The sequence below is a fragment of the Thermocrinis ruber genome (assembly GCF_000512735.1).
Taxonomy (GTDB): Bacteria; Aquificota; Aquificia; order Aquificales; family Aquificaceae; genus Thermocrinis; species Thermocrinis ruber.
The window spans coordinates 163538-277699 of the sequence record NZ_CP007028.1 but is presented as its reverse complement, the minus strand read 5'-3'; the positions used below and the strand labels follow the sequence as shown (position 1 = coordinate 277699).

Sequence of the window (114162 nt, the reverse complement as noted above, 5' to 3'; positions counted from 1 at the left end):
TGGCACCCACAAAGGCAAGCCTGTTTATTATCCCTTCCAAAAGCTTTTGGGTGTCTTGCCCCGGTCTTACCCCCGGGATAAAGGCACCCGCTTTTCTTAAGTTTTCAGCCACCTCTGCCGGGTTTATCAAAACCGCAGTATAGAAGTACGTGAAAAAGATTATAAACATAACATACAGAAAGTTGTAAAGGAACGTGGTTGGATTGAAGGCATCGTGCAGTGCTTTGGCAATGGGATGCTGGATAAAACCAAGCACGGTAGATGGGATTATGAGCAAAGACTGGGCAAAAATGATAGGTATAACGCCCGCGGGGTTGATCTTTATGGGTAAGTAAGTGGAACCACCCATTACCTCCTGCCTGCCTATTTGCCTTCTTGGATGCTGTACGGGAATTCTCCTTTCTGCCTCCTGTATAAAGACTATGCCAAAGGTCACCAGCAATACGAAAATGATGGCGCCCACCACCGCAAAGGGTGTAAGGTCTCCGTTCCTTAACATTTCATAGACCCTTATGATGGCGTTGGGAAAGCCAGCCACTATGCCCGCAAAGATAAGCAGGGACATGCCGTTGCCTATACCCTTTTCGGTTATCCGATCTCCCACCCACATTAAAAACATAGTGGAAGATACAAGGGCAACCACCGTGGTTATTATGAATAAGACACCACCCTCTGGCACAAGGGGAATACCCTTCGGAGACACCTGACCCCTGAGCCATAGGGCAATACCCATAGACTGCACAAAAGCTACAAACAAGGTCAAATATCTGGTGTACTGGTTGATCTTATACCTTCCGTAGTCTCCCTCTTCCTTCGCCAACCTCTGAAGCTCCGGTATTGCCACTGTCAAAAGTTGCATCATTATGGAAGCAGAAATATAGGGCATCACACCCAGGGCAAAGAGGGTCATACGGGAGAGATTTCCCCCTGAGAAGATGTCGTACAGATAAAAGATCGTTCCCTGAAAGCTCTTAAAAAAGTCCTGCAGAGCAGATGCATCCACACCGGGCAGGGGTATATGACTACCCAGCCGGTAAATGGCAAACATCAAAAGGGTATATATAAATCTTTTCCTTAGATCCTCTATGGCAAAGACTTGCTTTAGGTACTCTATCAAGCGATCACCTCGCAGGTCCCGCCTGCTTTTTCAATCTTCTCCTTAGCACTCTGAGAAAAGGCGTGAGCTTTCACCACAAGCCTCTTGGTTAGTTCTCCATCACCCAGTATCTTCACTGGCATTCCCTTTTTCACAAGTCCTTTCTCTAAGAGCTTTTCCGGTGTGACTTCCTCGCCTTCGGAGAAGTATCTGTCTAAGGTCTTTACATTCACCACCGAATACTCAACCCTGTTGGGACTTCTAAAGCCCCTCTTTGGAATCCTCTTGTGGAGGGGTGTTTGACCACCTTCAAACCAGGAAGGAAGCTTTCTGTCTCCGGACCTGCTCTTTTGTCCTTTGTGTCCCCTGCCTGCAGTCTTTCCATGACCGGAACCTGGACCTCTACCTACCCTTTTCCTTTCCTTTGTAGCACCCGGGTTTGGTGCAAGTTCATGCAGTTTCATCTTTCACCTCCTCCACTTCTACAAGGTAGTGGGCTACTCTTATGTTGCCCCTGACCATAGGGTTGTCCTCAAGCACCCTTTCATCTCCCACTTTTCTTAGACCTAAGCTTTTAACTGCCTTTATGTGTTTTTCTGGCTTTCCTGCCAAGCCTCTAACCAAACGCACCCTTAACTTTCCCATCTTTAAACCCTCGCATAAAGTTTGTATCTTTTTCTCAATTCCTCTTCGCTTATGCCTCTGAGTTTTGCCTCCTCCTCAAGGGTGGTTAGCTTTAAGAGGGCATCAAAGACCGCCCTTACCACGTTGTTGGGGTTGGTGGAACCCAAGATCTTTGTCAGCACATCCGTATATCCTGCCAGTTCAAAGATAGGTTTTGCAGCACCACCTGCCACTATACCCGTTCCCCTTCTGGCTGGCATAACCTTTATCATCGTGGGACCATAATGCCCTATCACATCGTGGGGAACCGTCCCCTCTACTATAGGTACCCTTATTATGTGCTTTTTGCCATCCTCTATTGCCTTTGCTATAGCTATGGGCACCTCCCTTGCCTTTCCAAGGCCAAAGCCCACAAAGCCTCTCCTGTCTCCTACTATTACCAAAGCACTAAAAGAGAACCTCTTTCCACCCTTTGTAACCCTCGTGGTCCTCTTGGCGTATATAAGACGTTCTTCCAGTTGAAGCTGATCTTGGATTTCAAGAATGTTCTGCTCCTTTCTTCTTTCGTCAATCAACTTTTCAATGGATACACCACCCATCTTAGCCTCCTTTTTTTCAGAACTCTAAACCAAGCTCTCTGCATTTATCTGCAAAGGCTTTAATTTTACCATGATATAAGAATCCACCCCTGTCAAAGACTACCTTCTTTATACCCTTTTCCAAAGCCTTTTTAACCAGAAGTTCCGCAACCTTTTGCACGTCCTCTATGGACTTTCCACCTCTCTTGCCCGTAAGCTGGACATAGTCCCGGTCTATGGAGGAAGCAGAGACCAACGTCCTTCCAGTGGTATCGTCTATGATTTGCGCATAAAAGGCATTTAAACTTCTATACACACAGAGCCTGGGCCTTTCTGGAGTACCAAAGATCTTCTTTCTTATTCTCTTGTGTCTTCTTTCTCTTCTTTCATGTCTGCTTAACTTTGCCATTTTCCCTTACCTCCTTACTTATTTACCCTTTCCGCCTTTGCCCTTTCCTGCAGCTTTACCTGCCTTGAGTCTTAGTTGCTCTCCTTCATACCTTATACCTTTACCCTTGTAGGCATCGGGCTTCCTGAAGGCTCTTATCTCCGCTGCTACTTGTCCAACTCTCTGCTTGTCAACACCACTGACGTAAATTTTGTTCTCCTTGACCTCTATCTTCACATCTTTGGGTATGGGATAGACAACCGGGTGAGAATAGCCCAAGTTTAGCTCTAAGTTGTTCCCTTTTACCGCCGCCCTGTATCCCAAACCCACTATCTCAAGGACCACCGTATAGCCTTCCGTTACACCTTTAATCATATTCCTTATGAGTGCAGCCATGGTGCCATGAATTGCCCTGTGAAAGGGTGCATCGGAGGGTCTTTCCAACTTTATATGATTGTTTTCTATGCTCAGCTTTATGTCCGGGTGGATGGCCAAAGAGAGTTTACCCTTTGGTCCTTCTACGTTTAAAACACCGTTAGTGTAATTTACCTTTACATTGCTGGGTATTTCTATGGGCTTTTTACCTATCCTTGACATGGCTCACCTCACCATACATAGGCTATTACCTCTCCACCTTTGCCGAGCTTTCTAGCTTCATGATCTGTTATTACGCCCGCATCGGTGGAGAGTATGGCGATTCCAAGACCTTTCCGGACATGGGGCACCAAGTGCTTTGGCACATAGATCCTTCTACCGGGTTTAGAGACCTTAACCAGTCCCCTTATTACGCTCTTGGTCTTTTTGGGGTCCGCGTACTTTAGATAAATCCTGAGCTTATATTGGGTGCCCTTTCTGTGCTCCTCAGAGTCAAGCCTTTCCCACTTGAGAATGTATCCTTCTCTTTGTAAAACGTTTAGGATAGCCTCTTTTAGCTTGGAGGAGGGAACATCCACATAATCCTTTCTTCTCATTATAGCGTTTCTTATGGCTGAGAACATATCCGCTACTGGGTCCATCTTTCAACCTCCTTACCAACTGGCTTTTCTTACACCGGGGAGCTCTCCCCTAAGGGCATGCTCTCTAAAGCAGAGCCTGCACATGCCAAAGTACCTTATAAAACCCCTAGGTCTTCCACAAAGGGGGCACCTGTTCTTCCGCCTAACCTCATACTTTGGAAAGTGCTTAATATCCTTTGCAACCTTTGCCTTTCTAGCCATCTTTACCTCCTAAAAACTCCTTATTGGTAAGCCCAATAGGGCTAATAGCCAAAGGGCTTCTTCGTCCGTCTCTGCTGTAGTGTGAATGATTATATCCATACCCCTTATTGCATCCACCTTTTCGTAGTCTATCTCTGGGAAGACGATTTGCTCTGCAATGCCAAAGGCGTAGTTTCCTCTGCCGTCAAAGGACCTTGGGTTAAGACCCTTAAAGTCCTTTACCCTTGGTAGGGCAACGGATATGAGCTTATCCAAAAAGTCCCACATCCTTTCCTTGCGAAGGGTAACCTTTAGACCTATGGGCATGCCCTTTCTGAGCTTAAAGCCTGCCTCGGACTTTTTAGCTCTCCTTACTGCGGGCTGTTGTCCCGTTATAGCCCTCAGGTCTTCCATAGCCCTCTCCAAGTACTTTATATCCTTGACCGCTTCTCCTACACCCATATTGACCACGATCTTTACCAGCTTGGGCACTTCCATAGGGTTTTTGTACCCGAATCGTGCTATCAGTTTGGGGACTACCTCGTCCTTGTATTTCTGATAAAGTCTTGGTACATATTTGGTTCCCACACTCATTTTTTAACCCTCTCTCGGACTAAGTCTATGTTTTCACCACATTTTTTGCAGAACCTGTATTTTCTCAGTGTGTCTCCTTCTTGCACCATCCTAAACCCCACTCTTGTAGGCTTTCCACACTTGGGACACACCAACATCACATTGCTTATGTGTATGGGTGCCTCAAACTCGTATATACCACCTTCTCTCACACCGGGAATTGCCTTCACGTGCTTTTTAACAAAGTTAACATTCTTGACAACCACCCTATTTTCTTTCCTAAGCACTTTTATAACCTCACCGGTTTTTCCCTTTTCCTTTCCTCTCATTACAACTACTGTATCACCCTTTTTGATCTTTGCTGCCATTAGACCACCTCCGGTGCAAGAGACGCAAGTTTAGTAAATCCTCTGTTTCTGACTTCCCTTGCTATGGGTCCCAGTATTCTGGTGCCCAAGGGCTCTCCGTACTGGTTGAGTAGGACCACCGCGTTGTCGTCAAACTTTATGTAGCTACCGTCCGGCCTCCTGATTTCCTTCTTGGTCCTGACCACCACTGCCCTATATATATTGCCCTTTTTGGCGGGGCTGTTGGGTGCTGCTTCCTTGACGGTCACTGTGACCACATCCCCAGGAACCGCATACTTCCTTGGGGCATAGGGTATGCCTATCACTTGAACCTTTTTAGCACCTGAATTGTCTGCAACATTACAATAAGTCTGCCTCTGTATCATGGCTTCTCTCCTGGATAAGTGAGACTATTAATTATATCAGAAAAATTTCAGATTTGCAAAAAATCCACCAAGCTATCTACATAGACAGAGATTCTCTATCAAAGCGATATACTCTTCCACAGAAGTTGCAGACCACTTCTGCTGGACCCTCCGCGAGTATTTCTTCTATTTCCTCCATGCTCAGAAGGCTAAGGCTCGCCTTGGCAATCTCTTCGTTGCAGGGGCAATAATACTCAATCTCCTTCAGACCCACAATCCTGGGCTTCATATCCCCGATGAGCTCTTCCAGAAACTCCTCAGGTCTCTTCCCCAAGGAAAGGATTTGAGAATAGGGAGGCAGTTCTCTGACCCTTTTCAGAAGCAACTCTTCAACTTTTGGACTTGTGCCACCCATAGTTTGGATCATGTAAGCGCCCGCGTGCTTAACACTCCCGTCTTCTTTTAAAACAACGCCTAAGTCTAAGGCGGTTTTTATCTGTTCAGACTGTTCAAAGTAATACAGAAGGTTTTCCCTTATGCTCTTGCTAACCACCGGGATTATGCTGGTGTATGGAGTACCCATACGAAGTTCTTTAACTACGGTTATGGTTTCCTCCCCCTCTGGATCTCCTTTGCCAATAAAGCCCCTTACCCTACCCATACCGTCTGCCTCTGCCACCAGGGAATACTCTGGAGTGCTTAACTTCAAAAGCACCTTTTGAGGGCTTCCATGTTTTAGGAGGGAGGAGAGAATTAAAGCGGACAGGAGCCATTCACCAAGTAAAATGGTGGAGCCGGGGTCCAACTGATGGACCCTCCTGGCAGTTTCTACTACCCTGTCTGCTTTTATAACATAGACCCTTATGGGTTCCTCCTTGGGAACCGCTATAACCGCATAATCTCTCTCTTCAAAGTAGTTTCTCAGGTCCTCCTTCGTTTGCTGGTCTAAATCCCTATACAGCATAAGGAATGAATATAAGCCCCTTTATTATAGAGTCTTGCCCTCTATCACATCACCACCATCACCGCCTTCTTTCTTTTCCGCAGACTGATATATGTATCCACCCACCTTTCCAGCAACTTCGAGCACTCTCTCTGTGGTTCTTCTTACCTCATCGATGTCCTGAGATTCTGCAAAGACCTTTTTGCCCTCTTGGATAACCCTTTCCGCTTCTGAAACAAGGTCTGAAGGCAGTTTGTCCCTGTTTTCCCTGAGGACCTTTTCCAAGTTGTAAAGGTGCATGTCCAGTTGGTTCTTGGCTTCAATGAGCTCTTTCTTTTTCCTGTCTTCCTCCTCGTGCATTTGGGCTTCTTTGATGATTCTTTCTATGTCCTCCTGGGTGAGTCCAGAAGAGGGTTGAATCCTTATGGACTGCTCCTTACCAGTTCCAAGGTCTCTGGCGGTCACATGCAGTATACCATCCACGTCTATGTCAAAGCAAACCTCTATCTTTGGTACTCCTCTTGGTGCGGGTGGTATGCCCGTCAGGTAGAACTTACCCAAAGACTTGTTGTCCTTTGCCAATGGCCTTTCGCCTTGTAGGACGTGGATTTCCACCTCTGTTTGATAGTCTGCAGCGGTTGTGAATATCTCGCACTTTTTGTAAGGAATGGGTGTGTTTCTTGGGATCAGAACGGTCATAACTCCACCGTAGGTTTCCACTCCCAAGGAGAGGGGTGTTACGTCCACGAGAAGTATTTCTTTTACCTGACCAGAGAGTATGCCTGCCTGTATGGCAGCACCTACCGCAACCACCTCGTCAGGGTGCACGCCCTTGTGAGGTTCCTTTCCAAAGAATTCTCTTATTCTTTGCTGGACCAGAGGAATACGGGTAGAACCACCCACAAGTACTACATCATCTATGTCTTCGGGTCTGAGCTTGGCATCCTTCAAAGCCTTCTCTACGATCTCCATAGTCCTATCTACCAGGTCCTTGATCATCTCCTCAAGCCTTGCTCTGGTCAGCTTTTTCTGTAGGTGCAAGGGTTGATTGGTAGATGGGTCTATTGTAATAAAGGGTAGGTTGATCTCCGTTTCAAGCTTAAAGGAGAGTTCCTTTTTGGCTTGCTCAGAGGCGTCTTTTAGCCTTTGTAGGGCAGTTTTGTCCTTTCTTAGGTCTATGCCAGTTTCTTTCTTAAACTCTTCTATGAGCCATTCCATTATCCTCTCGTCTATGTTGGCACCACCCAAATGGGTATCTCCTGCGGTTGCCTTTACCTCTATAACACCATCTCCACCCTCAAGGATGGACACGTCAAAGGTACCACCACCAAAGTCATAGACCAGTATTCTTACATCGCTTTTCTTGTCGAGCCCGTAGGCGAGAGCTGCAGCAGTGGGTTCGTTGAGTATTCTGAGAACCTCAAGCCCTGCAATCTTACCCGCATCCTTGGTAGCCTGTCTTTGCCTTTCGTTAAAGTAGGCGGGCACCGTTATAACCGCCTTGGTAATCTTCTCTCCCAAGTAGGCTTCTGCAGCTTCCTTTAGCTTTTTGAGAACCAGAGCACCCACCTCCTCCGGGCGTACCTTTCTTCCAAGGTTGGGGATCTCAAAGCTTGCATCTCCCTTTTCATCCGGGACAACTCTGTAAGAGACTCTCTTTGCTTCTTCTATAACCTCTTCATACTTTCTTCCTATGAACCTCTTTGATTCATAAACGGTGTTCTCAGGGTCCAAAATAGCACGCCTTTTGGCAGGCTCACCCACCAATATTTCCTTCTCCTTTGTCCAAGATACTACGGAGGGGGTAAGCCTTGAACCCTCCTGATTTTGTATAACCACAGGCTCATCGCCTATCATAACAGCAACAACCGAGTTGGTAGTTCCCAAGTCAATACCTATAACCTTCTCCGCCATCGTTACACCTCCTTATCTTTACAGTTTAAAACTTTAGTCCAGTTTTGTCAAGTTTTTTATGTGAGCTTTTCTAAAAACACAAACCCATCAACACACAGAAGTTTTAAGGTTATGTTTGATATCTGTTAGCTTAAGGTTTAAGCTTGGCTAGACTGGTACCTCTGTCCGCTGGAGAGGTGCCCCGATGAGAAAATTCTGGGAACAGCCTCGTCGTAAAGCAAGAATAAGCTACTTAGTTAGTCCTTTTTAACCCACTTCTATAAAAAGCCTCCATAAAGCCACGGAAACATCAGAGCAGGGTAGGGCATAAAACCTAATTTACTTTGGAATAAACCTTAAGCAAATTTGGACATATATTTAAACCCATGGAGCAAAAAATCCAAAACCTAAAAGAACTTTATGAAAAGGACTTTTATCTGTGGGTGCAGGAAAATCTCAGACTTCTCAAAAACAAAGAATATGACCTCGTAGATTGGGAGAACCTGTTGGAGGAGATGGAGGATATGGGGCAGAGGTATCTGGACAGTGCGGTTAGCTTTATGGCGATAATCTTGGAACACCTTTACAAGTGGGAAAACTTCAGATACAGAGAATATGTAGGACACAGCTGGATAAAAAGCATATACAATGCAAGGAATGAACTTGCGGTTATCTTTAAAAGACACCCGTCCGTAAAGGCAAAAGCCCAAGAAAGGGAAAATATACAAACTGCATGGGAGTTGGCAGTTTACAGGTTGATTAACTGGTTCAAAGAGCCTCAAAACTACGACCTTGCTAAAAAATACTTTGGCAGACTTCCTACGGAAAAAGATTTCCCTAAGGAATGCCCTTATACCTTTGAGCAGGTGATGGAATACGAGTCTTGGGTTTAATTCCTCAACTTCCTCAATAAGAGTTTAAAGATTGGAGGGCGTCCTGACGAGAGATTTTTTTAAAAGAACTTAAAAATATTGAAACAAAAGCCCCAGTGGGGGCAAGCAATATTCACTCCTTTTCTGGTTTAGAGAAAAACCTGAGGAAGGGCTGGAACATTCTGGAAAGTATGCCTTTTGGTGGCTCTTCTTGATTTTTTACTTCCTCAGAGGTATTCACATTTCTTAGGAGAAGAACATTGCCATGATCATTTCTTAATTTAATGTCTCCATAATAAGCCAGAAAGTATGCAGATTCAAAGGGGTGAGCTACTCCTTCTTTGAAACACAGGGCCTTGAAATCCTCTAAAGTAAGCTCTACGTTAATTTTGGGAAGCACTTTTTCCCTTGCGATCTGAACGCTCTCTTCAAACCTTTCCTTTTCATCCCAAAGTTTCAAAACTGCATTAAAGCTTAAGCCCAATATCCTTGCGAGGCTACCCTCTACTCTATTGGCAACCCTTATATCAATCACAGTGTAGCCAATTTCCCGCAACCCTTCAAAGACAGGATGGGGTTTAAGCCATTCATACCTATTTCTCTTATAGGTTATTCTAAGATAGATAGGCTTTAACATCGAATGCTCTGCTAGAGTGGTTAGTAGAATACTGTCATTTGATCCGATAACAACTTTTTCTGCTTCATGTTTGCTTGCCAGCTTATCTATCATGTCCATTTCAATCTTTTCCGTCTCTTCTAACTGAACACCATAACGCTCCCACAAACTACGAAGCTTTTCTCCCACCTTTTGCCAGTAGTCTGCCTTAGTATTGACCGCGAAGTATATAGGTGCCTCTGGAAAAGTTTTCCGTAGTTGCATTATAAGATGAGTTTGATCCGCTCCCAGATACCACTGGGAGTCAATAACCATAACCTTTTTGACCTTCTTGGACATCTTACCACCTCCCCTCAGCTTAGGAATATATAAAGCTCTTTTACCTCCTCTAAGGTAAGTTCTACCGGAGGTCTAAGGGTGGTAATAATCAGGAGATTACCCGAAGTCTTATCTACCTTGAATATTAGCTTGTCTTTGAAATCAACAGGCTTTAGATCCCTATTGCCCTGTAGATACTCATACAGCATTTTTAGGACATTAGCCCTCATCTGGGGTGTAATTATACCCTTCATGGGAGCGACGTCGTAGCTAAAGAACTCCTCCGTCCATCTCCTGAAAACGGCTACCTGCCTTTCCTTTATTATCGCCATTTCCATTTGGGCGTGAAGGGTTAAATACCTCAAAAAGGAGTTAAGCTCCTGCGGGTCAAAGCCTATTCTCCCTCTCTTTATCGTGCCGGAGTTGGTTTTGCCTTGCACTCTCAGATATACCAAAGCTTTCTCTCCGTTAGGCGATGAGCTAATTTCACACATTGGGTCCCTATCTATGTTATTCACAAGGGATATATAGACCTTGTCCCTCTCTCCGTTCATGAACTCTCTCAGGCTTTTTACCAATTCCCACATATCTCTTGGATGAACAAACGGACCGCCAGTGAAAGGTAGAACCTTTGCCTTAGGTTCTCCATTTTCATCTACATCTTGGAGTTCCTCTTTTGTGTAGTAGGGCGTAGTTGTTTCCACATATAGCTTTTGTCTCCATTCCCGTGGGAACCTAATAGGTAGTGTGTAAAGGCTTTTAGTAATTTGTGGGTACGGTTCAAAAACTAATTTTATTTTTCCATGCCTTAGGTCAAAGGGTTCTGCACTTGCTCCCATGGGGACCTCCTCTTATACCTTCCATTCACCGGAAGGCACCAAAGCCGCACCCTCCACCTCTCTGTTATACAGATAGGCGTGGGCACGCAAAGGAGTGTGGTCCTCAAGGACCACCTCAATAAGCTCCCTCCTGAAGAGGAAAGGAGCCCCTTCCACCCAGTCAAGCTCCCTAAGGAGCCTTTCTGGGACTTCATAGACCTCTCCACGTACTACTCCATCTCCGGGAACCATCCCAGGGTAGGCGCCGAGGTCATAAAGGGCAAAGCCCCTTGCCAAGGCACGCCCTAAGAAAGGATAGCCCTTTAAGAGGCTGTGCCTTGATCCACCCCTTTTGAGGGTGCCATAGACGAAGAGGTAAGCCATTAGCCTACCTCCCCGCAATAAGGGGCCCAAAGACCCCTCAGAGAAAGCCCTCCCTTGTTAGGAAGGCTCACACTTTTGCTTCTTATCCTAACTACCATCATACACTATATATAACCCACATTCTCAGCAGTTTCTGACAGCCTACACAAGGGTTATAGGCTGAAGGATTGTTCCAATAGGGAATTTATAAAACAGCCTCACAGCCTAGTTCTACTTCAAAAACTTCTCCCAGTATTTGTCAATCTCTTCATCTGTCCAACCTGTTGTTTCTTTTAGTCCTTTTTTAAGAACATCCAAATAGAGCTGGGAGGGTGTGTTTTTTTTTCATCATACCAGCATCCAGTGAAGGTAAGTATCTTCAATCCGTCCTTTTCCCCCAGTGTGATTATTTCACCATACCACCCTTTTCCCTCTTGTCTTTGCAAATCTTCAAGCTGGCTTTCCTTTATTTTCCAAAGCCTGACTACTGCATGATACTCTGAGTCAGTTTCTTTCTCACAGGATAAGAAGGCTACTCCCTGATTATTCCACCTTCCAGAACTTTTTGCAAAGTAAACCCTATATGGAACCCACATCCATCCAATAGATTCAGGTTCCGTTTTGTCTCTACAGCCTTCGTAATGTATCCCCATAAAAGTACCGCCCTTAATATAAGCCAGGAATCTTTCCTTAGGTAGATTAGAGCCGTACCCAGCGTAGATAACATGGGACATACTTACCCCTCCTTGTTTATATTTTAACCCTATTGGTAAAATATTAACTGGGAGGTTAAGCCATGAGAAAAAGCCTTTTGCTTTTGCCCTTTGGTGTGGCCTTAGCTCAGCCCGTTATAGAGCCTAATTTTGCGGATAGGTTATTTCCATACGTTACCTACGGGGAAGTTTGGAGTGGCACTCCAGCTATGTTGAAGGATGTAGCCATTCCTAATGTGTTAGTCGTTTACGGTTCAAAAGAGGACCCAGAGGTTGTAGCCCAAGCGGGCAAGATTGCCTTTTACTTGGGACAGTGGGTAGAAGACATTGGCTTTGGTGCAGAAGAGGTAAAACAGTCCAAAATACCACCACTACTGGTAAGCGACGCCCAACTAAAAAATCTTCAGTGGAAAAACATCATAGTGGTTGGCACCAACAACGATGTGGTAAAGGAGCTGGGACTGACCTTTGAAAAGCCCACCATAAAGATGGTGGAAAAGGATGGAAAAAAGATTTTGGTGGTGGGTGGAGCCAACAAGGAACAAACTATACAGTCTGCCAAATACCTTGCGGACGTTAGGTTAAACTTCAAGGCGGGTGCCTACAGAACCTTCTTCTCCTTTGTGGCATTGAGGGGACACATAGAAAAGGGTGAGTTTGACGCTGCCCTAAGGCTTGTTAGGAACCCTCTGGGACTTTCCGCCTGTGGTAAAAACATGGCTTTGGCTGGACCTATGGTAGCCCAATGGCCCGATGATATAAAGGCAGTGGTTAAAAAGAGGAACGCCATTCTATACCAAGAACTGCCAAAGGCTTTGGAAGAGAGAGACAAAGAGAAGGCGGTTGCCCTTTGGAAGGACGCAATGCTAACCTGCTACCAATGCCATCAGGGTATAGGCATACCTCAGGTAAGAAAGTTCAAACCAGTGGAAGAGATCCACGCAAAGCATCAGAGGATCGCAGAAAGCTTTGGTCTGGTTCAAGTGGTTGGAGGTCAAAAGTCCTGTATAGCTTGCCACGCTGGACAGACGCAAATTAGAGGGTATTAGTGAAAAGGGTCATCCTCCTCTCCCTTTTCTTTCCCTTCCTTCTTGTTTTTTTGTGTGTTAGGCTTGCCTTTACAGAGTTTTTTGTGGAGTTGAATTACAGATTTGGAGACCTGCCACCGGACCGGTGGGGCATGAGCTACGAAGAAAGGTTAAGCATTGCCAAGCTGGGGCTAAGGTCTGTCCTATCCGATGAGGGAATGCAGGAGTTTATCAATTCTGGACTTTTTAGGGAAAAGGAAATAAAGCATATGCAGGACGTGAAGGGGCTTCTTTCAGTGGTCTTTAAAGTTCTCTACCTTGGAGGTCCCATCTGGCTAATTCTCTTTTTTAGCCTAAAGGACAAAAGGAAAATGGGTCTTACGCTCCTTCTTGGTGCAACCCTTACGGAGATTTTGGTAATCTTTGTTATTATCTTTTCCCTTTTAAACTACGACCTACTTTTTGAAGCTTTTCACAACTTCTTTTTTGACCCATACTCTTGGCGTTTTTTTGACGAAGATATGTTGCTTAGGGTATATCCTATGAAGTTCTGGTATAACGCCACCCTTTGGGTGGGTGTATTTGCCCTTATTTTAAATTCCCTCTTCCAAGCCCTCGGGTTTATTCTTTGGAGACGTACTTCTTGAGCTTTTCCTCCAAAGGTTCCGGCTTTCCAAGGTAATAACCCTGTGCGTAGTCTATGCCTAAATCTTTAACCACTTCAAAGACCTCTTCATCTTCTACAAACTCTGCAATGGTTTTAATTCCCATCTTTTTTGCTACGTTTACGATTCCCTCAATAAAAACCCTGTCTGTAGGTGAATTTGGAAGGGTTTTTATAAATTCTCCCTCAATCTTTAAAAAGTCCACGGGTAAGTATTTGAGATAGTAAAAGGAGGAATAGCCCGAGCCAAAGTCGTCTATGGCAAAGCGAAAGCCATCATCCTTCAACTCTCTAACAAAGCTTACAACCCGCATAATATCCTCAATGGCTTTCCTTTCTGTGATCTCAAAGATAATATTGGTAGTAGGAACAGAATACTTATCCGCGAGGGCTCTGACTTTTTCCGCAAACTCTTCCGTGGCGTTCTCCGGCACCATGTTAATGAAAATGAAAAGAGGAAATTTGTTTTCAAAAAGTTTATAGTTTTCAAAAACCTTTTCTATAAGTAAAAGGTCAAGCTTTTGCATGGCACCTATCCTCTCCGCCACATTTACAAATTCCCCCGCACTCAAAAATCTACCGTTAAACCTTATCCTCATAAGCACCTCAAATCCAAAGAGGGACATATCCTTCAGGTCTATGATCTCCTGATAAAAGGGCACAACGGAGGATTTCTCCAAGCTTTCCATGATGGACCTTTCCAATTCCTTTACCACAGAGAATTTATGAGTAGATTCTTCCGAACTTAGGATTATGCCCTTACCTTTCTTTTTTGCCTCCCACATTAAGTATTCTGCGTAGGTTATGAGCTCCTCTTCGCTGGTGCCGTCCTGGGGATAGGATACTATAACCACACTTACACTTATAGGAATTTCTTTATCCTCTATTTTTACAGGCTTTGAAGAAAGTATGTTTATAAGTCTTTTTGCTACCGCCCGTGCGGTATCCCTTGGAAGGTCTGGCAGGAGAACCACAAACTCGTCCCCTCCAAATCTTGCTGGGATATCCATTCTCCTAAGGCTCCTTTTTAACCTCTCGCTGAGCTCCTTTAGAACCATGTCCGCGGTTTGATGTCCATATACATCGTTTATAAGCTTGAAGTCGTCTATGTCTATGAGGACTATGGAGAACATAGAACCAGTCTTTAAGCTTTTTTCTATGTTATCTCTAACATACCTTTCAAAGGTTCTTCTGTTATACAGCATGGTAAGTGGGTCATACTCGGAGAGAAACTTAACGCTTAGTTGGGCACTTTCCAGGTCCTCTATAACCTTCATCAACCTTACTATATGAAACAGTTGATTGGAAACGGTTTTGAAGAAAACAAGATCATCCTTACCAAAGGGTTCATTCAACCTGACGCCCACCACTCCCGCCTGATACTGACCATGCTCAAACTTGGCAAAGCAAAAGTTATCTTTCGTCCCCAAGGTATTTGGGTTTGCTTGAACCTCCGCAAGGAGCAACTTTGCATCCTCTTCTGTAAAGTTTTTTATAAACAGAGAAGAGAGGGTGAGCCTTTCTATGCTTTCTGCGTTTCGGTCGGACATATAAAAGAGACTACCGTCCACAGGCAAAACATGGTCCAACCTATCCAACACTTGCTTTGAAAAGGTGTCTATGTTGTTGTATGCCTGAACGACGTATTCGGAGGTCTCAAGCATGGTGTATAGCCTTTGAATTTCCCTTGACTTTTCTTTAAAGTTCTTATGCTGTAGGAAATACAAAAAGAGAAGGTTTTCTATGTTTCTTGTGTGGATGTTTATTAGAGGGTTCTCTAAATCCGCAGAAGATCTACCGAGTATCAAATACCCCTCTCTAACATGAAAGTACCTACCATCTTCTAAAATACCCATTCCTTCTTCTAAGATCCTGTTCCAATCTTTAGGTGGTTTTAGGTCTTCCTCCCTTTCTTTTAGCCCATAAAAGTAAGCCTTTAGCTCCTTTGTGCTGAGATCGTATATGCATAAGCTATCTATAAAACTCTTTTCAAAGACCTTACCCAATGCAACCTTTAGCACACCACCCTCCCACTTGGGTACAGCCTTTGCAAGAGAGCTCAAAAAAGCCCTTGAATGTATAGCAATTTTCTTACCAACATCTACAATCTCTACCTTAACAACGCCATAGGCAATGAGCAAATAAGCCAGAGCTCTATAAAAGGAAACCGCTATCCAAATTATGTCCCTAAAGTGGGTGTAAAAAATGGGAAGGGCGGAGCCAATGCTGTAAAAGAACAAACCCAAGGCTAAATATACGCCAACCCTATCACCGTATGCCTTTTTCTTTACTATAAAGTAAGCAAGCAAGAAGCCCCAGAGGGCAAGCCCAGCCCAGAGCACATCGGAAATGGTGGTTGAACCCACTCCCTCTATGTAGGTTTTGGGAAGCAAAGGATAATAAAGCACTATAAAGAAGGAAATTGCCAGAGATGAAAGTAGCAAAGCAAAGAACTTAAGGTAGGGAAACCTACCGTTTTCATGAAGCATTCCAAGGGTTATGCCGAGCAATGCGTATGCTACAAAGGTGATGTGTAGCCAAGAAACCTTATCCCTATGGTTGGGTGTTATGAAGTCAGGAAAGAAGGAAAAAGAAAGAATATGAAAGGCTTGAGGGATGAGAGAAGGAACGAGGAACAGGGCGGTATAGTAAAACTTGCTTTTAATGATGAGCCGACCCACCAAAAGGGGAGCAAGTACAGTGCCCGCAAACAGAAAGAAGGTAGGAATACGGGTTATGGCAATAAGGTAGGAAAAGGTAGATGGGCTTGGGACCACAGTGTCGTGTATGAGGAGGACAAACAGGGCGGATAAGAGCCCAAAGGCTAATAAAAGTTTCCCTTTATAGCTCATAATCTACGCTCACCTTTTCCGGTCTGTCCTTTATGAGCCTCATTATGAACTCGGCCACCTTTTCTGGTGGCTTTAGGGTGAGTGGGTCCTCCTGTGGATAAGCCTTTGCCCTCATTTGGGTTCTGGTGGCACCGGGGTTAAAGGCATACACCTTTATTCCCTTTGGCTTTAGCTCCTCCGCCAGGAGCAGAGAAAAGCCCTCCACTCCGAACTTTGAAACTGCGTATGCACCCCAGTAGGGTGCGGGTCTTTTGCCCGCCCCAGAGGATAGGTTTATTATCACTCCCCCACTTTTCATATAGGGCAGGGCATACTTGGTGATGTAAAAGACGCCGTTTAGATTGACCCTTATGACCTCCTCCCAGACCTCCTCGGGATATTCTTCTATGGGCAATCTCTCCCCCAGTATGCTGGCGTTGTTGATCAAAAGGTCAAATTCTCCGAGCTTTTCCTTACAAAATTCCACAAAGGCTTTGGCAGAATTTTTATCTCCCACATCGCAGACTTTCACGTATAAATTTTTCGGCCCTTTTAGTTCTTCTTTAAGTCTTTTTACTCCCTCCTCTGTTCTTCCACAGGTGCAAACGTTCCACCCTTCCTTTAAAAAGAGCTCCACCACCGCCCTGCCAATTCCCCTCGTCCCTCCGGTTATGACAAGGTTTGGCATATAATTAGTATATGGGAGAGATAGAAATCTTTGAAGGTCTAACCTTTGATGATGTTCTTTTGGTGCCCCAATATTCAGAAGTTCTGCCCCACGAGGTAGATGTTTCCACCTGGCTAACCAAAAGGATAAAGCTAAACATACCCATAATCTCCGCTGCGATGGATACAGTTACGGAATCAAGGATGGCAATAGCTTTGGCGAGGGAAGGAGGAATAGGCATTATTCACCGAAACATGGGCATAGAGGAGCAGGCAAAAGAGGTGGAAAAGGTCAAAAAGTCCGAGAGCGGTATGATCATGAACCCCATCACCGTAACTCCGGACACCACCGTAAAGACAGCCTTGGAGATAATGGAAAGATACAGGATCTCTGGAGTGCCCGTAGTCTCCGATGGCAACAAACTGGTGGGCATACTTACCAACAGGGACCTCAGGTTCATAAAACCCACCGATTACCACAAACCCGTCTCTGAGTTTATGACAAAAGAGAACCTCATAGTGGCAAAGGAGAGGATCACCTTGGAGGAGGCAACGGAGATTTTACACAGACACAAAATAGAAAAGCTTCCCATCGTGGATAAAGAGGGAAGACTGGTGGGACTCATAACGCTAAAGGACATAGTAAAGAGGCAAAGATACCCAAACGCATGCAAGGATGAGTTCGGAAGGCTCCGGGTCGGTGCTGCAGTTGGCACGGGGACAGATACAAAGGACCGAGTTTCCGCCTTGGTCTCTGCGGGTGTGGATGTGATCGTGGTGGATACCGCCCACGGGCATTCAAAGAGGGTTCTACAAACGGTGGAGATGATAAAGTCTGAATATCCACAGGTGGATGTGATCGCAGGCAATGTGGCAACGGGAGAGGCTGTTGAAGACCTCATAAAGGCGGGCGCGGATGCAGTCAAGGTGGGAGTGGGACCCGGTTCCATATGCACCACCAGGATCGTTGCGGGTGTGGGCGTTCCACAGGTCACTGCCATAATGCTTGCTTACAAAGTGGCAGAAAAATATGGAATTCCCATCATCGCAGACGGTGGCATAAGGTATTCGGGAGATATTGTCAAAGCCCTGGCGGTAGGTGCCAGTGCGGTAATGCTTGGGGGATTGCTTGCGGGCACGGAAGAGGCCCCGGGTGAGGTCATATACTATCAGGGCAGGGCATACAAAGCTTACAGAGGCATGGGCTCCTTGGGGGCTATGATGAGTAGGATGTCTGCGGACAGATACGGACAGGAAAAGATGGAAAAGTTCGTGCCAGAGGGTATAGAGGGAAGGGTTCCATACAGAGGGAGGCTCTCGGATGTGATCTTCCAACTGGTGGGAGGTTTGAGGTCCGGCATGGGCTATTTGGGTGCAAGAAACCTACAAGAACTAAGGCAAAAAGCAAAGCTGGTACGTATCACTTGGGCAGGATACAAAGAATCCCACGTGCACGACGTGATAATTACCAAAGAAGCGCCAAACTATTGGGTAGATTGATGGTATAATATACTACTCACAGGTTATTCAAAAGGAGGTAATTAGTATGGCTCTTCCAAAGGAAGTTAAAGAAAGGATCATACAAGAGTACAGGAGGCACGAAAAGGATACGGGCTCTCCGGAGGTGCAGATAGCCATACTTACTGAGAAAATCAACAGGCTAACGGAGCACCTCAAAAAACACAAAAAGGACATACACTCAAGGAGAGGACTCATTGCTATGATCCATGCAAGAAGGAAGCATCTGGAGTATCTTAGAGAAAAGGACTACCAAAGGTATTTGGAGGTGGTCAAAAAGCTCGGTCTAAAGGTTAAGTGATGGAGAGGATAGAGGTTAAGCTTGGAGACAAAGACCCAATAATTATAGAAACGGGTCATTACGCCAAGCTATCGGACGGAGCGGTAGTAGTCCGGCAGGGGGATACAGCGGTTTTGGTAACGGCGGTTATGTCCGAGAACCCCATTCAGAACATTGACTTTGTCCCCCTTACGGTAGATTACCGGGAGCAATCCTCCGCCTGGGGTAAAATTCCCGGAGGTTTTATAAAGAGGGAGGGCAAGCCCACCGAAAGGGAGATCTTGGTCTCTCGGGTTATAGACCGTCCCATAAGGCCACTACTGCCTGAGGGCTTTCCTTATGAAGTGGTGATCACAGCCCTCACCCTTTCCGCAGATGACAAGTATGACCCCGATGTACTGGCTATAACAGGTGCCAGCGCTGCACTGCATATTTCTCGTATTCCCTTTGATGGTCCCATTGTGGGGCTAAGAGTTTGCAGGGTGGACGGCAAGTTTGTGGTAAATCCCACTTACGAAGAAAGACAGAGGGCAGACCTGGATATTATTATGGCTTGTTCTGAGTCTGCCATTGTGATGGTGGAGGGTGGTGCCAAGGAGGTGGATGAGGAGACCTTTATGGACGCCCTCTACTTTGGACAGTCCTCTGCCTTGGAGCTTTTGAGGGCTCAGGAGGAACTCAGACAGAGAGTAGGCGTTCCAAAGGTGCAGTTTGAGGGGCTTGAGCTCCCCGCAGAATGGCAAAAGCTTTTAGAGGAGCAATGCACAGAGAGGATCAAGGAATCCCTGAAAATTCAAGACAAAAGGGAAAGAAAGAGCCTACAGGCAAAGATTTTGGAAGAGTTCATAGCCAACAATCAGGTTCCCCAAGAGCTTGCCTTTAAGGTGGGCTACCAATACAAAAAGCTCATCAGCAAGCTCATGAGGGAAATGGTCCTAACAGAAGGCAAAAGGATCGATGGCAGAGGTCCCAAAGACATAAGACCCATCACCATAGAGGTTCATCCCTTTGAAAGACCCCATGGCAGTGCTATATTCACAAGGGGTCAAACCCAAGCCTTTGCTACTGTTACACTGGGTGCTCCTGAGGAAGCCCAGTTGGTGGAGACCATATACGAAGGAGAGACCTTCAAAAGGTTCATGCTTCACTATAATTTCCCACCCTTTTCCGCTGGAGAGGCAAAGCCCTGGGGACCTCCCCGTAGGAGGGAGATAGGACACGGTGCTCTGGCAGAGAGGGCTTTGGAACCTCTGATACCCCCTCAGGAGGAGTTTCCTTACATAATAAGGGTGGTTTCTAACATACTGGAATCCAACGGTTCCACTTCAATGGCTACTGTCTGTGCGGGTTCTTTGGCGCTCTTTGATGCGGGCGTTCCCATGAAAAAGCATGTGGGGGGCATAGCCATGGGGCTAATAATGGAAGGGGAACGCTACGTAATCCTCTCGGACATCTTGGGAGATGAGGACCAGCTGGGAGACATGGACTTTAAGGTGGCGGGCACGAGGGATGGTATAACCAGCGTGCAGATGGACATCAAAATAAAAGGTCTAACTAGAGAGATTATGAGGTCCGCCCTCATGCAGGCAAGGGAGGGAAGGCTCTACATCTTAGAAAAGATGTACTCCGCAATGCCGGAGCCAAGGAAGGAAGTATCTCCGTACGCACCAAAGATAGAGATCATAACCATACCAGAAGACAAGGCTTTAACAGTCATTGGTCCCGGTGGGAAAAATGTCAGGGAGTGGAGGGAAAAGCTGGGTGTTTCCGTTTGGGTCCACGAGGGAGGAAGGACCTCTCTTACCAGCATGGACCGAGAAGCCATAGAAAAGGTAAAAGCCATCATAATGAAGTTGTTGGAAGATGTGGAGATAGGCAAGGTATATGAAGGAAAGATAGTCCGGGTAGAACCCTACGGTGTCTTTGTGGAGATTATGGAGGGAAAAACGGGAATGCTCCATGTTTCTAAGATGGCGGAAAGGGTTAAGGATGTTAGGGCTAGGTTCAAGGTAGGGGATACCATAAAGGTAAAAGTGCTTGACATAGATGAAAGAGGAAGACCAAATTTGACAACGATCGGTATAGACCAGCCGGCGTAGCTCAGCGGTAGAGCGAGGCACTCGTAATGCCTAGGTCGTGGGTTCAAATCCCACCGCCGGCTTGAGAAAGGAGAAAAAATGCTCAGGGTAAAAATAAAAAGGTTTCCGCACGCGGAAGGCTTAGAACTGCCGTTTTATGCAACGCCGGGCTCTGTAGGTATGGACCTTTTATACGCAGGCTATGAAGAGGTGGTACTAAAGCCCTTTGAAAGAAGGCTCCTTCCCACAGGCATAGCCATAGAACTGCCCGAAGGTTACGAAGCCCAAGTACGTCCCAGAAGTGGGCTTGCCATAAAGCACGGTATAACCATCCTAAACGCTCCGGGTACCATAGACAGCGACTACAGGGGAGAAATAAAGGTTATTCTCATAAACTTGGGCAACGAAGATTTCGTTGTTCGCAGGGGAGACCGTATCGCCCAGTTGGTAGTTGCCCCTGTGGTCAGGGTGCAGTGGGAAGAGGTTGAGGAGCTTACAGAGAGCCTTAGAGGTCCCAACGGCTTTGGTTCTACAGGGAGGTAGGTAACATGGAAATGCACTATGTCTTTCTTTACCTTGCCATAATCCTTTTCAGCGCCCGAATAGTGGGAGATGCCTTTGCAAAGTTTGGTCTTCCTGCGGTGCTTGGTGAGATACTGGTGGGTGTTTTGCTTGGCAAGAGTGCCCTCGGGTTAATAGAGGTAAACGAGATCATAAAGGTCCTCGCGGAGCTTGGAGTGATCCTATTGCTCTTTCAGGTGGGTTTGGAGGCGGACATACATCAGCTAAAAAAGGTGGGCATAAAAGCCGTTATTGTTGCCTTTGTGGGTGCCTTTGCACCAATGCTCCTTGGCTTTTTGGTAGGCTATTATCTCTTGAACCTTCCCCTTTTAACCTCCCTCTTCTTAGGAGGAACCTTGACCGCTACGAGCATAGGGATAACGGTGGGAGTCCTGGAAGACTTGGGAAAGATGAAGGAAAGGTTTGCCCAAATAGTTTTGGGTGCGGCGGTCCTTGACGACATCTTTGGTGTGATCGTATTGGCTGGACTCTACGAGCTTGCCAAGGAGGGGCAAGTACATGTGGATGCTCTGCTGCTGCTTGTTCTTTACATAGGCTCCTTTTTTATCTTTTCTCCCATACTGGCACAGATTTTGGCGAGGGTTATACAGCTTCTTTCAAAAAAGCTGGGCACTATGGACTTTGTGCCTCCGGCAGTGCTCTCAATGGTCCTCTTCTTTGCCTTTTTAGCCCACGAGGTGGGCTCTCCCGAAATACTCGGTGCCTTCACCGCAGGTCTTGCCCTCTCAAGGCGTTTTGCCATTCCCTTTGCCCTGTTTTTGAAGACCGACGAGAGGATGGCGGAAAAGATAGAACATTCTATACTGCCTTTAGTTTGGGTGCTAACACCTGTATTCTTTGTCTATGTGGGACTGCAATTGAATTTAAAAGCCATTGACTTCACCTCTGCCAAGTTTTGGACCTTGGCGTTGCTTATAACACTCGTTGCAGTGGTAGGAAAAGTAATCTCAGGATTTTTTGTTAGAGTACCACTCAGAGAAAAGCTCTTGATCGGTTTTTCTATGCTACCACGGGGTGAGGTGGGTCTCATCTTTGCGGAGTTTGGAAGGCAGGCAAAGGTTTACGACGATACCCTTTATGCGGTGGTGATCTTTGTGGTAGCAATAACTACTTTGATGTCTCCAATAGCCCTTAAAATATTAGCCAGAAATTGAGCTATGGTGGTTAGTAGGTTCGCACCAAGCCCTACGGGTTATTTACACCTTGGCAACGCAAGGACCGCCATCTTCAGCTACCTCTTTGCGAGGCATCACGGAGGAAAGTTCATCCTACGCATAGAGGACACGGACAGGGAAAGGTCATCCAAAGAGTTTGAGGAGATGCTCCTTAGGGACTTAGAGTGGCTTGGCATAGAGTGGGACGAGTTTTACAGACAGTCCGAAAGGTTTGATATATACAAAGAGTACGCCCAAAGGCTAATAGAGTCCGGATGGGCTTATCCTTGCGTATGCACACCGGAGGAGCTAGAAGAAGAAAGGAAAAAGGCAGAGGAAAAAGGCATTCCCTACAGATACTCGGGCAAATGTAGGCATATGAACCTTGAAGATGTTAAAGACAAAGGAATACCCTACACTATAAGGTTCAAAGTTCCGGAGGGAGAGGTGATAACCTTTGAGGACCTTATAAAGGGACCTATATCCATAAGCGTGGATGACTTTGGAGACTTTGTGATCGTCCGGAGCGACGGAAGCCCGGTCTATAACTTTGTGGTGGTGGTGGATGATGCCCTGATGGGTGTTAGCCATGTGATAAGGGGGGAAGACCACATTCCAAACACACCTAAGCAAATACTCATATACCGAGCTTTGGGCTTTGAGGTTCCCAAGTTTGCCCACCTGCCTGTAATTCTTGGACCAGACAGAAGCAAGCTCTCCAAAAGGCACGGTGCAGTCTCCGTAAAAAACTACCGAGAGGAGGGCTTTTTGCCACAGGCTATGTTCAACTACCTTTGCCTTTTGGGATGGTCTCCGCCAGAGGAAGGAAGGGAGGTCTACTCAAAGGAGGAACTGATTAAGCTCTTTGACCTAAAGGATGTTAACGACTCTCCTGCTGTTTTTGACGCCCAAAAGCTTAGGTGGATGAACGGAGTGTATATAAGAGAAGTTCTGAGTCTTGAGGAGCTTGCAAAGGAGCTCACTCCTTTCCTTGAGAGGGCGGGATATTCCTTTGACAAGGATTACCTTTTAAAGGTTCTGCAGAGGGCTAGGGATGCCTTTGAAACCCTCTCAGAAGCAGTGGATAGACTAAAGCCCTTCTTTGTGGATGATGTGGAATATTCAGAGCAAGCAAAGGGAATTTTAGAAAATCAAACCGCCATGCAAGTTCTGGAGTATGTGCTTTTAAAGTTAGAGGGAGAGGAACTGAGCGGACAGAAGATCAAAGAGATCGCCAAGATGGCCCAGAAGGAGCTTGGAATAAAGCCCAAGGATTTTTGGCACACACTGAGGGCAGCCCTAACGGGAGAGCTGGAGGGTGTTGGAGTGGATGTTCTATGCGATGTTTTGCCGAAGGATAGGTTTATAAAAAGGGTAGAGAGGGCACTGAAGAGCTTTCAGTAGTTCCTCATTGCGTGGGCACCTGGATAACTATAAACTCTGCCCTCCTGTTGGTTAGCCTACCTATGGGCGTAGTGTTCTCTGCGATGTATCTTTCCTTTCCAAAACCCACTATCTGTATCCTCTCAGGTTTTATACCCTCCTTTACCAAAAAGTTTTTAACCGCCATAGCCCTCCTCAGTGCAAGCTTTTGGTTGTAGGCCTTGGTGCCTATATCATCCGTGTAGCCTTCAATCCTTAGGTTTATGTTGGGATTTTCCTTTAGCACCTTTGCCACCTCTTTGAGCAGTGGTATGTATTCTTTCTTTATGTCTGCCTTATTAAAGTCAAAGTGTATTCTGGCGCGCACCATAAGGGGTTCTTCCACTTTTGCAGGTTCCTGCGGTTCTATTGGCTTTTGGACGACGGGCTCCATAGGTTCTGCTTGGGCGACGGGAAGTTCTACTTTACCCGTATAACAAACCAGGGACTCCCTCTTAGCTATATCCACCTTCTCTTTGGCAAGCAAATAGTTGGAGAGAAAACTATCATACAAAGACTGCACAAGAGATGCCTTAGGTCTTTCTTTTGAAAGCTCATGGATTAAACCTTCATAGTAGGCTTCTGCGTTAGCCAACTCTTTGGGTGCACAACTGAAAGCCTTTTCTTCCCTTATTTTTTGCAAGTTAGCGTAGATGGCTTTTAGGTCTATAGTAGGCTTTCCTCTATTAGGGGGTAGCTCAGGTTCCGAAAGTTTGTCTAACTCCGCCGAACCTTCTATAGACTTAGAGGCAGAGTTCATGCTCTTTATGGCAAAGATCTTTGAACTAACTTCCTCCATTTCGCTGGCAAAGAGAACAGAAAGGTCCCTGTAAGCCCTCGCCTTCTCAAAGTGGTACGGAGACTTTTCCCTTCCTCCCGCCTTATAAGCTACTTCTATCAACCTTTGGGATTCTGCAATACCTTCAGATACTCTAAAATCCATTTGCTGTGCAGAGGCACTAAACATTATTGCCACAGTCAGAACCTTTAAGATCGTAATATTTTTCATCTTTCTCCTCCTTATTTTAAGTAGCTATTATAAATCCACCTATTAAAATATTACTCGCTCATGAAAAACTTTTACGCAAATCTTTTCGCCTTTTTGTTGCTGTGGGTAGCCTGCGTGGGAATTGTCTTTTACAAACCTGTAAATCTTGGGCTGGACCTAAGGGGTGGTGTGTCTATACTGCTCCAACCGGACCTTTCTTACGCCTTGGAACAGGAATATCAAAGGCTGAGTAAAGATTTATACGATAAACTGAGGGAGGAGAGAGTTCCCGTGCTTGATGTTCTGGCAAGCAAAGAGGGTATAAAGGTAGAGCTTTTGGAGGACGCTAAAATAGAGCAGGTGATCCAAAAGAACTTCCCACGTCTTGAGATAAGGGAAAGGGGCAAAGGTTATGTCTTGCTTGCTTTAAAAGAGCAGGAGATATCTGCCCTAAGGGAGGGAACTATAAGCCAAACCATTGAAGTGTTGAGGAAAAGAATAGATGAACTGGGAGTGGTTCAACCAGTCATTACCAAGGTGGGGCAGGATAGGGTTCTGGTGGAACTACCGGGTATTTTGGATTTGGAGAGGGCCAAATCTGTTATAGGAAAAACCGCCCTCTTGGAGCTAAAGCTTGTAGTTGATGCGGGCAGCAGGGAAGACCTTGAAAAAAAACTAACACCAGATCTGGAGCTACTTCCTTCAAGGGACAACACCCAGTGGTTTTTGGTGGAAAAGACAGCGGTTATAACGGGGGCGGACCTAAAGACCGCCTACACCTCTCAGGATGAGTTTGGAAGACCTGCGGTTAGCTTTGAGCTAACAGACGAAGGGGCAAAGAAGTTTGGAGAAGCTACCGAGAAAAACATAGGCAGAGCCCTTGCCATAGTGTTGGATAAAAAGGTAATTTCCGCACCGGTTATAAGAAGCAGAATAACCAGCACTGGGCAGATAACTGGGCAATTTACCTTGGATGAAGCTAAGGAGCTTGCCATTGTGCTTAGAGCTGGTGCTCTTCCCACAAAGGTTGATTTCTTGCAGGAGAGTGTTATAGGACCAAGCCTTGGTAGGGACGCTATAGAGCAGGGGATAAAGGCCGGTGTCTTGGGCTTTGTACTCTTAGCCCTTTTGCTTTTGTTCAGATACAAAACTGCGGGCATAACCGCCAACCTTTCTATAATCCTCAACGCCCTTATGCTATGGGCTGGCATGGTTCTTTTGGGTGCCACTTTAACATTACCCGGCATTGCGGGGATAATACTGAACATGGGAATAGCGGTAGATTCCAACGTGCTGATCTTTGAGAGGGTAAAGGAAGAGCTGAGGCTTGGGAACAGCATAAGAAAGGCAATAGAGCTTGGCTACAGGAGAACTTTGAGTGCAGTCTTTGATACTCACATAACACTCTTGGTTGCAGCGCTAATACTCTTTCAGTTTGGCAGTGGTCCGGTAAAGGGTTTTGCCACCACCTTAACCCTCGGAACAATAGCCTCTTTTGTGTCAAACGTGTATTTTGCCAAGTTTCTTCTTGAAGTCCTACACAAACTAAAGGCTTTCAGAATATAAAAATATGATGGTGGCAAGTTAGCTGTAAGGGATTAAAATTAACTCTGTGCTGGAGTTAAGAGAAAGGGACAGACTTGAGAGCCTGTTTTTGGAAGTTTTGGAGGACCAAAGCAAAAGGGAACTACTGCTTTACTTACTTTGCTACATCCAGCTTGTAAAGAAGGAGGGGAATTTTTCAATTGGCTTGGATCAGTTCTTGGGTTGTGCTTACAGAAGCTTCAGGGCAAGTAGGAGCCAATGGAAGGATATTCTGGTGGAGCTAAACCTCCTTAAGATCACTGACATATACGGGAATGTGTACGTTGGGAAGGATATTTACAAGCTGCAGGAAGATAACCTGTTCTTTGTGAGTCTGTATGAGCAATATTTAGAGGATTTTTACGGGTTTTCAAACAGGGTAGTTAAGTATTGGAGTATAGCCCACAAGCTTAGCTACAGTAAGCTATGGAACCCTCAAGATGCCATCCATCTGGGTGTTTATATCTTCAACGAAGAGCTTTATGAGGAGTACATGCACTACTCGGAGTTGCAGAAAGAAAGGTTCAAAAAGGATGCGGTCTTCTTTGAGGTTCTTGAAAAGGCGGTTAAAGGAACAACCATCCAAGATTGTGCCAAATGCTGGTGGGAAGCCTTAGAGCTGGCAAAGAATCTTCCCAATGTGTATTATGGCGTTGATGTGGAAAAGCTCAGGAAGAGTTTGGAGAACAACTGGAGAAGGTGTCAAAAGGGAAAAAAGGTGGAAAAGGTCAAGGTGGAGTTTGTAAAGCAAACAAAGGGAAAAGGTTTTTGGAGATACCTAAAGGACACTATAACAAGGCTTTACAGACGCTTAGTGCACAAGGGACCTTGGAACATAACCCTAAAAGAAGAGTGTTTAAGGGAACGCCCGAGATTGAATGTTTAAGGACATCTCCGATCCGATCTATCAGTTCATAAGGCTCTATCCAAAAGAGCTAAAGATAATTGATAGCTTTGTCTTTCAGAGGCTAAGGTATGTAAAGCAGTTGGGAGTTGCACACATGGTTTTTCCCTCCGCCCAGCATACTCGCTTTGAACACTCCCTTGGGGTTATGAACTTGGCGGGGGAGATGTATATGAGCCTTGGCTACAAAGATCAGAGGCTCTTTGAGATCGTACGCTTGGCGGGGCTTTTGCACGATGTGGGACATCCACCCTTTTCTCATACCACTGAAGTTCTTTTGGGGGACAAAAGCCACGAACACATAGGAAAGGAGCTTGTCCTCGGAGAGATAGGAGAGGAGTTAAAAAGCCTTGGCTTTTCTCAGGAGGATGTGGAACTTTTAGCACGCCTTGCCTTTAAAGAACCAAAGGACGAGGAGGAGAGGTCCCTTTCCCACATAATAACGGGGGAGCTTGGGGCAGATAGGATGGATTACCTAAGAAGGGATGCATACTTTTGTGGAACTTCTTATGGGTTTTTTGATTACCGCAGAATTTTGAACCACTTAGAAAGACGAGACGGCAAAAAATGCGTCAACAAAAGCGCCCTGAGGGCTTTGGAGAGCTTTTTCTTGGGTAGGTTCTTTATGTACGTGCAGGTTTATTTCCACAAGGTGGTACGCATACTCAACATCCACCTTCTGGAGCTTATAAACAGCTACATAGAGAGGGGGCTCTTTTCCAAGGAAGAGTTTCATAAGCTTACAGATGCACACTTTATTGCCCTTGCCCTCAAAGAAAAGGAAAATCCTTTAGTTAGAAGGCTCTTCTTGAGGGAACACTTCAGAGAAATTTATAAGGGCGAGGACCCAAAAGAGTTTGAACAGGTTAAAAGTTATCTTTTGGAAAGGTTTGATGAAAAGGACCTGAGGTTTGACATAGCAGAGAAGAACCTTATAGAGGAGGAGTCCTATATAAGCTACGACGCAGAGTTAAAGGAACTCAGGGAAGTATCTCAGATTATGCGAAACCTTCCCAAGATACGGATATACAGAATATACATAGAGCCAAGGTTAAAAGAGCATGCGCTCCAGTACCTTAAAAAGACTGATTGAAAGCTCAAGGGCCTCTACCCTAATATGGGTTTATCTATCGGCTATCGTTGGCGTATTGTCTTTGGTGGGTATGGCAGAAGTTCCTTACCTTTTGGTATGCCTCTCCTTCCTATTTGCGGGTCTTTTCATGGATTACAAACAGACCTATCCCATCAGACGGCTGTTTCTAAACATCTTTGGCGTGGTGATGGTCCTCTACTTTGGCTCTCAGCTTAGCCTTGAAAATCTTGTGGGACCTCTTTCAAACCTACTTCTCATCCTACTTGGCATAAAGTTCCTTGAGGAGAAAAAGCCAAGGGATATGTACCAGATTTTGCTTCTCAGTTTGCTCTGCATATCTTTGGCTACCCTCCACAACCTATCTCTGAGCTTTCTGCTTTTTTTGCTGGTCTTTAGCTTTCTTTCCATTACCTCCCTCGTGTTTATAAACTCTTACAGACAAAGCCAGAGGGATTACCAGAGGGCGGAGGTATTCTTCCACTACTTCAAGGTCTCTTTAGCTTTGTTTATCTCTGTCTTTTTGTTTGCCGTTCCTTTTTTCGTGGGACTTCCCAGGAGCCAGTTTCCCATTTTGGACCTTTTTGGCAGGGGCGAAGGTCTAAAGACGGGCATAGCAAGGGAAGTTTCTTTGGGAAAGGTGGGAGAAATCCAACAGGACAATACCTTAGCCTTTAGGGTCTATGGACTAAGTCAGGGGCTCAAGGATCCCTACTGGAGGATTCAGGTCTTTGACACCTATCAAAAGGGGCGTTGGGTTATTAACTTGAAGGGAAGCCAACCCCTGCCAAAAGGGACAGGGGATGTGCAATACACAGTAGTTTTGGAGCCCCATTACGATGACTACCTACCCGCCTTGGATTACCCCTACAGCTTGAGCACTTTGGAAGGTATAAAAGCTCAGGTTTTTGTTGCGCCCGGTGGCGTTTTTAGGGCTTCCACTTCAATAAACAGACCCATCCGATACACCGCCAGTTCTGTCTTTGAGCCCCCAAACTGGGATGAGGACCTTGGGTCCTATCTTGAAGTGCCAAAGGATGTGCCAAAGGGCTAAGGAACTTGGCACAGGAGCTATCCCGCAACGCAAAAACTGACGAAGAAAAGCTAAAAAGGGTAATTGAGCACTTTTCCAAGGGATACACCTACTCCCTTAAGTTGGAAAAGTTTGAAGGAGACCCCCTTGAATACTTTTTGCTGGTTTCCAAGAAGGGAAACTGTGAATACTACGCCAGTGCCACTGCCCTACTGCTTAGGCTTATGGGTGTGCCCGCGCGGGTGGTGGGAGGCTTTAAGGGAGCCATTTGGAACAACTACGGAAACTACTACATTATCACCAACTCTATGGCTCACGTGTGGGTGGAGGCGTACATTAACGGAAAGTGGGTAAGGGTGGATACCACCCCTCCCTACCAGTCCCCAGCCCTTAAACGCATATCAACCCTCTCTTTGATAATGGACAGCATAGTTTCCTTCTGGTATAGCAATGTGGTGGGCTTTTCCGCCGAAAAGCAGATAAGCCTTTTTAAAGCCTTTGGCAAAGGCCTCAGGTGGAGCGTCAAGAAGGAAAACCTTGCGGTAGTGTTAAAGTATATACTCCTAACCGCCTTAGCCTTAGTCCTGCTTTATTTACCCTTTTACCTCTACAGAAGGTTAAAGAAGGACCCAGAGAACCTCTTCAGAAGACTACAAGAAACATTAAACTCCAAAGATAGCCCCGAAAGGCTCTTAGAGAAGTTCAAAGGCAAAGAACAGTACAGGTACGTAGAATACATAGTAAGGCTATACCAAAGGTACAAATACTCCAACTACAGGGTTTATCCCGATGAGGTTATGGAAGGCTACAGAGTTTTAAAGATCCTAAAGGATACACTCAATAGTTCCCGTCGCTCCTCACCTTGATCACAGTATGTACATTTCCCCTTGGGTTGAAATCTCCTATCACCTCCAAAAACTTGGGCTTTAGGGTTTCATAGAGGGCTTGGTAGATCTCGTTGGTAGCCTGCTCGTGGGATATATACCTGTTTCTGAACTTGTTTAGCCAGAGCTTTAGGGACCTCAGCTCCACTATATACTGGTCTGGAATATACCTTATCTTTATGGTGGCGTAATCTGGGTAGCCAGAGCGGGGGCAAAGGCAAGAAAACTCCGGAAACGTGATCTCTATAAGATAGTCCCTCTCCTTGGAGGGATTCTCCCAAACTTCCAACTGTGCCTGTTCAATTGCTAACTCACCGTATTTTTTTTCCATACTAATAAAATATAGCCCGTGAAGGTTTATAAGCTTGGCAGAGTGGGAAACTTACGTTCAACCACCCTCTTTCATGCCTTTGCCCGTGCTGGACTTTACGGCTTAATACTTGTAGAGCCCGATGATACTTACCTAAGCTTGGGCTACTTTGATAATTTGCAACAGGTGGTAGATTTGGAGAGGGCTAAAGCCCTAAACATTCCCATCATAAGAAGAGAGGTGGGCGGTGGGACTGTGCTTTTGTCAAGAGGGCAGGTTTTTTATCAGTTGGTGGTTCCCAAAAGCCTTGCACCCTTCAAGGTGGAAGATGCTTACAAAAAGTTCTCCCAACCGGTGATGGAAACTTACAGACAACTAGGCATAGAGGTGGAATACAGACCTATAAACGATATAATCACCAAAGGCACCAAAAGAAAGATCAGCGGACAGGGAGCGGGAGATATAGGCAAAGCTTTTGTGTTTGTGGGAAACATTCTTTTAAGGTTTGACACACAGCTTATGGCGGAGCTTTTAAAGGTTCCAGACAAAGGGCTTTTAAAAAGCCTTTTGGATGAGAACATAAGCTGGGTGGAAAGGGAAACAGGCAAACTACTGGACTTTTGGGATGTGGCAGGGCTTTTGGAGAAGTCCTTTAGGAAAGTTTTGCCCTTGGAAGGGGAGGGAGAGGTGTCACAGGAGATTCTTGAATTGGCAGACAAGTTAAAGGAGGAGCTAACCTGCGAGGAGACCCTCTTTGAAGACACGGGCAGAAACCACAAACTTTTAAAGATAAGAGAAGGGGTATTTTTGGAGAGGGAAAGCTTAAAAGTTCTGAAAGATCAGGAATAATCTATTTTGATTTTCTCTATTATGCCTTTGAAGTCCTTCCAGTATATAGCCGGCCATGTTTCTGTAGTCGCATGACCAAACGACCTTATTATCATTGCAACCTTAGCCGCTTCTTCATCATCCTTAGCTTCAAATATGTCAAGGTAATCGTAGGGACCAAAAACTACAAGGTTCATGATCCATCTAACACTGGGGCAGTTCTCTTCAATTAGCCTTTTTGCATGCTGTTCTATTTCCTTCAGTTTTTCCAAATTTTTAACTGCATACGGGGATATCTTTGTCAGCATTACATACATACCCATATCTATTCCCCTCCTGTGGATAAATATAAAACCCAAAGGCTGATGAAACAATATCCGTTTAAAGTTGAAAAGCTGGTTTATAATTTTTATGCTACAATATTCTCCTTAAGTTTCAGGAGGAACGCAATGAGAGTAAAGGGTCCTTCTTCCAGAAAGTTTAAGAAGAAGATCTTAAAGCTTGCCAAGGGCTTTAGGGGTAAAAAGCACACCAGCTACAGAAGGGCAAAGGAGTACGTCTTTAGGGCTTTGCAGTATCAATACAGAGATAGAAGGCAGAGAAAGAGAGAGTTTAGAAGGCTCTGGATCGCAAGGATCAACGCAGGGGTCCGACCCTATGGGCTCTCCTACAGCAGGTTCATGAACGGCTTAAAAAAGGCTGGTATAAACCTAAACAGGAAAATGTTGGCAGAGATGGCGGTTAGGGACCCAGAAGGTTTTGCCAAAGTGGTGGAGATGGCTAAGCAAGCCCTAGCTGTAGGATGAACTTAGAGGACCTCCAAAGGCAAGCTCAAGAGGATATAAGCAAGGTTCAGTCTATTGAGGAACTTCAGCAGGTAAAAGCCAAGTATCTGGGCAAAAAAGGTCTTATCACCTTAGCCATAAAGGATATTGCTACCATCCCACCCGAGCAGAGGAGGGAGTATGGCTCAAGGCTAAACCAAATTAAGGAGTTTGTGGAAAACCTGTTGGAGGAAGCTCAAGAGAGGTTAAAAAATCTTGAGTTGGAGAGAGAACTTGCGACTGCATGGGAAGAGCTAACAGTTAGTCTTCCTAAGTGGGTGGGCGCCCTGCATCCCATAAGTCAAACCTTGGAAAGGATAGAAAGCATCTTTGTGAGCATGGGTTTTTCGGTGGAAGAAGGACCGGAGGTGGAGCTTGAAAGCTACAACTTTGACCTTTTGAACATTCCAAAGGACCATCCTGCCCGAGATATGCAAGATACCTTTTATGTAAATAAAGAGGGTTATCTCTTGAGGACGCACACCTCTCCCGTTCAGATAAGGGTTATGCTCTCCCAAAAGCCACCCATTTATATGATCGCACCGGGCAGGGTTTATAGGAGGGATGACGACCCAACCCATTCGCCCGTCTTCCACCAAGTGGAAGGTTTGGTGGTGGATGAAGGGGTAAGCTTCAAACACATGAAGTATACAATAGAGGTGTTTTTGAAGGAATTCTTTGAAAAAGACGTGCCCGTTAGGTTCAGGGCTTCTTACTTTCCCTTTACGGAGCCTTCTGCGGAGGTGGATATAGGCTGTTTGGTTTGTGGGGGTGAGGGTTGTAGGGTCTGCAAGGGCACCGGTTGGCTGGAAGTTATGGGTTGTGGTATGGTTCATCAAAAGGTCCTTGAAAACTGCCATATAGACACCGAGCTATATCAGGGTTTCGCCTTTGGGATGGGGGTAGAAAGGCTATGCATGCTATACTTTGGCATAGATAACATAAAGCTATTTTATGAGAACGACCTTAGGTTTTTGAGGCAGTTTCGGTGGAGCTGAGCCTTAGTTTAGAAGAGGTAAAAAGTCTCTCAAAGGAGTTTGATGTGATCCCTCTTTTTGTGGAGGTTTTGGCGGACACGGACACACCTCTGAGCTTGTTTTTAAAGTTAGGGGATTGGGGCAAATACAGGGCACTTCTTGAGAGCGCAGAGGGTGGCATAAAGTGGGGAAGGTTCTCTTTTGTGGCACTGGGATCAGATCTGTCCTTTAGTTTCAAAGATCAAGAGGGCGATCCCTTTGAAGCACCAAAGAAATTTTTAGAGGGTCTGAGGGCATACAGGGACCCAAGACTGCCAAGGTTTTGGGGAGGTTTGGTAGGATATGTTGCCTACGATGTGGTCAGGTTCTTTGAGCCCGTGCCAATAGGTAAAAAGGATGTAATAAACCTACCGGACATGTTCTTTTTCCTAACGGAGCTGGTGCTCATCCACGACAACCTAAGCGGAAAGGTCAAAGTGGTGGTTCCCATCTTTCCAAAAGAAGGTGCTGAAAAGGAATACCAAAGGGCAAAGGAAACTTTGCAGGAGGCTTTAAAAAGAATCTATGAGGGTTGCGTGTACCCTAAAAATTACCAGGACAAAGAGCCAGAGCTTTCCCTTTGGAGATCTAACTTCACCAAAGAGGGTTTTAAAGAGGCGGTCTTGAAGGCTAAGGAGTACATAGCCCAAGGGGATGTTATTCAGGTGGTGCTTTCTCAGAGGTTCAGCAGGGCTTTTAAAGGGAATGCGGAGGACATATACAGGGTGCTTAGGTTTTTAAACCCTTCTCCTTATATGTTCTATCTAGATTTTGGAGATTTTCAAGTGGTGGGTTCCTCTCCGGAGGTTTTGGTGCGGTTGGAGGAAGGAAAGGTTTTAACAAGACCCATCGCAGGGACGAGGAGGAGGGGTAATACAGAAGAGGAAGACAGAGCCTTGGAACAGGAGCTTTTGGCAGATGAAAAGGAGAGGGCGGAACACCTGATGCTTGTAGATCTGGGTAGGAACGACCTGGGAAGGGTTTGTAAGCCCGGCACAGTCAAGGTAACAGACTTTATGAGGGTTGAAAGGTATTCTCACGTGATGCACTTGGTTAGCGATGTGGAGGGAGAGGTTATGGAAGGACTGTCTGCCTTTGATGTTTTGAAGGCGTGCTTTCCGGCGGGGACAGTCTCCGGTGCTCCCAAAGTGAGGGCTATGCAGATCATAGAGGAGTTGGAGCCAGAAAGAAGGGGTATTTACGCAGGCAGTGTGGGTTATGTATCCTTTGACGGGAATATGGACATGGCAATTGCTATAAGAACTGCGGTGTGCAGAGGAGGAGAAGTCTTTGTTCAGGCGGGGGCTGGCATAGTGGCAGACTCAGACCCAGAGAAAGAGTGGTGGGAGACGGTAAACAAGGCTAAAGCCCTTATGAAGGCGGTTGATATGGCTGTACCGTGAATTTTTCCTCATTTCCTACTGATTCATAACTTTAGAACACCCTCCAGCGGACCCTTGATATAATTGTCTTGCCACACGGTAGGGTAGGGGTGTTTTGCCATGAGACTGTTGATCCTTTTACTGCTTTTTACCCTCTCCTTTTCCCAGCATGTTAAAGTGCTTTATTCAAACGGCAAAGTAGAGGTGGTGGATACAAGGAAAACACCTCTAAGCGTCCTTCGGACACGTCCGGATGTTATATATGTGGAGCCACCCATAAAGCTCAAACTCCTTGACACCATAGCCTACTCCTCCTCCGTAGCCATAAGGGGCAGTGGGAACTACAGCTTTAGCATAAACACCCAAAGTGGGCAGAGGCTATCCATCTTGGCGGGTGGTGCATCCGTTTCCTTCTCCGGTAGCTGTTCTGGAAGCATAGATAATCTAATTTGCAACAGTGGGACCCTAAACCTTAGCGTTTATTCCTCCTCCGATTGGAGACTTATAGTCCAATCTTTTGGTAGAAACCTTCAGCTTTCGGACCTTTCTACCACCGCCTACTACATAGGCACGGGTGCGGCAAACACGGGAAAGACTGGAAGGAATGTGATAATAGGAATCATAGACTCTGGCATAGACTGGTGCCATCCTGCCTTTAGAAGGCGTGATGGCTCTTCCAAGATTCTTTATTACTATGTGCCAGCAACTAACACAGAGTATACAAGAACACAGATAGAACAGTTTATAAGAGACGGAAGGTGCGATGGAGATTACGATATACATGGCACCCATGTGGCGGGCATAGCCAGCTATATTGCTCCAGATGCAGACCTTATTGTGGTGCGCACAAACCTAGAGGACACAGATGTAATCCGAGGCTTGCAATATTTGAGGAACAAGAAAAACTCCCTTGGCAGACCTATGGTGGTGAATATGTCCCTTGGCGGACACTTTGGACCTCACGATGGAACAAGCATGTTGGAAAGGGCAATAGCCAACCTTTCGGGAAGCGGTTTTGTGGTTGTTGCGTCGGCGGGCAATGAGGGCCACAAAAAACTCTATGCAAAAGTAAGTGGCATAAGCTCCACCGTCTCCGTTAGGCTCAACTCTCCCTATCCCGAGGGTGATGTCATAGATGGCTGGTATAAAAACGGCACCCTTAGGGTTGAGTTTTGCGACAGTTACAACAGGTGCCTCTCTACAGAGCCGGGAACATCTGTCAGTGGCAATCTTTCTGGAGGGTGCCGTGTGAATATTGACAACACAAAAACAAGCCACCCACTGAACGGAGACGGTAGGTTTGTGGTAGGGTTTAACTGCAGTGGTAACTTTACCATAAGGCTTACGCCACGTAGTGGAACACCCAACGCAGACCTATACTTAGCCAATGAAAACGGCGAGTTTATAGATTGCTTTTTAGATGACGGGTTTGGTGGCTTTTTGGGAACGGTGGTGCAGCCCGCAACATCTCCCTACGTTATAGCGGTTGGGGCTTTGACTTCAAGGTTTGTCTCTTACGATCCGAGAAGTTTTATTGATTTGGGTAAAATTGCTTACTTTTCCTCCCGGGGACCCACAAGGGACGGGAGGCTAAAGCCAGAAGTGGTGGCACCCGGATACTTTGTCCTTGGTCCAGAGGCTGGAACCAGTGGCTACATACCACTGCCCGGGACTTCCATGGCTTCACCAGTAGTAGCTGGTTTGGTGGCTTTGATTTTGGAAGAAAACCCTAACTTGGATGTAAATGGAGTTAGAAGCATTTTGATCTCCCAAGCCCTCTCGGACGGTTTTACGGGCTTCTTGCCCAACAACACATACGGATATGGAAAGGCTTTCTTGAGTTCTTTTAGCAGTGTTGGTAGTGTTGGAAGTATTTACGTAGGCTCCCTTGAAAACTTTACTTGCGGGTTGAGAGAGAGTGTTGGTGGTGGCGGAGGCGGTGGAGGTGGTGGATGCAACAGTGCTAGCCCAGACCTATACACTGCCCTGTTAGCCCTTGTCTTGACTGTAATTCTCAGGAAGAGAATAAGAAAAGTGCTATAATTTAGAAAAGGGGGAAAGGGCGATGAAAAAATGGGTTATCTATTCAAGTCTTTTTGGAATGGCAGGCTTTGGGCTTTTTGGGTGCGGAGGCAGTGGTCTTTCGGATGCGGGAGGTAGCCTGGCAGAGTTTAGCACGGTTGTATTTTCTTCCGCTGGTGTAGATGTTAGCCCGGGCATAGTTCCGATCGTGAATGCACAGACACAGCAGATTTACGATTTCAATCCATTAAAAGCCTGTGTTGGAGATACAAACAACAACGGAAGGTGTGATGAACCCGGTTGCCAAACTTGTGCGGATGTGCCCGCGGGAACACCTTGCGACGGTGGGAATTTTAGAGATGTTTGCTGTGCACAAGTAAATACCTGCATTGGAACACCCACGGAATGGACTATAACCTTCAACTTTAGATCAATACCACTCTTTGACGCCAGCGGGAAACCTCTACCAAGACCGACATCTCCAGTCATAATCCAAGGCTACACCGCTATTTTTAGCTATTCTTTCGGTTGTCCGCCTTTTCTTCCTACATCAGATGCAAAAACCGTTTACACCGTTGTCCCAGCACCATCCGATGGAGAGAGCACAGCATCTGTTTCCCTCACGTACAACACCCGACCCTTTGCATTAGCTATTGGTATATCCAATGTGTGTATAACCACCACAACGACGAGCTTCATACCACCACCTGGTTTTTCTGGTGTTTGCAATGTAAACGCAGTGTATAACTGGACTGTAATGGAGCAATACAGTGGAAAGGTGAAAACAGTATCTGTACCCGTGAGCTTTCAGATCGTGCCTCTCAGTGGCACCTGCGTGCCTTAATATAGGCATTCAGTTAAACAAAGACCAATTTGAAATGCTCTTGAAATAAACCAGATTGGAAACAAGGTGTAAAAGACTAACAAAAGCTAAGGACCTTGTTTTTTGATAGGCAAAGCCAAAGAAGAGGGAAGGAAAAAAGGTGAGCAGGGAAAGAATACCGGGGTATAAGATAAAGTGAGGGATCACAAACATAAGAGAAACACTCAGGTTGCTGAACCTTTTCATAAGGTATACCCTAAAGAAGAGCTCCTCCGCAAAGGCAGAGATGGTCATGCCCAAAAGCCAAAGGGCATCAAAAAACAAAAAGGTTGTGGGATAAAGGAGCCAAAGAAGAACCCACCGGTCCAAAAGTCTTATCTCAAGAAAGACAAGGGGAAAAAGCAAAAAGAAAATGGAAAGGTTTGGAATGCCAAAAAACTTATGCAAAAATACGGAGAGTAGCACAAACAGGTAAAGGATGAGCTCATAGTAGCTTTTTATAAAGGATTTTATCCGCTTGCCTGTCATAAACCACCTCAAAGACTGCCGACCTTTCTCCGCTCCTTAGCTCCATCTTTATGTGAAAGGTGGAACTTTTCACGTCTATTAAATCCCTGATATTGTAAAGGATATCAAGGGTCATGCCATCCACCATCAGCAAATCTTCGGGCTTTTTGAAGGGTTCTCTGTTTCTTCTTTCTATTATCTTGCTCGCCAAGGTTTCGTCTATTCTCTGGTCAAGGGCCATCAGCACATAAAGGCTTGCGGTGTTTATGTTGACCTTTCCTTTGGAATCCACTGTGGTAAGCTCTAAAAGCCCCGGGTAAAACTTTCCGCCCAGCTCCTTTCCCAGTAGGTCTTGTCTATCAAAGCCCATGTAATAGAGCTCCTCCTTTGCATCCAAGGGTGCCCTCTTGATGGGATAGTCGGTGTTTATAGTGCCCTTTGATTTGCCAGTCCAAACCAAAAGGTTTTCTTTATAGGAAGGGTCAATGGCAAGGAGCCTTAAAAGCCTTTCAAAGAACTTCCCGTATGGACCCTCATCCACTGAGTTTAGGTTTAAGAACCTATCTTCGTCGTATATGGTAATCCTCAGCTCGCCCCTATCTGTTCTAAAGGTCAGCTCCCGTGCCCAGCTATCTTGAAGGCTATCCACGGAAGGGTCATCCCTTTTTAAAAGGTCAAGGACTAAAGGCAGGGCGTAAGAAAAGACATAGCTTGCCTGCACCTTAAAGGATACCTCCTCCACCACCTTTTGGGCAGACTTGGTGGCAGAGTATGCATCCAGCACATAGTAAGCGGACATCAAAAACAGCATCAGGGCAAGCAGTGGGATCATTTCAAAAGCAAGTATATTTCAAATAGCCCCTGTCCGGTGTTATCCACCGCCCTTAGCTTTTGCACGCTTATACCCCTCTCCTCCAAGGCATAGATCAGGTAGGGAAGCTTTTCTCCGGGCAGGTTTGTACCCTGCACCTCGTAGCCCGCATCCGTTTGCCTAAAGGATTTGAACTCTCCCTGATACTGAGAAAAGAGCATTCTTATCAACTGCTCAGTGGGTGCTTCCCTTTTCTTCCCTTGGTAGTTTGCCAGCAAAAACATAATCTCTTTGTGCTTTAGGTAATCTCTGTAGTAGCTATCCCTTAGTTTGTAATATCGGTCTAAGAGTAGAAAACCAAGCAATGCAGAAAGTAAAACAAAGAAGATGATCGCATCCCTTCTTTTCAGCCTCATCGCAGTTCCAACTCAAACTCCAAAGTGCCCGAGGGTGTTTTTTTAACAGACTTGGGCGAAAGCCCTCTGACCACCTCCTCTTTTCCTTCGCCCTTGACCAAAAGACTGTCCTTTGAAAATTCTAAGGAGTATAGCTTTAGGTCCGGGGAAAGCTTGGTAGATAGTTCATAGAGCTTTTGGGTAAGCTGGAAGGACTCCTCCTTGCTTGCCTTAGAAAGGACTTGTTCCCTTACACCAACCAGTGGTGCGTTAGGAAAGAGTTTTTTAAACTCAGTTTTTTCTTTTTCCCTCAAAGGCTCCACCGACCAGAGCCTTTCTGTGCCAAAGTATGCCAAGCCAAAGAGCAACAACCCACCCACCAAAGAAAAGCCCGCCCACCTAAGCTCCTGAGGAGAAAGCTCCCTCTTCACAAAGTCTGGGTAGGGAGTTTTCACCACATACTTTAAGCTGGCACCAAAGGCGCTCGTGTATTCAGGCTGGCAGTATGGATTTTCTATAAGCCTGCTAAAGAGTCTTCTTAACCCTTTCAGCTTGGCACCACCACCGCTAAGAAGGATGGGAGTGTTAGCATCCACCCTCAGGTTAGACAGAATGCCCCGGAGCCCATCCTCCACCTCCTTTAACTCCAAGCCCTTTTCTATCTTCAACTTCTCTGCCCTCTGTGGTTCCTCCGGGTCTATCAGAGAGTTTAAATAATCTCCACCCCTGAGTAGCACCCTGTAGCGGGAGAGAATACCACCCTCTACGCATACCAGTGTGCTCTTTCTTCTGCCAAGGTCCAGCACGCATCCATCCACCCCAAGCAGGTGCAAAACCCTCGCCAAGGAGAATATCTCAAGGTCTATGTCCCAACAATCTTCCTCCTCAAAGTTCTTATAAACGCCCAAGATGGCAAGGTCTCCATGCAAAGAAACATCCCACTCCACCTGCCCAAACTTTTCGGAAACCTCCAACTGGTAATAATCCCTTAGGTCCGAGAACTTTTGGGATAAAGCTTTTTCAACCTTTACAAAGCAACGGTCTGATGGTACTACACATATTTTTTTGCCAAGCTTTTGAGTGGGAGACCAGCCCCTACCCAGCAGGGACTTATTCACGCTAAAGTATTTTTTACCGTCCACTCCCGTGTATATCATTCTACCTTTATAGCCCTTATTAGTTCTTCCGAGGTGGTTATGCCCTGTAGCACCTTATCCACACCGTCCTGTAGCATGTCTTTAAAACCTTTTTCTTTGGCAAACCTTTTTATGGCGGTTGCGTCTTGGGTTTTTAGTATAAACTGCTTCAGCTCTTCGTCCAACTCAAGCACCTCAAAGATACCCGTCCTTCCTTTGTAGCCTGTGCCCATGCAATGCTCACATCCCAAGCCCTTGTAGAAGATGTAATCTCCTTCCAAGCCAAGCTCTTCCAGTTCCTCCTTGGATGGCTTGTATACGGTCTTACACTGGTGGCATATTTTCCTAACCAGCCTTTGGGCTATGACCCCCTCCAAGGAGGAAGCGATCAAAAAGGGCTCTATTCCAAGGTCTGCAAGCCTTGCCACCGCAGAGACTGCGTCGTTGGTATGAAGGGTAGAGAGCACCAGGTGTCCAGTGAGCGCCGCATGGACTGCAATTTCAGCAGTCTCCGCATCCCTTATCTCGCCCACCATGATCACATCCGGGTCCTGCCTGAGGATAGCCCTGAGTCCGCTGGCAAAGGTGAGCCCCACCTTAGGATTAACCTGAATCTGGCTAACACCCTTCACTTGATACTCGGGCGGGTCCTCTATGGTGATGATGTTTTTCTCTGGTCTTTTTATATACAGGATCATGGCGTAAAGGGTGGTGCTCTTTCCAGAACCAGTGGGACCTGTAGCCAAAACTATGCCGTAGGGTTTTTTGGCGAGCCTTCGGACCTTTTGCAAGTCCTCCGGAGAAAGCCCCAAGTCCTCCAAGGTTAGCATCTGATTGGAACGGTCCAAGAGCCTAAGAACAACCCTCTCTCCAAAGACGGTGGGCACCGATGAGACCCTTATGTCCATCTCCCTGCCACCCACCTTGACCCTGATCTTTCCATCTTGGGGCACCCTTTTTTCCGCCACGTTCATGTTAGCAAGAATTTTTATACGAGAGACCACCGACTCGTGCAAAGAGAGGGGTATGCTCATGTAGTCGTGCAAAATTCCATCAAGGCGAAACCTAACGTAGGATGCATCCTGATAAGGCTCTATGTGGATGTCCGAGGCAGAAAGGGTGGTTGCCTTTATGAGCATAGAGTTCACAAAGCTAACCGCAGGGCTCTTGTCTTCCTCAAGCAGGAGGTCCTTTAGGGCTTCTTCTTCACCTTCCTCTCCTTCCACCACCACCTCCTCTTGGGCGAGCCTCCTTTGGAGCTCCTGTGCAAAGGTGTTTTCATCTACAAAAACAACATCTATTTCTTTTTCCAACAAAAACCTAAGTTCCTCCAAGAGAAAAAAGTCATATCCCTCAGGAGCCAAGAGCTTTAGCCTTTTTTCATCCTCCTCAAGGGGGATAACCCTGTAGTCCTTCAGCACATTCACTTTCACGGGAATAATTATACTTAATCAAAAACTGCCTTATAATGTCCATACGCATACGCTGAGTGAAAAATCAAGCACATAGCTAAACTTTGAAAGAGATCAACTTTTAACATCCACGGACTAAACTGGCGATAGAAGAAATACTAAACAGAGCTTTTAATTGGAACAGATCTACTGTAAGCCTCCTTTAGTGTAATTCAGGCATTCGGCAAAAGTGCCCCCGCCCCATAGCTGGGGGGCGGGTAGGAATATGGGTGTCTCTGGTTTAGTGAGAGGTAGGGCCAAACCGCAGTACGATGGCCTTGGGGTTCGTGTTGGTGACACCTCCCACGGGGCCCGTGGTGGAACCCACCGCGTAGTAGTAGCCTCCCGGCCCTTGCACCACGCCAAAGCCCAGCTCGGTTCCCCCGCCGAAGTCCACCTCCTCGTAAGCAAGCCGGGTCCCGTCCATCCTGTAACGGGCGAAGAAGAGATTGGATCCGGTGAGGCCGTCCTCGGTGCCGGGGAAGCGGTCCTGTGCCTGCACCAGCCCTTTCACGTGCCCTACGAGGAGGAGGTTGCCGTCCGAGGCCAGGCGGAGGCCGCGGACCCTATCGGCGCAGAGTAAGTTCCCATGAACCAGCTGGCAGTTCCCGCCCTGAGTGTAAAAGTAGTCATCGGGGAGGGAGGGAAAGGAATCTATCTCCTGCCCAGTAGCGGAGTCCAGGACCCAGGCCCGGGCAAGGCCCATGACCGCCAGGCTTACGTCCCCCTCAGCGACCACTTCCCCGCCAAACCCCGCAGCCAGAAGACGTGTGCCGTCTTGACTCAGGGCTATGGAGAGAATCTCCGTGTCCCCGGCGGTCTGGATGTAAAGAATGCCTCCTTGGCCAAACCCCTCATCACAGTCCAGGTTGCTTGTCGAAAGCTTCATGATGAAACCCATGGTCTGCTGGCCTACGGAGCCCGTGGGTGTACCTTGGCAGTCAAAGGGCACATTGGTATGACCCGCCACATAGAGGCTCCCGTCCCGCACCAACACTGCCTCCACGTGGGTTTTGGCCTGGGCGTCATTGCTTCCCAAAACGAGACGCCTTAGCTCCTGTCCGTAGTTTGGGTCTAGAACGGCCACGAAGCCCTTGGTCCCCCCAAACCCGCCCACGTAAACCCCGGAATCGTCTACGGCGAGGGCGTAGGCATAAGTTGGTTCGTACAGCGAGGTCTGGTAGAGAACCGCCACCCCTGGTTGGCTAAAACCCGGATAGCTGTTGCCGCCGAAGCCATTTACGTAGCTGAGGTCGCTGGGGTTCAGCTTGGCTACGAAGGGGTAGCCTCCGCAGGTATCCTGGTTGGTGTCATCGCACCCCGCGAGGTACCCGGCCACGTAGAGGTAGCCCCCGTGCAGGGCCAAGGCGTAGGCCCGGTCGTTGACGCGCACACCCCCGTAGTCCGGCATAAGCTCAGAGCCGATACGCCTTTGGGCCACCACCCCCCCCTGGTCGTCCAGCTTCCAAACCATGGCATCTTGTAGGCCATCATCGTAGGTGCCCTGACGAAAACCGGCCACGTAGAGGCTCGTGCCATCGCTCACCACTGCCAGGGCCTTGGTTCCATTGCCCTCGTAGAGAAGGGCGAAAGCCTCTCCTTGGCCCGCGCCACCACCTCCCCCGCCGCCACTTCCACCACCCGACAAGCTGGAAGCAGTTCCTCCGCCGCCGCATGCGGTTAGGAAAGCACTTAGGGTCAGCATCAGCAAGGCAAGAATGAAAACTTTTCTCATGGCTCTACCTCCCTAGCTTTTGAAATGGTGTATATAATATATACACTCTGAGAGAAAATTCAAGCGGAGAAATTATAAAGAGGGTAGCTATAGCAGGTTTTTTAATACCAAACCTTAGCTTTAAACTAATTTCTCGCCCAACGTATTTTAAGGGCATAAATTTTGGAAAGAATATGATTTTTGACAACAGGGAGACCGCCGGGCGCTTGCTGGGTGAATGGTTAAAGGAAAAGCTCGGAAAGGAAGGGAATTACATAGTTCTGGGTATTCCAAGGGGAGGGGTTGTGGTAGCAAAGGAAACTGCAGAAATTCTTGGAGTGCCTTTGGGAGTGTTGATCGTGAGAAAGTTGGGCGTTCCAGAAAATCCAGAGCTTGCCTTTGGTGCCATAGACCCAGATGGCAATATATATTTGGATAAAAGCACTGTTGAATACTTTGGGCTTACTCCTCAAGTTATTCAGAAAATAGCCCAGGAGGAGCTAAAAAAGATAAGGGAAAGGGAGAAAAAGTTTGAAAGGGGGCTTATAAAGGATTTTAAAGATAAAGACGTTATAGTGGTTGATGATGGGGTGGCTACTGGCATGACCATAGAGGCAGGCGTAGAGTATCTAAAAAGAAAAGGAGCAAAAAGGGTGATAGTGGCAGTGCCCGTATGCCCCAAAGAGACGGAAGAGAAGTTAAAAAGATACGCAAATGAGGTCTATTGCTATTACTCCACTACCACCTCTCCCTTTGCAGTGGGTATGTTTTACAGGGACTTTAGACAGGTAGAGGATGAAGAGGTCCAAAATCTGTTGCAATAAATCCACGCAGAACCTATATTATAAACCTTTGAATAGGAGGTAGAGTATGATTGACAGAAAGCTTGTTAAAAAGCTCCTAAGCTTAGGAGAAAAGGGGTACATAACCTACGACGAGCTAAACGAGGCCTTGGAAGACAGCCTTATAGACACCGAGCTTTACGAGGAAATTATAGACTTCCTCCAAGAAAGGGGGATAAAGCTGGTAGATACGGAGGAAATCCAGGAGGAAGAAAGAGAGGAGGAATTTTTGGTATCCACCGACCACCTTCTGCAGAGCACCAAGGATGGAGATCCGGTAAGGCTCTACCTTAGGGAGATGGGCAAGATCCCTCTTTTAACTCGGGAAGAGGAGATAAAGTACGCCAAGCAGATAGAGATGGGCAGAAAGATCATGAGAAGGGGTCTATTGAGAACCTCCTTTTTGGTGGAAAGGGTGTTGAGGGAATGGGGGAATGTATGCAACGGAAAGATAAGGGTCCAGGATATTGTGGATACCTTTGATGAGAGTAAAACAATGGAGGAGTATGAGGAGTCCCATGAGCATTTGGAAAGGCAGTTTATAGAAAAGGGTTTGGAGCTTGCCAAGGCATACAAGGATGCCATTTATTGGCGGGACCTGTACCTTTCCTACAAACTGCCAGAGTATAAAAAGGAGTATCTCAAAAGACATGCTAAGATGAACCGTATACTCAAGGGGCTAAAGTTAAAACACTCCAAGTTTGAAAGGATAGCGGATGAGCTCTTGAACCTCTATCAAAAGTACACGAAGAAACTCAAGGAGTATGAGCAAAGAAAGTTAAAGCTAGAACAGATACATCCTGATGTGGAGGAGCTTATAAGGGAATGCGACTACAACACAGAGTTACAGGCAAAGGCAGAAAGAGCAGGGTATAACTTTGCCAAGTTGCAAGTTCTAAAGAGCGAGTTTTTGGCAATTCAAAAGGAGCTAAAGGAGCTTGAAAGGGAGCTTGGCATACTCCCAGAGGAGATCAAAAGAGTAATGAACATTATAAGAGAAGGAAGAACAAAGGTAATTCAGGCAAAGCAGGTGATGGTGAAGTGCAACCTAAGGCTTGTGGTTTCTATAGCCAAAAAGTACGTAAATAGAGGACTACCCTTCCTGGACCTAATTCAAGAGGGCAACATTGGACTTATGAAGGCGGTGGATAAGTACGACTATAGAAAGGGCTATAAGTTCTCCACCTATGCTACCTGGTGGATTAGGCAGGCGATAACCAGGGCAATAGCGGACCAGGCAAGAACCATAAGAATACCTGTCCATATGATAGAGACCATAAACGATATTACCAAGGCACACAAAAAGCTCTTTCAGGAGCTCGGTAGAGAACCCTTGGCGGAGGAGGTGGCAAAGTATCTGGGCATTCCTGTAGAAAAGGCAAGAAAGGTGCTAAGAATAGCTCAGGAGCCCATCTCTTTGGAAACACCCATAGGAGACGATGAAGATGCACACCTAAAGGACTTCATAGAGGATAAGAGCGTTCCATCTCCTGAGGAGGAGGTTACAAGGAAGATTCTCAGGGAAAAGCTAATAAAGGTCCTCCAAACCCTTGGCGAAAAGGAGAGGGAAATACTTATGTACAGATACGGACTGGTGGATGGCACCGAGTACACCTTAGAGCAAATTGGCAAGATGTTCAATGTAACGCGGGAGAGGATAAGACAGATAGAAACAAAAGCCATAAGAAAGCTAAGACATCCTGCCCGGGCTAAGTACCTAAAGGACTTTGAGATCCTATGAGCTTTTAGCCCTCGGCGGTCCCACCGCCAGCGGAAAATCTCAACTTGCCTGCCTCTTGGCAGAGAGAATAGGCGGGGAGATCATCAGCGTAGATTCTATGGCGGTCTACAGGCATATGGACATTGGGACCGCCAAGCCCAAAGACTGCCCAATAAAACATCACCTTGTGGATGTGGTTGAGCCGGGTGATTACTTTGATGCCAAACTCTTTGAAGAGTTAGCCCAGAAGGCAATACAGGAAATAAAGTCCAAGGGAAAGCTACCCATCCTCTGCGGTGGCACTTACCTTTACTTTCAAGTTCTGCTCTACGGACTTGCACCAACTCCAGAGCCTGACTGGTCTCTGAGAGAAAAGCTTTACGATATAGTAAGGAAAAAGGGTAGTGAGTTTTTACACAGAAAGCTCAGGGCTATAGACCCCATCTATGCCCAAAAGGTGCATCCAAGGGATGCAAGGAGGATTGTGAGGGCTTTGGAGGTTTTTTTGCAAACGGGCAAAACCTTTTCTTCCTTTCATAAGTGGCAGGACGCTAGGTATAAATTTCTTGGTTTTTACATTACACGCCCTTGGGAGAGTCTCTCCAAAAGGATAGAAGAGAGAGTAGAAAAGATGTTCCAAGAGGGACTTGTGCAAGAGGTGGAAAAGTTGATGAAGATGGGCTTTGAAAGATTTTTAACCTCTTCCCAAGCCATAGGATACAAGGAACTTGTGCCATACATTAAGGGTGAGGTTAGCTTGGAGGAGGCAAAGGCTCAGATCATAAAAAACACCAAGGAGTATGCCAAAAGGCAGATAAGGTGGTTCAGAAGGCAAGGTTGGGTGGAGATAGATTTAGACCGTCTTAGCCTTGAGTCTGCGGTGGAGCTGATCCTTTCAAAACTTTCTGCCGGAGATGAGCCTGAGCAGGTCGTTGAGAATTACAAACAGGGACAAGGCTACTATTAATGCAAAGCCAAGCCTCTGCCATGCCTCTTTGAACCTCAAGGGAAGAGGTTTTCTTCTGATGCTTTCAATCAGGAAAAGGAGTATTAACCCTCCGTCTAACATAGGGAGAGGCAGTAGGTTAAAGATGGCCAACTGAACGGATATGAAAGCCATAAGACCGAGGTAGGGAATCAGTCCCTGCTGGGCGGACTGTCCTGCCATTTGGGCTATTGCAATGGGACCTCCCAAGTTTGTGGGAGAGAGGGAGCCCGTGATCATACCCCAAAGGGCTTTTAGAGTAAGTGAGGTAAGGATGGCGATCCTCTCAAAGCTTCCCTTAAAGGCTTCAAAGGGACCCTGCTTTACCTTGACCGTTTCCACCTTGGGTGCAACCCCTATTATAGAAATGCCCGTCCGTGGATCCTTCATGGGAATTAGGGTGATCTCCCTTATCTGTCCTTGTCTTTCTATCTTTAAGTCTATCTTTTCTGCAGACCTTATGAGCTTAACAGCTTCTTGCCAACTTTTTATTTCCACTCCGTTTATGCTCAGGATCCTGTCTCCCTCTTGCAATCCCACCTGCTTGGCTGGGCTCTTTTCCAAAACAGTGCCCACCACAGGCTCAATAATTGGCTCTGCACCAAAGCCCCTTGGGTTCTTTAAGTCCATCTTCCCCTCAAGGGTTAAAACCTTACCATCCCTCAGAACTTCCAGCTTCAACTCTTGTTCAAAGATGTCCTTTAGTAGCTTCTCCTCCAAATCCTTCCAGTTATCCACCTTTTTGCCGTTTACCGAAAGGATCAGGTCTCCCCTTTGAAGACCCATCTTCTGGGCTAGGCTATCTTCCTGCACATAGCCCACCACTGGCTTTTCGAAGGCATACTTGGGAACCTCTCTGCCGAGCATTCCAATTAGCCAAAAGATAAGAACCGCCAAGATGAAGTTAAAAAAAGAGCCAGCAAAGGCTATGAGAATTTTTTGCCAGTTTGGTTTGGAGGAAAAAGCCCTCGGGTCCGAGACGCCATCCTCCTCTCCGTAGAGTTTTACAAAGCCACCGAGAGGAATCACCGAGAGCCTGTATTCAGTTTCTCCCCACTGCTTTTTAAATAAAGCAGGACCAAAGCCAACGGAGAAGACCTCCACCTTAACTCCAAAGAGCTTAGCAAACAAAAAGTGCCCCAACTCATGAAACCAAATAAGAATACCTACCAAAACCAAAAAGGATAAAACTGTTTCCATCTCAGTCCTTCCACTCCTTCAAAAGTTCCTCTGGGACCTTAAAGTTATCCCTAACCTGTCCGTTGCCAAAGATGATAAACTTCTGGATGGTTAGTTCCTCCAGTGCCATGGGACCCCTTGCGTGGATTTTATCGGTAGATATGCCCATCTCCGCCCCCAGCCCAAACTCGTTGCCGTCGGTAAACCTCGTGGATGCGTTCACATAAACCGCCGCGGAATCCACCTCTGTAAGGAACTTCATCGCCTTGGTATAGTTTTCAGTAATTATGGCATCCGAGTGTTTGGAACCGTAGGTTTCTATAAAGTCTATGGCTTCCTCCAAGCTATCCACCACCTTTACCGCAAGTATTAGGTCCAAAAATTCCTCGTAGTAGTCCTCCTCTGTGGCGGGCACTGCCTTTACAAAGGAAAGCCTTGGGTCAGACTTTATAACCTTTAAACTATCCTCGTCGCATCTGAGCTCCACACCAGCCTTTCCTAAGATGTATGCCATCTTTGGGAAGAAGGTGTTTAGGATCTTTCGGTGTATTATCAGATTTTCCACTGCGTTGCAAACGGAAGGTCTTTGAACCTTTGCGTTGTAGACTATGTGGTAAGCCTTTTCTAAGTCTGCCTCCTCATCCACGTATATGTTGCAAACCCCCTTGTAATGCTTTATGACGGGCACCCTTGCCTTTTCTGCCACAGCCCTTATCAAGCTTTCCCCACCCCTCGGAATGGCAACATCCACTTTGCCCTCCATCTGCAAAATTTCCCAGACGATTTCCCTTTCTGGTCTGTCTATAAACTGGATGGCTTCTTCTGGAAAACCCTCCATGGCAGACGCCTCTCTGAGGATTTCCACCAGAGCCCTGTTGGAGTTCATGGCTTCTTTTCCGCCCCTTAGGATCACCGCATTGGAAGATTTTATGCACAGAGAACCCGCCTCTATGGTTACGTTTGGTCTTGCTTCATAGACGATGAATATCACTCCCAAGGGCACTCTCATCCTTCCTACCTTTAACCCGTTGGGAAGTTGCCACATGCGTGTGATCTCTCCCACTGGGTCTGGAAGGCTTGCCACATCCCTTAGAACCTTTATCATACCGTCAATCCTCTTGTCGTTCAGAAGCAGTCGGTCCAGCAAAGCAGAAGAAAGCCCCTGAGATTCTCCAAAGGCTATATCCTTTTTGTTCTCTTCCTTTATGTATTCTCGCCTCTTGTCCAAAAGCTCCGCCGCCCTCAAAAGGGTGCGGTTTTTCACCTCGGTGGGAATGGAACTCAAAATCCTAAGAACCTTCCTTGCCCTTTCTACCTTCTCCTCTGCGTAGCTTTTCAAGTCTTGCATGGAAAATATAATAAGCCAAGACGCTTGGATTTTCTATTTATGTTGTGCAGGCAAAACCCTTTCAAAAAACTTCTCAGCCCAATCCCTATCCTCTAAAAACAGTATGTTTTTCCCCTCGTATTCCCTTTTTTTCTCCTCGTATTCCTCTTTGGATTCAGAGTCTTTGACTACCTGACCTCTCCGCAATTCTTCATAAGGAGTGGTAGAGAGAATAAAACCCTTTACCTCCACTTGCCAGTTTTCGTATTGTTTTTTGAAGGTTTCCTTCAATCCCTCTGAAAGGAACCTGACCTTTTCATAGTTAAACACCTCTCCCAACATCTTCAGTCCCTTTGGCTCCACGAAAATTATGTAAATTCTGTTTCCATTCTTTTCTCTTATCCAAAGGATAAAGTCGGGATAAAACTCTCCCCAGTCAAGCATAAAGCCCACCCCTTCCCTTGCCTCGTTCCTGAGTAAAACTATGTGGTATTTATCCAAAATTTCTGGGTTTTTATCTAGATAATCCCTCAGACCCTCCAAAAATCTTTTCTCCCCCTCGTTCAATCCCGGTGGAGAAATCTTTATACCTTCCTTTTCCAAAAGCAGTGGAACAAAGACAGAATTATTTATAACAACCCTTGGCAATACACCCCTTTCCCTCTGCTCATCCAAAAGTGCATCTATATTTTCAACAAGCTCTTTTATCTTTTCAATCAATCTTTGTTCTTTTGCAGGCACGGTCAGTTTATAGTATTCAACTATATCGGAAGCCAATCTAAACAGGCTTAATTGTTCTCCCGCAGGCTTGTAAGTTATGATGTCCTTTTCAAACCTACCCTTTTCCCTCTTGTAAAACTTGTCTATGTAGCTTTTTAGGAGGGAAATGGCTATGTTTTCTAAATTCTTCAGACCCTTCAAGTCCTTTACTTCAAAATCGTTTGGCACAATAACTTTGCACCTTTCTTTAAGGATTTCCTTTAAAGTCTCCAAATCAAAGCTAAGGTTTAAGTAGTTCCTCTCTTTTTTGAACTCCAAAAGCTCCGTATAGATCCTCGTCCAATCAAACAGCTCTATATCCACAAGCTCCGCGATGCTCTTTGACGCAATCTGAGTTTCAACTTCAGAAGACTGGACATCTTCCCTTTGCTCCTGTGCCATGTAAACCGCCATGCTTGGCACCAAGTTCATAGAAGCAGAGATTGTTGTATCCACCCTCAAGTGTAAAACCCTCTCCCTTTCAAACCTTTTGCTTTCATCTTTGGTAGGATAAGGAAAGTCCTTCCAAATCTCTCTGTTTAACACACACACAGGCACCTTTATTTCTATTTTTTCAGGCTCCATTCCTTCTTTCTTTATGGTTTCCAAAAACTTACCTATATAGTCTGCGGATATGCCGTATATGTTTAAAGTCTCAAGGGTTGAGATTTCAGGATTGCCAGACCTTTTGAGGGAAAGGTTTTTGCCCTTTAGCCTTACGCCCCTTCCAAAAAGCTGGATGATCTGCGGACCTTCACCCTTCCCTATGTTCAAAAGTCCCATACAGGAAACCCTCCAAGTGTCCCAGCCCTCTATGAACTTTTTGGAACCGATGAGTATGTTAATGGTGGAGTTTTCTCTTTTTATGCTATCAAAAAGGGAATCACTTATTGCATCCTGCTCTATTTCAAAGCCCTTCTCTTTTAGTAGTTTTCTAAAGGCAGACACATCACCAATATTTACCACGCCAAAGTATGCGTTTTCTCCAAGCCTTAGCCCAAACTCTCCCTCCGCCCTCTTTATCTCAAGAATCCTCAGCTTCCCCCTACCGTTGAAAACTTTTTTATAAAGGTCCTCCAAATCAAAGCCACTTCTTAACCTTTCAAACTTATGCCTAAAAATATCCTCTCCCTGTTCATTTTTAAACTCTCCGTTTAGGATTTTATCAATCCTCTCCTTTAGCCAATCCTTGTTTAAGCTATTTCTTATAAGGTCTAAAACCTTTACTATGTCTGAGTCTATGTTTTTACCCGACACGGTGGAACCTACGAATATCCAAAGTGGTTTTTCTATGTTATGCTCTTTGGCAATCCCTCTTTTTTCTTCATAAACCAAAAGTTGTTGGTAAAAGTCCAAAAGGTTAGCACAAAAAGCCATTTCTGTAAAGTCATCAATCTTTGAGTTTTTGATGTTTAGCACCCAAAAGTCCTTTCCATAGCCATCAAGGTAAAAGTGTTTGTAAGAATAGTCAAAGATTATTGCCTTTGCGTATTCCTTTAGGATATCCTCCTTGTCTAATATTTGCCCAAAGGTGGCACTGTATTCAAAGGCAAAACCCTTTTCAATAAGCTTGTCCCTAAGCTTTGCCCACTTCTTTTCTTCAGACCTTTTGCCCTTATGCCCCTCATCCACAAAGATGAGATTTTTCCCCTCAAAGGCTGAAATGTGTATAGACCTTCCCCTTCCTCTTGTGTTTTCTGCTAACTTTGTGATCTCTATTATCAAAACTTCGTGTTCCCTTTGTCCGCTTGAACTCCCGCTTTCGCTGTAAAGTCTGCATGGAATACCGCTTTTTTGCATCTCCTCGTAATGCTGTTTGGAAAGCCCCTCGTTGGGAGTGATTAACAAAATGTTATCCGGTTCAAAGGGTTTATACCTCAAAAATTGCAAATAGTTTATGTGCATTATGAGGGTTTTACCAGACCCCGTTGCCATCCAAAAGGCAAGCTTTTTAAGGTCCTCTTCCGAAAATTCGCCGACGGTTTCTCTTACCTTTTTCTCCAAACTATTACTATTAACAAAATCGTTTAACTCCGCCAAAAACTCCCACTTTCGGTTTTTCAACCTATCTATGAATATCTCCGTGAACAAAACCGCCAAGTATTGAAAGTATTTAAGCCTTATCCTTTCCGGTCTGCTTTGGTTTATTCTCCGTAGGTATTCCTGTATGTTTTGGTCGTATCTTTTTAGCTCATCCTTTGGAAGCTTTACTCCCTCCTTTGACATAAGATTTATGGCAAAGTTCGTTAGACCATCCCTTTCGCCCTCTTCCACGCTTTTTAGATACCTCAAAAGCCCTCTGTTATCCTTTTCACCAAAAAGCTCTAAAAAATACTTGTTTAAGACCAAATACTTTTCAATGTTCATGGCTAAACATGCGCCTTTTGAATTCAGGTTCTATGTTTCGGACATCAGGTTTAAAGCTTTCAAAGGCTAAGGCATGCTGTCCGTTTATGTATATAATCTCCGGTTTAAACTCCTTCAAAACCTCCTCTATAAAGTCCCTGTCCTTTTTGTAATCCTCCTCTGTCCATCCTTCCGAATAAACCCTCCAAACCACCGCCACACTTTTGCCCTCCCTTTCTCCCAATACAAACGTGTATATGTTCCCTTCCCTTTCCTTACGCATTAACTTGTTTACCTTTAGCCCAAGCAAGTAGTTAAAGGTCTCTATTACATCTACCGCCATTTCTTTTGGCTCTCCCACTTCAGAAAGATTAACCTTTAGCTTGTAGTTGTATGGGTCTTTTAACATTGAGATGTTCAAAAGGTGTGGGTCATCCTTTGTTTCAATCTCAAGGAAGTATTTAATAAGGTAGTCATCTTTGAAAAAGTCCTTGTGTGCTTTGCTTTCCTTTAGCTCAAGGTTATCAAGGGTGTCCTCGTATTGCTCAAGGATAATGTATTTAAAAAATCCCCCCGCAGTCCGCTCGTTGTATTTTTCTTTTACATCCTTTTCTTTGGAAATGCCAGTTTTATCGTAGGCTAAAACCTTTTTCATCCTTGGCATAACCACAGTCCAAAAATGCTCCCCCATCTCTACACCAATCCACTTTCTTTTAAGCTTATGGGCTACTGCCGTTGTTGTGCCACTTCCCAAAAAGAAGTCCATAACCAAATCGCCTTCTTCGGATGTGGATTCTATAACACGCTTGAGAAGGATTTCGGAGTTCTTAGTAGGAAAGTCTGGGTCTTGTTCATACCCTGGGATATCTGTCCAATTGTTGTTTATCTGGTTATAAAGACTTAAGATTTCTCCTATAAATTCCTCTCTTCCACATTTTGGGCATTTGCCATTAAAGTTTGACTTGTTATTGTTTGTAATTATAAAGCCACAATTAGCACATTTTAGTCTTGCTTTACCTTCTTTAACAGCTATATCAAGATTTTCTTGTGAAAAAGCCCAATGTCTTCCTTTAGGAGGAAAGAGTTTTATTCCAAAAATCTCTCTATATTGTGTTGTTCTTTGTTCTCCGGGCATACTTAAAAATGGCATCCACAAACTTTCATTTAATAGCTTCTCTATCTTTTGATATTCTTCTTGACTTAATAGCTTTTTTAGTGTATCCAAAGTCTCTCTATATGATTTTACATGTTCTTTTTCTACTTCCAAGATTGATAACAAACCTTTTTCTGAATTTTTTAGATAGAAAAACAAAGAATCCGTTTTATTTAGAAATCTTTTCTCAGCCTTGCGTGTTTGAAGACCTCTTTGAACAATTATCTCATTCCTAAAATTCTCCTCCCCAAAAATCTCATTCATCAAAAGCCTAACATACATATTCCCGTTGTAATCACACCTAACAAAAATGCTCCCCCTTTCGTTTAAAAGCTCCTTTGCAAGCCTTAGCCTATTCTCAAGCATTGCGATCCAAGTGGAGTCCTTATACTTCACATTGTATAAATAGTCTGCGTCTTGCTCCTTGTTAAAGGGTGGGTCAATGTATATGGTTTGGACTTTTTCTTTATATCTGTTCAAAATCGTATTCAAAGCCTGCCAGTTTTCGCTCTTTATCAAAAGCCCATCCAGTGCGTCATCCAGATTAACCCCTTCGCTTATCCTCTCCAAAAGCTCCCACTTAAACCTCTCGTCAAAGTATCTTGTGTCAATGGGAAGCTTTTTGCCCTCTAAATCCTCTTCCCTTTCAAACTTACCAAACCCAAGCCTTTCCCACTCCTCAAGCTGTGCTTTGTTTTGCAAAACCTTTTTTAAAACTTCTCTGTAAAACTCCTCGCCCGCCCATTCCTTAATCCTGTCTAAGGTAATCACATAATGGGTTTGTATAACAAACTTTTTCTTTTCCCAAAGCTTTTTCTGGAAGTCCTCAATCTGTGCCAAAAAGTCTATGATCTTTTCTCCCACTTCCTTAACAACCTTTGCTCTTGTTATGTGCTTGTCTAAATACTTTTCTTCCGAAATGGTTTCGTAGTTCAATACCTCAGACTTTATGAAATAATCAAGCTGTCCCATTAAAAACTTCTTTAGGTTTTTGTGGATAAAGTAGTCCCCTGTGTTCTTTGCGGTAAATCGGTTTATGTGATAAAGGAGTAAGGGTTGTTGATTTTTTTGTTCTTTCAGTAAGCTTTCAATTGCATATTGAAGTTCCTTTATCTTGGAGGATATTTCCATTAACTCTTTTTTTAATCCCTCAAAAATCTTTTCGTTTATCTTCTCCTGTTTTACGCCTCTTCCCCTTCCTCCGTTTTCTTCCTCCTGTTCTATCTCTCGATCATTTCCATTATCCTTGTAGAGCTTCATCTCCTCTTCGCTTAGTTCCCTGTATTGAAATCTGATTATTATGCCTTCTTGGTCTGTTTGGACTGGCTCCTCATCCAAGACAAAATACCTTTGCTTCGTTGCCTTGTTGCTGTTTATTTCCTCCCGTGCGGATACGGTCCTAAAGATTACCTTCTTGTCCCCTGCCTTAAAGGTGTAGTCTCTAAAGAGTATGCCCGTTTTTATGTAATATTGGTCTGCGTTTGCCCAGTAAAGCTTTACCTCCTCTCCGTTGTAGGGTATGCTGTATTTTGGCTCCTTTGAATACCTGTATTGTGGAATAAAATCTCCATCTTCGTAAAACCTTGAGAAGAAAGAGTAAAGGTCGTTATAAACTTGTTCTTTTATCTCCTCCAGCTTTTCCAAAAGCTCTTTTTGTTCTTTTATTTCCAAGTATCTCTTCCCTATGGGAAATTTTGCGTAATCAGGGTTTAGCTCCCCTGTCGGTGTGATGGCATCTTCTCCAAGGTCTTCTATTACCTTCCTCCTTACCCTCTCATACTCTTCGCGTATGTCCTCAGATAAGTTTTTCTTGTGCTTTTGAAAGGCATCCTCTATTATCTGTGGCAGTTTTTGGTCTATAAACTTTTCTACTTCGCCCCGTTTGTAGTTGAGAATTCTGTATATGCCAAAATCAAGGTCTGAACTTTCAAACTGGAATATATCCCTCAATAACTCTTGGAATTTCTTTAGGGCATTCATAGGCTATATTATACCCACATACCTTATAATTAGCCTTGCTATGAAGGTGCCAAACGAAAGGGGATACTTTGGAAGCTTTGGTGGAAGATTTGTGCCGGAGACTTTGATGTACGCTTTAGAGGAACTTGAGGAAGAATACCAAAAGGCTAAAGAGGACCCGAGCTTTTGGCAGGAGTTTGAGTATTACCTCAGGGAGTTTGCGGGCAGACCTACACCCCTTTACTTTGCCAAGAACCTGACCGAGTATGCGGGAGGGGCAAAGATATACATAAAGAGGGAAGACCTCTTGCATACGGGTGCCCACAAGATCAACAACACCCTTGGACAGGCTCTGCTTGCCAAGAGGATGGGAAAGAACAGAATAATCGCAGAAACTGGTGCGGGTCAGCATGGGGTGGCTACTGCCACTGCCTGTGCTCTGCTTGGTCTTGAATGCGTGGTGTATATGGGAGAGGAGGATGCCCAAAGGCAGAGGTTGAATGTGTTTAGAATGAAGCTCTTGGGTGCGGAGGTGAGGATAGTAAAGAGTGGAAGCAGGACACTAAAAGATGCCATAAACGAAGCCCTTAGGGATTGGGTTGCCAATGTGGAGACCACCCATTACATAATAGGCTCCGTGGTGGGACCCCATCCCTTTCCCATGATGGTCAGAGACTTTCAGAGTGTAATAGGTAAAGAGGCAAGGGAGCAGATTTTGGAAAAGGAGGGTAAACTGCCCAAGGCGGTGGTTGCATGTGTAGGCGGTGGCTCCAATGCGATGGGAATTTTTTATCCCTTCGTGGAGGATGAGGGGGTTAGGCTTGTGGGTGTGGAGGCGGGTGGTCTTGGGCTTGAGACGGGCAAGCATTCTGCATCCATCAACGCAGGGCGGGTGGGAATTTTGCACGGAATGAAGTCCTTCTTTTTGCAAGATGAAGAGGGGCAGATTTTAACCACCCACTCTATCTCTGCAGGTCTTGACTACCCAGGGGTAGGTCCAGAGCATGCGTACCTATTTGAGATCGGAAGGGCAGAGTATGTTTATGCCACAGACCAAGAGGCTCTGGAGGGCTTTAAGCTCCTCTCAAGGCTCGAGGGGATCATCCCTGCCTTGGAGCCAGCCCATGCGGTCCTGAAGGTGGTAGAGATAGCCAGCAAGTTAAGCAAGGATGACATAGTGATCTTTAACCTCTCCGGCAGGGGAGACAAGGATATGGAAACGGTTATGAAGCATTTAGGCGGTGAGGTTTGAACTTTTATTTCCTATACTTTTCTTCTTGCTGTCTTTGATCCTTGCTGTTCCGCGCTCTCATGACCCATACCTTTATGAGGAAGATCTGGGAGAGGGTAGGCTACTCCTTAGGGTGGAGGGTGTGGGAGAAACTTCAGATAATGGCTTTTCTGCCCGGGTAAAGGTTTTGGGTGGGGACTTTCCAGAAATTTACGAGAAGACTGCATTTTTGAAGGTCTATGGGGCGGAGGATGTGCCATCTAAATACTTGGAGGTTTACGGAAAGGTCAGAGTGAGGGAAGGAAGGGTTTTTATTAGTGCTACATACAAAGATGTATCCTTTGCAAATGTTCTGCCCTCCCTGAGGGATCGCCTTGCCAAGCGTCTGGAAGATAAGATAAAGGACCAAGAGGTCAGGGCTTTAGCCTTGGCATACTTTTTGGGAGAAGATCAGGGCGTTGTTCCCATGAGGGTTCAATCTGCCTTTTTGACTACAGGACTTGTGCATCTTTTGGTGGTCTCCGGTGGGCATCTTAGCCTTTTGGCACTTATGCTCAGATTTTTGGCTCCCTACCGGCTTGGGCTTTGGTTTGCCCTTTTGGGTGTTAGCTTTTATGCCCTCCTTTTGGTTCCCTCCGAGCCTCCCGTTCTCAGGGCTTACCTTATGATCCTTGCGTCCATCCTCCTGCTTTTGTATGGAGAAAGACCAAACCTTTTGGGTATTCTGTTTGTATCCGGTGGCGTAATACTTCTTTTCTTTCCTGAGTATGTAAGTTCATACTCCTTTTGGCTCTCCTTCTGTGCAACCCTTTATATTTTGCTTTCACTCCGGGAACCTCCCAGAAGGGATGTGGTTTTTCTTTCCTTTTGGGTGTCCTTCTTTGCCTTTTTGGGAACCATGCCCATCCTTTCCCTCTTTTCCTTTTCCGCACCTTTTAGCATTCTGCTAACTCCACTACTTTCTGTTCCCTTCTTAGCCTTTACCTTTTATGGCTTTCTGGATATGCTGACCTTCTTTTCTCTACCAGCTTTTCCTTTGGAGGTGATGGGAAGGTTTATAAACGCCTCCGTGATGTTTTTCTCAAACTTTGCACCCATGCTATTTTTCAACTTTAGCCTTTGGGAGGCTGTCCTCAGCCTAAGTTTGGGGGCGGTCTTGTCATATTTCCTCAAAGGATGGGAAAAGTTGTTGGTGGGTTTGGTATTCGTCCCATTCCTGTTTTAGCTTGATGTAGTAGCTTCCGCTTCGGGTGATGAGACCCTCCAGTTCATAAAAGCCCAGCTTTTGGTGGAGTTCCCTTTCATCCATACCTAAAAGTTGGGAAAGTTCGCTGAGGGTCTTTGGAGTGTTTAAAGCTATAAGCAGTGGGTCCTCCTCTTGGACCTCCTCCTTTAAGCCAAACTTTTCAACCCTTCCCACCAGCTTAGCGACGCCCTCATTGACCAATTTTATGCAACCCTCCCACCTTTCGCTTATGCCATAGCCCACATGCACATAAACGGGTCTGTTTTGCTCTTTGGCGTAGTAAGCTGTTATGAGGGCGCCCGAGTTCTCCCCCGCTTCTACCACAAAAACACCCTCAGAGATGCCACTTATGAGCCTGTTCCTCCTTGGAAAGGTATGCTTGTCTGCCTTTTCCCAAGGTAAGAGCTCCGACAGGAGAACACCGCTTCTGAGGATAAAGTCCTGCATCCTTTGGGGCACCTCAAGGATGCCCATTCCTAAAAGGCAGAGGGTATAGCCACCTGCTTCTATGCAAAACTTGTGGGAGTAGGCGTCTATACCCTTGGCTCCCCCTGAAACTATGGCGTAGCCCTTGCCTACCAAAAATTCCACCAATTCCTTTGTGTATCTTACGCTGTAGCTGTCTGGGTTGCGTGTGCCAACCACACCAAAGCTGCTCACCGTTTTTAGCTCTCCCCTGTAAAATAACACGGGCGGTGGGTCCTCAATTTCCTTTAGCCTCAGGGGATATTGAGGGTCCGAAAGGCATACACAGTTTATTCCCTCCCTCTCCACAACTTTTATAACTTCTTCCGGTTCAAAGCTGAACTTCTTTTCCTTTATTGCCTGCGTCTTTGCATCACCCACAAGGGCTTTAAGTTCCAACCGGTCCGCCTCAAAAACAAACCTTGGGTCTTTGAAAGTTTGATAGAGCTTTTTTATACTCCTTTCTCCAAGTCCTACAACAGATTTTAGTGCAAGCCACCAGTAGAGGCTTTCCTTCACTGTTTATCCTTTTCTATGAGCTCTTTAACATAAGGTAGGGCATCCTCCACCGCAAGGTCTATTCTCTCTCCGGTGTGTCTTTTCCATAGCTCCACCTTTCCATCCTTTGCCTTTTTCCCTACTACCAAAATGTAAGGAAATCCGCAGAGTTCTGCGTCCGCAAACTTAAAGCCTGGGCTCTCGTCCCTATCGTCATAGATAACATCCAAGCCCATCTCCATAGCCTTGATATAAAGTCCTTCCGCCACAGACCTTTGGGTCTCGTCGGAGGTATTGACGCAGATGATGTTTAGTTCAAAGGGTGCCACCACCGTAGGAAACTTTATCCCCTTCTCGTCGTGATACTGCTCCACTATGGCAGAAAGGCATCGGGATATACCAATGCCATAACATCCCATAACCACCGGCTTTTCCTGACCAAAGCGGTCCTTTATCAGGGCTTTCATAGGTTCTGAGTATCTTGTTCCCAAAAGGAATATGTGTCCAAGCTCAAGGGCCTTCCCTACTCTAAGAGACCCACCACACTTGGGACATGGGTCTCCTTCTTCCACCTCGCAAACATCCACAAACTCTCCGTATTGGATGTCTCTTCCGGGATTTACGTTTATGTAATGGTAATCGGGCTCGTTTAGAGCTACCACCATGTTCTTTACGCCATAGGTGGAGTTGTCCCAAAGGACCTTTATATCCTCCGGCAGGTTGAAGGGACCCACAAAGCCCTTTGTGGTGCCAAGCCATTGCTTTATTTCTTCCTCGGAAGCCAAGCGAAAATCCTCCGTGCCAAAAAGAGCTTCAAGCTTTTTCTCATCCACCTCCCTGTCTCCCCTTATGAGAACCATTACCCTTTCTCCGTTCCCTTTTACGTAAAGGAGTGCCTTCAGAATCTTGTAAGCGGGCACCTTTAGGTAATCGGAAAGCATGGCAATGGTGGTGGTGTTGGGCGTATAGACCTTTTCCATGGGCTTTTCTTCCTCTGTCTCTTCTCTGTGCTTTGGGAGGGGCACAATCTCTGCGTTGGCGGAGTATCCACAGTTTTCACAAAAGGCTACCTTTGCCTCTCCGTAATCGGTAAGGATTACAAACTCATGGGACATCTTCCCCCCAATAGCACCCACGCTTGCCTCCACCAAGAGGGTGTTCAGTTTGAGTTTTTTAAAGATCCTCTCGTAGGCAAACTTCATAGATTCATAGGAGATCATAGCGGAGAACTCATCTTCGTCAAAAGAATAAGCGTCCTTCATCAAAAATTCCCTTGACCTGATCAAGCCAAAGCGTGGTCTTTTCTCGTCCCTGAACTTTACCTGTATTTGATACAAGATCAGAGGCAATGCTTTGTAGGAGTTTATGAACCTCCTAAAGAGGTCTGTGATCTCCTCCTCGTGGGTAGGTCCAAGGCAGTATTCCCTTCCGTGTCTGTCCTGCAGTTTAAAAAGCTCCCTGCCATACAAATCCCACCTTCCAGTTTCCTTCCAAAGCTCAAAGGGATTCAGAACGCTCAAAAGCACCTCTTGGGCTCCGCTCCTGTCCATCTCCTTTCGGACTATGTTTTCTATCTTTCTTAGAACCTTGAGGGCAGGTGGCGTGTATTCGTAAATGCCGGAGGCAACCTGAGACAAAAATCCACCCTTTAGCAGTAGTTTGTGGGAGATTGCCTCCGCATCTGCCGGCTCTTCCTTTAGCGTATACCAAAAGTATTTACTCCATCGCATAGGGAAGTTATTTTAAAATATCCATCCCATGCTAAGCAGAATACTAAAACTTTTTGGTCTTTTTTCCAACAACATAGGCGTAGACCTTGGCACCGCCAACACGGTTATCTACGTGGAGGGCAAAGGGGTTGTTCTTTCTGAACCCTCCATAGTGGCAGTGGACGTGAAAACTGGAAAAGTCATAGCAGTTGGAAAGGAAGCTAAAGAAATGCTTGGAAAAACTCCTGAGACAATACAAACCATAAGACCACTCAGAGATGGAGTGATAACGGATTTTGAGGCAACAAGAATAATGCTCTCTTACTTTATTAACAAAGTAGTAGGCGGTGGCATACTCAAACCAAAGCCAAGGGTGGTGATAGGTGTACCCTCGGGCGTCACACAGGTGGAAAAGAGGGCAGTTATAGATGCTGCAAAGAGCGCGGGAGCAAGGGAGGTATATTTGATAGCGGAACCCATGGCAGCGGCCATAGGTGCCGGTCTTCCAATAGACGAGCCTGTTGGAAATATGATCGTGGATATTGGAGGGGGTACCACAGAGATAGCGGTAATATCCCTGGCGGGCATAGTGGTGTCCACCTCCATCCGGGTGGCGGGGGACGAGATGACGGAGGCAGTCGCCAACTACATTAAGAAAAAGCACCACATATTGATTGGGGAACAAACCGCAGAGAGGATAAAAATAGAACTTGGAAGTGCAGTGGAGGAAGAGGAAGAGAGGGTTATGGAAATAAAAGGTAGAGATATAACCGGGCTTCCAAAGACCATAACCATAACAAACAGGGAGATTACGCAGGCTTTGGAAGATGTGATCAGTGCTATAATAAACGCCATAAAGGCTACCCTTGAAAGAACACCACCAGAGCTTGCCTCAGATATTGCAGAAAGAGGCATTACCTTGGCAGGAGGTGGCTCCCTCCTCAGGAATTTGGACGTAAGGATACACAGAGAAACTGGAATAATAACCAGATACTGCGAGGACCCTATAACCGCAGTGGCCAGGGGTGTGGGCTCCATACTTGATAAGATCCATCTAATAAGGCGAGTATCCATGGAATGAAAGAGCGGTTGTTTTATTTTTTTCTCTTTCTGCTCAGCGTGTTTGCCTATTTGTTTAATCTGTCTTCTTATCCTTTGCTTTCTCCCTTCGTAAGTCTTATAAACAGACTTTTAATGCCTGTGATGGAGTTCAAGGCTCAGACCACAAGAAGAGTTCAAGATCTTGTTAATACTTACGTGTTTTTAGTGGATACTCAAAAAAGAAACAGGAAGTTGGTGGAGGAGGTCAACGCACTTAGTCTAAAGGTCAGCGAGCTTGAAGGTTGTAAGCGTGAGCTTTTGCAGTTGAAAGGATTAATGGAAGAGCCTCCCACTGTTGAATACACCCTTGCGGGAGTGGTCGCCTACGATCCTTCAGGAAGGGATGAGTTTATGTTACTTGATAAGGGAAAGAGGGATGGGCTTGAAGAGGGTTTTGTGGTAGCCCATAGAAACGTGTTCTTGGGCATTGTGGATCAGGTTTATGCGGGCACTTCAAGGGTCAGGACTGTTTGGTCTGATAACCTCCACGTGAGCGCCACCGCGGGTGGAAAAAACTACATATACAGAGGTGGGTTCCCAAAGGGTAGCCTGTTGCATGTAGCCCAAGAGGATGAACTAAAAAAAGGGGAAAAAGTTTTTCTGAGAAGCCTTAGACTCCCTCCCCTTGAAATAGGGGAGGTTTATGAAGTCTATCCTTCAGGAGAACAGTTTTTCAAAAGGGTTGAGGTAAAACCTTATGGAGATGTTAGAAGGGTTGATTTTGTGCTGGTGTTGAGGAGAAGGCTTTGATGTTTTATTTGCTTTTGGCTTTGGTTCTTTTTCTTCAAAGCTCGGTATTGGTTGGAATTTTTGGAAGCTACCTGTTTGTGCCAGACCTCCTTCTATCTCTTCTCTTCCTTTCAAGCGTCAGAGGTCCCACAAATTACACAAAGGGCTTCATAGGGGGATTTCTCCTGGATGTGCTATTGGACACTCTGGGGTGGCACGCCTCGGGTAAGCTCTTAGCCCTGTTTGTGCTTAGCTTTATAAAGAGAAAGTTCTTTATAGAAACTCTTCCCTCCCTCATGGTTGCCTACTTGATAGTAGCCCTTTTGGAACACGCCTACAGACTTTTGCTCTTTAGGTCCAAATTCTACTATCCTTTGGAGCCCACCCCTCTTTTAATTGGGTTCCTTGTGGAGTTGGCGGTGGGTTATTATTTTGGGAAGAAATTGCTGAAAAATGAGACGTAGGAACTTCCTGCTGGTGCTATTACTCTCTGTTTTCCTTTACTTGGCTTTAGTCTTTAGGCTTTTTTACTTACAGATCTTTAAAGGAGAGTATTACAAAAACTTGGCAAAGAGAAACTACATAAGGCGAAGGGTGGTCTACGCCCAAAGGGGAGACATCCTTGACAGAAACGGTGTAAAGTTAGCCTACGACATACCCGAATACGCCCTATTTTTGGACCCTCAGTTAATAGAGGAGAAAAGCACTTTAGAAAAAACCCTTAAAAACCTTGATGAGCTTTTTGGCATAAAACTGTCTTATGAGTTTTTGCAAAGCAAAAAAAGAAGCGTTGAACCTATACTCTTAAAAAAGTTGGAACGTCAGGAAGAGTTGGACAAGTTTTATAACAACAGCTACCGCCTGCCGGGTGTTTTCATAAACATGCTTCCAAAAAGGTTTTATCCCTTTGGAGAAGAGTGTGCCCACTTTTTGGGTTATGTGGGTTATCCAACACAGGAACACATGGAGAAATACAAGGAAAGAATATCCTTTCAGAGTTTGGTGGGAAGGCAGGGTTTGGAGAGGGTTTTTGATGAACAGCTTCTTGGTTGGGTTGGCACGGAGGAGCTAATCGTCAACGCGGTGGGAAAGATTATAGGAACCTACAAGGAAACTGCACCCAAGAAAGGCAACAGTTTGGTTCTTACAATAGATAGCCGAATTCAGAAGATCGTTTTTGATGTTTTTAAAGCCTCTGGGCATAAGGCGGGCGCCATAATAGTTTTAAGGGCGGACACGGGAGAGGTCTTAGCCTTGATGAGCTATCCTTCCTACGACCCAAACCTAATATACGATAAGTGGGAAGATTATCAAAAGGACCCTATGAACCCTCTTTTTAACAGGGCATTGAACGCCTTCTATCCACCAGGTTCTGTCATAAAGGTTGGTTTGGCAATTGGACTTTTGCAGGATGGAGTGAGCCCAAAGGAGGGGGTCTTCTGCAGAGGAAAGTTTTCCCTTGGCAACAGGGATTTTTACTGCTGGCTAAGAAGCGGACACGGCTGGGAGAACATGCGCACTGCCATACGAGACTCTTGCGACGTTTATTTTTATAGCTTTTGCTACAACAGGCTTGGACCAAGAAAGATGGAAGCTATACTTAGGAACTTTTCCTTTGGAGAAAGCGTGCCCTTTGAACTGCCAAACGCACGGGGTATAATGCCCAATCCCGAGTGGAAAAGAAAGGTCAAAAAGGAACCATGGTATGGGGGAGATACAATCAATATGTCCATAGGTCAAGGGTACCTAAAGGCAACCCTCCTTCAACAGTGCCTGATGGTGATGGGTATAGCAAACGATGGAGTTATTTATAAGCCCTTCTTGGTTAAAGAGGTTAGGGACCCAGAAGGGCGAGTAGTTTGGAAGAATAAAAAAAGCGTCTATAAGGTCATAAAAGCACCCCTTGAACACTTTGCCCTTGTCAAGGAAGCTATGAGGGATGTGGTTAGGTCTGGAACAGGTACTATGGCCAACTCTCCTATTGCAGAGATCGCCGGAAAGACAGGCACCGCCCAGGTAGCTTCTATAAGCGCAAGAAGGAAGAACCTTCCTTACAAACTCAGGGACCACGCATGGTTCGTTTGCTTTGCCCCATACAGAAATCCCCTCTTTGTGGTAGGCGTTTTGGTGGAGCATGGAGGATCTGGAGGGTCTGTAGCTGCACCCATAGCAAGAAAGGTGATAGAGAGAATATACATAGAAGGCATACACAAGGAACTGATGTGAGGTTATATTTTTGTCCATTATGGCGGAGACCCTTTTAGACCACAAGAGCGTGCAGTTTGAATTTGCAAAGAAGAGCTTTCTTTCTTTCATTGAAGGCAAGGACTACCTCCTACCTTACCTGAAGCCTGAAAAAACTCCTCTTCTGCTTATGGACCTGGAGGGAATAAAGGGTAGATACATAGAACTTAAGTATCACTTTCCCAACTTCAATGTGTATTATGCGGTAAAGGCAAACGACCATGAAAGGATCATAAGGGCTCTTGCTGAGCTTGGGGCAGGCTTTGAAGTGGCTTCCACGGAAGAGCTAAACAAGGTGCTTAGTGTGGGTGTAAGCCCAAACAGGATTATATCAAGCAATCCGGTTAAGCCTCCCGAGTTCATAGAGTACGCTTACAAAAAGGGAGTAGACCGGTTTGCAGTAGATTCCTTTACAGAGGTGGATAAAGTATCAGCCTCAGCAAGCAGGGCAAAGGTGTATGTTAGAATTGTTGTGCCCAACGAAGGAAGCGACTGGCCTCTTTCCAAAAAGTTTGGTGTGGACTTAGATACCGCTTTGGACATCTTGGAATACGCAAGAGAAAAAAGGCTAATACCTTACGGCATAACCTTCCATGTGGGTTCTCAGTGCAACAACTTTAGAAACTGGTTTATAGGCATAAAAACCGCAGCAGAGCTTTGGGAAAAGGCAAAGCAGAGAGGTCTAAGGCTCCAGATGTTGAACATTGGCGGGGGGATACCAGTCAGGTACAGCTACGAAGCCCTAAGCATAGAGGATATAGCATACTATGTAAAGGGGCTACTTCAGAAGTTCTTCCCTATATTGCCCTACGAGCTCCAAATGGAACCGGGCAGGGGCATAGTAGGAGACCAGGGTATCATGGTATGCAGGGTCATAGGGAAGGCAAAGAGAGGAGAGGATCTATGGCTTTACATAGACACGGGCGTGTTCAACGGTCTTGCAGAAGCTTTGGGAGGTATAAGGTATGCCTTTTACCTGGACAGAGAAGGTGAGCTAAAAGAATGGACCATAGGCGGTGTATCCTGCGATAGTATGGATGTGGTGGCAAGGAATGTAGCACTTCCGGAGCCAGAGGTGGGAGATTTCTTATACATCCTCTCCGCTGGGGCATACACAACCGTATACGCAGCACCCTTCAATGGTTTTCCCACTCCCGAAGTTGTATTTCCCTAAAGGAAACCTTTATGACCTCTTTTTCCTCTTCTAACATTATTATTCTTTCTGTGAAGGATACCAAGTCCTTAAGGTCATAAATTAGCTTTTGTTGGTTTATGTATGGTATGTTTACGAATACCAGCGTCCCACTTTCCAGAATTCTAACTATTTCTCCTATCTCCCTCTCATCAAAACGCTCTGTATAGCCTATATAGAGGATATTAGGTTTTATTAGCATGGCGTCTCCAAGTCCTTCTTGCAAAGTTTCCACATCTGTGCCTATCTCCCTCTGTATAACTAAAGAGTTCCCATGCTTTAAAAGGTAGTTCAGAGGCTCTTCCAATATGTAAATTACCTTTGAAAAGTTGATGCTAACATGCTGTAGTAAAGAGTAAGCAAACATGGAAGCTTTTATATGATCTTTGCCCGTTATAACCACACATCTGCCAGATAGGTCTCCTACTATTTGGTTTATCTCCTTTATTACATAGGATGGATCTTGGCAAAGCTCTTCTATAGTTGGTACTTCAAAGGGTGTTTTGATTATGGATATTACATAACTGCCCCGTTGGGTCATGTATGTAACCCTAAAACGTCCGCTCTTGTGTATACCAAAAGAAAAAGAACCTTCTTTTCCCAAGGGACCCAGCGAGCCAGATGCGTGGCTTTTCAGCGCCACCAAGGTGTCTCTTATATCTTCGCTAGTAAGGACTACAGGCATAAATTTTATCAGTTTGCCCTCCCTCCTTTCCACGGGAGAAGCATTCGGTGCCAAGAAAACCTCTGAAACAGTGCTTACGCTTCCCAAGTAGTTCAATATTTGAGGCGCGTAATTCATTGATAAGGTATTTTAAAGTAAAAAGGACCTTAGGTGAGAAATTCAGAAAGGCTGAAAGATCCTCTCCTTCAGACAAAGCCTGTAAGATAATCGCATAATAAATAGTTCGTGTATTGGAAGGCTTGCGGACAGCCTTCAGGGTTATACCACTTATAGCTTCTTCAGCTAGTTTATAATTTTTTCCATGCTCTTTGTCCTTTCTGCACCCTCGGGAACAGGGAAAACTACGGTGGCAAACTTCATCATAAAGAACGTGGAGGACATAAGGCGTGTGATTACCGCAACCACCAGACCGAAAAGAGAGGGTGAAGTGGAGGGTGTTGATTACATCTTTCTTACAGTGGAAGAGTTTGAGAAGGGTATAAGGGAGGGTATGTTTTTGGAATACGCAAAGGTGTATGGCAACTATTACGGAACGCCAAAGGATCAGGTTTTAAAAAACGAAGAGGAAGGTTATGACTCTCTTTTGGTTATTGACGTGCAGGGTGCTATGACCATAAAGAGAAACTTCCCAGACAGCGTGCTCGTGTTCTTGCTTCCTCCATCCATTGAGGAGCTTAGAAGGAGGCTTTTAACCAGGGGATACGGACACGAAAATCTTCAAGAGCGCTTACGCACTGCGGAGTGGGAAATCTCCTGTGCAAAACACTTTGACTACATAGTGGTAAATGAATTTTTGGATGAAACGGTAGAAACTCTCAAAAATATCATTCTGTCTTCAAGATATACTTCCAAGAACTTCTTGGCGAATGTTTCAAAGTTCGTCAAAGATGATAAAATAATAAAGCTCTTGGAAAAAGAATGCACGGAGGTAAGCCATGAGCAGAAGACCTAACATAGAGGGTGCCCTAAAGCATGTAAGCAGTAGGTATGAGCTGGTGCATGCTGCAGCAAAAAGGGTTGAACAGTTACTTAAGGAGGGAGATGATATATTTGTCAGGGACAAGGTAAAGAAGGAACTCATAAAGAAAACCTTTTACGCTATAGAGGAACTGGCAGAAGGTAAGGTTCAGGTAAAAAAGGTTAATTTAGAACCATGATAAAAAGCCTTCTCTTTTTGCATCTGTTTTTTGCCACCCTTTGGGTGGGTGGGATGGCGTACACATTGCTCTTTCTTAGACCATCCCTTAAAAGCTTGCCAGAGGGTCCAAAGCAGAACCTTGTCCAAAATCTATACGGAAGGTTCTTTTTGGGTGTGTGGCTGTCTATACTCGTTCTTTTCATCACAGGCGTTGGGCTCTGGCATGGCTACAGGAAGGACTTTTCCTCCAACTTCCTCTTTCACCTAAAGCTTTTTCTCTTTGCTCTTATGGTACTGAACTTTGCATACATCTACTTTTTCCAATACAGAAAAGGTAAGTTCAGGGCAATCCCAAGCCTCATTGCCATAAACTTTGTCTTTGCTATACTTATATACCTAATTATCTCGTGGATCGTATAGCACTTTTTCTGATTTTTGTGCTGTTTTCCTTTGCCTTTTCCCAACTTCCTCAGGAGTATGCCCTTTTGTCTGAGTTTTTACAAAAACGGGATTTAGCCCTGGGTGAAAGGCTTTTGAGGGACTATCCCAACGCAGTTTTTGTGGATGATATGAGGCTTTTGCTGGCGGAGGAATACTACCGGAGGGGAGAATTAAGGAGGGCTGAGGAGCTTTTGAAGGAGATCAATCCCAGAGCTTTGAAGTTTGACTATGTGGAAAGATACGCCCACCTCTGGAGGGCTATGAACCTAGATAAAAAAACCGCCCTGTTGAACCTTCCACACCTCTTCAAGGATTACATACCGGAGGTTTTTCTAACTGAGGAGGAAAAGTTAAAGGTTGGACAAGAGCTTATAAAAAGAAGACAATACAGAGAAGCTATAAACCTATTGCAGGACATACCCAAAGCTTGCTCCCTTTTGGGAGAGGCTTATGAAAGATTGAGACTGTACAAAGAGGCCATGGAAGTGCTCAAAAACTGCGACGGTAGGGAAGGAACCTTAAGGTATGTAAAGGTAGTTTTTAATGTATCCGAGGAGGAGTTCAAAAGAGCCCTTCTTAGGCTTAAAGGCTATGAAGAATACAATCAAGCCCTATTTTACGCAGGTCGGCTCTCTTTGTACAGGGAAAATTATCAAAAGGCTTTGGAGTGGTTTTCTATGATGGAAGAGGGCTATCAAAAGCACTTTCAATCAGGGCTGGTTCTTTTCATACTGGAGGACTACCAGAGGGCAGTTGATGCCTTTCAGAAGGCTTTGAACCTATCTTCTTCGGAGGAAGAAAAGGCACAGGCACACTTTTGGCTTTACAAAAGCTACGAAAAGTTGGGAAATTTTCAAAAAGCGGGAGAGCATCTTTTGAAGGCATCAAAGGGTACAGGATTTTATTCAACGATGGCAAAGGTGCAACTGGGAGAACCGGTAGCTACCAGAGGGTTAAAGGCATTTTTTGCCAGTGCAGAGGAAACCTCCATGGCAAGCATCATAAGAAGCATAACAGAAGCGGGCTTTTTGCATTATGCCCGTTTGGAGGCTTTCAGAAACATAGACAAATTTACCACATCGGACATCATTGCCATTCAAAAGTTTGACCCTTTCTTAGCCATAAGGCTGGCGGTTAGGAGGTTTGGCATTAGGTCTGATATATACCAGTACGTAGCCTACCCTACACCCTACAGGGAGTTCGTGGAGGAAGCTTACAAAACCTTTGGTGTGGATAAAAATCTTATATGGGCGGTTATGAGGCAGGAGAGCTTATTTGACCCATTGGCTATATCTCCCAGCGGTGCAAAGGGACTTATGCAACTAATGGACTTTACCGCAAGGGAAGTTTCCCAAAGGTACAGAATTCCCAACAATGTCTTTTCTCCAAGGGAAAACATACTCTTGGGCACCGCATACCTAAAGGAAATTATAGAGCTTTGGAATGGGGATTGGGTTAGGGCAATAGCCAGCTACAACGCAGGACCAAACCGAGTTAGAGGCTTTATCCAGCACGCGGACCCTTATGTGTTCATAGAGACCATTCCCATAAGCGAAACAAGAAACTATGTAAAGCGTGTGCTAGAAAACTATTACATATACAGAGCCCTAAATTAAGCTAACCGCCCTCTCTATGCGGTTTAGGGCTTCTTCTATGTCTTCCTTTGTGTGGGCGGTGCTCAAAAACCATGCCTCAAACTGAGAGGGTGGAATGAGAACGCCCTCTTTGAGCAATGCCCTAAAGAACTTGGCAAATAGTCCAAGGTCTGAGCTTTTTGCGGTCCTGTAGTCATACACCTCTTGGTCTGTGAAGAAGACCGTCAGCATAGAAGCTACCCTGTTTATGGTGTGGGGTATTCCCTTATCCTTTAGGATTTTGCTAATACCTTCGCAAAGGGTTTGGGTGATCTCATCTAAGTACTCATAAGGGTTCTTCTCAAAGAGTTCAGAAAGTGTAGCTATGCCCGCCACCATAGCCATAGGATTGCCCGACAAGGTCCCCGCCTGATAAACAGGACCCTCCGGTGCAACCTTTTCCATTATCTCCCTTTTGCCCCCGTAAGCACCCAAGGGCATACCTCCACCAAGGACCTTTCCCATGCATGTGAGGTCTGGCTCCACTGAATAGAGCTCTTGGGCTCCACCCTTAGAGACTCTAAAGTTGGTTATAACCTCATCAAAGATAAGAAGGGAGGAGTATTGTCTTGTAATTTCTCTCAAAGCTTGCAAAAAGCCATCCTTTGGAAGGACAGTTCCCATGTTGCCCGCCACTGGTTCTACGATCACACAAGCTATATCCTGTCCGTATCTTTCAAAGGCCTCTTTTAGGGCATCCACATCGTTGTAAGGTAAAACTATGGTGAGGTTTGCGATCTCTTCTGGTACCCCAGGTGTACCTGGAATTCCTAAGGTGGCAACTCCAGAACCTGCGCTTACCAACAACCCATCGTAATGCCCATGATAGCAACCCTCAAACTTGACTATGTACTTTCTGCCCGTGTAGCCCCTTGCCAACCTTATGGCAGACATGGTAGCCTCGGTGCCCGAGGACACAAACCTGACCATCTCCACTGAAGGCATAGCAGAGATCACAAGCTCCGCTAAGGTGATCTCATGGGGGTTTGTGATGCCGTAAGAAAGTCCTTTCTTTGCCTGCTCCTCAAGGGCTCGGACTACCCTCGGATGGGAGTGTCCCAAGATAAGGGGACCCCAAGACATTAAAAAGTCTATGTATTCCTTGCCCTCTACATCCCATATTCTACTGCCCTCTCCTTTGGTAGCTATTATGGGCTCTCCGCCCACCGCCTTAAAAGCCCTAACGGGAGAGCTAACACCCCCGGGCATGAGCTTCTTTGCGCGTTCAAAAAGCTCCCTATTGGTCATAGCAAAAGCTCCTCCATCAATGTTTTAAAGGTTCCACTAAGTCTATGATCATCATCTCATCCACCTCTTTGTAGTCCTTTACTTTCACTTTACTGACAAAAATTCTTGAATGTTCAACGGGAACCACCTCATCCCTTGTGCCATGAACAATTACCAAATCCACCGGTGGCTCTGTAGGGAAATTAACCCTATCCCCTTCCAAAAGCTCGTAGCCCTTTTCTAAAATATCCCGGGCAAACTCCCTGTGGATAGTCAGCTCAAGCCCTGTCTCACACTCGGTAAAGGAGAGCTCTTCTTTACCCTCCAGCCAAGCCTTTGCTAACTCGTGTCCTACCTCTTCCAGGGTTAGTTTCAGAGTAGAGTAAGAGGGGGCAAACAAAAGAGCTTTGTTAATGCACTGAGAAGGATAGAACCTAAGATAGTTCAAAATCACGTAGGCGCCGTGAGAACTTCCGGAGAGCACCAAGCTTTTGAACTTCTGGCAAAAGCCCCTTATTAGGGCATCCAAAACCTCCAAGGTCCTGGTAGTGGTGGTGTGCTGGTAGTCCATATCCATGGCAAAGAGGGAAAACCTACCGCTTTTCAAGGCAAAATCCCTCAGGGCCAGGACCTTTGAACTTTTCACATTGCTAGCAAAACCATGAAGATGTATGAGGAGCACATCAGGATGCGTCCTTTCGTAGATGAACATAAGGAAATAGTTTAACGCACATAAGCTTAAAATTTTATGGCGATAAAGCTTTTTGCCCGTGAGGGAGTCCTGATAGCAGTAGTTTCTGAGGTCTGATGGTAAGAAAAAGAAGGTATTTGGGCTTTCAGAGGTGAAATACCTGCAAAGCTTGGGGACTATGGTTAGCCATCGCAGTGGTGCCTTTGGGGACGATTATTAAACATTGGGCATACCCATCAGGCTTTTTTGGCTTAGAATATATAAGGTTATGGGGAAAGTTAGACTGCAAGATTTAGCCAAAAAGCTTGGTGTAAGGGTAAAGGATGTGCAAGAAGTACTAAAGGAGTGGGGCATAGAAAAGAGCAACTTTGCCTACCTTGAGGAAGAAGAGATCCAAATAGTGCTGGACCACTTTGGCAAAGAAACAACGCAAGAAATAAAAGAAGAAAAGAAAGAAGAAAAGGTTGAAAGTGTTCAAGAGAAAGAACCTATAAAAGAAGAGAAACCTCCACAGAAGGTAAAGGAGGGGGAAAGAAGAAAGGAAACCTTCAAAAGGGAAGAAAGACCTTTGCCCAAAAAAGAAGAAAAACCTGTGCATAAACCAAAGCCTGTGCCTCAGGCGGTAGCCCAGCCAGCACCAAAGCCACCAAGCCCACCACCAACACAAAAGGTGGAAGTCAGGGAAGAAAAGAAAGCCCAAAAAGAAGAAGAGCAGATTTTGAAAAAGTTAGAAAAGCAGATTGAAAAGAAGCAAAAGAAGGAGGAGCAGGAAGAGGAAATAAAGATCGTCCAAATACCCGAAATCGTTACAGTTAGGGAACTGGCAGAGCTTTTGAGAGTCCCACCTAATGTGGTTATGGCGGAGCTTTTGAAGAGGGGTGTTCTTGCTACCATAAATCAAACGGTGCCCTCAGAGGTTGCCCTCCAGGTGGCAGAAGCTTTGGGCTTTTTGGCAGAGATCAAAAAAGAAGAAGAAGAAACCTTAGAGGAAGAGATCCCAGACCATTGGGAAAAACTGCCAAGACCTCCCATAGTGGTGGTAATGGGGCACGTGGACCATGGAAAAACCACCCTTCTGGACACTATAAGAAAGACCAACGTAGCAGAGAGGGAAAAGGGTGGAATAACCCAGCATATAGGTGCCTCTGTGGTCCAGTTGCCAGATGGTAGGAAGATCACCTTTTTGGATACTCCCGGACACGAAGCCTTTACATCTCTTAGGGCAAGGGGTGCACAGATAACGGACATTGCGGTTTTGGTGGTGGCTGCTGATGATGGAGTTATGCCCCAAACGGTGGAGGCAATAAACCACGCAAGGGCTTTCAATGTTCCCATCATAGTGGCGGTCAATAAGATAGACAAGCCCGGTGCTGACCCGCAGAGGGTCAGAAGGGAGCTATCAGAGCTGGGGCTTATCCCAGAGGAGTGGGGTGGAGACACAATCTTTGTGGATGTATCTGCCAAGACAGGACAGAATGTGGAAACCCTGTTGGAGTATATCCTCCTTTTGGCAGAGATTTTGGAACTCAAGGCGAGGGTAGAAGGTCCCGCCAAGGGAACAGTTATAGAATCAAAGTTGGACAAGCAAAGGGGCCCTGTCGCTACCCTTATCGTGCAGGAGGGAACCTTAAAGGTTGGAGACCCTGTGGTAGCTGGCACCACCTACGGCAAAATAAGGGCTATGTTTGACGACAAGGGCAGAAAGTTAAACTCCGCTGGACCTTCTACACCAGTGGAGGTTCTTGGCTTTGAGGAACTGCCCATGGCGGGAGACACCTTTATAGTGGTGGAAGACGAGAAAAAGGCAAGGCAAATCGCAGAGATTAGGAAGCAGAAGAAAGAACAGCAAGAGAAGCTTTCAAGGGGCCTCATGTTAGAGGATGTGTTTAAGAAAATAGAGGAGGGAGAGCTAAATGAACTCAGGCTCATTTTGAAAACCGACACGATAGGCTCTTTGGAAGCCCTAAAAAAAGCTCTGACAGAGCTCTCTACACCGGAGGTGTCCGTAAGGATCCTTCACGGTGCGGTGGGTGGTATCACAGAAAACGATGTAATGCTTGCAAAGGCAAGCCAAGCCATCATAATAGGCTTCAACACACGCCCAGACCTAAAGGCAAAAGAAGCCGCAGAGAGAGAAAAGGTAGATATAAAACTGTACAGCATCATATACGAAGCCATAGAAGATGTTAAGAACGCTCTCAGGGGTCTGCTAAAACCAGTCCAAAAGGAAGTGGTGTTGGGCTCTGCGGAAGTTAGGGCTACCTTTAAGATCAAAGGTGTGGGCACAGTGGCTGGATGCTATGTGTTGGATGGTAAGATTGTACGCAACGCCAACGCCAGGCTAATAAGAGACGGCGTGGTAATATACACGGGTAAGATAGAGAGCCTAAAGAGGTTCAAGGAGGATGTGCAAGAGGTTGCAAGGGGCTTTGAATGCGGTGTAAAGCTCAAAGATTACAACGACGTAAAGGTGGGTGATATAATAGAATGCTACGAGGTCAAGTTAGAGAAACCATCGCTCTGAAGGTAAATGAAATATATCCCTCCATACAGGGAGAGGGTCTGCTGATAGGACTGCCCGCTGTCTTTATCAGACTTCAGGGTTGCAACCTTAGATGTCCTTGGTGCGACCAACCTTCGGCCCTCTCCTTCTCTGAGGGTGGTACAAGCTTTGAGGTGGAACAAATTCTGGATAAGGTCTCTGAGTATAAGATAAGGCATGTGGTCATCACGGGCGGTGAGCCCTTTGCCCAGGAAGGGCTGGCTACGCTGGTTAAAGAGCTTGTGCAAAGAGGTTACTCTGTGCAGATTGAGACCAACGGCACCCTTTGGCAGGAAGGTTTGGAAAAGTTGGAAAACCTTCATATAACATGCTCTCCCAAGTGGTCTGCCCACTGGTTTGTCCATCCCAAAATCTTGCAAAATGCCAAAGAGCTAAAGTTTGTGGTGGATGATGTATTAAGCATAGAAGTTCTGCTGAAGGCTCAGTTTAGGAATTTCCTTGAGGAAGGTAAGGTTGTCCTTCAGCCGGAAGGGAATAAGGCTGTCTTTTTTAAGAAGGCCCTTGAACTTCAGAGGGATCTCTCTGAGCTTGGTTTTAGTGTGAGAGTTTTGCCTCAGCTTCATAAGCTCCTCGGGCTTCCTTGACGCTACCGGGGAAGAAGTATTCTACTATGGCGGAGTATAGGGCTTTTGCGAAGTTATATTGGAAATCTTCCTGCGCCATCAAGAGGGCTTCTTGGGGGTTTGTTATAAAGCCCACCTCCACTAAAAGGGAGGGTATGCCAGGAGTTTTCAAAACCGCAAAGCCAGCCCTCTGAATACCTTTAAACTCCACATGCCTGTCTAAGTATTTTTTTAGATTTCTGGCAACCAAATTGCCAAACTGAACGCTGTCGTACAGCGTTACGTCCATCGCCAAGTCCGCCATCACCCTTCTCACGTTGTAAGGTATATCCGCAGTGCCAAGGGCTAACTGGGCATACTGATCGTTATTAACTATTGCGTGCTTTTTCCTTTGGGCAGCCTCGGAGGATATGGCAAACAGATAAGTGCCCTTGGCGTGTTCTGAAATGCCCTTTGGTGAGGCGTTGGCGTGAATGCTAACAAAGAGGTCTGCCCTGTTGCGAAGGGCTATGTTTGCCCTCTCCTGGAGTGGCACAAATCTGTCATCCCTTCTGGTAAGCACAACCTTGAACCTTCCATCCTCCTCAAGGAGCTTTGCCAGTTTAAGCACTATGGCAAGGTTTATATCTTTTTCCTTTATCCCTTCAAAGCCTATCGCACCGGGGTCGTGTCCACCGTGTCCCGCATCTAAAACCACCACCCGCTTTTGAGTGATCACCTGATCTTTACTTCTTTCAGAGATCACCTTTTCCTTTTCCCCTTTAACCTCTAGGTAAGCTATAATCTTTAGGACAGTGGGGTCAAGTATAGCAAGGAGGGTGTCCTCCTGTGGTGGGCTCGTGGTTGCCTTATAAATATCCAGCACTATCCTAAAGGGTGCTTCCAAAGAAAAGGCTTTTACCTCGGAATAATCCATATCAAAAACAAAACGAGTGCCCCAAGGATGATGTCCTACCCTTGCCTTTATGTTTTTGGGAACCTCTACCTTCTCCATGACATCCAACACAATGCGCTTTGGATTGTCCAAAAGCAGAACTCTGTATTCTACACCTCTTTCAAACTGCAAAACTATGCGTTGTTTGTCCGGATAGTTTCCTTCTCTGTATGATACTTGCACGCCAAAGGAGAACCAAACCAAAAGGCTAAAAGTTATTAAAATCCTCAGGAACATGAATCTCCTCCTCTACCTCTTGCCTTCTGGTTGCCCAGGGAGGCTTGGGAAACTTTAACATCAACGGAGAGGGTATGTCGGGCTGGTAAAGGATCATGGTGCCCTTTTTTAGCATAAGAGCCCTCTGGCGAAAGTTTCCCACCAAAAATTCATACTCTTTGCTGAGTAGTTCGCTACTGTCCATCCGCCCTACTACCTTTATGGCGGAGTTTGCCAGTATTCTCTTCTCTATTTCGCTGGCGGTCTGTTGGGCACCGATCAGTATCACTCCCAAACTTCTCCCCCTTTCTGCAATGTCCAAGATCACATCCTTTATGGGGCTCCAGCCTTCCTTCGGTGCGTATTTATTAAGTTCGTCCAAAAGAACAAAAACTTTAGGGTATGGGTTGGACCTCTTTTCTTTTTCTTCAAAGAGCCTTTTTAGCACTGCGCCCACCACAAACATCTGGGCTATGTGATGAAGCCCGCTTATGTCTATCACAGAGAGCCTGTTTTCTTCCCAGTTTATAGGGCTTGACATGTTTGGCTGGATGAACCTTTTTATGTGCCTGCTCGCCCTTGAGAACCTGCGTAGAAATGCTCTGGCAGTTTGCAAGGATGCATCTCCGAACCATTCCCTGAACAGACTTCTCTCCTTTCCTTCCGCCTGCTCTATAGCTTCGCTAAACCTCTCCTCCAGGTCCTCAAGGGATTCTATGTCCTGCGCGTGATCATCAAGAAGCCTCCCCTCCGGGCTGTTCTTTGCCAGATAGTACAGCTTGTTGGCTACTCTCTCCACAAGGTAAGGCACTTGAGACTTTGATTCGTCCTCTTCTACAAACATGAACCTAATCAGCCCCTCCTCTGCAAACTCCCTTATGCTCCAAAAGAAGGGAACAACCTTTTCATCCTGACGTTCTGCATCTGGGATCGTTGGATTTCCTTCATAGGGTGGCACGTAGAACTTTACTTCTTTGAAAGGCTCCGCCTTCAAACCCAACTTTTTTAGGGCTTTTTCGTCCTCGGGGGAAAGGTTTTTGTTTTTCTTATCCAACCAAAGAAGGTCTTTGCCCTTCACGTTGAAGATAATCCCTTTTATCCTCTGGTCTTGCACCTTGTTGAATATGGAGTAGAGTAAAAAGAGGGCATAGGAGGTTTTTGTTGCTACGCCAGACATACCAGATATAGATACATGGGCACCCTCTGTACCGTCCAAAAAGTGATAGTTGATGTAAACCACCTGTCCGGAGCGGGTGAGTCCTGCGGGGATCTTTACCTTCATCTGGTCGTAGTACAGAGCCTTTTCAAGCTCCTCACCCTCCGCAAAATAAACGGGATCTCCCGGAGAAGGTGGCACAAAGAACTCCGGCTCAACTCTTGTGATAGCTACCTTTGCTATGTATGCTATGTTTACCGGTATCACTCCCTGTATAGCCAAGTGGGCGTCATAGACCCACTGGGCACCCTCTAAAAACTTTTGAACCTCCTGCACCACTCCGTAGAATTTTACCTTCTGTCCGTTGGCAAGCTGAGTTTCCGCGTAGAGCACATCGTCCAACTGGACCAAATTATCTTTTTCTACCCCCACCCAAAACTCCAAGGGAGTTATGGGTGTGGTACCGAGAACTATCCCTACCCTCATCCCATTAAATATAACACGGCTCCAAGCTAAAAAGGTCCACCCCGGGCTCTCCAGCCTTTAACCTTTCATAAGAAAGTAGCCCACCGTAGGCGGAAAAAGGGAAAAAATCAAGCTGTAGGTCCGCAAAGTCTATAGAGTGGCTTCTGAGGGCAATGGTGGTGCCCTCCAAAGGTTCCCCTTTCCAGCGCTTTATGGGACCTATGCCCTTTTGATTTTGAACCCTGTAGATGATATGACTGCTCACCCTCAAAAGGGCAATCTTTGGTGCTGGCACAGGCACATACCTGAGCATCAGCTCCAAATTTTCATAGGTGTACAAAGGCTTTTGGGTCAAAAAGGCTATGGTCTTTAAAAAGGTTATGCCTATCCTCAAGGGGGTAGTATAGCCAACGCCCACCGAGAGGGAAAAGGCGTCAAAATCCTCGGGTTTTATGTCCAGTTTGTTTAAAAGGGTGGGCAAAAGCTCCAAGCTCTTCTTTTTGCTATCCTCGTAGTATAGCATTGATATTTTGCCATCTTCCACCACAGATAGATTAAAAAAGGAAAAGGAGGTGTCTATGGAGAGAAGCCTCATAGAGGAATTTCTTGGTAGTGTTTATAGTGGTGCTCCCAGAGGTAAGAGAGCTTTAAGAGGGTAGATTCGTCAAAAGGTTTACCTATGAGCTGTCCGCCCACCGGCAGGTTATTTACCCTTCCTATTGGCACTGAGATGGCTGGCAGTCCTGCCAAATTGACGCTCACTGTAAAGATGTCCGCCAAATACATCTTTATGGGGTCCTGAGTTCTCTCTCCAAACTTAAAGGCGGTGCTTGGAGAGGTGGGGCATGCGATCACATCTACTTTTTTGAAAGCCTCCTCAAAATCCCTCTTTATAAGTGCCCTAACCTTCATGGCTTTCAGGTAGTAGGCTTCATAGTATCCAGTGGAGAGGGCAAAGGTGCCCAAAAGAATTCTCCTTTTTACCTCTGGACCAAAGCCCTCGTCCCGAGTTTTTGCATACATCTCGTTTATATCCTTAGCCCTTGCCCTATAACCATATCGCACTCCATCGTAACGAGCCAGGTTGGAACTTGCTTCACAGGGTGCTATTATGTAGTAGGTAGGTATGGCATACTTGCTGTGGGGCAAAGAGATCTCCTCTACTTCAAAGCCAAGCCCTTCAAAGAATTTTACAAAGTTATCAAAGCACTCTTTAACACCTTCCTCCATTTCAAACTCAAAGAACTCTTTAGGAATGCCGATCTTTAAACCTTTGACCTCCCTTTCCAACTCCTCGCTGAACTTGGGCACATCCACCTTAGCACTGGTAGAGTCCTTTGGGTCATACCCGCTGATAACCTCCATCAGAAGGGCTACATCCTTTGTTCTCCTTCCAAAGGGACCTATCTGGTCCAAGGAGGAGGCAAAGGCTACAAGCCCATACCGAGATACCCTCCCGTAGGTGGGCTTTAGCCCTATTACACCGCAGAAACTGGCAGGCTGTCTGATGGAACCTCCCGTGTCCGAGCCAAGGGACAGGGGAGCAGACAAAACCGCCACCGCTACTGCAGAGCCACCAGAGGAACCTCCGGGAACCCTTTCCAAATCCCAAGGGTTTTTAGTGGGGAAGAAGGCAGAGTATTCAGTAGAAGAGCCCATGGCAAACTCATCCATGTTGGTCTTTCCCACAATGAGGACACCCGCTTTCTTTAGCCTTTCTATCACAGTGGCATCGTAGGGAGAGATGTAGTTCTCCAAAATCTTTGACGCACAGGTGGTAGGATAGCCCTCCACGTTTATGTTGTCCTTTATGGCTATGGGGATGCCGTAAAGGGGATAGTCTTCTGGGTTTTTTCCTTCCAACTCCTTGGCTTGCTGTAGGGCTTGTTCGTAGGTGGGTGTGATGTACGCTCTGACCTTTTCTTCTGTCTGATAGAACCTCTCGTAAAAGGCTTGAACTACCTCGGAGGGTTTGACCTCCTTTCTTTTCAAAAGTTCAAGCAGTTCAAAGACAGGTTTTTGCCAAAGCATTTACATGTATTTTACCACAGCAAGCCTTCACCCCTTGACAATGATGAAAATCATGTTAAATTTATTGCTATATTCACGATAATTTAACAGGAGGTGTGTAGCATGGATGTGTTGGGCTTCTACCCTATGTGGTATGTGCCCGTAGTGGGCAGTGCTACTATCATAGGCATAATAGCCTCCCTCCACGTGCTGGCATCCCACACCTCTGTGGGTGCCTCCATTCTTTTGGCGTACTTGGCTACAAAAGCCTACAGGGAAAACCAGCCGCAGATCTACGATTACATCAAAAAGTATCTTTTAACACTGCTTGTCTTTTCTTACGTGTCAGGTTCTATAACTGGTCCGGGCATATGGTTTTCCGCAACCGTTGCTAACCCACGGGGCATTTCTGCACTCATTCACAACTTTGTGTGGGTGTGGGCTGCGGAGTGGGTATGGTTTGTGGCGGAGGTGACCCTTGTGTATATCCTCTTTTATACCTTGGGAAGGATTGATCAGAAAAGCTGGCTTAGGCTTGCATGGACTTTTGCTATAGGTTCCTGGGCAACCATGTACATAATAGTGGGAATCCTTTCCTTTATGCTCTCTCCAGGGCACGAAAAATGGTTCACCACGGGTAGCATACTTGACGCCTTTTACAACAAGAACTACTTCCCCCACCTATTGTCAAGAACAGCTTACATGTTTGCTATAGCCGGTGTTATAGGTCTTGGCATAGCAGCGCTTATGAAGAAGGACCTGCCAGAGAAAATCTACAAGGATATAGTCAAAACTCTCTCTTATTGGGGCATTGGTGGTATAGTCTTTGGGCTTATGTTCTTTGCATGGTATGTGTCCACCCTTCCCGAAAGAAGCCTTGTAATGCTTGAAGGCGTTGTACCCCTTTACCTGAAGGTATCCATAATGCTAACCATTCTTATCGTGCTTACTTACTTCTTCCTAACCGCTATCAGACCACAGGTTGCAAGGTTCTGGATATCCCTTCCCATATTCATCCTCATATTCTTCCTGGGTGTCTTTCCTGAAGAGAAGATCAGAGAGACCATAAGAAAGCCTTACGTAGCCGGTGAGTTTGTGTGGGTTAACCAGATAGTCTCCAGGGATGTGCCTGCCAAGGGTATAGAGTCTGAAGTTCCCGTTATAGACCAAAAAGGACTATTGACAGTAAATGCTTTCGTTCCAGAAGGTCTCAAGAAAATAGATTCTCAAAACGAGATAATGGCTGGAAAGGCAATCGCAATCCTCCAATGTTCTGGTTGTCATAATGTAACGGGTTCTACTGGACTAAGACCCTTTGGACAAAAGTTTGCAGGAATGACAGACCCTAACGTTGTCTATGGCTTTTTGGCAGGCTACCTTAGAGACAATCCTCCACCTTATATGCCAAAATTTGTAGGCACCGATGAAGAGCTAAGAGCCCTCTCTGCTTACATAGCCCACATGATCTCTAACGGTGGTTCCGTTTCTGCAAAGATAGAAGTTCCCAATACATCTGCAGAAGCCAAAAAGGAGGTTCAGCCATGAGAGACATGGTAAGGTGGTTTTTACTGTTCATCCTTTCCTTTATGTTAATAGGTGGAAAATGGGCGTTTGCTGCTGATGTGGGGGCTATGCTAAAGGCTATGACTGACCCTGCGGGGGCCCCCTTCTACCCTATTACTATGCAAGTGCTTCAGGTGCTCACATGGATGCTTCATATTCTCTTTGTCTACACATCTATTGGCGGTCTTTTCTTTACTATCTACGGCTTTACAAAAAAGGAAGAGAGGTGGCAAAGGCTTGCTAAGGCAACCCTTGAACTCTCAAAGGTTTCTGTCTCTCTGGCTATAGTCCTTGGGGTAGCTCCACTGCTCTTTTATCAGGTGATCTATGACCCACTTTGGTACACATCCGCCAACCTTTCTGCCTGGTGGTATATACTCTTTATCGTCTTCCTCCTCGTAGGTTATTACCTTATATGGGGTGCTTACTTTACAAAGAATAAACCTTCAATGTCCATGCTTATGTCGATTCTCGGCGTTCTGTTCTTGCTCCTTGTAGGGTTTATCATCCACGTGGTGAACTACCAAGCCCTTTATCCAGAAAAATGGGTAGAGTGGTACACGGATGGTGGGAGGACTATGAACGTAAGCGGATGGAACATATACGCCTTTAACGTGTTCAGGTATTTATCCTTCTTAGTATTCCCTTCAATCGCCGTAACGGGTGTATTTCTAATGCTTTACAACTGGTACTTCAGAAGCAGGGAGGATATGGACAAAGATTACCTTGACTGGGCTGGAAAGGTGGGAGCACGCTCCGCTGTGTACGCAGGTATAGGCTGGCTTGTATCTCACATCCTTTACATACTTACCATACCCGCAGACTGGGGTGCAAAAGGAAGCATCTTTACATGGCTTTCAGTTTTGGGACTTGTTCTTCTTGCAGGCGTGGTGTTCTCTTCCCAAAAGAACCCAGTCAAGATGGCAATACCTTCTCTCTTAGCTGGGTCTGTAGCCCTATTGCTAATAGCAATATTTAGGGAGTACCTTAGGATTGCCTCAACCGCGAGGTTTGGATATTCCATATACGACTACAAGCTGAACTTGGAATTTTTGAGCCCACTGCTCTTTTTGGGAACCCTCCTAACAGGGCTCGTTCTGTATGCCTACGCATGGTGGATGGCTTACCAAGCAGGGAAGACACCCAAAGGTAAAGTTTATGAAGCTTCCGAGACAGAACACCATCTTGGAGAACTCTCTGTTTTTATAGTCGTTCTGTGGGCTGTTGTATTCATAGGTGTAGGGCTCATAATTGTAGTGAGAAACTATACTTAAAGCTTGCCGGGCTTTTGCCCGGCTTACCTTTTTATAGTGCTTTTTTCACCTTCTCCAAATCCTCCACCTTTTCCACGTTAAAAACTCTCACTCCGCTTACGGTCTGCTGAACCAACTTTGAAAGCACGTTTTTGGGACCTATCTCCACAAAGGTATCCACCCCCAAGACTTCCACCATGTATTGGACGCTTTGAAACCATCTAACGGGGGAAAAGAGCTGACGGTATAGGTTCTCCCTAACCTCATGTGCCATTGTGTGTTCCCTTGCGGTGTAGTTTTGCACCAGTGGAATTGAAAGATTTTTTATGGGCGTTTGGGCAAGCTTTAGTCTAAAGGCATCCGCAGGACCCTTCATCAGGGAGCAATGCGATGGCACAGAGACCTTCAAGAGAATAGCCTTTCCTCCCATCTCCTTGCATATCTCCATAGCCTTTTCAACTGCTGTTTTTTCACCAGAGATAACTGTTTGCTCGGGAGAATTGTAGTTGGCAGGTTCTACTACACCGAACTGACGAGCCTGCTCGCAGGCACTTTCTACCTTATCCGGTGGTAGCTTAAGAATTGCCGCCATTGCACCCTTTCCCTCAGGCACACCCTCCTGCATGAGCTTGCCCCTTATGTATGCCAGACGGACCGCCTCAAAGAGCTCCACACCACCCGCCACCACCAAGGCGGAATACTCACCCAAGGAGTGCCCCGCTACTACATCGGGCTCAGGAAAACCGAGCTCCCTCATAACCCTGTATATGGCAATGGAGGTGGTAAGAATAGCAGGCTGTGTGTTTATGGTTTTGTTTAGCTCTTCCTCCGGTCCCTTAAAGATAAGGGTAGGGAGGTCATAGCGCAGTGCCTTCTCCGCAGAGTGAAAGACATCTGTAGCTGTGGGGAATTCCTTGTAAAAATCGTAGCCCATACCCACATACTGAGAACCCTGTCCGGGAAAGATGTACGCAAGTTTTCCCATGGCTTTAAGATTTTAACCCTTTTCCCCGAGCATTTGCCCTTTTGAAGAACTCAATAAGCTTCTTCTTTACCAGCTTGTGAAACTTTTCGGCCTTTAAACCCGTCATAAGTTCAATAGCATCATCTATGGTATCCATCAGATAAAGGTGGAACTCTCCTTTTTCTACGCTTTCAATAACCTCGTCCGAAAGAACCAGGTTTTCAAAGTTTCGCGAGGGCAAAAGGACCCCCTGCGTCCCAGTAAAGCCCATCGCCTTACATACCCTGTAAAATCCTTCCACCTTCTCCTTTATGCCCCCAACTGGTTGTACGTTTCCAAACTGATCCACGGAGCCTGTAACCGCAATATCTTGCCTTATCTCCACCCCAGAGAGGGCAGAAAGGATCGCCAAAAGCTCAGCCACGGAAGCACTGTCTCCTTCCACCTCTTCGTAGGATTGCTCAAAGGTAATGGTACAAGAAAGGTACAGTGGCATATCCTTTCCGTATTTACCGTTCAAGTATCCACTCAGGGTTAGAACCGCCTTTGAGTGGATAGGACCGCTTAGGGCAACCTCCCTTTCTATGCTTACTACACCTTTGTCCCCCAGATAAACAGATGCAGTGATTCTAGTAGGCTTACCAAAGCTTATATCTCCAAGCTCATAGACGCTGAGACCATTTACCTGTCCTACCCTTTTGCCATCCACAGCACACAGGATCTTTCCTTCCACGATGGCTTTCCTTATTTTTTCCTCCAAAAGGTTAGAACGATAGAACTTTTCTTCTATTGCCCTTTTAATATGCTCTCCCCTTATTATCCTTTCCCCTTCAGAAAAGACGTTGGCCTCCCTGATAACATCCACGATATCCCCCATAACTACGTTTATTTTCTTTTTACTACCCGAGAGCATGACCGCGTACTTAAAGAGCTCAGACAGGGCAGAACCATCCAGGTCTTTAATTCCCTCCTCCTGAAGGATCTTCTTTATAAGCCTGGGAAATTTTTCGTAGACTTCTTCATCCAAATCTACAACAGGGTCAAACTCCGCCTTGACCTTAAAAAGTCTGTTAAACTCAGGGTCATAAATGGAAAGAAGCTGGTACGTCAGATAGTCCCCTATCAAAACAACCTTTACGTTAAGTGGCACAGGTTCAGGGCTTATGCCCACATAGGGTAGCAGAAAATCCTCCACCGTATAGCCGGGAATATGCACTTTAGAGTGCATTATCGCCTTTTTGAAGGCATCCCAAAGCATGTAATTTTTCAAAAGGTCAGAAGCCCTTATCACAAGGTATCCACCCCTTGCCCTATGGAGACTTCCCGCTTTTATGCTGGTGTGGTCCGCATAGAGCACCCCCATCTCCATGGTGTAAGATATGGTCCCAAAGAGGCTCTGAAAGGAAGGAACTTCCTCGTATATCACCGGCGCACCATTTAGGGAGGAATTATCCACGATCAAGTTAAGCTTGAACCTTTTGAAGAGCTTTTCCAAATAGGCGAGCATCTGGGTATTCCCTTCAGCGCTCTTCCACATAAGAAACAGGTCTACATTCTTTACTATCTCTTTTTTCAACCTGTTTAAAAACTCAACCGCCTGTGGCTCGTGGCAGTATCGCTCGTCGCACCTTGAAAACACCCTTTCCACCACGAAGGTAGCCACCTTCTCTTTCAGCTCGTTTAACTTTTCCGCCAGCTTATGGTCCTCCTCCCTTAGGGCCCTTATATAATCCCTGAAGCGTTCTTCAAACTCAGAAAGATTCCTCTGGTAAGTCTCCTGAAGTCTTGGATTGGCAAAAAGCTCGGGCTCCTCTACAATTCTCCTTCCCACCAAGGGCAACAGCTTTATACCCATAGGGGTAACCACAACCCCTAAGTTCTTCGCCTCCGCATCTTTGGCCAAGTTCTCCAGTATTTCCTCCTTTCTCTTTTCCGCCTCCTTGGTTATCTTGGCAACCTCCTCCTCGTACTCTTTGCCTTCAAAAGCCTTCGGCAGTTCAATTTTTAAAGACTCTATAGCCCTATCCACCTCCTCCACAAAACCTTTGCCAACGCCGGCGGGCAGTAGAAGATACTTTGGACGCAGTGGATCGTCAAAGTTATAGAAGTAGCATATATCTTCGGGCACTGGCTCCTTTTGGGCCTTTTCCTTCAGACGGCGTAGGGCATAAGTGGTCCTTCCTATACTCTCTGGACCAGACACAAATATGTTGTAGCCTTCCTTTGTGGTGTTTAAAGCTAAATCAAAAGCCTTTTCTACCCTATCTTGTTTTAGAAAGACTTCCTCCGGAGGAACATCCTCCGTAGAAAAATCGTATTTGTAGCCATACTCTAAATCTTCCTTGCTCAGCTTTTTTATGCTCACAACTTCTTTACTTCCCTTCCCAGCTTTTCCTCCACCGATTTGACCTTGGATACGAGCCTGTTAGATTTGCCCTCTCTGTAATCTATCTTCATGGTTATGGAGATCCTTGGGCAGTCCTTTTTTAGCTCTTCAAAGCCCTTTTTGAGGACATCCATTACCTCATCCCAGCTTTCCCCCTCAATGATGGTGCCCATGGGTGTTAGCACGTAGGGTAGCCCAGATTTGTCCACCACATCCACCACCCTTGCCACATACTGGCTTACGCTTTCACCTTTGCCCAAAGGTGTCATGCTTACAAAGACAAGGATACTCATGAAAAAGATTATAAACCAAGCTCCTTTATGATTTCCTCCTTCTTCATCCTCAGAACATCCACTCCAAAGTGCAAAAAGCCGTACATTAAGAGTATCCTATCGTCTATAAGCCTGCCCTTTGCGTTGTTTTCAAGGATTTTAAAGAGTTTTTTGACCTCCTCCTGTGCCTTTGGTTTTTCTACTTTTCTTTCTGTTATAAGGATCTCCACCATTAGTTCTTTTAAGGGCTTTAGCTTTTCTAAAAGATGGGCGGTTTCTTCAAAGAGGGCGGGAGGTTTCAAGCCTTCCCGCTGTAGTGTGCGTTTTAGTAGGTTTGCCCTGAGATGTCCTATGCCTTTCACTCCCGCCAGACTGGCCCAATTTTCGTTCAGTCCAAACTTTACCGAGTGGGCAATCAAAAGAAGTTTTTGGTCATCACCATGCAAAAAGCCGTTTTTTCTTAACTCCCACATAAGCTTTAAAAGGTGCAATGCATCTGTGCCAAGGTAGGAAAACTCCCCCGGTGGATGGCGCAGGTTGGGATACTTAAAGGTAAGACCCTCCGTATAAAAGAGAAACTGATGGGTGTTGTCCTCAAAGCAGTTTTGACCACAGCTTACCAGCATGCCCCTAACGTAGTGATCATCCTCTTCAAAACTCTCTCCCTTTTCCACAAAGTCGTAAAGCGTATCAAAGCGTTTGGTGTAAAGTAAAGGTCTTATAACCGCCAGAGTGGGAAGGCTGAGATATTGCCTACGCAAGAACTCCTCCAGCTTGGTGGGAGGTAGCCCGCTTCTTACACACAATAGCCCTTTGGGTGTTAGGGAATTTCTCTCAAGGTATGCCCTTTGCCTGAGAAATCTTTCTACATTCTCTATTGTCCTCTTCGGCACTTGACTGAAGGAGTAGAACTTTTCCAAAAACCTTTGGTAGTTAAAACCTTCGTAAAGATAGCCAAGTAGGATAAAAAAGCTCAGCACATCTATGTTTTTTTCCTCCTGAATGGCTGTCTTAAAACCCTGAGAGAAGGTCCTTTCTATGAGGTCCTCCACAAGGCTTGAACTGCCACCATGAATGATGAGATGGGAATAACCCTTCTCCTTTAGTCCTAACCTTCCTGCCCTGCCTTCCATCTGTAAAATGTCCAGCTCATCGGGTATGCACATCCACTTTCTGTTTTTAAAGACCCTTACCATTATAAGCACCCTGTCTGCGGGCAAATTTACCCCATAGGCTAAGGTCTGTGTGGCTATGAGAAGTCGGAGGTTCCCTTCTTTGAACTCCCTTTCAATGGCTTCCCTCTCCTCCTTTGGTACATCCGCGTTATGAAAGGCAATCTCTGGAGGTCTTTCTTCATCCACCTCAAAGGGCAGTGTTTGGTTAAAGATGCCCACCTTTTCCTTGGCGGCAATTTCTAAGAGCTTCCACCCCAGCCTTTTTTGAGGTACAAAGAGTACGGTCTTCTCGTCGGGCTTGCTAAGCTTCCAAAGGGCATCCCAAAGTTTGCAGGCTACTTTGTCCTCCTCGCAAACCTCCATAAATTCTCGCAATGAGTGGTAGAATTTCTCAAGGGGCACTGGTCTCCACTGGCTTTTTATTAAAAGCTGTGAAGAGGTCCAAAGGGCGAGCTCCTCCACACCCGGTATGGTGGCGGAAAGCCCAAGAATGGGAATACCCTCCTTTAGGCAGTATGCCAAAAGCTCCTCCACCACCCAACGCTTTTTTATTTGATGCACCTCATCCACAACCACCGCAGAGAGCTCCTTTACCCACCGGGCGGAGTTCCTGAAGGCTTGAACCAAGCTCTCGTAGGTGCATACCACCAGCTCACCGGATACTTCCTTGAAGTTCTCCACCACCCGATCCCCTGTCCTAACATCCACCTTCTTGTAGAACCTCCTTAACTCCACCGCCTTTTCATAGACCAGTGCCTTTGTGGGCGCGGTGTACGCTTTCCTTCCTTTGAACTTTTTAAAGAACAGATAAGAAAGCAAGCTCTTGCCTGCGGAGGTGGGTGCAGAGACTACCGCATTGCCCTTTTCGTAGGTGTGATAAAAAAGGGTCTGAAGGGGGTTCAAAAGGGGATAGGGAATGTTTGGGTCTATCTCCTGCGATGGGATAAGCTCAAGGCTCCGCTTTTGGGTTTCCCCTTCCCTTCGGAAAACCGCCTTGCCAGAAGGTGGGTTTATGCTAAACTGACTCTCTGGCAGGAGGTATACGATTTGCATTAAGAATATTTAAAACCTTTTTGGAGAAAAACTTTCAAAGTAGATGGATTTTTCGTTATCCTTCAAAAGACTTTTCATTAGATGGGCGGTGAGTGGGGCAAAAAGTATGCCGTTTCTGTAATGACCTGAAAGCAGGGCATAGTTCTCTCCCAACAAAAACACGGGCTTTCCGTCGGGAGTTGCGGGTCTAAAGCCGTATAGAGTGGATAGGATCTCGCCCTTTGCAAGGGATGGGGCTATTTTGGTGGCGTTTAGGCACAGGCTTGCCAAACCCTCCACCGTGTTTCCACCCAAAAAGCTAACATCCTCAGAGGTAGCACCTATGTACATGTACCTGCTCCTTGGGATCAGGTAAGAAATGGTGGAGTAATGAACTATTTCAAAGGGCTTGGCTTTTACCTTTAGGGCTTGTCCCTTTATGGGATAAACGGGCACATCAAAGAGCTCCTTAGCCCATGCCCCCGTGCAAAAGATGTAATAGTCGGCGGTGTAGGTGCTTTTAAGACCCTTTAAAGCTTCCGCCCTATCTCCCCTTTGCTCAACTCCAACCACCTCGTCAATTTCTATGGGCACGCCCAAAAGCTCCATAGCCCTCAAAAGGGCGTCCATCAAATTCTCCACATCCACCCACCCCTCTTCCAAGTAATGCACCAAAAGGGAAACCCTTTGAGAAAGGTATGGCGGTCTTTCCAAAAGCTCCACTTTGTAGCCTTTGCCTTTGTAATCCTCTGCTTTTTTTACAAGCTCCTCCTCTCCCTCAAGGACTACTCTGTATATGCCATCGGTCCAAAAGTCAACCTTAAGCTTGGAAACATCCTCCACGAGCTTAACATAGTCCGGATACATCTTTAAGCTTTTGTAAGAAAAATCAAAGAGGTCTCCCTCTAAGCCCTCCGAAAAGGGTGCCAGCATGCCACCCGCCGTCCAAGAGGTAGCTTCCTCTGGGTTTCTTGTGATCACCTTAACCTCAAAGCCCTCCAGGGCAAGGTATAGGGCTGTGCTTAGTCCAACGATGCCACTGCCTACAACCAAAACCTTCATGTGGGCTTAGGGAATAGTATAAGCTTTTCCTTTACAGAATAAGAGCCAAAGGTGTAGGGTTTGATCTCCTTGGGTAGCACTTCAATGTGCATATTTTCAAAAACCAGCTTTGTTTTGAAGGGCATAAAGGGATGAAGAAGGTAGGCGATCACAAAGAGCCCGTCCGTTAGGGTGTACAGCACATCTGCCAGTTCCTTTCCTTCCAAGCTCCAAGGTGCCTTGCGATCCACATACTTGTTCAAGAAGGAAGAAAGCCTAAAAACCTCCTCCAAGGCATGGTAGAAATCTACCTCCCTCATAAACTTTTCGTAGTTTTCTATAACCTCTGTGCAAAAGTTGATGTACTCTTGGTCTTTGTCTCCCTCCACCTTGCCTCCCAAGTACTTTAGGTCCATGGCAAGGACCCGGCTAAAGAGGTTTCCTATCTCGTTGGAGAGCTCTCCCACGATGCGGTTCCTTAGTGCAGACTTGGATATATCCCCATCCTGTCCAAAGGGAACCTCCCTAAGGAGAAAATACCTTATCTCATCCAGCCCATACTCCTTCACAAGCTCGTAAGGACTTATTACATTTCCCAAAGACTTGGACATCTTCTGCCCTTCCACCTTCCACCAGCCGTGGGCAAAAATGCTTCTGGGCAGTGCATAACCCAAAGACATCAAAAAGGCAGGCCAATAGATGGCGTGGAACCTGAGGATGTCCTTTCCCACCAGGTGCAGGTCAGGAGGCCAAAGTTCCATCTTATCATTAACCGCAGAAAGATAGTTAAAGAGGGCGTCAAACCACACATAGATGGTATGGTCTGGGTCAAAGGGCACCGGTATGCCCCACTGAACCCTATGACGGGGTCTTGTAATGGAAAGGTCCTTCAGACCCTGTTTTACAAAGGATAGGACCTCGTTCTTTCTGTAGGAGGGTAGGACAAAGGTGGGATTGTTCTCAATGAGCTCTTCTATGGCACTTTGATATTTGCTGAGCCTGAAAAAGTAGGAGGGCTCCTTTATATACTCGCAGGGTTTAAGATGGATGGGACACTTGTTTCCTTCAATTAATTCGCTTTCGGGTTTGAACTCCTCACAACCCACACAGTACCAACCTTCGTACTCTCCAAGGTATATGTCTCCCTTCTCGTAGCACTTTGTGAAAACCTCCTGAACGAGCTTTTTGTGCCCTTCGTCGGTGGTTCTTATAAAGTGGTCGTAGCTTATGCCCAAAAACTCCCAGAGCTTTTTGAAGTTTTCCGAGTTTTGATCCACAAGCTCCTGTGGAGATATGCCCCGCTCTTCCGCAGAACGCTGAATCTTTAGTCCATGCTCGTCTGTGCCCGTGAGGAAAAAGACCCTATAACCTCTTAGCCTGTAAAAGCGTGCTAGAGTGTCTGCGGAGATGTTGGTGTATGCGTGTCCCACATGGGGTAAATCATTCACATAGTATATTGGAGTTGTAATGTAGAACTTCATGGACTTATAATTATACTACCCTCGCAACGGGACAGGGTGAACCCCGCCAGGCCCGAAAGGGAGCAACGGTAAGCCCGCCGTCCCGGGTGCGGGGGCTTTTCAGAATGAAAAAGCTCATCTTTCTCGTAAGGCACGCCCAGAGCGAATTTAACGAAAAGGGAATATTTCAGGGAAGGCTTGACAGCGACCTAACTCCCTTAGGCTTTGTCCAAGCGCGCCTTTGTGCAGAAGCACTCAAAGACAAAGGCATAGAGCTTGTGATCACATCACCCCAAAGGAGGGCATACAAAACCGCCCAAACCATAAGCGATGTTTTGGAAGTTCCCCTAAAGGTAGATGAAAGGATCAGGGAGATGTCCTTTGGAGACTTTGAAGGCAAACACTTTTGGAGTTTAGTGGAGGAGTATAGGGAAACCTTTACCAACTGGTTGAGGGACCCAGTAAGCCATCCTTTACCCACCCAGGAGGATATGGGGGAGTTTGAAAAGAGGGTGGGCGGTTTTTTGGAGGACTTAAAGAAACTGCCACATCAAAAGGTATGCGTAGTAGCCCACGGGGGCACTCTGCACGCCATTGTGTGTTTGACTACTGGAATAACTCTAAACAACCTATGGAACATTCACATGGACAACACAGGCATAAGCCTGTTGGAGTTTGACGGTAAAGGCTTTCATCTTAGGCTCTTAAACAGCCTATGCCATCTATGAATATTTGTATACGATCTTGCCCCTTTCAACTACCTCTGGCACCAAAGTAACCTTTTGGTCGCTCATAAAGGAAACAAAGCCCTCTATTAAGCCCGCAAAGAAATATATAATCGGAGAGTCCAGCAGGTTTTCTCCCATTATAGCGTCCGTGAATATGTCCTCTTCTATCACAACATTTCCATTCTCTTTTTTTATACTTTTTGCAAATCCCAAGTCTTCAAGTATTATGCACGCCCTCTTGAGGGCTTCTTCCTTATCCAGTACCTCGGGAAAGTGCCCTATCAGGCTTTCCAAAAGCTTTGGTCCCGATTTCCTTCCCGCATCTCTGAGAACCGCTTTGGCACCCTTGTCCCCTATAAGGGCTCTAACACCCTCTGACATATTTACTATGGCCAAAAGAAGTATATCTGGGTCTACCATGGCTTCTCTCCTTCTACCTATTTTAATGCTTTAAAGAGGAATTATAATTTGTGTTTGCGGGAGGTTTTTCATGAAAGCGTTGTTGTCTTTACTTGTGCTCTTTGGTTTTCTCTTTGCCCAAGACCTCTATCAGGAGTTTGTGAAAGAGCAGGTAAGGCAGATTCCACTTAAAAAAGCCATAGTCTTTGGTAGAGGAAAGGCAAAGCTCATCACCTTTATGAACCCAGATTGTGGGCATTGCAGGAAAGAGTGGCAGGAGCTAAAGAAGGTGCCAGACAAAGTGAAGGTTTATATATTTCTAATACCCTTCAGAGGGCACGAAGAGAGCAGGGCAAAGGCAGACTACATAGCCTGCTCAAAGGAGCCCATAAAAGCCTTAGATGAAGTGTTCTCCGGCAAGTTTGATGGAAAACCACCCAAGGTGCCAAGATGCCCCCTTGTGGATGAGCACATAAGGCTGGCAGAGTCTCTCAATGTGGGCGGAACGCCTTATAACATAATACTAAAAGACTACAAAGTTATTGAGGGCTACAATCCAGAGCTTTTAAAGATTATGGGTGTTAAAAAGTGATCGTGGTTCTTATTGGTCTATCGGGCAGTGGTAAATCCTTTGTGGCAAATATCCTCCACAGGGAGTTTGGCTTTGAGTGGATCAGAAGCGACCAAATAAGAAAGGAAATGGCAGGTATTGAACCTACCCAAAAAGTAAAGGTGGGCTTTTCGGAGGGCATATACTCCGAAGAATGGACAAGGAGGGTCTATGAGAGGATGCTTGATTTGGCGGAAGAAAAGCTAAAGGAGGGCAAAAACGTAGTTTTGGATGCAACTTTTTTGAGGGCTTGGCAGAGAGAGAAGGTAAAGGAACGGTTCCCTTCTGCGGTTTTTATCTGGGTGATTGCCAAAGAGGAAGAGATCATAAAAAGGCTCTCCTCAAGGCAGGATATATCGGACGCGGGAGTAGAAACTTACCTACGCCAGAAGGAGATTTTTGAACCGCCGGAGGGAGTTCCCACCTTAGACACCTCAGAGAACGAACACAAGGTTAAGGAGAAGCTGAAAGAACTCCTAAATTTATAGCACTCTTAAAGCACTCCAGAGCCTTTTCCAAATTGCCACCTTCTGCAGGACAGTCTGGTTCCATACCTTTTTCTCCAACTACCAAAGTGCCATCAGGAAGCTTCATAGCAAAAGTAACGAGCCTGAGGACTAAACCACAGTCGTTCAAGGGGTACATATTGCTACCCACATACTTGCCCACAGTTCTCTCGCCAGCTACGAATGCCTTTGCGTACCTTTTTAGAAGGCTCGCCAAAAGCTCCGCAGCGGAGGCTGTATTTTTGTTCACTATTACAAATATAGGCTTTTTAAAGGCTTTTTCTGACTTGAACTCATAAACACTGAGACCCCCTGAGGATGTCTCCAGGTAAAACATCACTCCCTCCCCACCCAAAAGCATATCCGCAAGAGCCTTTGCAACACCTATTAAACCTCCGCTGTTGTTGCTAAGGTCTATGATCAGCCCATCTATTCCTTCCCTTTCAAATTCTTCCATAGTTTGTCTAAATTCCCTTATCGTTGGGTTTGTAAAATTCACAAGATGAACGTAGCCTATTTTTTTGTCTCCTAAGTTTATAATCCTTTTTTCTTCAATAGGATTTATGGTAAAGTATCCCTTTTGCACCTCAAGGCTTTCAAAGAATCCGTTGCGTATGATCTCAAGCTTTACCGGTGTGTTGGCAGGTGTGTTTCTTATAGCAGAGCTCCACTTACTTTTATCCGTCTCCCCGTTTATTGAGTAGATGATGTCTCCTTTTTTTAACCCTGCCTTTTCTGCGGGCGAACCTTCAAAGACCTTTACGATTACCCCCTCGTCGTTCCACCTAATACCCAATCCAAAGAGCTTTGCTTCTGAATACCAAGTTCTGTCCTCCTCAAGCTTTGTTATGGTGGTCCACTTGTCTCCTTTTGAGCGCAAAAAAGCTATGGCTTCCGATTCATCCTTCCACTGTGGAAGTTCCGAAAACTTATTCTTCCAGAGGTGATACCGCATGATATACTCCCTTAGCTTGTTTAAGGTTTCCTCTTTTGAACATTGTTCTTGGGCATAAGAAAGGTAAGCCAGTAAGATGATCAGTAAGAAAGGAATGCCCATTGTGAGTGGAAATATTATACCCTTTGGGCGGAATTTCCAGAGGGTTTATACTTAGAAGGTAAGGGAATGAGCCTTTATAAAGAAGGAGACATCTTGCTGGGAATGTATAGGGTCATAGACTTGATCGGCGTAGGAAACTTTGGAGAGGTCTATAAGGTGGAGGTGCTAAAGGGAAGATATGCAGGGCAAATTGTGGCGCTGAAGGTGGCAAGGGACAAAACTATGCTACCCTACCTTTGGAAGGAAGCCCAAACCCACATACTCTTTAACCATCCCCATATCCTAACCATGCAGAGCTACCTTTATAAAAAGGACAGAGGAGAGCTCTTTTTGATCTACGAGTTTATGGACGTTGGGAATCTTAAGCATTACGTTGCAAAGCATGGTCCCCTTGAGGAAGGAGAAGCCCTTAAGGTAATATTCCAAGTTGCCAAAGGCTTGGAGTTTCTACACAACAGAGGCTACATACACGGAGACATAAAGCCCGACAACATCTTTGGCAAAAGGGTCATGAAGAGCATCCTTTGGAAGCTTGGAGATTTCAGCCTACTTAGGGTAAGAGGATACTCGGGTATAATAGACATAAAGGGAACGGTGGGATACATAGCACCGGAGGTTTTCAAAAATCAAATTCACAGGAGCAGTGATATATTCTCCTTGGGATGCGTTCTTTACTTTACCCTTACGGGCAAATCTCCCTTTGACGCAGAGGATGAGCAAGAGAAGTTGAGAAGGAACAAGCTGGTTATATACACTATGCCGGAGGGAATATCCCCAAAAGTCCAGACGTTGTTAGGGCTTATGCTTGAAAAGGACCACGAAAAGAGGTTCAAAACCGCCAAGGAACTCATAAACTATATGCTTGCACAGAGGCTATTATGAAAGTCTTTATGTTTCACAATGTGGGAGAACCACCAAAGAATGCCCGGCTGAAATCCCTCTACGTTAAACCAGAAAAGTTCAAACGTTGGCTAAACCTCTTAAACAGACTTAACTTCAGGTTTGTTAAGCCTCAAGAGCTTGAACCTACGGGCAAAGGTGTGCTACTTACCTTTGACGACGCTTACAGGGACTTTTTGGAAAACGCCTTCCCGGTTATCAAAGCCCTAAAGGCTCACGCCATAGTCTTTGTGCCCGCCAAGTTGGTAGGGCAGTTCAACCGTTGGGACTACCGAAAGGTGAATGCGATAAAACCCATAATGAACTGGGAGGAGCTTTCCTTTCTCGTAAAGGAGGGCGTAGAGATTGGTTCGCATACCCTCACCCATCCCTTCTTGACAAAAATCCCTCCCCCAGAGGCACGCAGAGAGATAGAGGACTCAAAGAAGCTTTTGGAAGACAAGCTTGGCGTTGAGGTAAAGAGCTTTTGCTATCCATACGGAGACCACAACAGGGAAGTGGTAGAAATGGTAAAGAAGGCGGGTTATCAATATGCCTTTACTACCATAAAGGGAACCTATGCCCAAAGCCCAAGTAAGTGGGAAATCAGAAGAATTTATGCATCCGGCTATTGGACAACGCTTAGATTTTTATGGGAATGTTTAAAATAGTAGTACCATGCGAGTTTTAAGCGGTATGAGACCAACGGGAAAGCTCCATCTGGGACATTACTTTGGCGTAATAAAAAACTGGATAGAACTCCAAAAGAACCACGAAACCTATTACATGATCGCAGACTGGCACGCATTGACCACCAGCTACAAAAACCCCGAGCAGATAAAGGAGAACATTGAGCAGGTAATGATAGACTGGATCGCCTTGGGCTTAGACCCAAACAAGAGCGTGCTCTTTATCCAATCCCATGTAAAGGAGGAGCTGGAGCTCTTTTTGATTTTTTCTATGATCACGCCAAAAAGTTGGCTTGAGTGGAACCCCACCTACAAGGATATGAAGTACAACCTTTTAAAGATCGCCGACTTAGAGCTCAGCTTTAAGGGAGGGATAAGGGATCTGGTAAAAGAGTTTTTGGCTAAGCTACCCTACAAGGTGGAGGACTTTGAAGCCTTGGAGGAGACCCTTTTGGACACCATCTCGGAAACCTTTGTAAGGACTGTCTTTGATGGAATACTTGAACCGGAGATACTAAGTAAGCTAAATGTGTCAAAGAGGGACTTTTACGATACAGACACCTACGGCTTTTTGGGCTATCCTGTTTTGCAGGCGGTGGATATACTCATCTACAAGGCGGAGGCGGTGCCCGTGGGAGAGGACCAACTGCCTCACATAGAGCTTACCCGTGAGATCGCCAGAAGGTTCAACCAGCTCTACGGAGAGGTCTTTCCAGAACCCAAGGCACTGCTAACGGAAACACCCCGGCTTTTGGGAACGGATGGCAGAAAGATGAGCAAGTCATACAACAACGCCATATACTTTGCGGACAGCAAAGAGGAGGTTCAGCAAAAGGTGATGAAGTTCTTTACAGACCCCCAAAAGCTCAGAAAAGGAGACCCCGGCAGACCTCACCTTTGCCCCGTCTTCTCCTACCATAAGATCTTCACCAATCCAGAGCAAACAAAACAGATAGAGGCAGACTGCAAAAGTGGTGCCCTTGGATGCGTAGATTGTAAAAGGCTAATGTTTGAGGGCTTGAACGCCTTTTTGGAGCCCATAAGGGAAAGGAGGGCACAGGTGGAGGGTTCCCTAAAGGAGCTCAAAGACATATTCTTGGAAGGCTCCGAGAAGGCAAGGCAGACCGCAAAACAAACCTTGGAGGAAGTTAGGGAGAAGATGAAATTGTGATAGAGTTCGGGCTCTTTGTCCTGACTTTATTTTTTGCATACTTTGTCTTTCTCTTTGCCCTGCCCCTAAGGTGGGTAAAAGCTATACCCGCCGACCAACTGCCCCAAAAACTGCCAAAACTCTATGTGTATTCTTACCAGGTTCATATCCACACCCAGTTTTCTTACGATTCTTTGGGAAAGCCAGAGGATATATACAGCGCCATGGAGGCGGAGGGCATAGACTTTGCCCTGATAACAGACCACGACAGCAACCACTTTAAAAATTTTTGCAACCAAAGGTGCCTTGCGGGTGTAGAAAGAAAAATTGAAGGAGAAAAAGGCTTGCTTGGAGACCTCCTTGAGATAGGTAGCCTAAAGGTAATAGCCCATCCCTTTAAAGAGAAATACAGATGGAAATTGGAAAGGGATGGATACTTTTTGGAACTCATAGACCTAAAGGATGCCCTTTTGGAAGATAAAGGTAAGTTCTTTTTCTTTCTCTTTGGTACTGTGCTACTTTATCCCTTTTTAAAGAATAGAGCCCTTGAGCTTTTAAAAAAGGTCTTGCCGGTGGAAAAGTATGTCCAAAGGTATATGCAAGAGGGATGGAAAAACCCAGCTTTGGGTGGGCTGGACCATCACACAAAAGTGTATATACGGGAGGTAGGAATAAGGTTTTTATTCCCTTCCTATGAACACTCCTTTTATTTGATGAGAAACCTCTTAATCTCACCAAAGCCGATTAATTCTGCGGAAGAACTGACCAGCGCACTAAGGTCGGGCTTGAACCTGATTTCCTTTCAAAGAAAACCCTTTATGGCTTACGTGGAGGAGGGAAAGTTAAGGCTTCTAGCTCCGCACGGACCCCTTCTGGTGGTACATTTTACAGAAAAAGGCAGAGATTTCTATTTGGGTGAGAACTTGATTTTGCCACTTGCAGAGGGTAGAAATGTCTATGTATGCTTTAGCTACGCTTTCAAACTCGGAAGGCTTTACTTGGGATTAAAGCCCGCAGCTGTAATTGTGCTACCTTCCCCACTTGAGTTTTTCCCTGAGGATGTAGAAAAAGCTTCTATGAGGATGGGTGTATAGGGTGCAATAAAAGGGTGACTTTTCCACCCAAACCTCCTGCCTTGGGCTAACCTCTATGCCTTCCTGCCCGTCAAGGGTCAAAAAGGTGGGCATGTTAGAAATTAGCTTGATGCGAAAATCGGGAGGTATAAGCATAGGTCTGTTGGAAAGGGTATGTGGGCATATGGGAACAAACAGAAGGGCTTCCATGGTTGGGTGTATTATGGGACCTCCTGCAGAGAGGGCGTAGGCGGTGGAGCCAGTGGGTGTGGAGATTATCACCCCATCCCCATAGACCCTGACCATAAACTCATCCTGCGCAAAGACCTCCACCTCCATCATCCTTGCCAAGTTTAGTTTAGAAAGCACCACATCGTTAAGGTAATGTCCCACGAGCTTTCCATCCACAAAGGCACAGATTAACATTCTTTTTTGAGGTTTTAGCTTTCCATCCAAAGCCTTTTCTACATACTCAAAGGCTTCATCCCTGTCTATCTCCGTCAAAAAACCAAACTTTCCCTCATTTACTCCCATTATTGGGATGTTTCTGACTGCAGAAAAGCGGGCCCCAGCCAAAAAGGTGCCGTCCCCACCCACCACCAAAGTTAACGCGTAATCTCCTTCCCTTGGTTTTTTACCGGGTTCGTTCACAAAAAATTCCACCTGTATTTTTTTATTCTCTAAGAATTTCTCAAGGGCTTCTGCGGTGTTTATAGCGTTGGGAGAGTTTTTTACAAAAAGTAAAACCTTCATAAATAGTGGTCTATGATCTCACAGAGCACATGTCCTATGGTAATGTGGCACTCTTGTATTCTTGCGGTATCGTAAGAGGGAACCACGAAGCAGTAGTGGGCTATATCAATCAACCTTCCTCCCTTCTTCCCCGTAAGGGCTACCGTGGTTGCACCAAGGTCGCGGGCTTTTTTTAGTCCTCTTATTACATTCTCAGACTCGCCGGAGGTGGATATGCCTATGACTATATCCCCGGGCATACACAGGGCTTCCACCTGCCTTTCAAAGATCGTTTCAAATCCGTAGTCGTTACCCACTGCAGTTAGGATGGATGTGTCCGTGGTTAGGGCTATGGCAGGCAGGGCTCTCCTTTCCTTTTTGAACCTTCCCACGATTTCTGCGGCAATGTGTTGGGCGTCCGCTGCGGATCCCCCATTTCCAAAGAGCAGAACCTTATTCCCCTCCTTTAGGGCGTTTGCTATGATCTTTCCCACCTCCAAAAGCCTCTCCGCGTACATCTCCACAAAGGCAAGCTTTACGTCTGCACTTTCCCTGAATGAGTTTATCACCAGGTCAATCATTCTTTCTTCCTCAGATCTCCCACCGTTAGCCTTCTCATCTTTTTGAAAAGTTCCATCAGCATGTGTTTGTGATATTCCTCTTGGCTCTCTATGAACTCAAAAAGTTTTTTCACTCTCTCATCCTCTATGTGCCCAAGTTCCTTTCTGTAATCTCCGCCCGCTTCCTGTTCAAACTTTATGTCTTCCGCAAGGCTCTCTTGCATAGTTTTTCTGTCCTTCCTGCCCAGGTCTGCCCTTATGTCTGGCATACCACCTAACTCACCAATGGCCTCTCCCAACTTACCCATATGCACCATGCTCTCTATTGCTATATCAAGCATTGTGTCCCTGTGGTTTAGGTCCTTTGAGTGGAAGAACTGATAAAGGTAGTTTATTATGCTCTGGTACTCCTCTTGGAGGAACTTGTTTAGAACTTCTATAACCTTCGGGTCTGCCCTCTTCGGTTCCTCCTGCATGCACACAATACCTTCCATCACCTTTTCCTTCAGCTCACTGAACTCTATTCTGTGAAAGTTTTCATCCCTTATGACCCTTTCAAGCAGTCTTTTTACCGAATCGTCCTTTACCATATCCAACTGCTTTGTGTATATTTCAATGGCCATTTCCTCCGCTTTTACGTCTTCTGAAAGCATACTCGCCCAATCGGGACCACCTATAACGATCATATCCTCCAGTCTGTTCAGGACCACCTCACCACCCAACTGAACCACCTTTTGAGCAAACCACTTTAAATGCCTCATCTCCTGTCTGGCAATTTGCTCTATCTCAGCGGTGATGTTTGCGTCGGTTATTAAGAAAATGTGATAAAGATACTGCACTATGGCAGAATGCTCCAAAGCCACATCGTAAAGCAAAAGATTTATAAGCTCCCTTTTGTTCATGGCTATCACCTCAAACCAATTTGGTATATTTTACCTAAATATTCGTTCACCATCCTATAGGTATTGAAGTAAGGACCGATGGTAGCGATGCTATTTTTCATCATCCTGACCCATTCGTCCTTTCTATTATAAAAAGTAGGTATTATTATGTGGGAAAGCTTTCCGTATATGTCCTCCAAATCTTCTTTGTCGTCTGACTCGGTTAGGTCATCCCACTTGGTCCTCGGTCCTATTCCCCAACCGTTTATTCCCTCAATGCCACCCTCCAACCACCACCCATCCCAAGTGCTAAAGTTCAAAACTCCGTTCATGCCCGCCTTCATACCGCTGGTACCACAGGCTTCGTAAGGTCTCTTTGGAACGTTTAACCACACATCACACCCCGCTATGATTAACTTTGCCATCTCTATGCTATAGTTTTCCAAAAAGGCTATCTTTACGCTTTTTGTCATCTCTTTAAGTTTTTTTGCCCTGTTTATTATGTCTGCGATCATCTCTTTACCAACGCTATCCTTTGGATGGGCTTTTCCCGCAAAAAGAAGCTGTATCTCTCCCTTATGCTCTGCTATGTACTTTAGCCTTTCTAAATCTTGGAGTATCAGATTGTTCCTCTTGTATGCTGTTACCCTCCTTGCAATGCCTATGGTTAGCACATCATCCGAAAAACTGGTATCTGTAAGTTTGTTTACCAAGTTTACAAGCTCACTCTTTACCTTCATGTGAGCTTTAAGCAAAAGCTCAGAGGGCACATTGTACACCTGTCCAAGCAGTATGGGATTTTCGTCCCAATCGGGCAGGTATTCGTTCAAAAGCTCCTGTATCTCCTCGTGAATCCACCTTTTATGGTAGACGCCGTTGGTCACATAATCTATTTTGCAGTTGCTCTGAGATGTTTTTGAACATTCTGGGAAAAGGTTTGCAGACACAAACATGTGTTTGTAAGAAACTGCGTTAATCCTTTCGCTGTATTTTAGAGCAAGCTTTGAGAGGTTTATAAAGCCATCTTCTGCCTCTTCGTCCCAATTTATATGGTCGTATTTTTTTAACTCCTGCTTTACCATATCCACCGGAAATCTGTCGTGTCCAACAGCTACAGGCGTATGGGTCGTAAAGACACACTTCTTACGAACCTCCTCCTTGCTACCAAGCTCCTTAAGTAGCTCCACCACCAAGAAGGCGGAGTGGCTTTCGTTGATATGATAGACGCTGACATTGTAGCCTAGAGCCTTCAAAAGTCTGTATCCACCAATACCCAAAAGAATCTCCTGCCTAAGTCTGTAGATTCCATCATCGCCGTACAGCCTGTCGTTAAGCTTTCTTATCTCTGGGTCGTTCTCCGGAAGGTTTGCATCCAAAAAGAAAACCTTTACCTCTTCCCTTCCCAACAGGGAATACTCCCAAGCGGCAAATTTCTGATCAAGGTCTCCGAAGCTTATGTCCAAGTATATCCTTGTAGGCTTTAGTATTTTCTTATAATCCCACGTGGTGTCAAAATCCAGTTGCATTCCACTTGGAGTTAGCTTTTGTGAAACATAGCCCTTTCTGTATAGAAGGGTTACACCCACCGCAGGAATGCCCAAGTCCGCGAAGGCATAAAGCGTATCACCCGCCAGCGTCCCCAACCCTCCACTGTAGGTGGGAATTCTATCCTCAATACCTACTTCCATCACAAAGTATGCGATCATAACACTTCTATTATATTCATACTAACATCCACCCATCTGGCGGAGTGTGTAATGGCACCGGTGGAGATATAATCCACACCCTCCAGGGCATAATCTCTGACATTTTCAAGGGTTATGTTGCCAGATACCTCCACCTTCACCCTTCCCTTTATGAGCTTCAACGCTTGCCTCACCTCCTCCAAGCCAAAGTTGTCCAGCATTACTATGTCCACCTCACAGGCAAGGGCTTCCTCCAACTCCTGCAAGCTTTCCACCTCTACCTCTACTTTATATGCAGGTCCAAGCCTTTCCCTTACCCTTTTTACCGCCTCGGAGAGGGAACCAGCCACCCTCTTGTGGTTATCCTTTATGAGGACCATATCGTAAAGGGCAAAGCGATGGTTGGTGCCACCACCTACCCTCACCGCATACTTTTCAAAGAACCTAAGCCCTGGCGTTGTCTTTCTTGTGTCCAATAGCTTGGTCTTTGTCCCCTCAAGCCTTTTCACAAACTCCCCCGTTAGGGTTGCTATACCACTCAGTCTTTGAAGTAGGTTGAGGGCAACCCTTTCCCCCTTCAAAAGCACATCCGCAGGACCCTCCAGCTCCAAAATCACATCCCCCCTTTTAAAACGTTCCCCCTCCGCCATAGATTTTAAAACCTTCACACCACCCAAAAGTTCAAAAACCCTAACGGAAAAAGGTAGCCCCGCACAGATTCCCCCTTCCTTTGCCACCATTACCGCCCGAGCCCTTTCTCCTCTAAAAACGCCCTCGGTGGTTATATCTCCGTGACCTATGTCCTCCTCAAGGAATTGCAAAAGAACCCTGTCAATTTTCCAAAAGTCCATCCCTGATCCTCAAAACCCTGTCAAAATACTTTGTCATCTCTTGGTTGTGGGTTGCTATCAAGAAAGTGATACCCTCCTTATCCCTGAGTTCCAAAAAAAGCTCAAAAATTCTCTTACCTTCTTCCAAATCCAAGTTGCCAGTGGGCTCGTCCGCCAGTATGAGCTTAGGCTTTAGCATCAATGCCCTGCCTATGGCTGTCCTTTGCTGTTCTCCCCCCGATAGTTGATAGGGTTTGTGGTTAGCCCTGTGGGAAAGCCTCAGAAAGTTCAAAAGCTCCAAGGCTCTCTTTTTGGGCTCCCTTTGCCCAGCCAACTGTCCTATTAATACAAGGTTTTCTAAGGCGGTAAAGTCCTCCAAAAGGTAGTAGAACTGAAAAATAAAGGCTATATTGTTCTTTCTGAACTCTGCCAGTTGGTCTTCGTTCATGCGGGTGATGTCTTTTCCATCCACCAGTACCCTTCCCTCTGTGGGCTTGTCCAAGCCAGCTATGATGTGCAATAGGGTGCTTTTGCCAGAGCCAGAAGGTCCCATCAAGCCCACAAATTCCCCTTTTTCTATCCTAAAGCTTACACCCTTTAATGCCCTCGTGCCGTCGGGATAAACCTTGTGAACGTTTTCAACCAAAATCACAGGCTTATATTTTAATAAAGAGGAGGAGCAAAAATGTTAGAGATGGTGGTTCACGGCATTACCCTGGACCCAGTGTCTCAGATGCCCATAGTGGTACTAAAGGCAAAGGACGATGACGAAACAGTCCTTCCCATATGGATAGGAATTTTTGAGGCGGACAGCATCCTCAGACAGCTTCAGAATGTGGAACCACCAAGACCCATGACCTACGAGCTGATGAAAAACGTTATCACTCAAATGGGTGGAGTGGTAGATAAGGTGGTAATCAACGACCTGAGAGACAGCACCTATTATGCAGAGGTGCATATACTCCAAGGAAACAATCGTTTGATCATTGACTCAAGACCCAGCGATGCTATCAACATAGCATTGCGTTTTTCTGCACCAATATTCGTAGAAGAGAGTGTTTTGGAAAAGTCCAGGGTGCCAAAACCAGAAGAAGACGAAGAAAAGAAAAAGCTCAGAGAATGGTTGGAGAATATAAAGCCCGAGGATTTTGAAAAAGGATTAGGCTAAGGCAGACCTCAAACACTCCATCATAACTTCCATAGGTGGCGTGCCCACATCCACTACAGGCTCTATTTTTACTACCTTCCCCTTCTTTTTGAGTAAGTTAAGTATGAGCTCATAAGCTTTCGTCAAGCCCTCCTTAAAACCCACCCCTTCTTGGAAGATGTAAAGGTCCATGTCTTCCCTGTAGCCCTGTAGGTGGTAGCTTTGTAAGTCTTGGATCTGTGCGTCTGTGCCCAATGCATAAGCCTGTGCCACTCTTAATACCGTCTGAAAGGGTATGTAGGAAACCGCGTAGCACTCCATTTCCACTTCCTTTAAAAGCGTTGGGTCTGAAGGAAGCGACACCACATAAAGCACCCCTTCCTCCTCCACCCTTCCATCTTCAAACTGTGCCCTAACCTGTATTAAATAACTCCACGACCTCATAATCCTAAAAATAAACTGTAAAGAAAAAGTATGGGAGGTGCAATGATCTTTTGCAGGATGCCCGTAAAGAGCAGGACCATTATTACCAAAAAGCCATACATTTCAAACCTGTAAAAAAGCTCCCAGTGTTTGAGAGAAAAGAAGCTCATAATCGCCCTGCTACCGTCCAAGGGAGGAATGGGCACCATGTTGAAAACTGCCAAAACGGTGTTGATCATTACCGATTTCACAAAGAAGATCTCAAGAGGCTCAAGTACAGCAGAACCAAGAAAGTCCAAATATCCCCCATGGGACAATCTGAAGAGAAGCCCAAAGAGAAAGGCTAAAGCCAAGTTCATAGAAACACCCGCAATAGACACAAAAAAGGTGCCAACCCTAAGGTCCCTAAACCTGAAGGGATTTATGGGAACAGGCTTTGCCCAACCAAAGAGTATAGGTGAGCCTAGCAAAAGAAGTATTGCTGGAAAAATAATAGTTCCCAGAGGGTCTATGTGAGGTATAGGATTTATAGTAAGCCTGCCATACTCTTTGGCGGTGCTATCTCCCATCTTGTAGGCAACCCATCCATGGGCGTATTCATGAAGTATAACCGCCATCATAATGGCAGGGATGGCTATAATCATCTCCTGAAGGTTCATGGCTTTTTAATTTTATGCTCAATCTTCATCAAGAATGACACCTTCTTGCAGGTGGTAATAGGGTCTTTCGTAAGTAGAGTAGTAGTAGGGCGTGTAGGCAAAGAACTCTCCTGCACACGTATCCACTCCTTTAAAGGCGGGAACTATTCCATAGGTCTCCCTCAGTTGTCTTATTTGGTCCTCTGTGGTCCCTTTAAGCCTTGCGATCTCTATATCCGAATAACCAAGCTCTTTTGCCTGTCTTAAAAGTTCCCCGTCCAACGCTTCTTCCACTAGCCTTTTTTCAAAATCTACCACCTGTTTTAAGTTATACAGGAACCATCTGTCTATGTGAGAAAGCTCATAAAGCTCTTCCACACTCCAGCCCCTCCTGAAGGCTTCAGCCAAATGCCAAAGTCTGTCTGGGTTGGGTGTTCTTATCATCTTCCTTAACTCCTCATCCGATAGTTTTTGCACCTGAGGTAAATATAGCCCATACCTGTCCATTTCCAAGCTTCTTATTGCCTTTAAAAGGGCTTCTTTGAAAGTCCTACCTATTGCCATTACCTCACCCACCGACTTCATCATTGTTGTCAAAGTTCTGTCCGTCTCTGGGAATTTGGCAAAGTCAAAGCGTGGGATTTTAACTACCACATAGTCTATGGAAGGCTCAAAGCTGGCGGGTGTATGCTTTGTGATTTCGTTTTTAAGCTCATCAAGGGTATAGCCCACTGCCAATTTTGCCGCCACCTTGGCTATAGGAAAGCCCGTAGCCTTTGATGCTAAGGCGGAAGATCTTGATACCCTTGGGTTCATTTCTATAACATAGAAATCTCCGTTTTCTGGATTCACCGCAAACTGGATGTTGGAACCTCCCGTATCCACTCCGATCTCTCTCATGATCTCTATGCACGCATCCCTGAGAATCTGATACTCCTTGTCTGTAAGGGTTTGGGCGGGTGCAACAGTTATAGAGTCTCCCGTATGCACACCCATTGGGTCAAAGTTTTCAATGGAGCAAACTATGATCACATTGTCCTTTTTGTCCCTTACCACCTCAAACTCATACTCCTTCCAACCGATCAGAGACTTGTCTAAAAGCACCTGATGAATGGGCGAGGTCTTTAGGGCTATTTCTACCTTTTCTTTGAATTCCTCTATGTTGTATGCAATGGAACCACCGGTTCCACCAAGGGTAAAGGCTGGTCTGAGAATTACGGGAAAACCTATATCTTTTACAGCCTTGAGCGCCTCCTCTACAGATGATACTACCGCGTTTTCTGGAACCTTCAATCCTATCTTTCTCATAGACTGGGCAAAGAGCTTCCTGTCTTCCCCCTTCTTTATAGCTTGATAGTTTGCCCCTATTAGCCTCACACCGTAGCGATCAAGAATACCTTCCTCGTACAGATTTACTGCCAAGTTTAGGGCAGTTTGTCCCCCAAGGGTAGGCAGGAGGGCGTCTGGTCTTTCCTTTTTTATGATGGCTTCTAATATATCTAAGGTCAAAGGCTCTATGTAGGTTCTGTCTGCCATGTTTGGGTCTGTCATTATGGTGGCCGGGTTTGAGTTGACCAAAATAACCCTGTAGCCCTCCTCCTTTAGGGCTTTGCAAGCTTGTGTGCCCGAATAATCAAACTCCGCCGCTTGCCCTATAACTATGGGTCCAGAGCCTATTATAAGTATGCTTTTTATGGATGTATCCTTTGGCATAGCTTTGTTAGCTCCTCCTATGTTTCACCGTAAAACATATATTTCTCGCTTTTGTCTGTGCACACAAAGATAAAACCCATTTGCGTGTCGTTTGAAGGGTTGTCTTGAGAAGGAGCTTTTAACCTTTGGGCAAGCATCGTTAAAAATTATATCACTTGCAGTAAAGATCCAAAACCCTTTCAATGACCTTACTGGTGGATATATCAAAGGAGAAGGGTATCCTTTCCACCCTTCCGCCATAGGAGAGTACAAAGTCCGCCCCTACTATGCGTTCTAAATCCCAGTCTGCACCCTTTACCAAAACATCCGGCTTTATGGCTTTTATCAGTTCCAAAGGTGTGTCTTCCTCAAAGATCACCACATAATCCACCGGCTTTAGATTGTCCAAAAGATAGGCACGCATTTGCTGTGGCAGTATGGGTCTTTTTTCACCCTTTATTCTTCTCACGGAGGCATCCGAGTTGATGCCCACCACCAAAATATCCCCCAGAGATTTTGCCCTGTTCAAATAATCCGCATGCCCCGCATGGAGTATATCAAAACAACCGTTGGTGAAAACTATTTTCTTTTTTCCTCGGACCTTCTCCAAAAGTTCCAAAAGTTCTTTGAGCTCAACTATCATAGAACCTCAGCACCCTTGCGGTGGTGTAAGCGGACTCATATTCTCTGGCACTCCTTTCCCAAGAAAAGTCCTGCCTCATACACCGCTTTACGATTTCAGACCACACCTTCTCGGAGTTGCAGAACTCCATATCATAAAAGACCCTTGCCCGAAGCAAGGCAGACATCATGTCCCTTGGCTCAAAATTTTCAAAGGCAAAGCCCGTGCCGTTTTCTGGGTCCTTCAAAAAGTCTTTGACGGTGTCTTTTAGCCCGCCCACCCACCTTACCACTGGCACAGTTCCATACCGCATGGCGATCATCTGAGATATTCCGCAGGGTTCAAAGAGGGATGGCATCAAGAACATATCTGCACCCGCGTATATCTTGTGGGCAAGCTCTTCGCTATACTCAATGCGAGCTTTGATGTTGTTTGGAAACTTTTTACTTAATTCCACGAGCATCTCCTGGTATTTTTCCTCGCCAGAACCCAAAACCAACATATCAAAGCCCTCTTTTACGATCTCCTCTGCGGAGGAAAATATTAGGTCAAAGCCCTTCTGGACGGTAAGCCTTGCCACTATGCCTATAAGAGGTCTATAGTTTTCAGTTTTCAATCCAAAGATCTCCTTAAGGTGAGTTTTATTCTTTAACTTACCCCTTTTGAAGCTCTTAATGTTATATCTGGCAAAGATAAGTTCGTCCTTCTCCGGGTTCCACACATCGTAATCTATGCCATTGAGAATACCAAAAAAGTATTTCTTTTCCCTTATAACGCCCTCCAAACCATAGCAGTTAGCTTTCAATTCCTCCGCATAGGATGGGCTAACTGTGGTCAAAACATCACAGAACAGTATCCCCGCCTTCATGAAGTTTATCTTCCCGTAAAACTCTATGCCCCCGTAAGGGTGGAATACCTCCCATGGTAGGTTTAAAGCGGGTAGAGAATGGGCATCAAAAATGCCCTGATGCATGGCATTGTGGATGGTAAACACAACGGGAACTCTCTCTAAGTCTGGGTAATACAAGGACTTATACAAGGGCAGAATTCCCGTATGCCAGTCGTGGATATGGATAACCTCCGGCTTTAGTTCCAACTCCCTTATAACCTGAAGACTTGCCATAGACAAAAAGCCAAACCTCAGGGCATTGTCGTAGTAATCCCCCTTTGGTGGTGCGTAGACATATTCCCTTCCGTAGTAGGGTTTGTAGTCTATGAAAAAATATCTAACATGGTCCAGAATGTCTTCATAAAGGTCAAACTCTCTCCACTGATGGTCAATGTATATTTTCATCCCCTCCTTTACCTTTCTCTCTACGCTCCTTTTTAGCTTGGCGTACTTTGGCATTATTACATAAACTGTATGCCCAAGCTTTGTAAGGGCTTTGGAAAGGGAGTGGATCACATCTCCCAACCCTCCCGTCTTCAAATATGGAGCGCTTTCACTGGCAACCATAACCACCCGCATGGTTTAGCTTTTTATTTTACAATACCTTAAGCTTTCCCAAGGTTATGGTTTTTATTTCCTCAAAAACCTCCTCCTCTGACCTGCTGGCATCTATCAACCTTATGTCCCTCTCCTTTTCAGAATAGAAAATCTGAAGGTATCCGTCCCTGACCCTCTTTAGGTAGTTCGGCTCTTCAAACTTGGTCTTTTGTTCTTTCAACCTATGCAGGGCCAACTCCAAGGGTAGGTTAAGTATAAAGGTAAGGTCTGGTTTTCTTCCCCTTGTGGCTATGTGATTTAAAATGCTAACAGTTCCTAAGTTTATCTCCCTTCCGTAGCCCTGGTAAGCGGTCGTAGAGTCTATAAACCGATCTACTATTACAATCTTTCCACTGGTCAGGTCTGGGAATATTTTCTCCCACACTAAGCTAGACCTTGCACTCTCAAAGAGCAAAAGCTCTGTGATTGGGTCCATAGCGTAGTTTATTATCAGCTCCCTTATCTGTTCTGCCAGGGGAGTAGAACCTGGGTCTCTATAGAGGGAGACCTCGTAGCCTTCTTCCTTTAAAAACTCATACAGCTTACGGGCTTGCGTGCTTTTGCCAGAACCGTCTATTCCCTCAAAGCTTATAAGAAAGCCTTTCACTCAGCCTTTTCCTCTTTTGCCTTCCTCTCCACTATATGCTGATGCTTTATTAGCTCTCCCTCAGACCAATAAATGGCCATTTCTGCAATGTTTTCTGCGTGGTCTGCCATTCTCTCAAAGTGTCTTGCCACAAAGGAAAGGCTTATAACCCTTTTTATATTTCTTGGGTCCTCCATGACGTAGGTTATCAGCTCCCTTTCCAACTGATGGTATAGCTCATCCACCATATCGTCCCTTTCTATAACCTTCTTTGCAAGCTCCACATCCCTGTGGAAAAAGCTAATTACCGCATCCTCAATCATGGTTTTCACGGTGTTTGCCATCAAGGTTAGATTTACGTAAGGCTTCAGTGGAGGCTCCTGCGCCAATAAAATTGACCTTTGTGCTATATTTTCCGCTTCATCCCCTATCCTTTCCAAATCGGAAACCACCTTGTACATACCCATTATTAGCCTGAGGTCCACCGCCTCCGGCTGATAGAGGGCAATCATCCTTATACAACGCCTTTCTATCTCCACTTCCAACTGGTCTATGGCATCATCCCCCTTTATGATCTCCTCCGCCAAGTTGACATCCTGCTTATTCAAAGAGTCTATAGCCTTATCAACCGCAGTCCGTACAAGCTCTGCCATTTTTAGAACGAGCTGTTTTGTCTCTTCTATCTCCGCATGTAGCTTCATGCCAAACCTCCAAGGTAGAATTATAACGTCAGCATTGTTAAAAATCTGTTAAGAAATTACTTTAGCAGGTCCATAACCTTCTTTATGCTTACACGCATCCTTTCAAAGGCTTGTGCCAGCCTGCCAATCTCGTCTTCTCCTTTTATTTCAATTGGTTCATCCACATTACCCTTAGCTATTTCCTCTGCCTTCCTTTCAAGAAGTTCCAAAGGTCTAAACACCAATCTATCAAGGACTATCAACAGCAAGAGGGTTATACCAAAGAACACTCCAAACACTAGAAGTCCATTTTTTAAACCTTCCAACTGAGCTCTCAGAATAACCTTCTCAAAGGGCATAGAAACAACCACCGCACCTTGCACTTTTCCCACCTCCCACTTTGGATCTTGAGTTGGTTTGTAAATAGCCTGTAAAGCTTTTGGCATTGCTTCTATGGAATAGTGGCATTTGAGACATCCGCTCTCTACCACTACTGCGGAAGCGTAAAAAAAGTATCTATCTCCTCCCTTCTCAATCACACCAGAGTATTCCTTAGCTAAATTTTGTCTTAAAAAGGCTATTATTTTGGCTTCGGTTTCGTCCGGGTTGTTTTTGGGGTTTATTGGATTGAACGCCACCTGCCTTAGCTTAAAGTCTGGCAATTCCTCACTTACCGCCCTGAATATGGATGCAGTAAAAAAGCTGGAGGATTGAGCTTCTAAAATAAAGTCCTCCTTTATACATCCAGAGGCAGAAGCTAAAAGCTGGTCTATTTTTGGTCTTAGAACTTCCCTTACATAAGCCCTTGAGGCCTTTGAAAAAGTCAAGGCTATCTTTATTTTCTCTTGGGCTAAGAGCTTGGCGTTATCCACCTCCTGTTTATAGGTGTAATAACCAACTCCCAAGCCAGATACCAAGCCTACAAAAAGCATTGGCAGACCTACCTTCCATCTTATACTTTTTGGCGGTATAAACTTCATGTTTCTAACCTCCTTACTTTTTCAATGAATTTATCTCTATGCCTCTCATCAGGTATTTCATCCCTGAGTATATTTACCAACTTTTCAAAATCGTCCTTGCTAAGCTTTGCTTCGTCTAAACCATTACTTTTAAGTATTCTGTTCCAAAGGAAACTACCTATCGGACCAATCTCCTCTATAAAAAATTTCTTGAGCTTTGTGACCTTATCCTCTGGTACATAGGAAGTATATACCTTTCTATCTGCATCCTCATATACAAACTCAACATTAACACTTCCAATCTCCAAGGGAACATCTATAGAAAAAACCTTGAGCCTATTTTCCGTGCCAGGTTTTATATCAATTCTGCTTGCTGAAGCCAGTTCTTCCCTGCTGTGAAGTATTCTTACAATGAAAGCTCCGCTGTAAAAGAACTGGTAAAGCCTGTCTCCGTTGCTCAAAGTGGCATCCAATAGACAAGTAGATTTTCTTGAAGTTATACTTTTTTCAATAGCTTCCAGCTCTTCCTTGCTTTTAAAATCATACTCCTCATCAAGTTTTAAGGTGTCCATACAGGAAAGCAACAAAGAGAACTCAGGTTCTGTAGAATAAACACCAACATAATCTGTCTCCCGTTTTACAGAAAATCTTACATTGCCTTTCCTTATAAACTGCTTACCATTATAAAAGGCAATGGAGTTTCCTCCTTGCAAGAATAGCATACACTTATAATTTTCATCGTCGCCAATTACAATATAACCATTCAGATGGGACCTCTTTACCTGCTGTAGAACCCTGTTTGGATCTACCATGGTAGTTTTTACTGGTGCCAAAAATTCGTCACCGTAAGAAACAAAATTGTAAGGTGTTGGAAATTTTAACTCTTTATACTTAAAAACAAGAACTTCCAGTGTAGGAAGTTTATAAAATGAAAGAGTACCGTTATAGTTTCTTATCCTATAATTCAGATAATCAAGTGTCATTTTCCTACCCTGTCTGTCGTAGGTAGCTCCGCCTATTGGCTTACCGCCTGCGTAGAATATATAATCCTCCTGATCCCAGTATGTTATCTTTAAATAACCAGATTCCGATTTATCCTGAATTTCCCTGAATATTTCTTTCAAATTTACGCTTTCTAAGTTTAAATCTTTATACAACTCTATCCTTTGCATTTTTACTTATAAGCACGTTTCTTACAATTTTTATAAAGGTTTCCAGCACTCCCTTTCCTTCTATGGCAACTGCTTCAACATAATCAGTGCCCCACGGATTATACATCATCTCCATAGTATCTATATCCATAGCGTCCGGTAGGTCCCTCTTGTTATACTGAACAACCACAGGAAAATTTAAAAGGTCCTCTCCCATCTCCTTCAAAACTGCAGCTGTTTCCCTCATAACTAAGAAGTTTATACGCTCCCTTTCTGCACTGCTATCTACCACGAACACCAACCCATCTACACCCTTCATTATGGCTTTTCTTAAAGGATGTAGTCTAAATTGACCTGGTGTGGTTAAAAGCTTTATTTCAAGATCTATACCAAACAGGTTTATACTGCTTATGAACATTTCTACAAAAAGTGTCCTGTTTTCTTCAGTTTCCACAGTAATTAGGTCACCCTTTACCATATTCTTTTCTTTCAAAATAGAATAAAGATGTTTTATATTAGTGCTTTTACCAGCCAAACTGGACCCAAAATAAACTATTTTTAACTTCATTCAATGCCTCCTATTATCTCACGCAACTTCTCTTCCAAGGTTTCTACATCTATCTTTATTGTCTTTTGGGGTATACTCTTCATTTCCTTTAGGATTTCTTCCAATTCAACGCTCGCCTCCTTCAGAAACAAACGGACAGTTCCTATAGAGGTTGTTTTCTTAACCAAAACGCCAAGCAAGAACCTTGGTTTTATATGCTTTATGATCACATTAAGGGTCTTACCTTCAAACTGAATAAGGTCCAGTTCTTCCAGTTCTAACAGCTTGGACATTTCCAAAGAAGCACCAAATATACCGCTGACTATACTGGTAATGAACTCCGATTTATACTCTTCCAAAGGCACCCTTGAATCGTAGGATAGTACCCGTCCTGCATCGTCGCAGAGAACTGCCAGCATAGAACCGCTTTTAGACACAAAATTCTTAATGACATTTTCAAGCCTATTTTTTGTAGCCTCATCCAAATCATACTGAACTATGTCTAATTCCAAGTTAAATCCTCCTTCTTAATTTTATATTTAATTGTACATTGGTATCACGATAGAAAACCTACTTCCCTCTCCGGGTTCAGAATGAACCATTATCTCCCCTCCGTGCAAAAAAACAATGTGCTTTACTATGGAAAGTCCCAAGCCTGTGCCACCCATTTCTCTAGACCTTCCTTTATCTACCCTGTAAAACCTCTCAAATATGAAGGGAACATGCTCCGGTGGAATGCCTATGCCCGTGTCTTCAACCTCTAGGATCTGTTTATTTCCCTCCTTTTTTGCCCGCACCCACACTTTCCCTCCTCTTTTGTTATACTTTACCGCGTTGTCCATAAGATTTCTCAAAAGTAAAAAGAGCTTCTGCCTGTCTGCAAACATTTTAAAGTCTTCACTTACCAAGTTTTCAAAGCTAACCTCCTTTTTTACAAACTCCTGCTCAAGGCTGTCGTAGACCTCTTCCACTAATTCTCTCAGCTTGAACTCCGAAAGGTTTAACCTCTCCCTGCCCGATTCAAGCTTGGTTAATGTTAGCAGGTCCTCCACCAAGTTTTGCATCTGTTCTACTCTTCTTAAAGCTTTCTCTAAAAAATGCCTTTTTCTTTGGTCTTCTTCCTCCTCCAAAAGGGTTTCCACTATGCCCCTTAAAACCGATATGGGTGTTTTCAGCTCGTGGGAGGCGTTATCCACAAACTCCCTCTTTGATTGCTCGTATTTCCTCACAGAGCTAACATCGGAAACCTCGCAGACAAGCATCTCGCCTA

General features: G+C 45.5%; 113 protein-coding genes, 1 tRNA gene and 1 other RNA gene (2 of these 115 only partly in view). 48 read left to right on the top strand and 67 right to left on the bottom strand.

All coding sequences use genetic code 11. The annotated features are described in order from the left end of the window. The 13 genes from secY to dnaK all read right to left on the bottom strand — a co-directional run. Positions 1-1117, bottom strand: partial view of a preprotein translocase subunit SecY gene (secY, locus tag THERU_RS01480; protein WP_025305512.1) — the 5' portion only. Its footprint begins 179 nt before the window's first position; only the first 1117 of its 1296 coding nucleotides appear in the window; it begins with the start codon at positions 1115-1117; its stop codon lies off the left edge, out of view. Continuing rightward, on the bottom strand, positions 1114-1560 hold the full coding sequence (gene rplO / locus THERU_RS01475) for a 50S ribosomal protein L15 (protein WP_025305511.1): 447 nt from the start codon (positions 1558-1560) through the stop codon (positions 1114-1116). The genes secY and rplO overlap by 4 nt, the downstream gene beginning before the upstream one ends. Continuing rightward, a complete protein-coding gene (rpmD, locus tag THERU_RS01470; protein ID WP_025305510.1) occupies positions 1547-1741 on the bottom strand; it encodes a 50S ribosomal protein L30 in 195 nt (64 codons plus the stop codon). Before rpmD ends, rplO begins: the two co-directional genes overlap by 14 nt. A gap of 2 nt (positions 1742-1743) precedes the next feature. Further along, complete coding sequence (rpsE, locus tag THERU_RS01465) at positions 1744-2319, bottom strand: 30S ribosomal protein S5 (RefSeq protein WP_025305509.1); 576 nt, start codon at positions 2317-2319, stop codon at positions 1744-1746. Positions 2320-2335: 16 nt separating this feature from the next. Continuing rightward, positions 2336-2707, bottom strand: a complete 372-nt coding sequence (gene rplR / locus THERU_RS01460) for a 50S ribosomal protein L18 (RefSeq protein ID WP_025305508.1) — start codon at positions 2705-2707, stop codon at positions 2336-2338. Between the two features lie 18 nt (positions 2708-2725). Continuing rightward, positions 2726-3283: a 50S ribosomal protein L6 gene (gene rplF / locus THERU_RS01455; protein WP_025305507.1), complete on the bottom strand. Its 558-nt coding sequence runs from the start codon at positions 3281-3283 to the stop codon at positions 2726-2728. An 8-nt stretch (positions 3284-3291) separates the two neighbouring features. Then, entirely contained in the window at positions 3292-3702 is a 411-nt protein-coding gene (rpsH, locus tag THERU_RS01450) for a 30S ribosomal protein S8 (RefSeq protein ID WP_025305506.1), read from the bottom strand. A 12-nt stretch (positions 3703-3714) separates the two neighbouring features. Then, positions 3715-3903 (bottom strand): type Z 30S ribosomal protein S14, encoded by a 189-nt coding sequence (locus THERU_RS01445; RefSeq protein ID WP_025305505.1) that lies wholly within the window; start codon positions 3901-3903, stop codon positions 3715-3717. 9 nt (positions 3904-3912) lie between these two features. After that, positions 3913-4476, bottom strand: coding sequence for a 50S ribosomal protein L5 (gene rplE / locus THERU_RS01440; protein WP_025305504.1), 564 nt, complete (start codon positions 4474-4476; stop codon positions 3913-3915). Next, a complete protein-coding gene (gene rplX, locus THERU_RS01435; RefSeq protein ID WP_025305503.1) occupies positions 4473-4823 on the bottom strand; it encodes a 50S ribosomal protein L24 in 351 nt (116 codons plus the stop codon). Before rplX ends, rplE begins: the two co-directional genes overlap by 4 nt. Beyond that, positions 4823-5188, bottom strand: a complete 366-nt coding sequence (gene rplN, locus THERU_RS01430) for a 50S ribosomal protein L14 (RefSeq protein ID WP_025305502.1) — start codon at positions 5186-5188, stop codon at positions 4823-4825. The genes rplX and rplN overlap by 1 nt, the downstream gene beginning before the upstream one ends. A gap of 76 nt (positions 5189-5264) precedes the next feature. Then, entirely contained in the window at positions 5265-6131 is an 867-nt protein-coding gene (locus tag THERU_RS01425) for an Hsp33 family molecular chaperone HslO (protein ID WP_025305501.1), read from the bottom strand. 24 nt (positions 6132-6155) lie between these two features. Further along, entirely contained in the window at positions 6156-8024 is a 1869-nt protein-coding gene (gene dnaK / locus THERU_RS01420) for a molecular chaperone DnaK (protein WP_025305500.1), read from the bottom strand. 365 nt (positions 8025-8389) lie between these two features. Here dnaK and THERU_RS01415 point away from each other — a divergent pair, with 365 nt between their 5' ends. Continuing rightward, the gene (locus tag THERU_RS01415) at positions 8390-8896 is read left to right on the top strand and encodes a DUF29 domain-containing protein (protein WP_025305499.1); all 507 of its coding nucleotides are present in this window, start codon (positions 8390-8392) and stop codon (positions 8894-8896) included. A gap of 112 nt (positions 8897-9008) precedes the next feature. Here the strand turns inward: THERU_RS01415 and THERU_RS01410 are convergent, their stop codons facing one another. The 4 genes from THERU_RS01410 to THERU_RS01395 all read right to left on the bottom strand — a co-directional run bounded on the left by THERU_RS01410 (position 9009) and on the right by THERU_RS01395 (position 11724). After that, positions 9009-9830, bottom strand: a complete 822-nt coding sequence (locus THERU_RS01410) for a hypothetical protein (RefSeq protein WP_025305498.1) — start codon at positions 9828-9830, stop codon at positions 9009-9011. A gap of 14 nt (positions 9831-9844) precedes the next feature. Continuing rightward, positions 9845-10648: a hypothetical protein gene (locus tag THERU_RS01405; RefSeq protein ID WP_025305497.1), complete on the bottom strand. Its 804-nt coding sequence runs from the start codon at positions 10646-10648 to the stop codon at positions 9845-9847. 12 nt (positions 10649-10660) lie between these two features. Continuing rightward, positions 10661-11011 (bottom strand): gamma-glutamylcyclotransferase family protein, encoded by a 351-nt coding sequence (locus THERU_RS01400; protein WP_025305496.1) that lies wholly within the window; start codon positions 11009-11011, stop codon positions 10661-10663. Between the two features lie 272 nt (positions 11012-11283). Then, positions 11284-11724 carry a hypothetical protein gene (locus THERU_RS01395; RefSeq protein WP_025305495.1) on the bottom strand — a complete coding sequence of 147 codons (441 nt, stop codon included), beginning with the start codon at positions 11722-11724 and terminating at the stop codon, positions 11284-11286. A gap of 62 nt (positions 11725-11786) precedes the next feature. Between THERU_RS01395 and THERU_RS01390 the strand changes: the two genes are divergently transcribed. Further along, on the top strand, positions 11787-12752 hold the full coding sequence (locus THERU_RS01390; protein ID WP_025305494.1) for a cellulose biosynthesis cyclic di-GMP-binding regulatory protein BcsB: 966 nt from the start codon (positions 11787-11789) through the stop codon (positions 12750-12752). Continuing rightward, positions 12752-13378, top strand: coding sequence for a TIGR01906 family membrane protein (locus tag THERU_RS01385; RefSeq protein ID WP_025305493.1), 627 nt, complete (start codon positions 12752-12754; stop codon positions 13376-13378). Before THERU_RS01390 ends, THERU_RS01385 begins: the two co-directional genes overlap by 1 nt. On the opposite strand, the gene THERU_RS08280 is transcribed toward THERU_RS01385, so the two are convergent. Both THERU_RS08280 and THERU_RS01375 read right to left on the bottom strand, forming a co-directional pair. Continuing rightward, complete coding sequence (locus tag THERU_RS08280) at positions 13353-16247, bottom strand: bifunctional diguanylate cyclase/phosphodiesterase (RefSeq protein WP_025305492.1); 2895 nt, start codon at positions 16245-16247, stop codon at positions 13353-13355. The two genes, THERU_RS01385 and THERU_RS08280, sit on opposite strands and share 26 nt — an antisense overlap. Further along, positions 16237-16914 carry an SDR family NAD(P)-dependent oxidoreductase gene (locus tag THERU_RS01375; protein WP_025305491.1) on the bottom strand — a complete coding sequence of 226 codons (678 nt, stop codon included), beginning with the start codon at positions 16912-16914 and terminating at the stop codon, positions 16237-16239. The genes THERU_RS08280 and THERU_RS01375 overlap by 11 nt, the downstream gene beginning before the upstream one ends. 11 nt (positions 16915-16925) lie before the next feature. Between THERU_RS01375 and guaB the strand changes: the two genes are divergently transcribed. From guaB to gltX, 7 genes are all read left to right on the top strand, one after another. Continuing rightward, on the top strand, positions 16926-18392 hold the full coding sequence (gene guaB / locus THERU_RS01370) for an IMP dehydrogenase (RefSeq protein ID WP_025305490.1): 1467 nt from the start codon (positions 16926-16928) through the stop codon (positions 18390-18392). A gap of 46 nt (positions 18393-18438) precedes the next feature. Continuing rightward, complete coding sequence (gene rpsO / locus THERU_RS01365) at positions 18439-18711, top strand: 30S ribosomal protein S15 (RefSeq protein ID WP_025305489.1); 273 nt, start codon at positions 18439-18441, stop codon at positions 18709-18711. Then, positions 18711-20789 carry a polyribonucleotide nucleotidyltransferase gene (locus tag THERU_RS08275; RefSeq protein ID WP_025305488.1) on the top strand — a complete coding sequence of 693 codons (2079 nt, stop codon included), beginning with the start codon at positions 18711-18713 and terminating at the stop codon, positions 20787-20789. The genes rpsO and THERU_RS08275 overlap by 1 nt, the downstream gene beginning before the upstream one ends. Then, positions 20780-20851, top strand: a tRNA-Thr gene (locus THERU_RS01350). Before THERU_RS08275 ends, THERU_RS01350 begins: the two co-directional genes overlap by 10 nt. A gap of 16 nt (positions 20852-20867) precedes the next feature. Further along, the gene (gene dut, locus THERU_RS01345; RefSeq protein WP_025305487.1) at positions 20868-21311 is read left to right on the top strand and encodes a dUTP diphosphatase; all 444 of its coding nucleotides are present in this window, start codon (positions 20868-20870) and stop codon (positions 21309-21311) included. 5 nt (positions 21312-21316) lie between these two features. Further along, positions 21317-22504: a cation:proton antiporter gene (locus THERU_RS01340; RefSeq protein WP_025305486.1), complete on the top strand. Its 1188-nt coding sequence runs from the start codon at positions 21317-21319 to the stop codon at positions 22502-22504. 3 nt (positions 22505-22507) lie between these two features. Continuing rightward, positions 22508-23908: a glutamate--tRNA ligase gene (gltX, locus tag THERU_RS01335; RefSeq protein WP_025305485.1), complete on the top strand. Its 1401-nt coding sequence runs from the start codon at positions 22508-22510 to the stop codon at positions 23906-23908. A 4-nt stretch (positions 23909-23912) separates the two neighbouring features. Here the strand turns inward: gltX and THERU_RS01330 are convergent, their stop codons facing one another. Next, positions 23913-24935, bottom strand: a complete 1023-nt coding sequence (locus THERU_RS01330; RefSeq protein WP_025305484.1) for an OmpA family protein — start codon at positions 24933-24935, stop codon at positions 23913-23915. A gap of 60 nt (positions 24936-24995) precedes the next feature. On the opposite strand from THERU_RS01330, the gene secD reads away from it, so the two are divergent. Genes secD through THERU_RS08660 form a run of 5 tightly spaced genes read left to right on the top strand, consistent with a single transcriptional unit; the run spans position 24996 to position 30391 of the window. After that, a complete protein-coding gene (gene secD, locus THERU_RS01325; protein ID WP_025305483.1) occupies positions 24996-26480 on the top strand; it encodes a protein translocase subunit SecD in 1485 nt (494 codons plus the stop codon). A 46-nt stretch (positions 26481-26526) separates the two neighbouring features. Continuing rightward, positions 26527-27384, top strand: coding sequence for a hypothetical protein (locus THERU_RS01320; protein WP_025305482.1), 858 nt, complete (start codon positions 26527-26529; stop codon positions 27382-27384). After that, the gene (locus tag THERU_RS01315) at positions 27377-28495 is read left to right on the top strand and encodes an HD domain-containing protein (protein ID WP_025305481.1); all 1119 of its coding nucleotides are present in this window, start codon (positions 27377-27379) and stop codon (positions 28493-28495) included. The genes THERU_RS01320 and THERU_RS01315 overlap by 8 nt, the downstream gene beginning before the upstream one ends. Further along, positions 28464-29546 carry a TgpA N-terminal domain-containing protein gene (locus THERU_RS08665; RefSeq protein ID WP_245565833.1) on the top strand — a complete coding sequence of 361 codons (1083 nt, stop codon included), beginning with the start codon at positions 28464-28466 and terminating at the stop codon, positions 29544-29546. Before THERU_RS01315 ends, THERU_RS08665 begins: the two co-directional genes overlap by 32 nt. 5 nt (positions 29547-29551) lie before the next feature. Further along, on the top strand, positions 29552-30391 hold the full coding sequence (locus tag THERU_RS08660) for a transglutaminase-like domain-containing protein (RefSeq protein ID WP_245565832.1): 840 nt from the start codon (positions 29552-29554) through the stop codon (positions 30389-30391). Here the strand turns inward: THERU_RS08660 and queF are convergent. Continuing rightward, positions 30363-30740: a preQ(1) synthase gene (gene queF / locus THERU_RS01305; protein WP_038531977.1), complete on the bottom strand. Its 378-nt coding sequence runs from the start codon at positions 30738-30740 to the stop codon at positions 30363-30365. The two genes, THERU_RS08660 and queF, sit on opposite strands and share 29 nt — an antisense overlap. An 18-nt stretch (positions 30741-30758) precedes the next feature. Between queF and THERU_RS01300 the strand changes: the two genes are divergently transcribed. Beyond that, positions 30759-31568: a lipoate--protein ligase family protein gene (locus tag THERU_RS01300; protein WP_025305479.1), complete on the top strand. Its 810-nt coding sequence runs from the start codon at positions 30759-30761 to the stop codon at positions 31566-31568. Here THERU_RS01300 and THERU_RS01295 read toward each other — a convergent pair. Beyond that, entirely contained in the window at positions 31559-31855 is a 297-nt protein-coding gene (locus THERU_RS01295; protein WP_245565831.1) for a GYD domain-containing protein, read from the bottom strand. The genes THERU_RS01300 and THERU_RS01295 overlap by 10 nt on opposite strands. A 141-nt stretch (positions 31856-31996) precedes the next feature. On the opposite strand from THERU_RS01295, the gene rplT reads away from it, so the two are divergent. The 5 genes from rplT to THERU_RS01270 all read left to right on the top strand — a co-directional run bounded on the left by rplT (position 31997) and on the right by THERU_RS01270 (position 37635). Further along, a complete protein-coding gene (rplT, locus tag THERU_RS01290; protein WP_025305477.1) occupies positions 31997-32353 on the top strand; it encodes a 50S ribosomal protein L20 in 357 nt (118 codons plus the stop codon). Further along, complete coding sequence (gene pheS / locus THERU_RS01285) at positions 32350-33369, top strand: phenylalanine--tRNA ligase subunit alpha (protein ID WP_025305476.1); 1020 nt, start codon at positions 32350-32352, stop codon at positions 33367-33369. The genes rplT and pheS overlap by 4 nt, the downstream gene beginning before the upstream one ends. Continuing rightward, entirely contained in the window at positions 33360-34790 is a 1431-nt protein-coding gene (gene trpE / locus THERU_RS01280; protein WP_025305475.1) for an anthranilate synthase component I, read from the top strand. Before pheS ends, trpE begins: the two co-directional genes overlap by 10 nt. A 99-nt stretch (positions 34791-34889) precedes the next feature. Further along, positions 34890-36812, top strand: a complete 1923-nt coding sequence (locus tag THERU_RS01275; RefSeq protein WP_025305474.1) for a S8 family serine peptidase — start codon at positions 34890-34892, stop codon at positions 36810-36812. 22 nt (positions 36813-36834) lie between these two features. After that, on the top strand, positions 36835-37635 hold the full coding sequence (locus tag THERU_RS01270; RefSeq protein ID WP_025305473.1) for a hypothetical protein: 801 nt from the start codon (positions 36835-36837) through the stop codon (positions 37633-37635). 9 nt (positions 37636-37644) lie between these two features. On the opposite strand, the gene THERU_RS01265 is transcribed toward THERU_RS01270, so the two are convergent. The 6 genes from THERU_RS01265 to THERU_RS01240 form a co-directional block, all read right to left on the bottom strand. After that, positions 37645-38142, bottom strand: coding sequence for a CPBP family intramembrane glutamic endopeptidase (locus THERU_RS01265; protein ID WP_025305472.1), 498 nt, complete (start codon positions 38140-38142; stop codon positions 37645-37647). Continuing rightward, positions 38099-38953 (bottom strand): type II secretion system minor pseudopilin, encoded by an 855-nt coding sequence (locus THERU_RS01260; protein ID WP_025305471.1) that lies wholly within the window; start codon positions 38951-38953, stop codon positions 38099-38101. The genes THERU_RS01265 and THERU_RS01260 overlap by 44 nt, the downstream gene beginning before the upstream one ends. Further along, positions 38950-39348, bottom strand: coding sequence for a hypothetical protein (locus THERU_RS01255; protein ID WP_025305470.1), 399 nt, complete (start codon positions 39346-39348; stop codon positions 38950-38952). Before THERU_RS01255 ends, THERU_RS01260 begins: the two co-directional genes overlap by 4 nt. Continuing rightward, positions 39345-40484, bottom strand: coding sequence for a type IV pilus biogenesis protein PilM (locus THERU_RS01250; protein WP_025305469.1), 1140 nt, complete (start codon positions 40482-40484; stop codon positions 39345-39347). The genes THERU_RS01255 and THERU_RS01250 overlap by 4 nt, the downstream gene beginning before the upstream one ends. Further along, a complete protein-coding gene (locus tag THERU_RS01245) occupies positions 40481-41896 on the bottom strand; it encodes a GspE/PulE family protein (RefSeq protein WP_342666007.1) in 1416 nt (471 codons plus the stop codon). Before THERU_RS01245 ends, THERU_RS01250 begins: the two co-directional genes overlap by 4 nt. Before the next feature lie 259 nt (positions 41897-42155). Then, a complete protein-coding gene (locus THERU_RS01240) occupies positions 42156-43649 on the bottom strand; it encodes a hypothetical protein (protein WP_025305467.1) in 1494 nt (497 codons plus the stop codon). Between the two features lie 173 nt (positions 43650-43822). Between THERU_RS01240 and THERU_RS01235 the strand changes: the two genes are divergently transcribed. Genes THERU_RS01235 through miaA form a run of 3 tightly spaced genes read left to right on the top strand, consistent with a single transcriptional unit; the run spans position 43823 to position 47157 of the window. Further along, on the top strand, positions 43823-44452 hold the full coding sequence (locus THERU_RS01235) for a phosphoribosyltransferase (RefSeq protein ID WP_025305466.1): 630 nt from the start codon (positions 43823-43825) through the stop codon (positions 44450-44452). Positions 44453-44498: 46 nt separating this feature from the next. Continuing rightward, on the top strand, positions 44499-46211 hold the full coding sequence (gene rpoD / locus THERU_RS01230) for an RNA polymerase sigma factor RpoD (RefSeq protein WP_025305465.1): 1713 nt from the start codon (positions 44499-44501) through the stop codon (positions 46209-46211). Further along, entirely contained in the window at positions 46198-47157 is a 960-nt protein-coding gene (miaA, locus tag THERU_RS01225; protein WP_025305464.1) for a tRNA (adenosine(37)-N6)-dimethylallyltransferase MiaA, read from the top strand. The genes rpoD and miaA overlap by 14 nt, the downstream gene beginning before the upstream one ends. Here miaA and rseP read toward each other — a convergent pair. From rseP to THERU_RS01205, 4 genes are read right to left on the bottom strand one after another with little or no spacing between them, the layout of a single operon-like run. Continuing rightward, positions 47086-48375, bottom strand: a complete 1290-nt coding sequence (gene rseP / locus THERU_RS01220) for an RIP metalloprotease RseP (RefSeq protein ID WP_025305463.1) — start codon at positions 48373-48375, stop codon at positions 47086-47088. The two genes, miaA and rseP, sit on opposite strands and share 72 nt — an antisense overlap. Position 48376: 1 nt before the next feature. Next, entirely contained in the window at positions 48377-49693 is a 1317-nt protein-coding gene (locus THERU_RS01215; protein ID WP_025305462.1) for a glutamate-5-semialdehyde dehydrogenase, read from the bottom strand. Positions 49694-49735: 42 nt separating this feature from the next. Next, positions 49736-52807, bottom strand: a complete 3072-nt coding sequence (locus tag THERU_RS01210; protein ID WP_025305461.1) for a DEAD/DEAH box helicase family protein — start codon at positions 52805-52807, stop codon at positions 49736-49738. Continuing rightward, positions 52797-55919 carry a site-specific DNA-methyltransferase gene (locus THERU_RS01205; RefSeq protein WP_025305460.1) on the bottom strand — a complete coding sequence of 1041 codons (3123 nt, stop codon included), beginning with the start codon at positions 55917-55919 and terminating at the stop codon, positions 52797-52799. The genes THERU_RS01210 and THERU_RS01205 overlap by 11 nt, the downstream gene beginning before the upstream one ends. Before the next feature lie 40 nt (positions 55920-55959). Here THERU_RS01205 and trpB point away from each other — a divergent pair, with 40 nt between their 5' ends. Further along, positions 55960-57150, top strand: coding sequence for a tryptophan synthase subunit beta (gene trpB / locus THERU_RS01200; protein WP_025305459.1), 1191 nt, complete (start codon positions 55960-55962; stop codon positions 57148-57150). Then, the gene (locus THERU_RS01195; RefSeq protein WP_025305458.1) at positions 57140-58354 is read left to right on the top strand and encodes a ComEC/Rec2 family competence protein; all 1215 of its coding nucleotides are present in this window, start codon (positions 57140-57142) and stop codon (positions 58352-58354) included. Before trpB ends, THERU_RS01195 begins: the two co-directional genes overlap by 11 nt. Here the strand turns inward: THERU_RS01195 and dprA are convergent. Together dprA and THERU_RS01185 are read right to left on the bottom strand one after the other, a co-directional pair. After that, positions 58289-59359 carry a DNA-processing protein DprA gene (gene dprA, locus THERU_RS01190; RefSeq protein ID WP_025305457.1) on the bottom strand — a complete coding sequence of 357 codons (1071 nt, stop codon included), beginning with the start codon at positions 59357-59359 and terminating at the stop codon, positions 58289-58291. The two genes, THERU_RS01195 and dprA, sit on opposite strands and share 66 nt — an antisense overlap. Then, positions 59356-61068 carry a proline--tRNA ligase gene (locus tag THERU_RS01185; RefSeq protein WP_025305456.1) on the bottom strand — a complete coding sequence of 571 codons (1713 nt, stop codon included), beginning with the start codon at positions 61066-61068 and terminating at the stop codon, positions 59356-59358. Before THERU_RS01185 ends, dprA begins: the two co-directional genes overlap by 4 nt. Positions 61069-61096: 28 nt before the next feature. On the opposite strand from THERU_RS01185, the gene THERU_RS01180 reads away from it, so the two are divergent. The 5 genes from THERU_RS01180 to THERU_RS01160 are packed head-to-tail and all read left to right on the top strand — an operon-like array spanning position 61097 to position 66295. After that, positions 61097-62128: a rod shape-determining protein gene (locus THERU_RS01180; protein WP_025305455.1), complete on the top strand. Its 1032-nt coding sequence runs from the start codon at positions 61097-61099 to the stop codon at positions 62126-62128. An 8-nt stretch (positions 62129-62136) separates the two neighbouring features. Further along, positions 62137-62898 carry a rod shape-determining protein MreC gene (locus tag THERU_RS01175; RefSeq protein WP_169727083.1) on the top strand — a complete coding sequence of 254 codons (762 nt, stop codon included), beginning with the start codon at positions 62137-62139 and terminating at the stop codon, positions 62896-62898. Beyond that, positions 62898-63341: a rod shape-determining protein MreD gene (gene mreD / locus THERU_RS01170; RefSeq protein WP_025305453.1), complete on the top strand. Its 444-nt coding sequence runs from the start codon at positions 62898-62900 to the stop codon at positions 63339-63341. Before THERU_RS01175 ends, mreD begins: the two co-directional genes overlap by 1 nt. After that, positions 63331-65103 carry a penicillin-binding protein 2 gene (gene mrdA / locus THERU_RS01165; protein ID WP_025305452.1) on the top strand — a complete coding sequence of 591 codons (1773 nt, stop codon included), beginning with the start codon at positions 63331-63333 and terminating at the stop codon, positions 65101-65103. Before mreD ends, mrdA begins: the two co-directional genes overlap by 11 nt. Before the next feature lie 19 nt (positions 65104-65122). Then, positions 65123-66295, top strand: a complete 1173-nt coding sequence (locus THERU_RS01160) for a type III PLP-dependent enzyme (RefSeq protein WP_025305451.1) — start codon at positions 65123-65125, stop codon at positions 66293-66295. Here THERU_RS01160 and THERU_RS01155 read toward each other — a convergent pair. Next, complete coding sequence (locus tag THERU_RS01155) at positions 66258-67115, bottom strand: hypothetical protein (RefSeq protein WP_025305450.1); 858 nt, start codon at positions 67113-67115, stop codon at positions 66258-66260. The two genes, THERU_RS01160 and THERU_RS01155, sit on opposite strands and share 38 nt — an antisense overlap. Positions 67116-67299: 184 nt before the next feature. Between THERU_RS01155 and gmk the strand changes: the two genes are divergently transcribed. The 4 genes from gmk to THERU_RS01135 are packed head-to-tail and all read left to right on the top strand — an operon-like array spanning position 67300 to position 70193. Beyond that, positions 67300-67950 (top strand): guanylate kinase, encoded by a 651-nt coding sequence (gmk, locus tag THERU_RS01150; RefSeq protein WP_038531968.1) that lies wholly within the window; start codon positions 67300-67302, stop codon positions 67948-67950. Further along, the gene (gene rpoZ, locus THERU_RS01145; RefSeq protein WP_025305448.1) at positions 67934-68155 is read left to right on the top strand and encodes a DNA-directed RNA polymerase subunit omega; all 222 of its coding nucleotides are present in this window, start codon (positions 67934-67936) and stop codon (positions 68153-68155) included. Before gmk ends, rpoZ begins: the two co-directional genes overlap by 17 nt. Next, positions 68152-68556: a hypothetical protein gene (locus THERU_RS01140; RefSeq protein WP_025305447.1), complete on the top strand. Its 405-nt coding sequence runs from the start codon at positions 68152-68154 to the stop codon at positions 68554-68556. The genes rpoZ and THERU_RS01140 overlap by 4 nt, the downstream gene beginning before the upstream one ends. Then, a complete protein-coding gene (locus THERU_RS01135; protein WP_025305446.1) occupies positions 68544-70193 on the top strand; it encodes a lytic transglycosylase domain-containing protein in 1650 nt (549 codons plus the stop codon). The genes THERU_RS01140 and THERU_RS01135 overlap by 13 nt, the downstream gene beginning before the upstream one ends. Here THERU_RS01135 and hemL read toward each other — a convergent pair. Together hemL and THERU_RS01125 are read right to left on the bottom strand one after the other, a co-directional pair. Next, positions 70185-71459 (bottom strand): glutamate-1-semialdehyde 2,1-aminomutase, encoded by a 1275-nt coding sequence (hemL, locus tag THERU_RS01130; RefSeq protein ID WP_025305445.1) that lies wholly within the window; start codon positions 71457-71459, stop codon positions 70185-70187. The two genes, THERU_RS01135 and hemL, sit on opposite strands and share 9 nt — an antisense overlap. 16 nt (positions 71460-71475) lie before the next feature. Continuing rightward, positions 71476-72150 carry a YqiA/YcfP family alpha/beta fold hydrolase gene (locus THERU_RS01125; RefSeq protein ID WP_245565830.1) on the bottom strand — a complete coding sequence of 225 codons (675 nt, stop codon included), beginning with the start codon at positions 72148-72150 and terminating at the stop codon, positions 71476-71478. A 247-nt stretch (positions 72151-72397) separates the two neighbouring features. Here THERU_RS01125 and infB point away from each other — a divergent pair, with 247 nt between their 5' ends. Both infB and THERU_RS01115 read left to right on the top strand, forming a co-directional pair. Then, positions 72398-74653 carry a translation initiation factor IF-2 gene (gene infB / locus THERU_RS01120; protein WP_025305444.1) on the top strand — a complete coding sequence of 752 codons (2256 nt, stop codon included), beginning with the start codon at positions 72398-72400 and terminating at the stop codon, positions 74651-74653. Beyond that, the gene (locus THERU_RS01115) at positions 74617-75276 is read left to right on the top strand and encodes a 7-carboxy-7-deazaguanine synthase QueE (protein WP_025305443.1); all 660 of its coding nucleotides are present in this window, start codon (positions 74617-74619) and stop codon (positions 75274-75276) included. Before infB ends, THERU_RS01115 begins: the two co-directional genes overlap by 37 nt. On the opposite strand, the gene THERU_RS01110 is transcribed toward THERU_RS01115, so the two are convergent. Genes THERU_RS01110 through gatA form a run of 4 tightly spaced genes read right to left on the bottom strand, consistent with a single transcriptional unit; the run spans position 75227 to position 80057 of the window. Continuing rightward, entirely contained in the window at positions 75227-76426 is a 1200-nt protein-coding gene (locus tag THERU_RS01110) for an N-acetylmuramoyl-L-alanine amidase (protein ID WP_025305442.1), read from the bottom strand. The two genes, THERU_RS01115 and THERU_RS01110, sit on opposite strands and share 50 nt — an antisense overlap. Beyond that, entirely contained in the window at positions 76398-78047 is a 1650-nt protein-coding gene (locus tag THERU_RS01105) for an ATP-binding protein (RefSeq protein ID WP_025305441.1), read from the bottom strand. Before THERU_RS01105 ends, THERU_RS01110 begins: the two co-directional genes overlap by 29 nt. 4 nt (positions 78048-78051) lie before the next feature. After that, positions 78052-78621: a tRNA (adenosine(37)-N6)-threonylcarbamoyltransferase complex dimerization subunit type 1 TsaB gene (locus THERU_RS01100; RefSeq protein WP_025305440.1), complete on the bottom strand. Its 570-nt coding sequence runs from the start codon at positions 78619-78621 to the stop codon at positions 78052-78054. Continuing rightward, positions 78618-80057, bottom strand: coding sequence for an Asp-tRNA(Asn)/Glu-tRNA(Gln) amidotransferase subunit GatA (gene gatA / locus THERU_RS01095; RefSeq protein ID WP_025305439.1), 1440 nt, complete (start codon positions 80055-80057; stop codon positions 78618-78620). Before gatA ends, THERU_RS01100 begins: the two co-directional genes overlap by 4 nt. 102 nt (positions 80058-80159) lie before the next feature. On the opposite strand from gatA, the gene THERU_RS01090 reads away from it, so the two are divergent. Continuing rightward, the gene (locus tag THERU_RS01090; RefSeq protein WP_025305438.1) at positions 80160-81581 is read left to right on the top strand and encodes a c-type cytochrome; all 1422 of its coding nucleotides are present in this window, start codon (positions 80160-80162) and stop codon (positions 81579-81581) included. Beyond that, entirely contained in the window at positions 81578-82873 is a 1296-nt protein-coding gene (locus THERU_RS01085) for a hypothetical protein (RefSeq protein WP_025305437.1), read from the top strand. The genes THERU_RS01090 and THERU_RS01085 overlap by 4 nt, the downstream gene beginning before the upstream one ends. A gap of 31 nt (positions 82874-82904) precedes the next feature. Here THERU_RS01085 and fabD read toward each other — a convergent pair whose 3' ends face one another. The 6 genes from fabD to metG are packed head-to-tail and all read right to left on the bottom strand — an operon-like array spanning position 82905 to position 91203. Further along, the gene (fabD, locus tag THERU_RS01080; RefSeq protein ID WP_025305436.1) at positions 82905-83837 is read right to left on the bottom strand and encodes an ACP S-malonyltransferase; all 933 of its coding nucleotides are present in this window, start codon (positions 83835-83837) and stop codon (positions 82905-82907) included. A 4-nt stretch (positions 83838-83841) separates the two neighbouring features. Next, on the bottom strand, positions 83842-86181 hold the full coding sequence (locus tag THERU_RS01075; protein WP_025305435.1) for a Lon protease family protein: 2340 nt from the start codon (positions 86179-86181) through the stop codon (positions 83842-83844). Continuing rightward, positions 86178-86495 (bottom strand): MTH1187 family thiamine-binding protein, encoded by a 318-nt coding sequence (locus THERU_RS01070; RefSeq protein WP_025305434.1) that lies wholly within the window; start codon positions 86493-86495, stop codon positions 86178-86180. Before THERU_RS01070 ends, THERU_RS01075 begins: the two co-directional genes overlap by 4 nt. A gap of 8 nt (positions 86496-86503) precedes the next feature. Further along, entirely contained in the window at positions 86504-88702 is a 2199-nt protein-coding gene (locus tag THERU_RS01065; RefSeq protein ID WP_038531963.1) for a DEAD/DEAH box helicase, read from the bottom strand. 9 nt (positions 88703-88711) lie between these two features. Further along, a complete protein-coding gene (thiO, locus tag THERU_RS01060) occupies positions 88712-89743 on the bottom strand; it encodes a glycine oxidase ThiO (protein ID WP_025305433.1) in 1032 nt (343 codons plus the stop codon). After that, on the bottom strand, positions 89740-91203 hold the full coding sequence (gene metG / locus THERU_RS01055) for a methionine--tRNA ligase (RefSeq protein ID WP_025305432.1): 1464 nt from the start codon (positions 91201-91203) through the stop codon (positions 89740-89742). The genes thiO and metG overlap by 4 nt, the downstream gene beginning before the upstream one ends. Positions 91204-91218: 15 nt before the next feature. On the opposite strand from metG, the gene ffs reads away from it, so the two are divergent. After that, an RNA gene (ffs, locus tag THERU_RS08415) (signal recognition particle sRNA small type) lies at positions 91219-91304 on the top strand. 3 nt (positions 91305-91307) lie between these two features. Continuing rightward, positions 91308-91910, top strand: coding sequence for a histidine phosphatase family protein (locus THERU_RS01050; protein WP_025305431.1), 603 nt, complete (start codon positions 91308-91310; stop codon positions 91908-91910). Here the strand turns inward: THERU_RS01050 and THERU_RS01045 are convergent. Beyond that, complete coding sequence (locus THERU_RS01045) at positions 91905-92330, bottom strand: hypothetical protein (RefSeq protein ID WP_025305430.1); 426 nt, start codon at positions 92328-92330, stop codon at positions 91905-91907. The two genes, THERU_RS01050 and THERU_RS01045, sit on opposite strands and share 6 nt — an antisense overlap. Positions 92331-92400: 70 nt before the next feature. On the opposite strand from THERU_RS01045, the gene THERU_RS01040 reads away from it, so the two are divergent. Together THERU_RS01040 and THERU_RS01035 are read left to right on the top strand one after the other, a co-directional pair. Continuing rightward, the gene (locus tag THERU_RS01040) at positions 92401-92901 is read left to right on the top strand and encodes a DsbC family protein (protein WP_245565829.1); all 501 of its coding nucleotides are present in this window, start codon (positions 92401-92403) and stop codon (positions 92899-92901) included. Continuing rightward, the gene (locus THERU_RS01035; RefSeq protein ID WP_025305428.1) at positions 92898-93407 is read left to right on the top strand and encodes a P-loop nucleotide/nucleoside kinase family protein; all 510 of its coding nucleotides are present in this window, start codon (positions 92898-92900) and stop codon (positions 93405-93407) included. The genes THERU_RS01040 and THERU_RS01035 overlap by 4 nt, the downstream gene beginning before the upstream one ends. Here the strand turns inward: THERU_RS01035 and THERU_RS01030 are convergent. Further along, on the bottom strand, positions 93373-94482 hold the full coding sequence (locus THERU_RS01030) for a S41 family peptidase (RefSeq protein ID WP_025305427.1): 1110 nt from the start codon (positions 94480-94482) through the stop codon (positions 93373-93375). The two genes, THERU_RS01035 and THERU_RS01030, sit on opposite strands and share 35 nt — an antisense overlap. A gap of 66 nt (positions 94483-94548) precedes the next feature. Here THERU_RS01030 and THERU_RS01025 point away from each other — a divergent pair, with 66 nt between their 5' ends. The 4 genes from THERU_RS01025 to THERU_RS01010 are packed head-to-tail and all read left to right on the top strand — an operon-like array spanning position 94549 to position 98294. Next, positions 94549-95364 (top strand): serine/threonine protein kinase, encoded by an 816-nt coding sequence (locus tag THERU_RS01025; RefSeq protein ID WP_025305426.1) that lies wholly within the window; start codon positions 94549-94551, stop codon positions 95362-95364. Further along, positions 95361-96032, top strand: a complete 672-nt coding sequence (locus THERU_RS01020) for a polysaccharide deacetylase family protein (RefSeq protein ID WP_025305425.1) — start codon at positions 95361-95363, stop codon at positions 96030-96032. Before THERU_RS01025 ends, THERU_RS01020 begins: the two co-directional genes overlap by 4 nt. 7 nt (positions 96033-96039) lie before the next feature. Continuing rightward, positions 96040-97221, top strand: a complete 1182-nt coding sequence (gene trpS / locus THERU_RS01015) for a tryptophan--tRNA ligase (RefSeq protein WP_025305424.1) — start codon at positions 96040-96042, stop codon at positions 97219-97221. Continuing rightward, on the top strand, positions 97218-98294 hold the full coding sequence (locus tag THERU_RS01010) for a PHP domain-containing protein (protein WP_025305423.1): 1077 nt from the start codon (positions 97218-97220) through the stop codon (positions 98292-98294). The genes trpS and THERU_RS01010 overlap by 4 nt, the downstream gene beginning before the upstream one ends. Here the strand turns inward: THERU_RS01010 and THERU_RS01005 are convergent. The 6 genes from THERU_RS01005 to THERU_RS00980 are packed head-to-tail and all read right to left on the bottom strand — an operon-like array spanning position 98229 to position 103613. Next, complete coding sequence (locus tag THERU_RS01005) at positions 98229-99026, bottom strand: NAD(+)/NADH kinase (protein ID WP_025305422.1); 798 nt, start codon at positions 99024-99026, stop codon at positions 98229-98231. The two genes, THERU_RS01010 and THERU_RS01005, sit on opposite strands and share 66 nt — an antisense overlap. After that, entirely contained in the window at positions 99023-99586 is a 564-nt protein-coding gene (locus tag THERU_RS01000; RefSeq protein WP_025305421.1) for a D-sedoheptulose 7-phosphate isomerase, read from the bottom strand. The genes THERU_RS01005 and THERU_RS01000 overlap by 4 nt, the downstream gene beginning before the upstream one ends. Next, positions 99583-100467 (bottom strand): ferritin-like domain-containing protein, encoded by an 885-nt coding sequence (locus tag THERU_RS00995; RefSeq protein WP_025305420.1) that lies wholly within the window; start codon positions 100465-100467, stop codon positions 99583-99585. Before THERU_RS00995 ends, THERU_RS01000 begins: the two co-directional genes overlap by 4 nt. A gap of 5 nt (positions 100468-100472) precedes the next feature. Continuing rightward, positions 100473-102152, bottom strand: a complete 1680-nt coding sequence (glgP, locus tag THERU_RS00990; protein ID WP_025305419.1) for an alpha-glucan family phosphorylase — start codon at positions 102150-102152, stop codon at positions 100473-100475. Then, positions 102149-102982, bottom strand: coding sequence for a carboxylating nicotinate-nucleotide diphosphorylase (gene nadC / locus THERU_RS00985; protein ID WP_025305418.1), 834 nt, complete (start codon positions 102980-102982; stop codon positions 102149-102151). Before nadC ends, glgP begins: the two co-directional genes overlap by 4 nt. Then, positions 102963-103613 (bottom strand): ABC transporter ATP-binding protein, encoded by a 651-nt coding sequence (locus tag THERU_RS00980; protein WP_025305417.1) that lies wholly within the window; start codon positions 103611-103613, stop codon positions 102963-102965. Before THERU_RS00980 ends, nadC begins: the two co-directional genes overlap by 20 nt. Before the next feature lie 33 nt (positions 103614-103646). On the opposite strand from THERU_RS00980, the gene THERU_RS00975 reads away from it, so the two are divergent. After that, positions 103647-104129, top strand: a complete 483-nt coding sequence (locus THERU_RS00975; RefSeq protein WP_025305416.1) for a bifunctional nuclease family protein — start codon at positions 103647-103649, stop codon at positions 104127-104129. Here THERU_RS00975 and THERU_RS00970 read toward each other — a convergent pair. The 12 genes from THERU_RS00970 to THERU_RS00915 all read right to left on the bottom strand — a co-directional run. Further along, the gene (locus THERU_RS00970; RefSeq protein WP_025305415.1) at positions 104121-104552 is read right to left on the bottom strand and encodes a hypothetical protein; all 432 of its coding nucleotides are present in this window, start codon (positions 104550-104552) and stop codon (positions 104121-104123) included. The two genes, THERU_RS00975 and THERU_RS00970, sit on opposite strands and share 9 nt — an antisense overlap. Then, a complete protein-coding gene (locus THERU_RS00965; RefSeq protein WP_025305414.1) occupies positions 104549-105190 on the bottom strand; it encodes a site-2 protease family protein in 642 nt (213 codons plus the stop codon). The genes THERU_RS00970 and THERU_RS00965 overlap by 4 nt, the downstream gene beginning before the upstream one ends. A gap of 18 nt (positions 105191-105208) precedes the next feature. Then, positions 105209-106882 (bottom strand): carbamoyl-phosphate synthase large subunit, encoded by a 1674-nt coding sequence (carB, locus tag THERU_RS00960; RefSeq protein WP_025305413.1) that lies wholly within the window; start codon positions 106880-106882, stop codon positions 105209-105211. A gap of 151 nt (positions 106883-107033) precedes the next feature. After that, positions 107034-107504, bottom strand: a complete 471-nt coding sequence (gene rfaE2 / locus THERU_RS00955; protein ID WP_025305412.1) for a D-glycero-beta-D-manno-heptose 1-phosphate adenylyltransferase — start codon at positions 107502-107504, stop codon at positions 107034-107036. After that, entirely contained in the window at positions 107494-108951 is a 1458-nt protein-coding gene (locus tag THERU_RS00950; protein ID WP_025305411.1) for a glycogen synthase, read from the bottom strand. The genes rfaE2 and THERU_RS00950 overlap by 11 nt, the downstream gene beginning before the upstream one ends. Positions 108952-108967: 16 nt before the next feature. After that, a complete protein-coding gene (gene tmk / locus THERU_RS00945) occupies positions 108968-109576 on the bottom strand; it encodes a dTMP kinase (protein WP_025305410.1) in 609 nt (202 codons plus the stop codon). After that, the gene (gene phoU / locus THERU_RS00940) at positions 109573-110256 is read right to left on the bottom strand and encodes a phosphate signaling complex protein PhoU (protein ID WP_025305409.1); all 684 of its coding nucleotides are present in this window, start codon (positions 110254-110256) and stop codon (positions 109573-109575) included. The genes tmk and phoU overlap by 4 nt, the downstream gene beginning before the upstream one ends. 56 nt (positions 110257-110312) lie before the next feature. Continuing rightward, positions 110313-111215, bottom strand: a complete 903-nt coding sequence (locus THERU_RS00935; protein WP_025305408.1) for a c-type heme family protein — start codon at positions 111213-111215, stop codon at positions 110313-110315. Beyond that, positions 111212-112366 carry a DUF8082 domain-containing protein gene (locus THERU_RS00930; RefSeq protein ID WP_025305407.1) on the bottom strand — a complete coding sequence of 385 codons (1155 nt, stop codon included), beginning with the start codon at positions 112364-112366 and terminating at the stop codon, positions 111212-111214. Before THERU_RS00930 ends, THERU_RS00935 begins: the two co-directional genes overlap by 4 nt. Next, positions 112344-112913, bottom strand: a complete 570-nt coding sequence (locus THERU_RS00925; protein ID WP_025305406.1) for a GTP-binding protein — start codon at positions 112911-112913, stop codon at positions 112344-112346. Before THERU_RS00925 ends, THERU_RS00930 begins: the two co-directional genes overlap by 23 nt. Beyond that, a complete protein-coding gene (locus tag THERU_RS00920; RefSeq protein WP_025305405.1) occupies positions 112910-113404 on the bottom strand; it encodes a roadblock/LC7 domain-containing protein in 495 nt (164 codons plus the stop codon). Before THERU_RS00920 ends, THERU_RS00925 begins: the two co-directional genes overlap by 4 nt. Positions 113405-113431: 27 nt before the next feature. After that, positions 113432-114162: the 3' portion of a sensor histidine kinase gene (locus tag THERU_RS00915; protein WP_038531958.1), read on the bottom strand. Its footprint extends 250 nt past the window's final position; 731 of the gene's 981 nt are visible here — the last part of the coding sequence; its start codon lies off the right edge, out of view — the gene reads right to left on this strand; its stop codon occupies positions 113432-113434.

Coding starts and splice junctions, on each gene's coding strand:
- THERU_RS01445 (WP_025305505.1), bottom strand. CDS start 3,903: ATGGCTAGAAAGGCAAAGGTTGCAAAGGATATTAAGCACTTTCCAAAG.
- glgP (WP_025305419.1), bottom strand. CDS start 102,152: ATGATCGCATACTTTGTGATGGAAGTAGGTATTGAGGATAGAATTCCC.
- THERU_RS01140 (WP_025305447.1), top strand. CDS start 68,152: ATGATAAAAAGCCTTCTCTTTTTGCATCTGTTTTTTGCCACCCTTTGG.
- THERU_RS01315 (WP_025305481.1), top strand. CDS start 27,377: ATGTTTAAGGACATCTCCGATCCGATCTATCAGTTCATAAGGCTCTAT.
- rplN (WP_025305502.1), bottom strand. CDS start 5,188: ATGATACAGAGGCAGACTTATTGTAATGTTGCAGACAATTCAGGTGCT.
- THERU_RS00995 (WP_025305420.1), bottom strand. CDS start 100,467: ATGAACAAAAGGGAGCTTATAAATCTTTTGCTTTACGATGTGGCTTTG.
- rpsO (WP_025305489.1), top strand. CDS start 18,439: ATGGCTCTTCCAAAGGAAGTTAAAGAAAGGATCATACAAGAGTACAGG.
- THERU_RS01085 (WP_025305437.1), top strand. CDS start 81,578: ATGAGAGACATGGTAAGGTGGTTTTTACTGTTCATCCTTTCCTTTATG.
- THERU_RS01240 (WP_025305467.1), bottom strand. CDS start 43,649: ATGAGAAAAGTTTTCATTCTTGCCTTGCTGATGCTGACCCTAAGTGCT.
- THERU_RS01255 (WP_025305470.1), bottom strand. CDS start 39,348: ATGAGGCTGAAAAGAAGGGATGCGATCATCTTCTTTGTTTTACTTTCT.
- hemL (WP_025305445.1), bottom strand. CDS start 71,459: ATGACCAATAGGGAGCTTTTTGAACGCGCAAAGAAGCTCATGCCCGGG.
- infB (WP_025305444.1), top strand. CDS start 72,398: ATGGGGAAAGTTAGACTGCAAGATTTAGCCAAAAAGCTTGGTGTAAGG.
- THERU_RS08665 (WP_245565833.1), top strand. CDS start 28,464: ATGCGCTCCAGTACCTTAAAAAGACTGATTGAAAGCTCAAGGGCCTCT.
- THERU_RS01425 (WP_025305501.1), bottom strand. CDS start 6,131: ATGCTGTATAGGGATTTAGACCAGCAAACGAAGGAGGACCTGAGAAAC.
- THERU_RS01210 (WP_025305461.1), bottom strand. CDS start 52,807: ATGAACATTGAAAAGTATTTGGTCTTAAACAAGTATTTTTTAGAGCTT.
- gltX (WP_025305485.1), top strand. CDS start 22,508: ATGGTGGTTAGTAGGTTCGCACCAAGCCCTACGGGTTATTTACACCTT.
- THERU_RS01125 (WP_245565830.1), bottom strand. CDS start 72,150: ATGTTCATCTACGAAAGGACGCATCCTGATGTGCTCCTCATACATCTT.
- THERU_RS01100 (WP_025305440.1), bottom strand. CDS start 78,621: ATGAGGCTTCTCTCCATAGACACCTCCTTTTCCTTTTTTAATCTATCT.
- rpmD (WP_025305510.1), bottom strand. CDS start 1,741: ATGGGAAAGTTAAGGGTGCGTTTGGTTAGAGGCTTGGCAGGAAAGCCA.
- mreD (WP_025305453.1), top strand. CDS start 62,898: ATGTTTTATTTGCTTTTGGCTTTGGTTCTTTTTCTTCAAAGCTCGGTA.
- THERU_RS00935 (WP_025305408.1), bottom strand. CDS start 111,215: ATGAAGTTTATACCGCCAAAAAGTATAAGATGGAAGGTAGGTCTGCCA.
- THERU_RS00950 (WP_025305411.1), bottom strand. CDS start 108,951: ATGCGGGTGGTTATGGTTGCCAGTGAAAGCGCTCCATATTTGAAGACG.
- pheS (WP_025305476.1), top strand. CDS start 32,350: ATGAACTTAGAGGACCTCCAAAGGCAAGCTCAAGAGGATATAAGCAAG.
- rplX (WP_025305503.1), bottom strand. CDS start 4,823: ATGGCAGCAAAGATCAAAAAGGGTGATACAGTAGTTGTAATGAGAGGA.
- THERU_RS01180 (WP_025305455.1), top strand. CDS start 61,097: ATGCTAAGCAGAATACTAAAACTTTTTGGTCTTTTTTCCAACAACATA.
- THERU_RS01000 (WP_025305421.1), bottom strand. CDS start 99,586: ATGATTGACCTGGTGATAAACTCATTCAGGGAAAGTGCAGACGTAAAG.
- THERU_RS00930 (WP_025305407.1), bottom strand. CDS start 112,366: ATGCAAAGGATAGAGTTGTATAAAGATTTAAACTTAGAAAGCGTAAAT.
- trpB (WP_025305459.1), top strand. CDS start 55,960: ATGAAGGTGCCAAACGAAAGGGGATACTTTGGAAGCTTTGGTGGAAGA.
- THERU_RS01235 (WP_025305466.1), top strand. CDS start 43,823: ATGATTTTTGACAACAGGGAGACCGCCGGGCGCTTGCTGGGTGAATGG.
- THERU_RS01400 (WP_025305496.1), bottom strand. CDS start 11,011: ATGGCTTACCTCTTCGTCTATGGCACCCTCAAAAGGGGTGGATCAAGG.
- THERU_RS00925 (WP_025305406.1), bottom strand. CDS start 112,913: ATGAAGTTAAAAATAGTTTATTTTGGGTCCAGTTTGGCTGGTAAAAGC.
- THERU_RS00970 (WP_025305415.1), bottom strand. CDS start 104,552: ATGAGGTCGTGGAGTTATTTAATACAGGTTAGGGCACAGTTTGAAGAT.
- rpoZ (WP_025305448.1), top strand. CDS start 67,934: ATGAGCAGAAGACCTAACATAGAGGGTGCCCTAAAGCATGTAAGCAGT.
- nadC (WP_025305418.1), bottom strand. CDS start 102,982: ATGGACTTTTGGAAAATTGACAGGGTTCTTTTGCAATTCCTTGAGGAG.
- THERU_RS01070 (WP_025305434.1), bottom strand. CDS start 86,495: ATGAGTATCCTTGTCTTTGTAAGCATGACACCTTTGGGCAAAGGTGAA.
- THERU_RS01410 (WP_025305498.1), bottom strand. CDS start 9,830: ATGTCCAAGAAGGTCAAAAAGGTTATGGTTATTGACTCCCAGTGGTAT.
- dut (WP_025305487.1), top strand. CDS start 20,868: ATGCTCAGGGTAAAAATAAAAAGGTTTCCGCACGCGGAAGGCTTAGAA.
- THERU_RS01105 (WP_025305441.1), bottom strand. CDS start 78,047: ATGAGGGTAGGGATAGTTCTCGGTACCACACCCATAACTCCCTTGGAG.
- THERU_RS01065 (WP_038531963.1), bottom strand. CDS start 88,702: ATGCAAATCGTATACCTCCTGCCAGAGAGTCAGTTTAGCATAAACCCA.
- THERU_RS01395 (WP_025305495.1), bottom strand. CDS start 11,724: ATGTCCCATGTTATCTACGCTGGGTACGGCTCTAATCTACCTAAGGAA.
- guaB (WP_025305490.1), top strand. CDS start 16,926: ATGGGAGAGATAGAAATCTTTGAAGGTCTAACCTTTGATGATGTTCTT.
- THERU_RS01005 (WP_025305422.1), bottom strand. CDS start 99,026: ATGAAGGTTTTACTTTTTGTAAAAAACTCTCCCAACGCTATAAACACC.
- THERU_RS01265 (WP_025305472.1), bottom strand. CDS start 38,142: ATGACAGGCAAGCGGATAAAATCCTTTATAAAAAGCTACTATGAGCTC.
- THERU_RS01260 (WP_025305471.1), bottom strand. CDS start 38,953: ATGATCCCACTGCTTGCCCTGATGCTGTTTTTGATGTCCGCTTACTAT.
- rplT (WP_025305477.1), top strand. CDS start 31,997: ATGAGAGTAAAGGGTCCTTCTTCCAGAAAGTTTAAGAAGAAGATCTTA.
- THERU_RS01030 (WP_025305427.1), bottom strand. CDS start 94,482: ATGGGCATTCCTTTCTTACTGATCATCTTACTGGCTTACCTTTCTTAT.
- THERU_RS01115 (WP_025305443.1), top strand. CDS start 74,617: ATGCTACGAGGTCAAGTTAGAGAAACCATCGCTCTGAAGGTAAATGAA.
- THERU_RS01340 (WP_025305486.1), top strand. CDS start 21,317: ATGGAAATGCACTATGTCTTTCTTTACCTTGCCATAATCCTTTTCAGC.
- phoU (WP_025305409.1), bottom strand. CDS start 110,256: ATGAAGCTACATGCGGAGATAGAAGAGACAAAACAGCTCGTTCTAAAA.
- gmk (WP_038531968.1), top strand. CDS start 67,300: ATGCTCTTTGTCCTTTCTGCACCCTCGGGAACAGGGAAAACTACGGTG.
- THERU_RS01390 (WP_025305494.1), top strand. CDS start 11,787: ATGAGAAAAAGCCTTTTGCTTTTGCCCTTTGGTGTGGCCTTAGCTCAG.
- rplO (WP_025305511.1), bottom strand. CDS start 1,560: ATGAAACTGCATGAACTTGCACCAAACCCGGGTGCTACAAAGGAAAGG.
- THERU_RS01295 (WP_245565831.1), bottom strand. CDS start 31,855: ATGCTGACAAAGATATCCCCGTATGCAGTTAAAAATTTGGAAAAACTG.
- THERU_RS00965 (WP_025305414.1), bottom strand. CDS start 105,190: ATGAACCTTCAGGAGATGATTATAGCCATCCCTGCCATTATGATGGCG.
- rplR (WP_025305508.1), bottom strand. CDS start 2,707: ATGGCAAAGTTAAGCAGACATGAAAGAAGAGAAAGAAGACACAAGAGA.
- THERU_RS01155 (WP_025305450.1), bottom strand. CDS start 67,115: ATGAATTACGCGCCTCAAATATTGAACTACTTGGGAAGCGTAAGCACT.
- metG (WP_025305432.1), bottom strand. CDS start 91,203: ATGAAGTTCTACATTACAACTCCAATATACTATGTGAATGATTTACCC.
- THERU_RS01185 (WP_025305456.1), bottom strand. CDS start 61,068: ATGCGATGGAGTAAATACTTTTGGTATACGCTAAAGGAAGAGCCGGCA.
- rplF (WP_025305507.1), bottom strand. CDS start 3,283: ATGTCAAGGATAGGTAAAAAGCCCATAGAAATACCCAGCAATGTAAAG.
- rpsH (WP_025305506.1), bottom strand. CDS start 3,702: ATGGACCCAGTAGCGGATATGTTCTCAGCCATAAGAAACGCTATAATG.
- rpsE (WP_025305509.1), bottom strand. CDS start 2,319: ATGGGTGGTGTATCCATTGAAAAGTTGATTGACGAAAGAAGAAAGGAG.
- fabD (WP_025305436.1), bottom strand. CDS start 83,837: ATGGGAAAACTTGCGTACATCTTTCCCGGACAGGGTTCTCAGTATGTG.
- rfaE2 (WP_025305412.1), bottom strand. CDS start 107,504: ATGATAGTTGAGCTCAAAGAACTTTTGGAACTTTTGGAGAAGGTCCGA.
- rseP (WP_025305463.1), bottom strand. CDS start 48,375: ATGGAAACAGTTTTATCCTTTTTGGTTTTGGTAGGTATTCTTATTTGG.
- THERU_RS01110 (WP_025305442.1), bottom strand. CDS start 76,426: ATGTTCCTGAGGATTTTAATAACTTTTAGCCTTTTGGTTTGGTTCTCC.
- gatA (WP_025305439.1), bottom strand. CDS start 80,057: ATGCTTTGGCAAAAACCTGTCTTTGAACTGCTTGAACTTTTGAAAAGA.
- THERU_RS01275 (WP_025305474.1), top strand. CDS start 34,890: ATGAGACTGTTGATCCTTTTACTGCTTTTTACCCTCTCCTTTTCCCAG.
- trpS (WP_025305424.1), top strand. CDS start 96,040: ATGCGAGTTTTAAGCGGTATGAGACCAACGGGAAAGCTCCATCTGGGA.
- THERU_RS01250 (WP_025305469.1), bottom strand. CDS start 40,484: ATGATATACACGGGAGTGGACGGTAAAAAATACTTTAGCGTGAATAAG.
- queF (WP_038531977.1), bottom strand. CDS start 30,740: ATGGAAAAAAAATACGGTGAGTTAGCAATTGAACAGGCACAGTTGGAA.
- rpoD (WP_025305465.1), top strand. CDS start 44,499: ATGATTGACAGAAAGCTTGTTAAAAAGCTCCTAAGCTTAGGAGAAAAG.
- THERU_RS01090 (WP_025305438.1), top strand. CDS start 80,160: ATGGATGTGTTGGGCTTCTACCCTATGTGGTATGTGCCCGTAGTGGGC.
- THERU_RS01025 (WP_025305426.1), top strand. CDS start 94,549: ATGAGCCTTTATAAAGAAGGAGACATCTTGCTGGGAATGTATAGGGTC.
- THERU_RS08280 (WP_025305492.1), bottom strand. CDS start 16,247: ATGAGCTATAAAGGGAAACTTTTATTAGCCTTTGGGCTCTTATCCGCC.
- dnaK (WP_025305500.1), bottom strand. CDS start 8,024: ATGGCGGAGAAGGTTATAGGTATTGACTTGGGAACTACCAACTCGGTT.
- THERU_RS01375 (WP_025305491.1), bottom strand. CDS start 16,914: ATGCCAAACCTTGTCATAACCGGAGGGACGAGGGGAATTGGCAGGGCG.
- THERU_RS01020 (WP_025305425.1), top strand. CDS start 95,361: ATGAAAGTCTTTATGTTTCACAATGTGGGAGAACCACCAAAGAATGCC.
- THERU_RS01050 (WP_025305431.1), top strand. CDS start 91,308: ATGAAAAAGCTCATCTTTCTCGTAAGGCACGCCCAGAGCGAATTTAAC.
- THERU_RS01205 (WP_025305460.1), bottom strand. CDS start 55,919: ATGAATGCCCTAAAGAAATTCCAAGAGTTATTGAGGGATATATTCCAG.
- THERU_RS01270 (WP_025305473.1), top strand. CDS start 36,835: ATGAAAAAATGGGTTATCTATTCAAGTCTTTTTGGAATGGCAGGCTTT.
- rplE (WP_025305504.1), bottom strand. CDS start 4,476: ATGAGTGTGGGAACCAAATATGTACCAAGACTTTATCAGAAATACAAG.
- THERU_RS01045 (WP_025305430.1), bottom strand. CDS start 92,330: ATGGTAGACCCAGATATACTTCTTTTGGCCATAGTAAATATGTCAGAG.
- THERU_RS01040 (WP_245565829.1), top strand. CDS start 92,401: ATGAAAGCGTTGTTGTCTTTACTTGTGCTCTTTGGTTTTCTCTTTGCC.
- THERU_RS01415 (WP_025305499.1), top strand. CDS start 8,390: ATGGAGCAAAAAATCCAAAACCTAAAAGAACTTTATGAAAAGGACTTT.
- secD (WP_025305483.1), top strand. CDS start 24,996: ATGAAAAACTTTTACGCAAATCTTTTCGCCTTTTTGTTGCTGTGGGTA.
- THERU_RS01160 (WP_025305451.1), top strand. CDS start 65,123: ATGGCGGAGACCCTTTTAGACCACAAGAGCGTGCAGTTTGAATTTGCA.
- THERU_RS08275 (WP_025305488.1), top strand. CDS start 18,711: ATGGAGAGGATAGAGGTTAAGCTTGGAGACAAAGACCCAATAATTATA.
- THERU_RS01405 (WP_025305497.1), bottom strand. CDS start 10,648: ATGGGAGCAAGTGCAGAACCCTTTGACCTAAGGCATGGAAAAATAAAA.
- thiO (WP_025305433.1), bottom strand. CDS start 89,743: ATGAAGGTTTTGGTTGTAGGCAGTGGCATCGTTGGACTAAGCACAGCC.
- THERU_RS01330 (WP_025305484.1), bottom strand. CDS start 24,935: ATGAAAAATATTACGATCTTAAAGGTTCTGACTGTGGCAATAATGTTT.
- THERU_RS00975 (WP_025305416.1), top strand. CDS start 103,647: ATGTTAGAGATGGTGGTTCACGGCATTACCCTGGACCCAGTGTCTCAG.
- mrdA (WP_025305452.1), top strand. CDS start 63,331: ATGAGACGTAGGAACTTCCTGCTGGTGCTATTACTCTCTGTTTTCCTT.
- carB (WP_025305413.1), bottom strand. CDS start 106,882: ATGCCAAAGGATACATCCATAAAAAGCATACTTATAATAGGCTCTGGA.